At 72.3% G+C, this 111,128-nt stretch carries 106 protein-coding genes, 2 tRNA genes, 1 pseudogene and 1 riboswitch (2 of these 110 running past the window's edge); of the genes and pseudogenes, 63 read left to right on the forward strand and 46 right to left on the reverse strand.

All coding sequences use genetic code 11. From position 1 onward, the window contains the following. Positions 1-518, reverse strand: partial view of a hydrolase gene (locus tag ACQP10_RS03235; RefSeq protein ID WP_346017813.1) — the 5' portion only. Its footprint begins 127 nt before the window's first position; only the first 518 of its 645 coding nucleotides appear in the window; it begins with the start codon at positions 516-518; its stop codon lies beyond the left edge, outside the window. Positions 519-884: 366 nt separating this feature from the next. Between ACQP10_RS03235 and ACQP10_RS03240 the strand changes: the two genes are divergently transcribed. The 3 genes from ACQP10_RS03240 (at position 885) to ACQP10_RS03250 (ending at position 3,133) form a co-directional block, all read left to right on the forward strand. Beyond that, a complete protein-coding gene (locus ACQP10_RS03240; RefSeq protein ID WP_346017812.1) occupies positions 885-1,205 on the forward strand; it encodes a GYD domain-containing protein in 321 nt (106 codons plus the stop codon). 228 nt (positions 1,206-1,433) lie between these two features. Further along, complete coding sequence (locus ACQP10_RS03245; protein ID WP_399499144.1) at positions 1,434-2,480, forward strand: sensor histidine kinase; 1,047 nt, start codon at positions 1,434-1,436, stop codon at positions 2,478-2,480. Continuing rightward, the gene (locus ACQP10_RS03250; protein ID WP_179820197.1) at positions 2,477-3,133 is read left to right on the forward strand and encodes a response regulator; all 657 of its coding nucleotides are present in this window, start codon (positions 2,477-2,479) and stop codon (positions 3,131-3,133) included. The genes ACQP10_RS03245 and ACQP10_RS03250 overlap by 4 nt, the downstream gene beginning before the upstream one ends. Here the strand turns inward: ACQP10_RS03250 and ACQP10_RS03255 are convergent. Beyond that, a complete protein-coding gene (locus ACQP10_RS03255; protein ID WP_346017810.1) occupies positions 3,130-3,723 on the reverse strand; it encodes a DUF2306 domain-containing protein in 594 nt (197 codons plus the stop codon). The two genes, ACQP10_RS03250 and ACQP10_RS03255, sit on opposite strands and share 4 nt — an antisense overlap. 243 nt (positions 3,724-3,966) lie before the next feature. Here ACQP10_RS03255 and ACQP10_RS03260 point away from each other — a divergent pair, with 243 nt between their 5' ends. After that, positions 3,967-4,953, forward strand: coding sequence for an NAD(P)-dependent alcohol dehydrogenase (locus ACQP10_RS03260; RefSeq protein WP_346017809.1), 987 nt, complete (start codon positions 3,967-3,969; stop codon positions 4,951-4,953). Here the strand turns inward: ACQP10_RS03260 and ACQP10_RS03265 are convergent. Beyond that, entirely contained in the window at positions 4,905-5,264 is a 360-nt protein-coding gene (locus ACQP10_RS03265; RefSeq protein ID WP_433541970.1) for a hypothetical protein, read from the reverse strand. The genes ACQP10_RS03260 and ACQP10_RS03265 overlap by 49 nt on opposite strands. Here ACQP10_RS03265 and ACQP10_RS03270 point away from each other — a divergent pair. The 8 genes from ACQP10_RS03270 (at position 5,229) to ACQP10_RS03305 (ending at position 13,253) form a co-directional block, all read left to right on the forward strand. Next, complete coding sequence (locus ACQP10_RS03270; RefSeq protein ID WP_433541872.1) at positions 5,229-5,600, forward strand: TetR/AcrR family transcriptional regulator C-terminal domain-containing protein; 372 nt, start codon at positions 5,229-5,231, stop codon at positions 5,598-5,600. The two genes, ACQP10_RS03265 and ACQP10_RS03270, sit on opposite strands and share 36 nt — an antisense overlap. Positions 5,601-6,695: 1,095 nt before the next feature. Next, complete coding sequence (locus ACQP10_RS03275; protein ID WP_433540849.1) at positions 6,696-8,270, forward strand: pyridoxal phosphate-dependent decarboxylase family protein; 1,575 nt, start codon at positions 6,696-6,698, stop codon at positions 8,268-8,270. Next, the gene (locus ACQP10_RS03280; RefSeq protein ID WP_346017807.1) at positions 8,267-9,808 is read left to right on the forward strand and encodes a hypothetical protein; all 1,542 of its coding nucleotides are present in this window, start codon (positions 8,267-8,269) and stop codon (positions 9,806-9,808) included. The genes ACQP10_RS03275 and ACQP10_RS03280 overlap by 4 nt, the downstream gene beginning before the upstream one ends. 48 nt (positions 9,809-9,856) lie before the next feature. Next, a complete protein-coding gene (locus ACQP10_RS03285) occupies positions 9,857-10,357 on the forward strand; it encodes a hypothetical protein (RefSeq protein WP_346017806.1) in 501 nt (166 codons plus the stop codon). A 25-nt stretch (positions 10,358-10,382) separates the two neighbouring features. Next, positions 10,383-11,165: a hypothetical protein gene (locus tag ACQP10_RS03290; protein WP_346017805.1), complete on the forward strand. Its 783-nt coding sequence runs from the start codon at positions 10,383-10,385 to the stop codon at positions 11,163-11,165. A gap of 39 nt (positions 11,166-11,204) precedes the next feature. Next, positions 11,205-11,672, forward strand: coding sequence for a hypothetical protein (locus ACQP10_RS03295; protein ID WP_346017804.1), 468 nt, complete (start codon positions 11,205-11,207; stop codon positions 11,670-11,672). Next, positions 11,669-12,217: a hypothetical protein gene (locus ACQP10_RS03300; RefSeq protein ID WP_179820172.1), complete on the forward strand. Its 549-nt coding sequence runs from the start codon at positions 11,669-11,671 to the stop codon at positions 12,215-12,217. Before ACQP10_RS03295 ends, ACQP10_RS03300 begins: the two co-directional genes overlap by 4 nt. A 280-nt stretch (positions 12,218-12,497) precedes the next feature. After that, a complete protein-coding gene (locus ACQP10_RS03305) occupies positions 12,498-13,253 on the forward strand; it encodes an MBL fold metallo-hydrolase (protein WP_433540850.1) in 756 nt (251 codons plus the stop codon). Between the two features lie 48 nt (positions 13,254-13,301). Here the strand turns inward: ACQP10_RS03305 and ACQP10_RS03310 are convergent, their stop codons facing one another. Then, entirely contained in the window at positions 13,302-14,126 is an 825-nt protein-coding gene (locus ACQP10_RS03310) for an alpha/beta fold hydrolase (RefSeq protein WP_346017802.1), read from the reverse strand. A gap of 51 nt (positions 14,127-14,177) precedes the next feature. Here ACQP10_RS03310 and ACQP10_RS03315 point away from each other — a divergent pair, with 51 nt between their 5' ends. After that, on the forward strand, positions 14,178-14,651 hold the full coding sequence (locus tag ACQP10_RS03315; RefSeq protein WP_433540851.1) for a MarR family winged helix-turn-helix transcriptional regulator: 474 nt from the start codon (positions 14,178-14,180) through the stop codon (positions 14,649-14,651). 26 nt (positions 14,652-14,677) lie between these two features. Here the strand turns inward: ACQP10_RS03315 and ACQP10_RS03320 are convergent, their stop codons facing one another. Next, positions 14,678-15,226, reverse strand: coding sequence for a DinB family protein (locus tag ACQP10_RS03320; RefSeq protein ID WP_346017800.1), 549 nt, complete (start codon positions 15,224-15,226; stop codon positions 14,678-14,680). 214 nt (positions 15,227-15,440) lie between these two features. Beyond that, complete coding sequence (locus ACQP10_RS03325; RefSeq protein WP_346017799.1) at positions 15,441-15,860, reverse strand: hypothetical protein; 420 nt, start codon at positions 15,858-15,860, stop codon at positions 15,441-15,443. Between the two features lie 185 nt (positions 15,861-16,045). On the opposite strand from ACQP10_RS03325, the gene ACQP10_RS03330 reads away from it, so the two are divergent. Continuing rightward, positions 16,046-18,724 carry an AAA family ATPase gene (locus ACQP10_RS03330; protein WP_433540852.1) on the forward strand — a complete coding sequence of 893 codons (2,679 nt, stop codon included), beginning with the start codon at positions 16,046-16,048 and terminating at the stop codon, positions 18,722-18,724. Here the strand turns inward: ACQP10_RS03330 and ACQP10_RS03335 are convergent. From ACQP10_RS03335 to ACQP10_RS03350, 4 genes are all read right to left on the reverse strand, one after another. Beyond that, positions 18,717-19,742, reverse strand: coding sequence for a nuclear transport factor 2 family protein (locus ACQP10_RS03335; RefSeq protein ID WP_433540853.1), 1,026 nt, complete (start codon positions 19,740-19,742; stop codon positions 18,717-18,719). The two genes, ACQP10_RS03330 and ACQP10_RS03335, sit on opposite strands and share 8 nt — an antisense overlap. Before the next feature lie 254 nt (positions 19,743-19,996). Beyond that, positions 19,997-20,530: a tetratricopeptide repeat protein gene (locus tag ACQP10_RS03340; RefSeq protein ID WP_433540854.1), complete on the reverse strand. Its 534-nt coding sequence runs from the start codon at positions 20,528-20,530 to the stop codon at positions 19,997-19,999. Between the two features lie 79 nt (positions 20,531-20,609). Then, on the reverse strand, positions 20,610-21,440 hold the full coding sequence (locus ACQP10_RS03345; protein WP_433540855.1) for an ABC transporter permease: 831 nt from the start codon (positions 21,438-21,440) through the stop codon (positions 20,610-20,612). Continuing rightward, on the reverse strand, positions 21,437-22,447 hold the full coding sequence (locus ACQP10_RS03350) for an ATP-binding cassette domain-containing protein (RefSeq protein ID WP_433540856.1): 1,011 nt from the start codon (positions 22,445-22,447) through the stop codon (positions 21,437-21,439). The genes ACQP10_RS03345 and ACQP10_RS03350 overlap by 4 nt, the downstream gene beginning before the upstream one ends. 77 nt (positions 22,448-22,524) lie before the next feature. On the opposite strand from ACQP10_RS03350, the gene ACQP10_RS03355 reads away from it, so the two are divergent. Further along, on the forward strand, positions 22,525-23,112 hold the full coding sequence (locus tag ACQP10_RS03355; RefSeq protein ID WP_346017793.1) for a TetR/AcrR family transcriptional regulator: 588 nt from the start codon (positions 22,525-22,527) through the stop codon (positions 23,110-23,112). Between the two features lie 171 nt (positions 23,113-23,283). Here the strand turns inward: ACQP10_RS03355 and ACQP10_RS03360 are convergent, their stop codons facing one another. After that, positions 23,284-23,595: a hypothetical protein gene (locus tag ACQP10_RS03360; RefSeq protein ID WP_179820146.1), complete on the reverse strand. Its 312-nt coding sequence runs from the start codon at positions 23,593-23,595 to the stop codon at positions 23,284-23,286. Between the two features lie 109 nt (positions 23,596-23,704). On the opposite strand from ACQP10_RS03360, the pseudogene ACQP10_RS03365 reads away from it, so the two are divergent. Together ACQP10_RS03365 and ACQP10_RS03370 are read left to right on the forward strand one after the other, a co-directional pair. Next, a pseudogene (locus ACQP10_RS03365) lies at positions 23,705-24,376 on the forward strand (AfsR/SARP family transcriptional regulator); the annotation flags it as partial. A 143-nt stretch (positions 24,377-24,519) separates the two neighbouring features. Next, the gene (locus tag ACQP10_RS03370) at positions 24,520-27,075 is read left to right on the forward strand and encodes an ATP-binding protein (RefSeq protein WP_433540857.1); all 2,556 of its coding nucleotides are present in this window, start codon (positions 24,520-24,522) and stop codon (positions 27,073-27,075) included. Positions 27,076-27,137: 62 nt separating this feature from the next. Here ACQP10_RS03370 and ACQP10_RS03375 read toward each other — a convergent pair whose 3' ends face one another. Then, entirely contained in the window at positions 27,138-27,776 is a 639-nt protein-coding gene (locus tag ACQP10_RS03375; protein WP_346017791.1) for a hemerythrin domain-containing protein, read from the reverse strand. 211 nt (positions 27,777-27,987) lie between these two features. Here ACQP10_RS03375 and ACQP10_RS03380 point away from each other — a divergent pair. Next, positions 27,988-28,063: transfer RNA gene (locus ACQP10_RS03380), tRNA-Thr, on the forward strand. Positions 28,064-28,467: 404 nt separating this feature from the next. Here the strand turns inward: ACQP10_RS03380 and ACQP10_RS03385 are convergent. From ACQP10_RS03385 to ACQP10_RS03400, 4 genes are all read right to left on the reverse strand, one after another. Beyond that, the gene (locus ACQP10_RS03385; protein WP_433540858.1) at positions 28,468-30,060 is read right to left on the reverse strand and encodes a TROVE domain-containing protein; all 1,593 of its coding nucleotides are present in this window, start codon (positions 30,058-30,060) and stop codon (positions 28,468-28,470) included. 654 nt (positions 30,061-30,714) lie between these two features. Further along, positions 30,715-30,864, reverse strand: coding sequence for a DUF6011 domain-containing protein (locus ACQP10_RS03390; RefSeq protein WP_386149324.1), 150 nt, complete (start codon positions 30,862-30,864; stop codon positions 30,715-30,717). Between the two features lie 2 nt (positions 30,865-30,866). After that, the gene (locus ACQP10_RS03395; RefSeq protein ID WP_433540859.1) at positions 30,867-31,184 is read right to left on the reverse strand and encodes a hypothetical protein; all 318 of its coding nucleotides are present in this window, start codon (positions 31,182-31,184) and stop codon (positions 30,867-30,869) included. Between the two features lie 46 nt (positions 31,185-31,230). Further along, a complete protein-coding gene (locus ACQP10_RS03400; protein WP_229811432.1) occupies positions 31,231-31,710 on the reverse strand; it encodes a nucleoside deaminase in 480 nt (159 codons plus the stop codon). A 434-nt stretch (positions 31,711-32,144) separates the two neighbouring features. Here ACQP10_RS03400 and ACQP10_RS03405 point away from each other — a divergent pair. From ACQP10_RS03405 to ACQP10_RS03445, 9 genes are all read left to right on the forward strand, one after another. Next, positions 32,145-32,218, forward strand: a tRNA-Met gene (locus ACQP10_RS03405). Between the two features lie 73 nt (positions 32,219-32,291). Continuing rightward, on the forward strand, positions 32,292-32,456 hold the full coding sequence (rpmG, locus tag ACQP10_RS03410) for a 50S ribosomal protein L33 (protein ID WP_030921771.1): 165 nt from the start codon (positions 32,292-32,294) through the stop codon (positions 32,454-32,456). A gap of 411 nt (positions 32,457-32,867) precedes the next feature. Further along, complete coding sequence (locus tag ACQP10_RS03415; protein ID WP_179820136.1) at positions 32,868-33,314, forward strand: MaoC family dehydratase N-terminal domain-containing protein; 447 nt, start codon at positions 32,868-32,870, stop codon at positions 33,312-33,314. 1 nt (position 33,315) lies between these two features. Continuing rightward, positions 33,316-33,744, forward strand: coding sequence for a MaoC family dehydratase (locus tag ACQP10_RS03420; protein WP_179820134.1), 429 nt, complete (start codon positions 33,316-33,318; stop codon positions 33,742-33,744). A gap of 217 nt (positions 33,745-33,961) precedes the next feature. Further along, positions 33,962-35,263 (forward strand): CysS/YqeB C-terminal domain-containing protein, encoded by a 1,302-nt coding sequence (locus ACQP10_RS03425; RefSeq protein ID WP_433540860.1) that lies wholly within the window; start codon positions 33,962-33,964, stop codon positions 35,261-35,263. A 41-nt stretch (positions 35,264-35,304) separates the two neighbouring features. Further along, positions 35,305-36,345, forward strand: coding sequence for a UDP-N-acetylmuramate dehydrogenase (locus ACQP10_RS03430; protein ID WP_389991516.1), 1,041 nt, complete (start codon positions 35,305-35,307; stop codon positions 36,343-36,345). A gap of 421 nt (positions 36,346-36,766) precedes the next feature. Continuing rightward, complete coding sequence (locus ACQP10_RS03435) at positions 36,767-37,336, forward strand: TMEM165/GDT1 family protein (protein ID WP_346017786.1); 570 nt, start codon at positions 36,767-36,769, stop codon at positions 37,334-37,336. A gap of 672 nt (positions 37,337-38,008) precedes the next feature. Continuing rightward, positions 38,009-38,437: a protein-tyrosine phosphatase family protein gene (locus ACQP10_RS03440; protein WP_346017785.1), complete on the forward strand. Its 429-nt coding sequence runs from the start codon at positions 38,009-38,011 to the stop codon at positions 38,435-38,437. A gap of 119 nt (positions 38,438-38,556) precedes the next feature. Beyond that, on the forward strand, positions 38,557-39,546 hold the full coding sequence (locus tag ACQP10_RS03445) for a MerR family transcriptional regulator (protein WP_433540861.1): 990 nt from the start codon (positions 38,557-38,559) through the stop codon (positions 39,544-39,546). Positions 39,547-40,032: 486 nt separating this feature from the next. On the opposite strand, the gene ACQP10_RS03450 is transcribed toward ACQP10_RS03445, so the two are convergent. Then, positions 40,033-43,608, reverse strand: coding sequence for a protein kinase domain-containing protein (locus ACQP10_RS03450; protein WP_433540862.1), 3,576 nt, complete (start codon positions 43,606-43,608; stop codon positions 40,033-40,035). Positions 43,609-43,917: 309 nt separating this feature from the next. Here ACQP10_RS03450 and ACQP10_RS03455 point away from each other — a divergent pair, with 309 nt between their 5' ends. Further along, the gene (locus tag ACQP10_RS03455; protein ID WP_389991503.1) at positions 43,918-45,144 is read left to right on the forward strand and encodes a cytochrome P450; all 1,227 of its coding nucleotides are present in this window, start codon (positions 43,918-43,920) and stop codon (positions 45,142-45,144) included. Between the two features lie 30 nt (positions 45,145-45,174). Here ACQP10_RS03455 and ACQP10_RS03460 read toward each other — a convergent pair whose 3' ends face one another. Then, a complete protein-coding gene (locus tag ACQP10_RS03460; protein WP_433540863.1) occupies positions 45,175-48,042 on the reverse strand; it encodes a helix-turn-helix transcriptional regulator in 2,868 nt (955 codons plus the stop codon). 148 nt (positions 48,043-48,190) lie between these two features. Next, complete coding sequence (locus ACQP10_RS03465; RefSeq protein ID WP_179820114.1) at positions 48,191-48,352, reverse strand: hypothetical protein; 162 nt, start codon at positions 48,350-48,352, stop codon at positions 48,191-48,193. Between the two features lie 380 nt (positions 48,353-48,732). Between ACQP10_RS03465 and deoC the strand changes: the two genes are divergently transcribed. The 3 genes from deoC to ACQP10_RS03480 all read left to right on the forward strand — a co-directional run bounded on the left by deoC (position 48,733) and on the right by ACQP10_RS03480 (position 52,149). After that, entirely contained in the window at positions 48,733-49,671 is a 939-nt protein-coding gene (deoC, locus tag ACQP10_RS03470; RefSeq protein WP_433541873.1) for a deoxyribose-phosphate aldolase, read from the forward strand. Between the two features lies 1 nt (position 49,672). Beyond that, positions 49,673-51,100 carry an aldehyde dehydrogenase family protein gene (locus ACQP10_RS03475; protein WP_346017780.1) on the forward strand — a complete coding sequence of 476 codons (1,428 nt, stop codon included), beginning with the start codon at positions 49,673-49,675 and terminating at the stop codon, positions 51,098-51,100. Between the two features lie 182 nt (positions 51,101-51,282). Next, a complete protein-coding gene (locus ACQP10_RS03480; RefSeq protein WP_433540864.1) occupies positions 51,283-52,149 on the forward strand; it encodes an aldehyde dehydrogenase family protein in 867 nt (288 codons plus the stop codon). A gap of 48 nt (positions 52,150-52,197) precedes the next feature. Here ACQP10_RS03480 and ACQP10_RS03485 read toward each other — a convergent pair whose 3' ends face one another. From ACQP10_RS03485 to ACQP10_RS03505, 5 genes are all read right to left on the reverse strand, one after another. Further along, positions 52,198-53,604 (reverse strand): amidase, encoded by a 1,407-nt coding sequence (locus ACQP10_RS03485; protein ID WP_433540865.1) that lies wholly within the window; start codon positions 53,602-53,604, stop codon positions 52,198-52,200. An 89-nt stretch (positions 53,605-53,693) separates the two neighbouring features. Next, the gene (locus ACQP10_RS03490) at positions 53,694-53,912 is read right to left on the reverse strand and encodes a hypothetical protein (RefSeq protein WP_433540866.1); all 219 of its coding nucleotides are present in this window, start codon (positions 53,910-53,912) and stop codon (positions 53,694-53,696) included. After that, positions 53,905-54,756: an SPFH domain-containing protein gene (locus tag ACQP10_RS03495; protein WP_346017776.1), complete on the reverse strand. Its 852-nt coding sequence runs from the start codon at positions 54,754-54,756 to the stop codon at positions 53,905-53,907. Before ACQP10_RS03495 ends, ACQP10_RS03490 begins: the two co-directional genes overlap by 8 nt. Positions 54,757-54,931: 175 nt before the next feature. Beyond that, positions 54,932-55,195 carry a hypothetical protein gene (locus tag ACQP10_RS03500; protein WP_389991491.1) on the reverse strand — a complete coding sequence of 88 codons (264 nt, stop codon included), beginning with the start codon at positions 55,193-55,195 and terminating at the stop codon, positions 54,932-54,934. After that, the gene (locus ACQP10_RS03505) at positions 55,192-56,118 is read right to left on the reverse strand and encodes an NmrA/HSCARG family protein (protein ID WP_433540867.1); all 927 of its coding nucleotides are present in this window, start codon (positions 56,116-56,118) and stop codon (positions 55,192-55,194) included. Before ACQP10_RS03505 ends, ACQP10_RS03500 begins: the two co-directional genes overlap by 4 nt. 118 nt (positions 56,119-56,236) lie before the next feature. Between ACQP10_RS03505 and ACQP10_RS03510 the strand changes: the two genes are divergently transcribed. Beyond that, positions 56,237-56,815: a TetR/AcrR family transcriptional regulator gene (locus ACQP10_RS03510; protein WP_346017773.1), complete on the forward strand. Its 579-nt coding sequence runs from the start codon at positions 56,237-56,239 to the stop codon at positions 56,813-56,815. A 171-nt stretch (positions 56,816-56,986) separates the two neighbouring features. On the opposite strand, the gene ACQP10_RS03515 is transcribed toward ACQP10_RS03510, so the two are convergent. The 3 genes from ACQP10_RS03515 to ACQP10_RS03525 all read right to left on the reverse strand — a co-directional run bounded on the left by ACQP10_RS03515 (position 56,987) and on the right by ACQP10_RS03525 (position 60,371). Beyond that, entirely contained in the window at positions 56,987-59,713 is a 2,727-nt protein-coding gene (locus ACQP10_RS03515; protein ID WP_433540868.1) for an ATP-dependent RNA helicase, read from the reverse strand. Positions 59,714-59,805: 92 nt separating this feature from the next. Next, positions 59,806-59,910, reverse strand: coding sequence for a CGNR zinc finger domain-containing protein (locus tag ACQP10_RS03520; protein WP_433540869.1), 105 nt, complete (start codon positions 59,908-59,910; stop codon positions 59,806-59,808). A gap of 86 nt (positions 59,911-59,996) precedes the next feature. Beyond that, the gene (locus tag ACQP10_RS03525; protein ID WP_433540870.1) at positions 59,997-60,371 is read right to left on the reverse strand and encodes an ABATE domain-containing protein; all 375 of its coding nucleotides are present in this window, start codon (positions 60,369-60,371) and stop codon (positions 59,997-59,999) included. Between the two features lie 85 nt (positions 60,372-60,456). Between ACQP10_RS03525 and ACQP10_RS03530 the strand changes: the two genes are divergently transcribed. Further along, positions 60,457-61,326: an alpha/beta fold hydrolase gene (locus tag ACQP10_RS03530; RefSeq protein ID WP_433540871.1), complete on the forward strand. Its 870-nt coding sequence runs from the start codon at positions 60,457-60,459 to the stop codon at positions 61,324-61,326. 46 nt (positions 61,327-61,372) lie between these two features. Here the strand turns inward: ACQP10_RS03530 and ACQP10_RS03535 are convergent, their stop codons facing one another. Then, on the reverse strand, positions 61,373-62,203 hold the full coding sequence (locus tag ACQP10_RS03535; RefSeq protein ID WP_433540872.1) for an undecaprenyl-diphosphate phosphatase: 831 nt from the start codon (positions 62,201-62,203) through the stop codon (positions 61,373-61,375). Between the two features lie 226 nt (positions 62,204-62,429). Between ACQP10_RS03535 and ACQP10_RS03540 the strand changes: the two genes are divergently transcribed. Continuing rightward, positions 62,430-62,921, forward strand: coding sequence for a SigE family RNA polymerase sigma factor (locus tag ACQP10_RS03540; protein ID WP_346017768.1), 492 nt, complete (start codon positions 62,430-62,432; stop codon positions 62,919-62,921). After that, entirely contained in the window at positions 62,918-63,733 is an 816-nt protein-coding gene (locus tag ACQP10_RS03545; RefSeq protein WP_399498961.1) for a hypothetical protein, read from the forward strand. Before ACQP10_RS03540 ends, ACQP10_RS03545 begins: the two co-directional genes overlap by 4 nt. 83 nt (positions 63,734-63,816) lie before the next feature. On the opposite strand, the gene ACQP10_RS03550 is transcribed toward ACQP10_RS03545, so the two are convergent. The 3 genes from ACQP10_RS03550 to ACQP10_RS03560 form a co-directional block, all read right to left on the reverse strand. Continuing rightward, a complete protein-coding gene (locus ACQP10_RS03550) occupies positions 63,817-65,319 on the reverse strand; it encodes a M28 family peptidase (protein WP_433540873.1) in 1,503 nt (500 codons plus the stop codon). 223 nt (positions 65,320-65,542) lie between these two features. Continuing rightward, positions 65,543-67,117 (reverse strand): M28 family metallopeptidase, encoded by a 1,575-nt coding sequence (locus tag ACQP10_RS03555; protein ID WP_399498963.1) that lies wholly within the window; start codon positions 67,115-67,117, stop codon positions 65,543-65,545. Between the two features lie 164 nt (positions 67,118-67,281). Continuing rightward, positions 67,282-68,979 (reverse strand): M28 family metallopeptidase, encoded by a 1,698-nt coding sequence (locus ACQP10_RS03560; protein ID WP_433540874.1) that lies wholly within the window; start codon positions 68,977-68,979, stop codon positions 67,282-67,284. Between the two features lie 268 nt (positions 68,980-69,247). Here ACQP10_RS03560 and ACQP10_RS03565 point away from each other — a divergent pair, with 268 nt between their 5' ends. Both ACQP10_RS03565 and lipB read left to right on the forward strand, forming a co-directional pair. After that, positions 69,248-69,433, forward strand: a complete 186-nt coding sequence (locus ACQP10_RS03565) for a PspC domain-containing protein (RefSeq protein ID WP_346017763.1) — start codon at positions 69,248-69,250, stop codon at positions 69,431-69,433. A gap of 45 nt (positions 69,434-69,478) precedes the next feature. Next, positions 69,479-70,129, forward strand: a complete 651-nt coding sequence (lipB, locus tag ACQP10_RS03570; RefSeq protein WP_179820084.1) for a lipoyl(octanoyl) transferase LipB — start codon at positions 69,479-69,481, stop codon at positions 70,127-70,129. 7 nt (positions 70,130-70,136) lie between these two features. On the opposite strand, the gene ACQP10_RS03575 is transcribed toward lipB, so the two are convergent. From ACQP10_RS03575 to ACQP10_RS03585, 3 genes are read right to left on the reverse strand one after another with little or no spacing between them, the layout of a single operon-like run. Continuing rightward, the gene (locus ACQP10_RS03575; protein WP_346017762.1) at positions 70,137-70,766 is read right to left on the reverse strand and encodes an HAD-IA family hydrolase; all 630 of its coding nucleotides are present in this window, start codon (positions 70,764-70,766) and stop codon (positions 70,137-70,139) included. Beyond that, positions 70,702-71,421, reverse strand: a complete 720-nt coding sequence (locus tag ACQP10_RS03580) for a hypothetical protein (protein ID WP_399498966.1) — start codon at positions 71,419-71,421, stop codon at positions 70,702-70,704. The genes ACQP10_RS03575 and ACQP10_RS03580 overlap by 65 nt, the downstream gene beginning before the upstream one ends. Then, positions 71,422-72,105 (reverse strand): hypothetical protein, encoded by a 684-nt coding sequence (locus ACQP10_RS03585; RefSeq protein WP_346017760.1) that lies wholly within the window; start codon positions 72,103-72,105, stop codon positions 71,422-71,424. It abuts the gene before it with no gap. 387 nt (positions 72,106-72,492) lie between these two features. On the opposite strand from ACQP10_RS03585, the gene ACQP10_RS03590 reads away from it, so the two are divergent. Further along, on the forward strand, positions 72,493-73,458 hold the full coding sequence (locus ACQP10_RS03590) for an anti-sigma factor RsbA family regulatory protein (RefSeq protein WP_433540875.1): 966 nt from the start codon (positions 72,493-72,495) through the stop codon (positions 73,456-73,458). On the opposite strand, the gene ACQP10_RS03595 is transcribed toward ACQP10_RS03590, so the two are convergent. Both ACQP10_RS03595 and ACQP10_RS03600 read right to left on the reverse strand, forming a co-directional pair. Further along, positions 73,342-73,875: an STAS domain-containing protein gene (locus ACQP10_RS03595; RefSeq protein WP_346017758.1), complete on the reverse strand. Its 534-nt coding sequence runs from the start codon at positions 73,873-73,875 to the stop codon at positions 73,342-73,344. The two genes, ACQP10_RS03590 and ACQP10_RS03595, sit on opposite strands and share 117 nt — an antisense overlap. Positions 73,876-74,144: 269 nt before the next feature. Next, positions 74,145-74,990 carry an MBL fold metallo-hydrolase gene (locus ACQP10_RS03600; protein WP_389991458.1) on the reverse strand — a complete coding sequence of 282 codons (846 nt, stop codon included), beginning with the start codon at positions 74,988-74,990 and terminating at the stop codon, positions 74,145-74,147. 260 nt (positions 74,991-75,250) lie between these two features. Between ACQP10_RS03600 and ACQP10_RS03605 the strand changes: the two genes are divergently transcribed. Together ACQP10_RS03605 and ACQP10_RS03610 are read left to right on the forward strand one after the other, a co-directional pair. Then, positions 75,251-76,054 (forward strand): SAM-dependent methyltransferase, encoded by an 804-nt coding sequence (locus ACQP10_RS03605; RefSeq protein WP_346017756.1) that lies wholly within the window; start codon positions 75,251-75,253, stop codon positions 76,052-76,054. A gap of 157 nt (positions 76,055-76,211) precedes the next feature. After that, a riboswitch (ZMP/ZTP riboswitch) is annotated at positions 76,212-76,294 on the forward strand. A 12-nt stretch (positions 76,295-76,306) separates the two neighbouring features. Continuing rightward, entirely contained in the window at positions 76,307-77,287 is a 981-nt protein-coding gene (locus ACQP10_RS03610) for a bifunctional 5,10-methylenetetrahydrofolate dehydrogenase/5,10-methenyltetrahydrofolate cyclohydrolase (RefSeq protein ID WP_433540876.1), read from the forward strand. Positions 77,288-77,334: 47 nt separating this feature from the next. Here ACQP10_RS03610 and ACQP10_RS03615 read toward each other — a convergent pair whose 3' ends face one another. Next, the gene (locus ACQP10_RS03615) at positions 77,335-77,694 is read right to left on the reverse strand and encodes a DUF1801 domain-containing protein (RefSeq protein WP_179820064.1); all 360 of its coding nucleotides are present in this window, start codon (positions 77,692-77,694) and stop codon (positions 77,335-77,337) included. A 156-nt stretch (positions 77,695-77,850) separates the two neighbouring features. After that, the gene (locus ACQP10_RS03620) at positions 77,851-78,426 is read right to left on the reverse strand and encodes a flavoprotein (protein ID WP_399498971.1); all 576 of its coding nucleotides are present in this window, start codon (positions 78,424-78,426) and stop codon (positions 77,851-77,853) included. A gap of 301 nt (positions 78,427-78,727) precedes the next feature. Between ACQP10_RS03620 and ACQP10_RS03625 the strand changes: the two genes are divergently transcribed. From ACQP10_RS03625 to araA, 12 genes are all read left to right on the forward strand, one after another. After that, positions 78,728-79,669: a GNAT family N-acetyltransferase gene (locus tag ACQP10_RS03625; RefSeq protein ID WP_433540877.1), complete on the forward strand. Its 942-nt coding sequence runs from the start codon at positions 78,728-78,730 to the stop codon at positions 79,667-79,669. Between the two features lie 40 nt (positions 79,670-79,709). Continuing rightward, entirely contained in the window at positions 79,710-80,342 is a 633-nt protein-coding gene (locus ACQP10_RS03630) for a LysE family translocator (RefSeq protein WP_346017752.1), read from the forward strand. 188 nt (positions 80,343-80,530) lie between these two features. Then, entirely contained in the window at positions 80,531-80,773 is a 243-nt protein-coding gene (locus ACQP10_RS03635) for a cell division protein SepF (protein WP_346017751.1), read from the forward strand. Positions 80,774-81,044: 271 nt separating this feature from the next. Continuing rightward, positions 81,045-81,905 carry a serine O-acetyltransferase EpsC gene (gene epsC / locus ACQP10_RS03640; RefSeq protein ID WP_433540878.1) on the forward strand — a complete coding sequence of 287 codons (861 nt, stop codon included), beginning with the start codon at positions 81,045-81,047 and terminating at the stop codon, positions 81,903-81,905. A 109-nt stretch (positions 81,906-82,014) separates the two neighbouring features. After that, entirely contained in the window at positions 82,015-82,377 is a 363-nt protein-coding gene (locus ACQP10_RS03645; protein ID WP_346017749.1) for an arsenate reductase family protein, read from the forward strand. A 584-nt stretch (positions 82,378-82,961) separates the two neighbouring features. Next, positions 82,962-83,936 carry an ABC transporter substrate-binding protein gene (locus tag ACQP10_RS03650; RefSeq protein ID WP_312873211.1) on the forward strand — a complete coding sequence of 325 codons (975 nt, stop codon included), beginning with the start codon at positions 82,962-82,964 and terminating at the stop codon, positions 83,934-83,936. A gap of 90 nt (positions 83,937-84,026) precedes the next feature. Then, entirely contained in the window at positions 84,027-85,538 is a 1,512-nt protein-coding gene (locus tag ACQP10_RS03655) for a sugar ABC transporter ATP-binding protein (protein ID WP_399498974.1), read from the forward strand. Continuing rightward, positions 85,535-86,644, forward strand: coding sequence for an ABC transporter permease (locus tag ACQP10_RS03660; RefSeq protein ID WP_399498975.1), 1,110 nt, complete (start codon positions 85,535-85,537; stop codon positions 86,642-86,644). Before ACQP10_RS03655 ends, ACQP10_RS03660 begins: the two co-directional genes overlap by 4 nt. Continuing rightward, on the forward strand, positions 86,641-87,624 hold the full coding sequence (gene yjfF, locus ACQP10_RS03665) for a galactofuranose ABC transporter, permease protein YjfF (protein ID WP_346019671.1): 984 nt from the start codon (positions 86,641-86,643) through the stop codon (positions 87,622-87,624). Before ACQP10_RS03660 ends, yjfF begins: the two co-directional genes overlap by 4 nt. A gap of 57 nt (positions 87,625-87,681) precedes the next feature. Further along, positions 87,682-89,331, forward strand: coding sequence for a ribulokinase (araB, locus tag ACQP10_RS03670; protein WP_346017746.1), 1,650 nt, complete (start codon positions 87,682-87,684; stop codon positions 89,329-89,331). Positions 89,332-89,463: 132 nt separating this feature from the next. Next, complete coding sequence (locus ACQP10_RS03675; protein WP_346017745.1) at positions 89,464-90,141, forward strand: L-ribulose-5-phosphate 4-epimerase; 678 nt, start codon at positions 89,464-89,466, stop codon at positions 90,139-90,141. After that, on the forward strand, positions 90,138-91,619 hold the full coding sequence (araA, locus tag ACQP10_RS03680) for an L-arabinose isomerase (RefSeq protein WP_399498977.1): 1,482 nt from the start codon (positions 90,138-90,140) through the stop codon (positions 91,617-91,619). Before ACQP10_RS03675 ends, araA begins: the two co-directional genes overlap by 4 nt. A 96-nt stretch (positions 91,620-91,715) precedes the next feature. On the opposite strand, the gene ACQP10_RS03685 is transcribed toward araA, so the two are convergent. Further along, the gene (locus ACQP10_RS03685; RefSeq protein WP_433540879.1) at positions 91,716-92,771 is read right to left on the reverse strand and encodes a saccharopine dehydrogenase family protein; all 1,056 of its coding nucleotides are present in this window, start codon (positions 92,769-92,771) and stop codon (positions 91,716-91,718) included. Positions 92,772-92,883: 112 nt separating this feature from the next. Here ACQP10_RS03685 and ACQP10_RS03690 point away from each other — a divergent pair, with 112 nt between their 5' ends. Further along, positions 92,884-93,930, forward strand: coding sequence for a helix-turn-helix domain-containing protein (locus ACQP10_RS03690; protein WP_433540880.1), 1,047 nt, complete (start codon positions 92,884-92,886; stop codon positions 93,928-93,930). On the opposite strand, the gene ACQP10_RS03695 is transcribed toward ACQP10_RS03690, so the two are convergent. Beyond that, the gene (locus ACQP10_RS03695) at positions 93,897-94,355 is read right to left on the reverse strand and encodes a GNAT family N-acetyltransferase (RefSeq protein ID WP_346017741.1); all 459 of its coding nucleotides are present in this window, start codon (positions 94,353-94,355) and stop codon (positions 93,897-93,899) included. The genes ACQP10_RS03690 and ACQP10_RS03695 overlap by 34 nt on opposite strands. Positions 94,356-94,524: 169 nt before the next feature. On the opposite strand from ACQP10_RS03695, the gene ACQP10_RS03700 reads away from it, so the two are divergent. After that, on the forward strand, positions 94,525-95,232 hold the full coding sequence (locus ACQP10_RS03700) for a class I SAM-dependent methyltransferase (RefSeq protein WP_346017740.1): 708 nt from the start codon (positions 94,525-94,527) through the stop codon (positions 95,230-95,232). A 191-nt stretch (positions 95,233-95,423) separates the two neighbouring features. On the opposite strand, the gene ACQP10_RS03705 is transcribed toward ACQP10_RS03700, so the two are convergent. Next, positions 95,424-95,840, reverse strand: coding sequence for a winged helix-turn-helix transcriptional regulator (locus ACQP10_RS03705; protein ID WP_346017739.1), 417 nt, complete (start codon positions 95,838-95,840; stop codon positions 95,424-95,426). Positions 95,841-95,952: 112 nt separating this feature from the next. On the opposite strand from ACQP10_RS03705, the gene ACQP10_RS03710 reads away from it, so the two are divergent. The 4 genes from ACQP10_RS03710 to ACQP10_RS03725 all read left to right on the forward strand — a co-directional run bounded on the left by ACQP10_RS03710 (position 95,953) and on the right by ACQP10_RS03725 (position 99,798). Beyond that, positions 95,953-96,813 carry an NAD(P)H-binding protein gene (locus ACQP10_RS03710; protein ID WP_346017738.1) on the forward strand — a complete coding sequence of 287 codons (861 nt, stop codon included), beginning with the start codon at positions 95,953-95,955 and terminating at the stop codon, positions 96,811-96,813. Between the two features lie 164 nt (positions 96,814-96,977). Continuing rightward, positions 96,978-97,748 carry an NAD(P)H-binding protein gene (locus tag ACQP10_RS03715; protein WP_346017737.1) on the forward strand — a complete coding sequence of 257 codons (771 nt, stop codon included), beginning with the start codon at positions 96,978-96,980 and terminating at the stop codon, positions 97,746-97,748. Positions 97,749-97,861: 113 nt separating this feature from the next. Then, positions 97,862-98,473 carry a helix-turn-helix domain-containing protein gene (locus ACQP10_RS03720; RefSeq protein ID WP_346017736.1) on the forward strand — a complete coding sequence of 204 codons (612 nt, stop codon included), beginning with the start codon at positions 97,862-97,864 and terminating at the stop codon, positions 98,471-98,473. Further along, the gene (locus ACQP10_RS03725; RefSeq protein WP_433540881.1) at positions 98,470-99,798 is read left to right on the forward strand and encodes an MFS transporter; all 1,329 of its coding nucleotides are present in this window, start codon (positions 98,470-98,472) and stop codon (positions 99,796-99,798) included. Before ACQP10_RS03720 ends, ACQP10_RS03725 begins: the two co-directional genes overlap by 4 nt. Before the next feature lie 101 nt (positions 99,799-99,899). On the opposite strand, the gene ACQP10_RS03730 is transcribed toward ACQP10_RS03725, so the two are convergent. Further along, positions 99,900-101,249, reverse strand: a complete 1,350-nt coding sequence (locus tag ACQP10_RS03730) for a hypothetical protein (RefSeq protein ID WP_346017734.1) — start codon at positions 101,247-101,249, stop codon at positions 99,900-99,902. Continuing rightward, positions 101,246-102,346 (reverse strand): ThiF family adenylyltransferase, encoded by a 1,101-nt coding sequence (locus ACQP10_RS03735; protein WP_433540882.1) that lies wholly within the window; start codon positions 102,344-102,346, stop codon positions 101,246-101,248. Before ACQP10_RS03735 ends, ACQP10_RS03730 begins: the two co-directional genes overlap by 4 nt. Before the next feature lie 374 nt (positions 102,347-102,720). On the opposite strand from ACQP10_RS03735, the gene ACQP10_RS03740 reads away from it, so the two are divergent. From ACQP10_RS03740 to ACQP10_RS03750, 3 genes are read left to right on the forward strand one after another with little or no spacing between them, the layout of a single operon-like run. Next, positions 102,721-105,663, forward strand: a complete 2,943-nt coding sequence (locus ACQP10_RS03740; protein WP_433540883.1) for an AfsR/SARP family transcriptional regulator — start codon at positions 102,721-102,723, stop codon at positions 105,661-105,663. Positions 105,664-105,715: 52 nt separating this feature from the next. Beyond that, entirely contained in the window at positions 105,716-106,051 is a 336-nt protein-coding gene (locus ACQP10_RS03745; protein ID WP_346017731.1) for a hypothetical protein, read from the forward strand. Next, positions 106,048-106,446 (forward strand): PIN domain-containing protein, encoded by a 399-nt coding sequence (locus ACQP10_RS03750; protein ID WP_346017730.1) that lies wholly within the window; start codon positions 106,048-106,050, stop codon positions 106,444-106,446. The genes ACQP10_RS03745 and ACQP10_RS03750 overlap by 4 nt, the downstream gene beginning before the upstream one ends. Positions 106,447-106,640: 194 nt before the next feature. On the opposite strand, the gene ACQP10_RS03755 is transcribed toward ACQP10_RS03750, so the two are convergent. Further along, entirely contained in the window at positions 106,641-107,444 is an 804-nt protein-coding gene (locus ACQP10_RS03755; RefSeq protein WP_433540884.1) for an aminotransferase class IV family protein, read from the reverse strand. Positions 107,445-107,562: 118 nt separating this feature from the next. Between ACQP10_RS03755 and ACQP10_RS03760 the strand changes: the two genes are divergently transcribed. Next, positions 107,563-107,907, forward strand: coding sequence for a MerR family transcriptional regulator (locus ACQP10_RS03760; RefSeq protein ID WP_433540885.1), 345 nt, complete (start codon positions 107,563-107,565; stop codon positions 107,905-107,907). Positions 107,908-108,063: 156 nt separating this feature from the next. On the opposite strand, the gene ACQP10_RS03765 is transcribed toward ACQP10_RS03760, so the two are convergent. Both ACQP10_RS03765 and ACQP10_RS03770 read right to left on the reverse strand, forming a co-directional pair. After that, positions 108,064-108,354, reverse strand: coding sequence for a hypothetical protein (locus ACQP10_RS03765; RefSeq protein ID WP_346017728.1), 291 nt, complete (start codon positions 108,352-108,354; stop codon positions 108,064-108,066). 81 nt (positions 108,355-108,435) lie between these two features. After that, complete coding sequence (locus tag ACQP10_RS03770) at positions 108,436-108,888, reverse strand: carboxymuconolactone decarboxylase family protein (RefSeq protein WP_346017727.1); 453 nt, start codon at positions 108,886-108,888, stop codon at positions 108,436-108,438. Between the two features lie 152 nt (positions 108,889-109,040). Between ACQP10_RS03770 and ACQP10_RS03775 the strand changes: the two genes are divergently transcribed. After that, on the forward strand, positions 109,041-111,128 hold the 5' portion of the coding sequence (locus ACQP10_RS03775; RefSeq protein WP_433540886.1) for a BTAD domain-containing putative transcriptional regulator. The gene runs 729 nt beyond the window's last position; 2,088 of the gene's 2,817 nt are visible here — the first part of the coding sequence; its start codon is at positions 109,041-109,043; its stop codon lies beyond the right edge, outside the window.

Raw genomic sequence — 111,128 nt, forward strand, 5'->3', positions numbered from 1 at the left:
ACCCACGTGATCAGTCGCGCCCCGGCCTGCTCGGTTCGACGCAGCGCCGTCTCATGGGCGGTCAGCGACGTACCGCCCACGGCGTCTACGACCGGATAGACCTCGTAGCCCTCACGCAGCGCGTCGAGTGTGGGAAACGTCAGGCATGCCTCCGTCCACAGAGCCGTCATCACCAGCTTCTTGCGGCCGGTGGCTTTGACCGCCTCGACGAACTCGCGGTCTTCCCAGGCGTTGATGGATGTGCGGTCGTACGCGGGGAGGTCGCTGAGGACCTGCCGTAGCTGCGGGATCGGGGGTTTGTTGAGTCCGGTCTGGACGTTGACCGTCGAGTGGACGATCGGCAGCCCGTAGGCGCGCGTGATCTTCGCCAGCCCGACGATGTTGTTGACAAGCAGTTGGCGGTCCATCGAGGCGATCGAGTTCACCTGGACCGGTTGGTAATCGATGATGAGAACCGCTGCATTTCTCGGCGTCAGCAGATGATCGGTCTCCGGATCGCGGATGTGCTCGCTGGTCATCGTGGTAGCCCCCTTCGGTGTAAACACCGACGATGCCTGGTCGCGGCATGCCTTCACGGTATACCCGGTGGAACGGGTTCTAGATTTGGAGGCGGCGCCCTCCAGCCCCAGAGGGGATCCCCTGGCCGGGAAAAGCCACCTACTTCAGGGCGCGGCGCCGGTAGGCGGTCCCTCGAGAGCATGATCAGCGGTGCCCGAGCCTGCGGGCATGCGCTGTGAGACCACTGCGGGCTTCGCGGTGTAAGGCCGCGACAGGGAAAACCAGTACGGCGGGTGGGGTTACCGTCACTCTAAGTCGAGAATTTCGACCCCGTGACCGCAATGGCCGCCCCAGCGCAGGGTGCGGCATGAGAAGAGAGGCCGATCATGCCCAAGTACCTGATTCAGGCGACCTACACCGCGGATGGCCTCAAGGGAGTGTTGCAGGACGGCGGCACCGGGCGCCGGCAAGCGGTGGAGCGCATGGCGGAAAGCGTCGGCGGCCGGGTCGAGCAGATGTACTTCGCGTTCGGCGAGACGGACACGTATGTGATCGTCGACCTGCCGAGCAATGCGGCTTCGGCCGCCGTGGGTTTCACGATATCGGCGTCCGGGGCGGTACGGACGAAGACGGCTGTCCTGCTGACGTCGGAGGAGATCGACGACGCCGCTCGGATGGAGGTGGCATACCGGGCTCCTGGCGCGTGACAGCCGGGGGATCGCGGGGAGCGGACGGGTGAATCCGGTACTTCGATCGCGGGCGAGAAGCGGAAGGATCTGATCCGGTGAGCCGAATGTCTCGTACTTTGGGCTGATTGTTTGTGGTGGGGGCTCTCGTACCATGACTTCGTGCACGGCCTTATTCGCTCCGTGTGGCACGAGCCCCGTTCCCCCGACGCGCCACGGCGGGTGTGGCGAGACTGGGTACTCGTAGGGGTGTTGCTGCCGGTCGCGCTGCTCGAAGGAGTGGTGCGGCCGGACATGCCCTCACGGGTCATCTCGGTGAGCCTCGCGGTCGGGTTGGTGCCCACCTTGTTGTGGCGCCGCACCCGGCCGCTGTTGATGGTCGCGATCGCGTTCGGCGTGTCGGGTGTGGCCCAGGTGCTGACGGGTGGTGTCTCGCCCGAGTCCAACACCATGATTTATCTGCTTCTCCTGCCCTATGCGCTGTTCCGGTGGGGGTCCGGGCGAGAGGCGATCGTCGGGTTGGCGATCATTCTCGTCAAAGCCACGTTCTCCGTGGTCGTGGACTATTCCGGTCCGGCCGACACCGCCGCCGCCTTCGCCGTCGTGTTCGCGGTGATCGCCGTGGGAACGGCGTTCCGGTATCGGACGAGGGCGCGGACGCGGGAGCTTGACCAGGTCAAACTGCTCGAACGTGAGCAACTGGCCCGAGACCTGCATGACACCGTCGCCCATCACGTCTCGGCGATGGCGATCCGGGCGCAGGCGGGGTTGGCGACGGCGGCGTCGCGGCCGGACGCCGCCACCGAGGCGTTGCGGGTGATCGAGGCCGAGGCGGCCCAGGCGCTCGCCGAGATGCGCGCCATGGTTCACGTCCTCCGCCGGAACGCGCCCGCGGACCTGACGCCTGGGCGGAGCATCGCCGATCTCTCCCAGCTCGAAAGCCCGGGACGATCCGGCCCGTCCGTCCAGGTGGAGATCGAGGGCGACACCGCCGGCCTCTCCCCTTCCGTCGAGGCCGCGATCTACCGCCTCGCCCAGGAGTCGGTCACCAACGCCCGGCGCCACGCGCGGCACGCCACCCGCGTCCTGGTCCGGGTCAGCGCCGACGACACGTCGGTCCGTCTGCGCGTGAGCGATGACGGCGATCCCGTTCGCCCCGCGGGGACACCCGGTTACGGGATCATCGGCATGATCGAACGGGCTGATCTCCTCGGGGGCACCTGTGCGGCGGGCCCCGATCCCGACCGGGGATGGAGCGTCACCGCCGTGCTGCCGCGTACCGGAGTGGTCGGATGAGCGTCCGTGTGCTGGTCGCCGACGACCAGGAGATCGTCCGTACCGGACTGGTGATGATCCTCGATGCGCAGCCGGGGATCGAGGTGGTCGGCGAGGCCGCCGACGGGCGGCGAGCGGTCGAACTCGCCCGGCGACTCCGACCGGACGTGTGCCTTTTCGACATCCGGATGCCCGTGCTCAACGGCATCGAGGCCACCCGGATGCTAGCCGGGCCCACCGTCGACGACCCCCTCGCCGTCGTGGTCATCACCACCTTCGACCTCGACGAGTACGTCTACGCGGCGCTGCGCGCGGGAGCCCGGGGGTTCCTGCTGAAGAACGCCGGCGCCGAGCTGCTCTCCCAGGCCGTTCACGCCGCGGCGGCCGGTGACGCCCTCATCGCTCCGAGCGTCACCGCCCGCCTGCTCACCGCCTTCGCGCACGCCGGGCCCGCCGCGCCGCCGGTCCGTCCCATCGAGGCGCTCACCGAGCGTGAGGAGCAGATTCTCGTCACGGTGGCCCGGGGGCGTACCAACAGTGAGATCGCTGACGAACTTCACATCTCACTCAGCACCGTCAAGACCCATATCGCCAGCCTGATGGCCAAGCTCGGCGCCCGGAACCGGGTGGAGATCGCCATGTGGGCGTACGAGACCCATCGGGTCAGGAACTAGGGTCTGCGGATGATCCACTCGGCCACGGCGAGGTTGATGACCCATCCGGCGGCCACGAGCAGGGCTCTGGGGGTCTCGCCGAGGGGGCCGACGAGGAGCATCCAGGGGAGCTGGGTGAACGCCTGGGTGCCGGCGGCCACGCCGATCGCGTAGGCGCGGATCATCCAATCGTGGTGGCGGCGGAAATCTCTCCGCCGGACGGCGGCGAAGCCGAGCACGAGGGAGACCGCCATCGCCGTGCCGAACACGAGCCGGAACGCCGCGAGGAGATCGCCGTCGCCTTCCGGGCGAGGATAGAACACGGTCATCCACAGGCCGGAGAGTGCGGCGACGAGTCCGCATACGACGAGAATCCGTCCTGCCATGCGATGCCAGGCCGGCCTCCGGCGACGGAACCTCTTCGCGAACTGGAAGGCGCCCACGATGCCGTAGAGCGACGCTCCGATGACGTGTGACACCACGGGCAGCGGTGTCGCGAAGAATCGCGCGTTGGCGGGGGTGACCGCCGCGCCACCCGCCAGTTCCCCCAAACGCAGCGCACCGGCGACCACCGGAATCACGCTGAGCATGATCAGGCCGGTGGGCACCATCCATCCGGGGACTCTGGCGCCCCGTCCGCCGGGCCGTACCCTCTGGGGCTTGGCGCCCCTCACACCGCTTTCGGTCATGAGGGGATCGTGGCTTCCTCACCCATGTCTGCTCATCGCGCGAAAGGCCCGATTCAGCTCAGCCGATCATCCAGCGATCAGGCGTACTTTCGGCTGATTCGCTGGTCCGGTCGCATTTCTTAGCCTTTCAACTGCCTCCGCATTGACTCGCATAGGGAGATGGCGATGAAGGCGTTCGTCTCACGCTCGTACGGGCCACCCGATGTCCTGACGCTCACCGAAATCCCCGTCCCCGTTCCTCGCGACGACGAGGTCCTGGTCCGGGTACGTGCCGGCTCCGTCAATCCGTACGACTGGCACAACATGCGCGGCGAGCCGTACCTGGCCCGCCTGATGCCCGGCGGTCTCGCACTCCGCACCCCCAAGATCACCATCCTGGGCGCCGACATCTCCGGCCAGGTCGAATCCGTCGGCGGAAACGTCACGGAATTCCGCCCCGGCGACGACGTCTTCGCCGTCATCAGCGGTGGCGGCTTCGCCGAATATGTCTGCGTCCGCGAATCCGACCTCGCCCCGAAGCCGGAGAACCTCTCGTACGAGGAGGCCGCCGCGGTTCCCATGGCCGCCAACACCGCCCTCCTCGCCCTGCGCGACGAAGGTCATATCCTGCCCGGCCAGCGTGTTCTCATCAACGGCGCGTCCGGTGGGGTCGGCACGTTCGCCGTGCAACTCGCCCGCGCCCTCGGCGCCGAGGTCACCGGCGTCTGCAGCGCCCGGAACGTGGACCTGGTCCACTCCCTCGGCGCGACCAGGGTCATCGACTACACCACCCAGGACTTCACCCGCGAGACCCGGCGCTACGACCTGTTCCTGGACATCGCCGGGAGCCGGCCGGTCTCCGTCTCCCGCCGCACCCTGCACCCCAAGGGGACCTACGTGGTGGTCGGCGGTCCGCCCGGCCGCTGGATACAACCCATGGGCCAGGTGCTCTCCGCCCTGGCGTTGTCCCCCTTCGTCGGCCGGCGGATATCGGTGGCCGACGCCCTCAAGTGCCCCAGCCCCAAACAGAACCTGCAGACGTTGAGCGAGTTCCTGAACGACAAACGAGTGATCCCGGTCATCGACCGTCACTATCCCTTCGAGGAGATCCCCAGGGCGATCGGCTACCTGGAGGAGGGCCACGTCCCCGGCAAGGTCGTCATCTCCTTCTGAGCGGTGTCCTCACCGGAGGCGCCCCACGTGACGCCGGCCTCCGGCGTGGACCGGGGAGCGCGGGCGGCGAGCGCGAGCAGCTCGTCGACCGACCACTGGTCGTAGGCGTGGCGGCCGAGCTTGGCGGCCGGCACCCGGCCGTCACCGGCGATCAGGAAGTCGCCGGGAAGGCCGAGTCGTCCGCCCTGGAACGACTCGTCGTCGATCTGGTCCTGTCCCAGGTGGACACCGCCCCGCCCGATCCCGCCGCGCCCTGGACCGGCCGGGTGGCCGCCATGGTCCGACGGCTGCGCGACGCCGCGGGAACGCATCCATCGGTGATTCCCCTGATCGTCGTCCACCGGCACCGGTCCGAGCGGCTGCTGGGATGGTCGGAGACGCTCGTCGGAATCCTCAAGGAGGCGGGCCTCGACGGGCCTCGGCGGGTGGTCGCGCTGCGCTGCCTGCTCGCCTACGTCATCGGAGCGCTTCAGCTCGACCACCTCGGCCCGCTGGCCGGCCCCGGTACGAGCGTCATCGCCGACCTGCCGGAGTTCCCCCTCATGGCCGAGACCGCCCGGGAGGCCCGCGGCGTCGACGCCGAGGCCGAGTTCGATGACGGCCTGGCCGCCATACTGCGCGGAATGGAGTGCGGCCACAGACCCTGAACGGCCAGGTCGATCGTTCTCCGGTCGGCGCACCCGCCTGTCGCCGCTGTGGGCAAACGGGATCCTCTCCCCACACAGGATGCGGCCGGAGCCGGCGGCGGCCATCCCGATGGCGCTTCGCGGGGCCGGTACTCCGGCGCCCCGTCCAAGTTCACCCGCCGGTTGCCCGCGATGGCCGGCGCATGGCCGATCCGGCGGTGCTCCAGCAGGGCGCGCAGGCGCGGGCCCGGCCGTACCGGATGCGAAGGGCCGCTCTCTGCCGGTCCGGTGACGCCCGGCGTCATCGGTGATCATCCGCCGGTCCGGGACGGCCGGTTCGAGGGCGTCGCCGTCCGGAGCCTCAGCGGATCCGGCATCAGCTGTAAATGGCATAAATCCTCCTTTGATGCTTACGTCTGTAAAGATCAGCCCATCTGTGCTTCTATCGCATTTAATCGAATATAGATACATATAATTAGAATGTGCTGTCAGCGAGATCTCCTGTCGGAACGGCGGCCTCGAACACCGAGCTTGATCCGGGTTCACGAGAAAAACTCACGAGGCATTCGGCAACTGATATCAGGAGGACATCTATCCGTCTCAAGGGCCATGCGTAACTGTGGCCGGAATCTGCCACTCCACCTGTGCCCCGGGTCTTGCGCCCCTCCTGTCATCAATGATTAGGTCAACTGCATGACGGGTGTTCCAACGTATGCGTCGGGCGAAATGCAGGCTGAATCGATCGTGATTCGTCCACGACGGGTTACCCCCAGATCATGATCGTCGGCGATGTCGTCGCCGGACCGACCCGATCTGCTTGAACAGGATGTGAGCAGGGCGAAGGCGTCCTCTCATGTCGTCTCCCGTTGTTGCCGATCGACGTTGTCTCTCGAAGTTGGACCGTTCCAAATAGCCGCGACGACCCGGTGGTACGAATTCCGCCCCGTGCCCCCGAGTGTCGAGGTCTCTTTTTGCTCGACGCACCATCGCAGATCACGCACTCACTCGCGAGAACCTTCATTTGATCGACCGGGAGTCCGGTTCGCCGCGTGCGAATTCTCTCCCGGGCCCGACCAGGTGAGCGTTCTCAACTCCGGACCATTTGGAGTACCCTCCGTGACGAGTTCACTTTCCGATGGCCAGAGCCCCCTTCCGGAGCCGGCGACCGGCGAAGGCTCCCGGTCACCCACGCCGGGTCTCACCGCGGCCTTCGACCCCGGACGTTTCCACGACGGCGCCGCGGGCATCGTCAGCCGCCTGACGACGTACCTGGGCGACCGGTCGGTCCGGGGGCTCGACCTCCTCGATCCGGCGGTGCTGATGAAGGCCGCGCGGGCGCTGATGACCCCGGAACGGCAGCGCATCGCCGACTTCGACGCCGACCGGGTGAACCAGATCGTCGACCTGTACACGGGGACCGGCATCCCGGTCTACTCACCCGGCTACATGGGACGGCAGTTCTCCGGCGTGGTGCCGCTGGCCGGTCTCATCGACCTGGTCGGCTCGGTGGTCAACCAGCCCTCCTCCTTCTACGAGGCCGGGCAGCTCCCCAACGTCGCCGAGCGGCTCATGGCCGAGGAGCTCAACCGGTTCATCGGCTGGGACAGCGACCGGTTCGCCATGGTGACGACCTCGGGGGGCTCCCTGGCCAACCTGACCGCGCTGCTGGCCGCCCGCAACCGCGCCTTCCCGCAGATCTGGACGCGTGGCGCCGGCAGCGTGCCGGGTTCCCCGGCCATCGCGATCAGCGAGGAGGCCCACTACAGCGTGACCCGGGCGGCCGGGGTGCTCGGCATCGGGGAACGGCAGCTCGTCCGGCTCCCGGTCGACCGGGGCGGGCGGATCCGCCCCGATACGGCCGGCCCGGCGCTGGACGAGGCGCGCCGGCGCGGTCTGCGACCGTTCTGCCTGGTGGCCTCGGCCGGGACCACGTCGATGGGCGCCTTCGACCCGCTGGAGGAGCTCGCGGCCGTGGCACGCCGGTATGGGCTCTGGCTCCATGTGGACGGGGCGCACGGGGCGAGCCTGCTGCTGTCGGACCGGCACCGGGGCAGGCTGCGCGGCATCGAGCAGGCTGACTCGCTGACCTGGGACGCCCACAAGATGCTGTTCATGCCGGCGCCGTGCACGCTGCTCTTCTACCGCGACGGCGCGACGGCGCGCGGTGCGTTCCGGCAGCGCGCCAGTTACGTCTTCGACGAGGAACCGGACGTCTACAGCGCCTACGACAGCGCGGACAAGAACCTCGAGTGCACGAAACGCCCGATGATCATGCCGCTCTGGGCGGTCTGGTCGGTCTACGGCCCGGCGCTGTTCGCGCAGAAGATCGACCGGCTGTGCGCGGTGGCCCGGCAGGCGTACCGGATGCTCGCCGACGAGCCGGACTTCGCGGTGGCACACGAGCCGGAGTCCAACATCCTGTGCTTCCGGTACCGGCCGGACGGCCTGGAACCGGCGACCGTACACCGCCTGCAGCTGGAGATCCGCAACCGGATCCGGGGCGGCGGGCGCTTCTTCATCTCCAAGGTCGACATCGACGGGGTGGCGGCGCTGCGCGTGGTGGTGATGAACCACCTGATCGACGCCGACCACCTGGCCATGCTCATCGCCGAGATCAGGGACATCGGGCAACGGGTGCTGCGCGAGAGCGTCGCGGCCCGGCCCGGCCAACGGAACGGGAGTCATTCATGACCATGACGAGTTCGGACGTCACCGCCCCGGCGGAGCTGGCGGCACGGCTGATCCCCGAGGAGGAACTGCGGCCCCGCTCGGTGGACGACGTCATCCGGCTGCCGTCGTTCGCGGAGAAACTGGAGGAGTGCGGGCGGCTCACCGGAACCCCGTACTGCGAGTCCCCGCTCGACCTCCAGAACGCGCTGGTGTTCCGCCGGCTTCAGCAGCTCGTCGGCGTCGCCCTGCTCAACCCGCTGTGGCGCGAGCGGCTGCACTACTTCGGGATCCGCAGCGCCCCCGCCGACATGTCCGAGTGGGAGCGGATCCCCCTCTCGGACAAGACCGTGCAGCGGGACATGTTCATGGGCGCCCGGGCCGGGATGGTCGTGCCGCTCGAACACGGCGGATTCGAGGTGGTGGCCAGCGGCGGCACCGGTGACGGCATGCCCCTGGAGATCGTGTACTCCCTGCGGGAGCTGCGCGACACCTACCGCATCGCCGGGGCGTTCATGGGGGCCTACCAGCTCGGCCGCTACCTGCGCGGCCCCGCGCCGCGCTGGCTGTTCACCACCTTGGCCGACTACCAGATGTGGAGCAGCGGGACCATGGTCGGCGGCGTCCTGTCCCAGGTCCCGGGGGTCAACTACATCGGCGCGGGACCGGTGAGCGCGCCGGTGCTGGAGCACATGTTCTCCTACCCCGGCCACAAGGCGCTGATGGGCATCACCGCCGGCATCGCGCTCCTGCCCGAGCTGGGCGCGGGACTGTCCCCGCAGGCCAGGGCGAGCTTCCGGGTCGCCATGTACGGCAGCGGCTCCCTGCCGCAGCGCAAGCGCGACGAGCTGCAGGCCTTCTTCCCCAACGTGTCGATCCTCAGCTACTTCGCCGCGACCCAGGCCGAGTGCGTCGGGCTCCAGCTCGACCACACCTCGCCGGCGCTGTCCGCCGTGCCGGGGCTGCACCTGGTGGAGATCGTGGACGAGCACGGCCGTGCCGTCGCCGAAGGCGAGGAGGGCGAGCTGGTCGTCACCCGGCTGCACGCCGGCGAGACGCCGCTGCTCCGGCTCAAGCTCGGCGACCGGATGATCCGCCGCCCCGCACTGAACGGACCCGGGCTGCGCACCGAGCGGTTCGAGTTCGCCGGGCGCACCGCCGACGTGCTGCACCTCAACGACAGCCAGTACTCGGCGACGCTGGCCTACGCGGCCCTGCGCGGGCGGCTGCGCTCGACGACCGGCGTCGACCTGGACCTGGTCGCGCACGAGGTCCAGTTCCACAACCACCGTGAGGACCGGACCCTCACCCTGCTCGCGGCGGTGGACGATGCCGAGGGCACGGCCGCGGCCGTCGAGCACGCCCTCGGCCCGAGCGGGACGCGGAATCTGTTCGTCCACGCGCTGCCGAGCTCCCTGTCGCTCTTCAACGACCGGGAGGCCAACGCTGCGGCCATCGAGCAGACCGGATACGGGTTCCGGCTGGTGTTCGTGCCGCGCTCCTCACCACAGATCGAGCGGACCACCGTCGGCAAGACACCGCTGGTCAGGGATCGGGGCTGAGCGCGTGGTGGCCCGTACGCCCGAATGACACCCGACAAGGGAGGAACGATGAAACAGAGGATCAGCATCGTCGTGATGGTCGACGCGGTCGGGGCGTTGTCCGACCGGACGCTGCACAACGGCAACCTCTCGCTGGTCGACGACAGTTCGGCAGGAAGCATGCACCAGGGGACCCCCGACCTCGTCACGGCGGTGGTCCCGGGACAGGTCGTCCACTGGACGCCCATCCACGTGGACGTGCAGACTCCGGTCGAGATCGAGGCCATCGAGTTCCTGTCCGGCGCGACCGTCGCGCCCCCGGCCGGCCAGACCGTGCCGCCGCATCCGGTGGACTCCGCCCCCTTCCCGGCACCCGGCGCCGTGCCCGGGACGGAGGGCGACGCCATGGGTTCCGGCGGCTACGAGAACCACGACCTGCTGGTGTGGGAGGGCATCGTGCCCTACGACATGACGCCCGGTGTCCCGTACCGGTACCGGCTCTCCCTCAAGCTCCACGAGGGATCCAACAGCGTGCTGCACATCGACTCGCCCGCGCTGCTGCGCGTGTGAGCCACGTTCTGCGAAAGGCGGTCTCATGGCCCAGCAACACGGGATCATCGTGCTCTTCGACGTCGAGAACGCGCTCCGGACGCGATCGCTCGACGGCAACACGTACTGGTTCGACAACATGAAGTTCCTCGGCTCGGTCGGGGTGGGCACCGAGCAACTGGTGACGATCGTGCCCGGCACCCATTTCTCCGACGGGTCGCAGGCGACCGAGCAGGTGCTGAACTGGCTGCCCGCGGTGCTGGGAGCGATCCCCCCGACGGTGCCGCGCAACTACCTGGCCGAGCAGGAACGCGCCGACGACCGGCGCACGCTGAGGGAACTGGCCGCGCTCGACGGCGAGGGCGGTGTGAGCGACGCCGACATCAAGCGGCTGCAGCGGCGGGTCGGCAAGCGCGCCCGCAAGTCGGGCGGCGGGCGCGGCCTCACCGAGTCCAAGCTGCTGGACGTCACCGGCAGGACCACGAGTGACTCCGGCGCGTACAACTACCCGGCTCCGGTGATCACCGATATCACCGGACCGGCCGTCGCCGAGAAGATCATGTATCCGGCCCAGTACGGGTCGCCCGACATGATCTACGACGGCTGGTACTGGGCCGCGACCGTGGACACGAGCCGGCCCGGGGTCTACTCGTACACGATGCACGTCCAGCTCCACGAGCTGGTCGAGCGGAACGACGAGCTGGTCTGGGAGTCCGTGGACCTGACCTGCGAGTCCAGTCTCAAGATCACCAACGATCCGAAGCGCAACGGGTTCACCGGCGCCGGGCTGGGCGTGCTCCCCCTTCCGCCCGTCCCGGCCGCAGGCTGACCCGGTCCGAGCCGGAGCATTTTCGAGCGGAGGAGCCGCATGCCCCCGAGGAACAGACAGTCCGAACGCCGGCCCACCCGGCCCGCCCGGCCCGTGACGATCACCGCGGTGGTCGACCCCGTGGCCGCCCTGGCGTCGGAGAACCTGGACGACAACCTCTATCTCTACGACACCAACAAGACCGTGGGGTCCACCGGTTTCGGCACCCCTGAGCTGCACAGCCGGGTGCGCAAGGGCGACACCCTGCTGTGGAACGTGCTCCCGCTGGAGTGCGAGACCTACGTGGCCCTCACCGACATCGAGATCGACCCGCGGATCGCCGAGCCCACGCGGAAGGTGTATCCCGGCACCGACATCGTGTTCTGGACCGCCGAGGTCAAGCAGGACATCACCGAACCGGTCCCGTACCGGCTCTCGTTCCTGCTCGGCACCGTCAGCACGCCGTTCACCCCCACCGCCCGGCCGGCCCTGGCCGGTCCCGCCGACGAGGAAAGGGGAGGCCGATGACCCAGGCGTACGCGGCCACGGACTTCGCCGATCGCGGCCAGCTCAACTCCGTCCAGCTGAACGTGGTGACCCTCGTCGACATGGAGAGGGCCGCCGCGACGAAGTCTCTGGACGGCTGCCTCTACATGATGGACAACAGTGTCGGCGGGGTCGGGCAGGGCACCGACCATCTGGAGACCGTCTGCAAGCAGGGGCAGGTGATCAACTGGATCATCCGCCCGATCGACATGCACCGCCGTCCGGACGGCACCTGGCCTCCGATGCCGAAGATCAACAATCTGGTCTTCCTCGACGTCGAGAAGGGCGACGAGGAGGACGTCGCCGAACGACGGATGATGACCGAGCTCAAGGTCTACGGCGCTCCCGACCGGATGCGCGACCAGTACACCGCCGTCTACTACTACTGGGCCGGGGCGGTGATGAGCGAAGCCCGGCCGGGGCTCTACCGCTACCGGCTCGTCCTGGAGCTGGAGAAGGAGCACGGCACCGACAAGCTGTATCTGAACTCGGTCCGCCACCCCGCCCTGCGGGTACTGCCCGTCTGACGGCCTTCGGGACCGCGCGCGGCGCGGTGAAGGTGGAGGTCATGGTCGCCGGCGGACGGCGGCCATGACCGACCGGCGCGCGGCCCGATCCCGTGGCCGCGGGCACCGCCCGATCGTCATCGGTACGGGTTCGGCGTGTCCGGGATGAGCGGGACCTTGGTGACCTTCCGGTCGGGAAGGGCGAAACGCCAGGTGGTGCACCCGATCGGGGGGTGTTCCGCGCTTCGTTCGGTTAGCGTGATCCGGACGATGCCCGACCGCGTGGCGAACGGAGCCGCCCATGCAGCCCACCATCACCACGATCGGCGGCCCCACGGCCCTGCTGGAGCTCGGCGGGCTGCGGATCCTCACCGATCCGACCTTCGATCCGCCGGGAGATCACCCCGTCGGGCCGCTCACGCTCACCAAGACCATCGGCCCGGCCCTCTCCCACACCGACGTCGGCCAGGTGGATCTGGTGCTGCTCAGCCATGACCAGCATCCCGACAACCTGGACAGGCTGGGGCGCCAGGTGGTGTCCGCCGCGCCGCTGACCCTGAGCACTCCCGAGGCCGCGGAGCGTACCGGCGTCACCCCGATGCACCCCTGGCGGCACCACGACGTCGGCGGGGTCCGCGTCACCGCCGTTCCCGCCCTGCACGGCCCGCCGGGATGCGAGCCCATCGTCGGGCAGGTCACCGGCTTCGTGCTCACCGGCGACGGGCTGCCCACCGTCTACATCAGCGGGGACAACGCCTCGCTGGAGTGCGTGGAACTCATAGCCGGGCGGTTCCCGGCCGTCGACGTCGCGCTGCTGTTCGGCGGTGCCGTCCGCACACCCATGATCGACGAGCGGCTCACCCTGAACGCCGCCGACATGGTGATCGCCGCGCGCCTGCTGAAAGCCCGGTACGTCGTGCCGCTCCACGTCGAGGGCTGGACCCACTTCACCGAGAACCAGTCGGACGTGCGCGCCGCCTTCTCCGAAGCCGGTCTCGACGACCTGCTCGTCTCCCCCGCCCCGGGACGACCGGCTCCTCTGATGCCCGTCCGGTGATCGACCAGGGCGGATGAGGAAGCCGAGATCGGTCCGGCGGGGGCCGGATCAGGAGCGGGGACGGAGCAGGTCACGGATGCGTGCGGCGTAGGCGCGCGGGTGGGTGAGGTTGCCGTTGTGCCCGCCGGGGAACTCCGCCACCTCGGTGCCGATGAGCGCCGCCAGTTCGTGTGCGCATCGGCGGTCGAACACGTGGCGCGGGGTGGTGCGCCCGGCGGCGGGGATGACGCGGGTGGCGGTGTCCTTGAGCCTGGTGACGTCCAGCGTGTCGTCGATGACCGCGCTGAAGTCGTTGCGGATGAAGAAGTCGAAGCCGGCCCGGCGCCGGTCGTCCATCGGGTGCGGGGTGAGTCCCGGCTCGGTCTGCTGTTCGCCGAGCTCGATGCCGAGGACCCCGGCGATCCCGGTGATGGCTTCGGCGAGTCCCCGGTCGCGGTAGAGCCGCTGCAGGTCCGCGAGCTCCCGCCGGTGGTGCTCGCGTTCGGCGAGGGGGAGCAGGGCGGGCGCGACGGGCTCGTGGGCGATGAGCGTGCCGAGCCGGCCGGGGTGGTCGATGGCCACGTGCAGGCCGAGGACCGCGCCGAAGCTGCAGCCGAGCATGTCGGCGGGCGCGTCCGTGACCTCCGCGAGCAGCCGGTGGACGTCGTCGGCGTGCTCGGCCATGGTGGCGCCGGCGTCGGGGGCGTCCAGGACGCTGCGCGACAGGCCGCGCCGGTCGTAGGTGACCACGGTGTGGTCGGCGACGAGCCGATCCACCAGGTCGACCGTACGGCGGGCGTCTCCCTCGCCGCTCTGGGAGATGAGCAGCACCGGGCCGGTGCCGCGGACCTCGTAGTAGAGACGGGCGCCCGGGACGTGGAGGATTCCGTTCATGTCCTGAACGTATCAGACTTGATGCATCTTTTTTGATGTAAATTTGATGGCGTGAACGGAGTCGACCTCTTCCTGCTCGGCCGGACGCTGATGAAGATCGGCGAGGAGGCCATGCCCACCGAGAGCATCGGGCCGCAGACCACCAGCACCCGTACCGTCCTGGTGGTCGTCGCCGACCTGCGCGGCCATGCCGAGACCTCCATCGGCGAGATCGCCGCGCGCACCGGCCTGCCGCAGAGCGCCGTCTCCGCCGCCGTGGGCCGGCTGCGAACGGTCGGCGCCGTCGTGACCGGCCCCGATCCCGCCGACCGCCGCCGCACCCTGGTCAAAGTCGCTCCCGAGGTGCCGGAGAGGGTGACCGAGGTGCGAGCCGCACCGATCGACGGCCCGCTCGCGAAGGCGCTGGGCACGGACGACCCGGCACGGGTCGCCGAGGTGGTCGCCCTGCTGGAGACCGTCGCCGCCCGCCTTTCCCCGGGACGATCCCGGGAACCCGGCGGGCTGGCGGCCGGCTCCTCCGGGTGACCTGCCGTGATACGACCGCGCCGCCGTCAGCCCCGGTCGGCGTTGTACAGGTGGCGCAGCGATCCGATCTCCGCGGCGTTCTTCATCAGCTCGATGTTCGCCCACGCGAGCACGTGTCCCAGGGAGAGGGTCCCGTCGGCGAACCAGCGGCTTCGCTCGGTGGAGTCCAGTTCCGTCTCGTTCAGGGAGTCCAGTGCGCCGGCCCACCGGTCACGGCACTCGTTCAGCCAGCCGACCGCCGACGCCGCGTCCCCCGGCCACGGTGTCGCCGCCGCGGCCTCCGACCAGTCGAGTTCCGCGGCCACCGCGCCGGGCTCCCCGAAGCACCGCTCATATGTGTGACTCCACCAGAAGCCGATGTGCCACATCACCCACCCGACCGATGTCACCGGGATCGGCTCGGGCTCCGGCACGACCCAGTCGGCCGCCCATGTCCCGTCCGGACGGCGGCGGACGTTCCAGCAGTTCGACGCGGGCTCCCACAGGGCCTCTTCGTCGGTCACCCGCTCCAGGTGAAGGGACAGCAGCGACCAGGACACGCTCAGCTGCCAGCGGAGCCGCTCAAGCTCGGACATGACGGAAACCTAGTCCGGCGGGACGCTCCGGCTCCACAGGATTTCGCGGGTGCGCTCCCATCGTCCGGGCCCACGACAGGCGCCCCGGCTCGCCATGGGCCATCGAGGTTCACCCACGTATGAGACCTCCGGGCAGCGCGGTGCTGCCCGGAGGTCTCATGGTCCGGCTACTCCCCGTGGGCGCATTGCAGGCGTGCCTTGCCACGCAGCTCGCTCAGGCCTTCCGGAGCCCGGCGAACTGCAGGCCCGTGAAGCCCGCCACCCCTGCCGCCTGGAAGATCACGAAGGCCGTGCCCAGACCGGACACCGGGAACCATCCGGCGATCAGCATCTCCACGCTGGCCACGACCCAGGCCACGTTGACCACCATCACCGCGATCACCACCGCCCTGTTCAGCACCGGACGGGTGGCAAGGTAGAGGAGGTCCGCGGCGAAGACGGCCAGGAACGCGCCGACCGGCACGAGGAAGGCGGCGGGCAGACCGAACATCGAGCCGGAGATCGCTGCGACGGCCAGGAGGACGAGGCCGATGGCGCCCGACGCGATGGCGTCCAGCTTGAGCGCGAACCGCAGCAGCTTGGCCTCGGAGTTGGAGTCGGCGGTAGTGGTGGGCGCGGTGGCGATGGCGGCCATGATCAGATCCTTTCGTGCGGAACGCTGTCGTCCCTGTGCCAACGAAATTACGCAGGTCGACGCCGCGCCGAATCTGTCATCGTGACGGTAGTGCCCGCTCACCCGCTCACACCCGGCGGGCATCCGTCATTCGCCGCCGCCAGGCCGGAGATCTGATCCGCGTTCCGCTGGATTAGATTTCAGCCATGTTGTACGGGCGGGCTGCGGAGCAGGCTCAGATGGACCGGCTGCTGGCGAACGCGCGGTCCGGGCGCAGTGGTGCGCTGGTGGTACGCGGCCAGCCGGGTATCGGGAAGACCGCGTTGCTCGGCCACCTGACGGAGCAGGCCGCGGGGGTTCGGGTACTCCACGGGGTCGGCATCGAGTCCGAGGCGGAGCTGCCGTATGCCGCCCTGCATCTGCTCCTGCGTTCCGAACTCGACCGGATCGACACGCTGCCCGAGGCACAGGCGGCGGCGCTGCAGGGCGCGCTGGGGCTGGGGGCGGCGGCTCCGGAGAACCGGTTCCTCGTCGGGCTGGCCGTGCTCAGCCTGCTGGCCGAGGTCGCGGGCGACGGGGCGCTGCTCTGCCTGGTCGACGACGCGCAGTGGTTCGATCAGGCGTCCATCGACGCGCTGGTGTTCGTGGCGCGGCGGCTGGACGCGGAAGGCATCGCGCTGGTGTTCGCGGGCAGGGAGGAGTTCCGCCCGCAGGGGCTGCCCGAGCTGTGGCTGGACGGTGTGGACCGCGACGCCGCCATCGCGCTGCTGGCCGAGTCGACCAGGGATCTGGCGCCGAAGGTGCGTGACCGCGTCCTGGACGAGGCGGGCGGCAATCCCCTCGCGCTCATCGAGCTGCCGTCCACGCTCACCGCGGAGCAGCAGGCCGGGCAGCTGAACCCGTTCACCACGATTCCGGTCGCCAACCGGGTGCAGGAGGCCTTCCAGCAGCAGATCAGGGCGCTGCCCGACACGGCCCAGGCCCTGCTCGCGGTGCTCGCCGCCGACGACACGGGCGACCTCGGCATCGTGCTGCGCGCCGCGGAGTCCTTCTCCGCCGAGCTGACGGACCTGGAGGCGGCGGAGCAGGCCAAGCTGGTCACGGTGAACGGGGCCGTGGTGACCTTCAGGCACCCGCTCATCAGAGCCGCCGCCTACCAGAACATGCCGTTTACCTCGCGGCTGGTCGTACGGCGTGCGCTCGCCGGGGTGCTCGACGGCGACGAGCACGCCGACCGCCGGGCCTGGCATCTGGCCGCGGCGACGACCACGCCCGACGAGGACGTGGCGCGCGAGCTGGAGCTGGCCGCGGAGCGGGCGCGCACCCGTTCCGGCTATGCGGCCATGGCCGCGGCCTACGAGCGGGCCGCGGAGGTCACCCCCGACGCCGCCAAGCGGTCGGTACGGCTGGCCGCGGCGGCCGTGGCGGCCAGCGACGCGGGCCAGCCGATCCGCGCGGGTTCGCTGGCCGACCGGGCCAGCGAGGAGATCCAGGACCCGCTGGCCCTCGCCCACCTGACCCAGGTGCGCGCCCATCGGGAGTTCGAGCAGGGCAGCCCGGCCGCGGCCGGCGAGATCATCATCGCCGGCGCGGAGCGGGTCGCCCCGCTGGACGCCGAACGGGCGGCCTACCTGCTCGTGGAGGCGGTGCGCTGCGCGTGGTACGCCAGTGACCCGGGTCTGGCGGAGCGGGCGGCGAGGCTGCTCAGGACCCTGCCCGAGATCGGCTCTCCGCTGGTGGGCGGCGCGCTAGGGCTGGCCGCACTGGTCAACGGCGACCTGAAGGACGCGGTCGCACTCATGCGGGAGCTGGTGCTCGCTCCGGATCTGTCCGCGCTCCGGGTGCCGGGCATGCTCTTCGTGGCCCAGCTGTGCGCGCCGATCGGACGCTACGGTCAGGGCGAGGCCGCCGCGGCGCGCGTCGAGGCCGAGTGCAGGGCCCACGACATGGGCGGCTGGCTGGCCATCGCCGTGGAGACCCGGCTGCAGGCGCAGATGCTGATGGGCAGGTATCGCGAGGCGGCGACCGAGCTGGAGGAGATCATCCCCGTGGTCGAGGACCTGGGGCAGCGGAACGGAGCGGTCGTGCTCACCGCGTCGCTCGCCTTGGCGCGCGGCGAGCTGGGCGACGAGCAGGGGTGCCGGACGGCGGCCGCGGCCGTCTTCGAACAGGCGGGAACGCGCGGGCTCCGCGTGGCCGAGGCGGCCGCGATGGCCGTGCTCGGCCGGCTGGAGCTCGCGCTGGGCCGCCCAGAGGCGTCGCTGGAGATCCTGGAGAGGATTTCGGCCGCCAACGCGCTCTTCTTCGCCCCCGACCGGATCGAGGCCGCCGTCAGGGCCAGGGAGCCCGAGCGGGCGCGCGAGCCCCTGGCGTACTACCTGAACTGGGCGGCCGGCGTCGGCGTGCCGTCCGCCGACGCGGTCGCACTGCGCTGCCGCGCCCTCGTCGAGAACGACGAGGGCCTGTACGAGGAGGCCATGCGGGCGCACGAGCAGGGCGGGCAGCCGCACGAGCAGGCCCGTACGCGGCTGCTCTACGGCGAATGGCTGCGGCGGGCGCGCAAGCGCGCCGCAGCCCGCGCCCAGCTGCGCGCCGCCCTGGAGACCTTCGACCGGCTCGGCATGGCGCTGTGGGCCGAGCGTGCCCGCGCGGAGCTGCGCGCCACCGGCGACGTCCCCGCGGCCCCGCGCCAGGCGGACGATCCGCTCAGCGTCCTCACCACACAGGAGAGGCAGGTGGTACGGCTGGCCGCCGCGGGCGCGTCCAACCGCGACATCGCGGCCCAGCTGTACCTCAGCCCGCGCACCGTCGGCTACCACCTCTACAAGGCCTTCCCCAAGCTGGGGGTCTCCTCGCGGGCGGAGCTGGCCGCGATCGTTACCTGAGCCTGCCGTACAGCTCGGTGATCTTGGCTTCGTCGGCGACGAGCGGCAGCTGGTCGAAGGTCAGGGTCCAGTCGTTCGAGACGCCGCCGGTGTCGCCGACGCGCTCGATGACGCCGAAGCTGACCGGGTCGGTCTGGCCCTTGGGCAGGAGCGTGCCGTGCCATTCGAGGTACGTCGCGCCGTCGACCTTGACGGCCTGGCCCGGCTGCAGCCGGACATCGCTGACCTGCTCGAAGAACCTCTTCAGGTAGGCGAGCTTGCCCTGCGTGGTGCGCAGCGTGCCGTTCAGGCCGGGGGCGGACAGCGGCGCGCCGGTGAGCCGTTCCACCAGGGCCTCCGCGTTCTCGTCGTTCCATGCCTCGGCACGGGCGACGAGCTCGTCGGGAGTGAGGACGGGCTTGCGGACCCGGTCGGGGGCGCTGCCGTCGGCGACGCCGGCGAACAGGTCGGGCAGCCCGGGGTCGAGCGGCTTGAACCAGGTGTGCCGGTCGTAGTAGCGGCGGCCCTGGACGACCTTGCCGTCGTCGGTCAGCAGGACCCGGTAGACCGCGGGGTAGTCGACCTCGTGTCCCTTGATCGTGGCCTCGTTGTGCGCTTCGAACATGACGGCGGGACCGTTCACAGCGATGCGCGTGCCACGGAAGCGGAAGTCGGGGACCAGGCTGAGCGATCCGCTGATCGACTGCCTGATGGCCTCCTCACCCTGGAGCAGCGGCTTGCTCGCCTTCGCCGGCTCCCACAGCGTCGCGTCCTTGGACCACATGTCGACGTAGGCGCCCACCCGGTCGGGGGTGGTGACCTTGCCGAACTTGATCTGCCGCTTGATGAAGGCGCAGGCGCTGGGCGACACCCAGCCGCTGATGGAGGTGACCTCCGGCCGCGCCTCCGCGCAGCCCGCCGTTCTGTCCCAGCCTTGCTCGGCCGCCTCCTCGGCCGCCTGCGCCGGCCCCGTGACAGCGCACAGCGCCAGCACCGCCCCGACCGCGAGTCCCATCCCCGCCATCCGCATCGCCGTCATGACCTGCCCCTTTCGGTGTTCTTTCAGGTGCCACCGAAATTAGGCCGATCCTCTTCGCGGCAAATCCGTCAACGCGACGGTAGTCGGACGCACCCCACCAGGTAGGTCACGGGAAGCGCCACCGAGTCCGGCCGTATTCGCCCGCGCCGAAGCCTCCCGCGCGAAGGAGAGCCGGGGAACGGAGCCGAAGCGTCGCCTGCCGCGCCGGTGGCCGAATGAGACCTCCGAGCGGACGGGAACGCCGTCCGGAGGTCTCAGTCCGGGTTCTCGGTGTGGCGGCGGCAATGGGCGAGGGCCAGTTCCGTCGACGCGATCAGCTCCGGGTCCCCTTTGGCCTCGCGCAGTTCCAGCGCCTCGCGGAGCAGGGTCTCCGCCTCGTCCAGGCGGTTCTGGTCGATGCGGTGCTTGGCCAGGTGCTGGAGGGCGAAGTCGCGCATGTCCGGCGGGGCGATCGCGAGCGCCTCCAGGTAGAGCGGCTCGGCGCGGCCGAGGTCGCCCGCGTGGCGGTGGGCGTCGGCGAGGTTGATCCGTACGGCCGTCAGCGCGGCGGGGTTCTCCGCCAGGAGCAGCGCGCGCTCCAGGTGGGAGACGGCCTCGCCGTGCTCGCCGAGGACGACCAGGCCGAAACCGACGCGCCGCAGCAGCCGGAACACCTCGGACGGATCGGCCGCCCCCTCCGCGTCCAGCCGCGCCAGGTCCGCCTTCAGCCCGCCGACCATGGCGGCGTAGGCCTCCCGATCGACCGGGACGGCGCGGAGGCGTTCGTCATAGGTCACCTCGATGCTCACGGGGGACAGGCTATGCCGCTCCCCGCCCGGGACCATGGCCGCGGCCTCGGCGATGTCCTCGGGCCGCCGGAGCGGTGGATCAGCGGTTCAGCCGCCGGTAGCGGCGTGCCGACAGCGGCAGGAAGACCAGCGTGATCAGCACGGGCCAGCCGATCGCCAGCCACAGCGCGTGCTGGGCGGCCCAGGAGTCGCCGCCCCAGCCCGGGTTGCCGAACAGCTCCCGGCAGGCGGCCACCGTGGCCGACAGCGGGTTCCATTCGGCGATCACCCTCATCCAGCCGGGCATCAGGGCGGGGGAGACGAAGGTGTTGGCGAGCATGGTGATCGGCAGCAGCGGCATCCAGGCCGCGCTCGCCGACTCGGGGGTGAGCGCCAGCCCGACGTAGATGCCGACCCAGATGAGCGCGAAGCGCAACAGGAGCAGCAGTCCGACGGCGGCCAGGGCGGCGCCCGCGCCCCGGTGCCAGCTCCAGCCGACCACCAGGCCGCAGGCGAGCAGGACGGCCAGCTCCAGCACGGAGTTGACCATGTCGGCGAAGGAGCGGCCCAGCACCACCGCGGCCTGGGAGACCGGCATCGAGCGGAACCGGTCGGTGACGCCGCGGGCGGAGCTCGTGGCGATGATGATCATGGTGGTCATCACGCCCATGGTCATCGACTGGGCGTACATCCCGGGCATCAGGAACTCGCGGTAGTCGCCGCCCCCGGCGACGTTCATCGCGCTGCCGAAGACGTAGCCGAACAGCAGCACCATCACGATCGGGTACAGCAGCGCGTTGAGGACGGCGGCGGGGTTGCGCGTCCAGTGGACGAGGTTGCTCCGGGCGATCGTCCACCCGTCGGTCAGCGTCCAGCGCAGCCGCTCGCGGCGCGTGCGGGGGAGCGCGGGGGCGAGGGGGAGGGCGGTCATGCCACGGTCCTCTCCCCGGCGACATCGGCGACGCCGGTGACGCCGGTGACGCCGGTGACGCCGGTGGTGCCGGTGGTGCCGGTGATGCTGAGGAACACCTCGTCCAGCGTCGGGCGGCGCAGGGTGACGTCCTCCACCTCGACGCCGCGCTCCTGCAGCTCCCGCATGATCCGTGTCAGGGCGCCGATCCGGTCGCGGACGGGGACGGTCAGGCGCCGGGTGTCGTGGTCGGCCACCGGTTCGGCGCCGGCGGCCCCGGCCAGGACGCGCGCGGCCTCGGCCAGGTCGGCGGCGTGGCGCAGGACCAGGTCGAGGTGGTCGCCGCCGACCGTGGACTTGAGCCGCTCGGGGGTGTCCTCGGCGATCACCCGGCCCGCGTCGACCACCGCGATCCGATGGGCGAGCCGGTCGGCCTCGAACAGATACTGCGTGGTCATCAGCACCGTGCTGCCCGCCTCGGCCAGGCCGCGTACGGTCTGCCACACCTCGTTGCGGTTGCGCGGGTCCAGCCCGGTGGTGGGCTCGTCGAGGAACAGCACGCGCGGGGCCAGGACGAAGGCGGCGGCCAGGTCGAGGCGGCGGCGCATGCCGCCGGAGTAGTGCTTGACCCGCTTCCCGGCCGCCTCGGCCAGCCCGAACCGCTCCAGCAGTTCCCCGGCCCGGCGGCGGGCGGCGGCCGCGTCGAGGTGGCGGAGCCGCCCCCACATCTCCAGGTTCTCCCGGCCGGTGAGGATCTCGTCCACGGTCGGCTGCTGCCCGGCCAGGCCGATGGCGTGCCGTACCCGGTCGGGCTGCGTGACCACGTCGAACCCGGCGACGACGGCGCGGCCCGCGTCGGGGCGCAGCAGCGTGGTCAGGATCCGGACGGCCGTGGTCTTCCCGGCACCGTTCGGCCCGAGCAGGCCGTACACCGTGCCCTCCGGCACGGTCAGGTCGAATCCGTCGAGGGCGTCGGCGTCGCCGTAGCGCTTGCGCAACCCCTCGGCGACGACTGCGAAGGATGTCATTGCTCCATAATGGGACTTCAATGTCTCAAAAACAAGCGCCGAAATCTCTTTATGGGGCGTGATGCTACTCTTCGCAGGTGAGCGACACCCCGGAGTCCGGAACCCGCAGCCGCACGCGCCGCGCCATCCTCGGCGCCGCGGCCTCGGTCCTCGCCCGCGACCGCGGCGCCACCCTGGCCGACATCGCCGAGGCCGCCCAGGTCGGCCGCAGCACGCTGCACCGCTACTTCCCCGACCGCAAGGTGCTCGTCGACGCGGCCGTCGCCGACTCCTTCCGGGTGGTCGAGCGGTCGACGGCGGAGGCGGCGATCGACCAGGGGCCGCCGCTGGAGGCCATGCGCCGACTGATCGCGGCCATGGTGGACGTCGGCGACCGGCTGGCGTTCCTGTTCGGCGACCCGCACGTGCTGGAGGAGGCGGGCTGCTCCGAACCCGACCCGTTCGAGCCCGACCCGTCGGTGCCGACCACGATCGGCCTCATCGAACGCGGCCAGGCCGAGGGGGTCTTCGACCCCGAAGTCGGCGCGGAGTGGATCCAGCAGGTGCTCTGGGCGCTCGTCTACACCGGCTGGGAGGCGGCCGAGAAGGGGCAGCTGCCCCGCCACGGCGTCACCTCGACCGTGATCCGGACCTTCGAGAACGGAGTCGTCACCGGAAAGAGGTGAGGTCCCCCGTCTCCTCCTCCGCGACCTGTCTCCTCTCTCTCCGCCCGTGCTCCGTCACCGGTTTCCGGGCCCCCGCCCGGGCCCGCCCCCTGCCGTCACCGGTCATCGCGTCTCGTCACCGGTTTCCGGGCCCCCGCCGGATTCCGCCTCCCGTCGTCGCCGTCCGGCGCGTCAGCGGTCGAACGCGGCCCACAGCGTGGCGAACTCCTCGGCGGTCACCTGGTTCAGGCCGAAGTCGTCGGGATAGATCGGGCCCTCGGCCAGGAAGCCGTGCTCGTCCTCGATGTGCCGCCACGAGTACCTTCTGGCCACCCCATCGGACCCCAGCTCGGCATGCCTGACCGGCCAGTACTCCCCGCCGTCGTCGATGACGGCCTCGAACAGCCACACGTGGCCGTCGCCGTCCACGCCGTGCCAGTACCAGTGCCGCCGGTCGCTCTCGTCGAGCGCCCGGATCGTCTCCACGCGCCGGTCGTGCGGCATCTCGCTCCTCGCTGTCGAATCCCCGGGCCGAATCCCGGCACCGTACGGAATCATGCTGCCGGACGACGTCAATCCATCGGCAATCCGAACCGCTTACGCTGCCCCTGCTATGTTGCGTGTTCTCGGTCCGCTCCAGGCGGAGATCAACGGTCGTCGGGCGGACCTCGGCCCCTTCCGGCAGCGAGCCGTGGTGGCCCGGCTCGTCGCCGCGGGCGGGCACGTGGTCTCCACCGATCGTTTCATCGACGACCTCTGGCGCGGGCAGCCCCCTCCCAGAGCCCTGGCCGCCCTCCAGGTGTACGTGTCCAACCTGCGCAGGGCCCTCGAACCCGACCGCCCGCCCCGGGCGCCCGCCACCGTCCTGGTCAGCGCCGCGCCGGGCTACCGCCTCCGCCTGGAGCCGGAGCGGGTGGACGCCTGGCTGCTGCCGGGACTGATCGAGTCGGCCGCGGCCGCCCTCGCCGAGGACGACGGGGACCGGGCGCTCGACCTCGCGGACCGGGCACTGGGCCTGTGGCAGGGGCCGGCCTACGCGGAGTTCGCCGACGAGCGGTGGGCCGAACCGGAGGCGGCGCGGCTGGAGGAACTGCGCCTGGTCGCGGTGGAGCACCGGGCCGAGGCGTTGCTGGCGCTCGGCCGCGAGGCCGGGATCGAGCTCGAACGACACGTCCGCGCCCATCCGCTGCGGGAGAACGCCGTCCGGCTGCTCGCGCTGGCGCACTACCGGGCCGGACGGCAGGCCGACGCGCTGGCCGCGCTGCGCCGGGCCCGCGCGACCCTCGCCGACGAACTGGGGGTCGATCCCGGGCCCGCGCTGCGCGCGCTGGAGGCCGACATCCTGCGCCACGCCGACTCCCTGCGCCCCCGGGAACGGGCCGCGCTCCCGCGCCGCCGCGACTCCGACGTCCCCCCGCACGGCCGGGGGTGGCCGTCTTCCCCCGCCGGGACCCGCCCGCCCCGTCCCCTGCCGCGCGGCGCGCCCCGGAGCCGGGGAAACCGGGCGGTCTGGTCGGCCGTACGGCGGAGCTCGCCCGGCTGGAAGCCGTCGCCGGAACCCCCGGGCCGAGCACGGTCTGGCTGGGCGGCGAGGCGGGGGCGGGCAAGAGCGCCCTGGCCGGCGCGCTCGCGCGGAGGCTGGCGGGCCGCGGATGGCTGACCGCCACCGGGCAGTGCCCGGAGACCGACGGCGGGGCGCCGCCCGCGTGGGCGTGGAGCGAGGTCCTGCGCCGCCTGACCGCGGAGCTTCCCCCCGGCGACGACGTGGCGGCGCGGCTCGCGCCGCTGCTGACCGACGACGCCCCGGCCACGGGCCGGTTCCACCTCGCCAGGGCGGTGGAGGACTACCTGGCGCGGGCCGTACGGGAGGACGTCCGCGTGCTGGTCGTCCTGGAGGACGTGCACCGCGCCGACGAGGAGACGCTCGGCCTGCTGCGCCACCTGGCGGTACGGCCCGCCGCCGAGCGGATCACGTTCCTGGCCACCTACCGCCCGGCCGAGGCCACCGACCACCTCGGCGCGACCTGGGCGGCGCTGGCCGGGCACGACACCCACCGGCTCGACCTGGGCGGGCTGGACGGCGACGAGGTGGCCCGGTTGCTGCGGGAGCGCTCCGGGCTGGACGTGGACCCGGTCATCGCCCGTACGGTGGCCGAGCGGACCGGAGGCAACCCCCTCTTCGTGTCCGAGACCGCCCGGCTGATCAGCACGGACGGGATGGCGGCGGCCAGGGCGCTGCCGCCCGGGGTGCGCGACCTGATCCGGCGCAGGATCGCCCGGCTGCCCGCCACGGCCCAGACCGCGCTGCGGGACGCGGCGATCATCGGCCGGGACGTGGACGTGGACGTGCTGCTGGCGATGGCGGGCGCCGACGAGGACGCGCTGCTGGAGGGGATGGAGGCCGGCGTGCTCACCGGGCTGCTGGACGAGCCCGCCCCGGGCCGGGTCCGGTTCGCCCACGTGCTGGTGCGCGAGACGCTCTACGAGGACACCCCCCGCATCCGCCGTACCCGGCTGCACGGCAGGGTCTTCGACGCGCTGGAGCGGGTCCGGCCGGGGGACGTCTCGGCGCTGGGACACCACGCGCTCGCCGCGGCCACGCCGGGCACGGCCGGGCGGGCCGTGCCGTACGTGGTGGCGGCGGCCCGGAAGGCGGCGGCCATGCACGCCTACCGGGAGGCGGGGTTCCTCTACCGGGGCGCGCTCGACCTCGTCGGAGGCGACGACGACCACCGGCGGCTCGACCTGCTCTGCGGCCTGGTCGGTGTCCAGGCCCACGAGGGCGACGTGATGGCGGCCCGGGGCAACCGGGAGCGGGCGATGGAGGCGGCGCGGCGGCTCGGCACCGGCATGACCCGGGCGCTGACCTGCTACGAGGCCCCGGTGACCTGGTCGATCCAGCCGTACCGGCAGGTCGACGAGGCGTTCGTCGCGGCGGTCCGGGAGGCGCTGGCGGACCCCGCCGGGACCGACGACGAGACCCGCTGCCGGCTGCTCGCCACCCTCACCTTCGAACTGGAGGGGCACGACGACGACACCTGCGAGCGGGCCGGCGCCGAGGCGCTGCGGCTGGCCCGGCGGCTGGGCCGCGCCGAGCTGGTCTGCCTGGCGCTCAACGCCCGCTACTTCGTCCTGCTGACGCCGCACCGGCGCGACGAGCTGGAGGCGGTGGGCCGGGAACTGGTGGAACTGGGCGGCGAGGCCGGGCTGCCCGGCTACGAGATGCAGGGCCACCACGCGCTGTACATGGTGAGCCTGGGCCGCGGCGACCTCGCCGCCGCCCGCCACCACGCCGACCGGGCGCTCGAACACTCCACCGGCGGACAGCTCGGGCTGGCGCTGAGCGTGCTGTCGATGCTCGACACCCTGCTCCTGCTGATCGGGGGCGACTTCACGGGGGCCGAGCGGTCCTACGCGGCGGCGGCCGAGCGGATGGCGGCGGCCGGCGGCGCCAACGCGGCCGGCGCGGGCGTCATGGGCCGCTTCGTCGCCCGCCTGGCGGGCGGCCTGCCGCAGGACATCCCGGAGATCATGGCGATGTACCGCCTCGTCCCGTCCGACGCCTCGGAGATCCTGACCCGGGCCCTGGTGGCCGAAGGGCGGCTCGACGAGGCCCGGACGTTCTGGGAGCCGGACCGGCGGATCAGGAAGGACTACTACTGGCTGATCCAGACGGCGCTGCGGGCCGAGAACGCCGTCGCGCTGGGCGACCGGCCGACGGCCGAGCGGTGCTACGAGGAACTGCTGCCCTGGGACGGCGAGGCGGCCGGGCTGCACTGCGGGTCGGTCACCCTCGGGCCGGTCGCCCACGTCCTGGGCGACCTCGCCGAGGCGCTGGGCCGGGACGGGTCCGCCCACTACGCCACGGCGGAGCGGGTCGCCGAGCGGCTCGGCTCCCCGCACTGGGCCGTCCGGGCGTCCGAGGCGGCCCGCCGGGGCGGGGGCCGCCTCGGCCGTTCGGCCGGGATCCGTCCGGGCGGGTGACGAGCCGGGCGGGTACGGTCACCCGGCTCCCGGCTCCCGGCTCCCGGTCTTCGACTTCCGGCTCATGCGGCCAGAGGGCCGAAGACCAGTCGCTGCCGGCGGCGGTGGCCGCCGCGGAACAGTGCGAGCAGCACCGACAGCACCGGCCCGGCCAGCCTGCGCAGCCGGGCCAGCTCCTCGGGCCGGGCGTACTGCTCGATCTTGGGCAGCTCGACGCTGGCCTTGGTGCCCTTGCGGACCGCGTCCTCGACCTTCTTCCAGTCGGCCGCGGAGACGTACTTCATGATGACAGGGAAGAGCAGCCGCTCCTCCTCCTCGATGTGCTCGTCGAGCATGTCGGCGAGCCGGGCCAGCGACGAGGCCAGAGCGGAGGCGTCACGGGTCGTGGCGAACGCGACGGCCTGGCCGTCGATCTCGTTCAGCAGCGGGTCCAGCGCGGAGTGGTCGTCACTCAGGTCGCGCAGGTCCACCTCGGCCCCGGCGGACCGCTCGAGGACGGGCCACAGGGCGCGGTCCTCCATCGTGTGATGGTGGTGGATGCCCGCGCACAGGGCCCTGACGTATTCGGAGACGGCCCGGGCGCGGGCCGGGTCGGCGGTCTGACGGCCTTCGGCCAGCTCCGCCGCCAGCGTGGCCAGACGGCGGGTGTCGCCCCGCATGGCGCGGTGGGTGAGCTGGAAGCCAAGAAGTTCGGGGGCCATGTCGGAGGTTCTCCTCGGTCGGTCCGGACGGGGTCGCCGGTCCAGATTGCGGAGATCCACTTATGGACTACTTGTCGGTCGCTTAAGGAGGTCACTCAGGGGCGAAGTCCCCCGGGACCCCCTGATCGGGCGGCTCCCGTTTGATTTCGCATCCTGGTCCGGAGCCGTGTATGGTTACACCTGTCGGCAAGCGCGAAAGCGAAGCGGACAGGCCCCTTTAGCTCAGTCGGCAGAGCGTCTCCATGGTAAGGAGAAGGTCTACGGTTCGATTCCGTAAAGGGGCTCCACCCAGCAGGAAAGATCGCCCGGACCGCGAGATCGCGGGGCCGGGCGTTCGCTGTTCTGCGACACGTTCGCGACACGGTCTCAGCCGGTGCGCGACACCGGGAACCCGACCGCCATCCACATCGCGGCCCGCGCCGCGGCTCGTGCGGCGTCATGCCGTGCAGGACCGGCGGCCACTCGGCGGGCGCCGGCCCTGGCGCCTGTGGGTCGTAGACCTCCGTGCCGTGGTCGGCGAGGACCGCCGGTCACATCGGTCACACCTGCCCCGGCCACAGTCAGGTGCGGCGCGGGTGATGCCGCGCGCACGAAAGAGCCCCCGACCTGGAATCACTTCCTGGTCGGGGGCATACATCCCCGGGAATCGGGAGTAACGCGTCGCGCCTTTTCGGACGAGTCGACGCGCTGCTCAGAATGGCCAGGCGGCGTCACGGCCCGCTTCGAGGAGTGGAATGAGGCGGAACACAGCGTCGGAGAAACCGCCGAACTCATGGCGGTTACCCGATCCGGTGGGCATCGCGGCGTGCCGGTAGCCCTGCAGGTTGAAGCCGTAGATGGGGATGTGCTTCGGGGCCGCGCCGGTGACGTCGCCGCCGTAGCCGGACATGGTCTGCATGTCCGACAGGATGATGACCCTGTCGTGTCCGCTGTAGGTGGCGCGGACCGAGGCGGCGATCTGCGTTCCGTGGCCGACCTCGCCGACCCGGCGGTGGAACCGGTCCATCTCCCTCAGCACCGACCCGCCCTCGGCCACGTCGTGCTTGAAGACGTGGTCGGCGAACCCGTACAGGTCGACCTGGCCGCGTGCCGCCAGTGCGACGCCGAACAGCGCCGCGGCCTGGACCGGCGTCACCTGGGAGCGGGCGGAGATGGCGCCGGACGTCATCGACCCGGACGTGTCGACCAGCACCAGCGTGCGCCCCGGGAAGGCGGGCACGTTGCCGGTGGCCAGCGTCAGCGCCTTGTCCAGCGCGTTGCCCCACCGCAGCGACGGGGCGGTCCGGTAGGCCGAGTAGAAGCGGAACGGCAGCTGACGCGACCGGGCGACCTCGTCGGGGTCGACGAGCTTGGCGATGATCCGGCCGGCGATCTCGTCGGAGATGCCTGCCTCGTCGAAGTTCCGCAGATTACGCAACAGTGCCATGTAGCCCATGGAGGGGATGACCGCGGCCCACGCTTCGGCGTCCATCGGCCCCTGCAGCCAGCCGGCGAGCGCCTCCCACGTCATTCCGGCGTCGGCGAGCGTCGCAGCGGCAGCGTCACGTACCCCTCCGGTCACGATCGCGCGGCGCTCCGCAACCGGGATGGACGTGAGGTGCGCTCGGCGTCGCAGCATGGCGAGCGACTCCGGGATGTCGTTGTCGCGGTTGTGACGCCGATCGAGGGCGTGCTGGAACAGGTCGCCCTGCCACCGCTTGTCCGGGTGGGGTGCCGGGTGGACGAGGTCGATGACGTCGCCGAACCGGTAGCTCCTGGAGTCGGTGTCGTACTTGAGCAGGCTCCGCTCGTTGTAGAGCCGCTGGACGGCGTCGGCGACACCGCGCTTGACCGGCTTGGGGATCGCCCGGCCGTGGGTGGACGTCCAGTAGGCCAGCGCTTCGCCGGGCTCGTCGGCGCGCTGCAGAACACTGGCGACGAGCTGACGGTTCAGGCCGTGCTCGCCCGCGGCGAGGCGAGCCTTGACAGATTCCAGGGCGGCGACGACCGGAGCGGACCGCATGTTCACCTCGTTGCGGAGCCACGGCAGGAAGCGGGCCATCCACTCGCCGTCCTCGACGGCGACCCGGTGGACGAGGCGCCGGAAGCGGTCGTCGCGGTCGCCGGCCCTCTCGTAGAAGGTGTCCTCTCCGACCATGTTCGACACCGCGAGAAGGAACAGTTCGCCCTTGGCGTCGCGGAGGTACCCGGGAGCACCCTCGTGGGTGCGGCCGGTCGGGGTCCGCTCGGTCTTCACCGGGCTGGAGACGGCCGGGCGGACCGTGGTGGTGTTGAACTTCGACATGCGACGAGGCCCCTCTCTGCGTATCGAGAGGGGCCTCGTTCAGGAGATCACGCCCGAGGTCGAGTCGGTGAAGGTACGTAGGTGCTCTGCCGATTGAGCTACAGGGCCGAAGCCCTGACCAGACTCGAACTGATAACCACCCCATTAACAGTGGAAGTAGCCCTCGCCTGCGCACCGGGCGCGCTCTGAAGTTGTTCCCTCCCGAGATCAAGATGACGGCGGTGTGCCCACCAGATGGGCGACAGCCTCAAGAGGAGAGGCTGCAAGGAATCGAACCTCGAAGTAACCGCTGTCGGCGCACCGGGAAGGTGCATATCAAGTTGTGTTCTTCCCCGAGATCAAGAGTCGGCGACGGGCTTGCACGATTGCTCTGCCGGACTGAGCTACCACCCGGAAAATCCGGTCGGGTGGGCAGGACTTGAACCTGCGACCCATCATTCCCATTGAAGTATCCGCAGCCTGCGCACCGGGGAAGTGCGTATCCAGTTGTGAGCCTCAGAGGTCAGAAGCGGTATCCGGCGTTGTTTCAGCAAAAGAATCAGCCGGTCACCATTCGCGCCTGAAGCGCTTCCTACCATAGTGATCGCCGTGACGTGTCGCACCTGCATTTCAGGTAGGACCCGAAATATCAGTGCATGATTCGGGGCGATGCCCTTACATCGCGGCGCGGGCGGGGGCAGGAGTGGTGATGCCGCGCTTGCGGGCGCATTCGGGGCCGAACCCGCAGGCGATCGACACGGGATCGGTGAGCGGCCTGGGGCGGCCCCGGCACTTGCGTGGGCGGAGCCGCCCGTCGGAGGCCATGGTCACGCCGGCCTCGGGTCACGGCTGTCCAGCCATCGGGTCAGGGTGTCGCGCAGCTCGGCGATCTGGTCGCGGTCAAGCACGACGATGGCGCTCGCCTCGTCGCCGTCTTCGGTGGCCCGGAGGCGGGCGTAGTCCACGGACGGGCCGTCGTCCGCGTCGGTACCGCGCATCGAGGGGTGGCAATGGTTGGGGATGGCGCAGAACGTCATGGACCCGCCGCGGCGATCGTCTGGGGCCGGGTTGATGTGGGAGCCCTGGTAGACGAGAGGCGGCCGGGTGTCGTCGTTGAGGGCGAGCCAGGTGGCGTAGATCGACATCAGGGGTGGGCCTCCGGATGCAGGGCTGCGAGGCCGCAGGGGCCGGTCAGCGAGAGGAGTGGAAGCGGCGGTGGAGGTCGTGCACCTGTTCCGCCAGGGCGGGGACCGGGCCCTCCACGACGACGCCCGGGGCGATCTCGTGGATCGGCAGGGTCCGCACCGGGGGCGCCGGGACCCCGAGCTCGGCGAGCCAGGCCGACAGCTGCTCGGAGGAGCTCACGTAGACGATGCGGCCCAGGCCGACCCAGGCGTGCGCGGCGGCGCACATCGGGCAGTGCTCGCCCGAGGTGTAGACGGTCGCGGCCGCCCGCTCCTCGGGGGTCATGTTCGCCGCGGCCCAGCGCGCCAGCTCGAACTCGGGGTGGCGGGTGTGGTCGCCGGAGGCCACCCGGTTGTGGTCCTCACCGAGGACGGTGCCGTCGGCGGCGACGAGCACGGAACCGAATGGTTCGTCCCCCTCCTCCAGGGCCTCGGCGGCCAGCTCCACGCAGCGGCGCAGGTGCCGCAGCTCGGTCTCGTCGATCACGGTGACCTCCCGGTGGGATCTTCGGCTTCACGCCGAATTCCTTGATCGTGTACGGCCGGATCCTATCGATCGGCGGCTCGCGGGGCGGGTGCCCGCCGTGCGCCGGTCCCGGGTTCCGGGGGTGCGGGGCCGTGCGGGGTGCGCGGTGCCGGACCGGTGCCCGGTGGGCGCCCGCCGTGCGCCGGTCCGAGGGGCCGGGCGGTTCGCGCCGGCCTCCGGCCGCTGGTAGCCTGGCCTGTGATCAGGGAGGACCCGCCGATGGGCGGGGGCCCGGTCCGGGCGCGGCTCGCGAGGCCGGAAAACTCCCGTGACTCCCGGCGTGCGGGCGGTCATACTGGGGAAACCCAGAAAAGAGTGCCCCGACCTGCACGAGTGCGCAGTCACTCCGCGGGTCGGGTATCCTATCGGGGTCGGCCGATGTCAGTCGGCCTCAAGGCGGAGTAGCTCAGTCAGGCAGAGCAAACGGCTCATAATCGTTGTGTCGCCGGTTCAAGTCCGGCCTCCGCTACTACCCTCCCGGTCTCCCAGCAGGGGCACCGGTGTGGGTTGTCCCAGTCCCGAACGTAGAAAGGCACTCCCAAGTGGCTGCCACCGACGTTAGGCCGAAGATCACGCTGGCCTGCCAGGAGTGCAAGCACCGCAACTACATCACGCGGAAGAACCGGCGCAACGACCCGGATCGGCTTGAGCTGAAGAAGTACTGCCCCAACTGCAAGACGCACCAGGCGCACCGCGAGACCCGCTAGGTCTCCCGGCGAGGCCCACCGGTCCCCACCGGGTGAGGCCCGCTTCAGCGGCATTCCATACCGACGACGAACCGGCGTCCCGATATCGGGCGCCGGTTCGTCGCGTCCGGACGGTCGTCGTGTTCGGCCGGTCATCCTCCCCGAGGCGGTCGTCCCGTCCGAGGCGGTCACCGCGTTCGTACGGATCATCGTGTCCGGCCGGTTGTCATGCCCGGTCGGTGTCGTGTCCGGAGATCGTCGTATCCGGAGGTTGTCGTGTCCGGACAGCTTTCCCGGCCGGGCGTTGACCGCGCCCGACAGCCGGTGCCGCCCGCGGACCGGGCTAGGTTTCTGGATGACCGGTCACGGGGCGGGAGTGCAGGACTCTTGTTACCGTCGGTCTCACCAGCTCGGTAACCGTAAAGGAGCATGATGGCTCTGAACCGTGATTTCGTCGGTCGGGCGTCCGCGCCCTCCCCGCCCTACGAGGTCAGCCGCGTGAAGATCAAGGAGTTCGCGGCGGCGATCGGTGACAACAACCCGGTCTACCGCGACCGGGAGGCCGCCCAGGCCGCCGGCCACCCCGACGTGATCGCGCCGCCCACCTTCCCCATCGTGTTCAGCCTCTCCGGCGGGTCGATCCTGGCCGACCCCGAGCTGGGCCTGAACTTCGCCATGGTGGTCCACGGCGAGCAGCGCTTCGAGTACCACCGGCCGATCCACGCCGGTGACGAGCTGGTCAGCGTCTCCACCGTGACCGACATCCGCAGCGTGGGCCGCAACGAGCTCATCACGGTCAGGAGCGACGTCACCACGGTCGACGGCGAGTCCGTCTGCACGACCTACAACACCATCGTCGAGCGCGGAGGGGCGAGCTGAGATGGCCGCGACTGTCAGGTACGACGAGGTCGAGCAGGGCCAGGAGATCCCGGCCGCCGACTACCAGGTCCGCCGAGCCAACCTGGTGATGTACGCCGGGGCCTCCGGCGACTTCAACCCCATCCACTGGAACGAGCGGTTCGCCAAGGCGGTCGGCCTGCCCGACGTCATCGCGCACGGGATGTACACCATGGCGCAGGCGGGCCGGTTCCTCACCGACTGGGCCGGTGACCCCGGCGCGGTCGTCGACTACGGCGTGCGCTTCTCCTCCATGGTCGTCGTCCCGGACGACGACGAGGGGGCGACCATCACGGTGAGCGGCGTCGTCGAGGAGAAGCTCGACGACAAGCGCGTGCTGGTCGGGCTGACCGCCCGGTCCGGCGACTCCCGCGTGCTCTCCCGGGCCCGCGCGGTGGTCCAGCTCTCCTGACCGCTCCAGGCCCGCGCCGGATCGTCCGGGGCGCGGGCCGTACGGCGGGCGTCCCGGGTTCTTCTCCGGGGCCGGCGGATCCGTACGGCGGGCGTCCCGGGCCTTTTCCAGGTCGGCGGGTTCGTACGGCGGGCACGTCCCGGTCCCGCCGCGCGGAAAGATCCGCCGGTGGGCGGGCCGGGCGATACTTCGCCCGGTCCGTGGGTAGCGTCCCGGCATGAGCGATGTACCACCTCACGTGACGGAGCTCGCCGAGCGGCGGGCCAGGGCGCGCGCCGACCGCGACTACGCGGGGGCGGACGCGCTCCGCGACGACATCGAAGCCGAGGGCTGGGCCGTCCGCGACACCGACGACGGGTTCGAGCTCGCCCCCAGGCCGTCCTTCAAGGTCTGGCCCACGGTGAGCTCCGTACCGGTGACGGGCGCGGGCGGCAGGCCGCCGGAGCGGTCCGCCGAGGCGGGGCTCCGCCCGGAGGGGCACGGCATCCCCGCGTCCACGAACCGCGACACCGACGCCGGCACCGGCCGTGACGCCGCCGCGGGCACCGCGGACGTCGGCCGGGGCGACGCGCCCGACGCCGAACGGGTCGCCGCGGCCGCCGAGCCGGGCGCCCGTCCCGAGGGAGTGGGGCAGCTCGACGCCGAACGGATCGGCGAGGCCGAGGCGGCCCCCCGGCCGCGGCCCGAGGGCGCCGAGCTCCTCGGCCGGTCCGACGACGTCGAACGCGCCCCCGAGCGCATGGTCTCCTCGCAACTGCTGTGGGACGCAAGCCTGGCGGTCTCCCGGGTGGACGAGGAGGTCACCCCGGTCGAGGGCCGCAAGCCGATGACCTCGCCGACCGTCACGGTCGGACTCGTCGTGGACGGCTGGCCCGACGACCTGCGCGAGTGCGTCCGCGCCCTGCTCACCCACACCGACGCGAAGATCGTCGCGCTGGACCTGGGCGACGTGGACGGCTCCGGCGCCGTCCTGCAGGAGCTCGCCGACGACAATCCCGGACGGATCCAGGCGTGGCACGTGGCCGAGACCCCGCACTGGCGGGGCGGCACGGCCGGCTGGGGCGAGAGCCGCAACAAGCTGCTGGAGCTCGACGACTCCGACGTGCACGTGGTGATGGAGACCTCGACCGTCCTCGACGGCGACGCGATCACCCCGCTGGTCGGGGCGCTGAGCGACAAGGTGAGCGCCGCGGGCTGGAAGGGCGTCGACCCGGGCGAGGACCGCCAGGAGTGGAAGGACGCCGGGCCCGGTGACGTCCGGGCGGTGCTCGGCCACCTGTTCGCGGTCCGGCGGGACGCCGCGCTGTCGGTGGGCGGCTTCCCCTCCGGGGCGCGCTACTACCGCAACGCCGACCTGGAGTTCTCCCTCACCATCCCCGGCAACGTCGTCGCCCTCGGCGACGAGCTCCCGGTCCACGAGGGACGCCACCGCGGTTACCACGACGTCGATCCCGAATACCGCGAGCGCGAGTCGCGCCGGACCTATGAGCGCGTGCTGAGGCTGTTGGGTTCCCCGTAGGCTGGTCGCGGGTCCAGGACCGGCGTTTTTGGGGAAAGTGCATGGCTGAGCGGGTGGCAGGGGTACGGCTGGCGCCGTACACGACGTTGGGGCTGGGCGGACCGGCCGGGGCGTTCGCGGAGGCGGGGTCGGCGGAGGAGATCGTCGAGCTGGTCGCCGCCGCGGACCGGGCCGGTGAGCCGGTCCTGGTGCTCGGCGGCGGCAGCAACCTCGTCGTGTCCGACGACGGCTTCGACGGGCTGGTCGTCCGGGTCGCCTCCCGCGGGATCGAGGCCGACGGCGACCGGCTCACCGTCCAGGCCGGAGAGGACTGGGACGCGCTGGTCGCCCGCGCGGTGGCCGAGGGGCGCTCCGGCATTGAGTGCCTGGCCGGCATCCCCGGCCAGGTCGGCTCCACCCCGATCCAGAACGTCGGCGCCTACGGGCAGGACGTGTCGCAGACCGTCGTCGGCGTCCGGGTCTACGACCGCAAGAACGGCGACGTGACCGAGCTGTCCGCGCACGAGTGCCGGTTCGCCTACCGGCACAGCGTCTTCAAGGAGGAACCCGGACGATACGTCGTCCTCGCCGTCACCTACGAGCTGCCGGCGGTGGGCGGGCTGTCCGGTCCGGTCGCCTACCGTGAGCTGTCCGTACGGCTGGGCGTCGCTCTCGGCGAGCGGGTGCCGGTGGCGCGGGCCCGCGAGGCCGTGCTGGAACTGCGCCGGGGCAAGGGGATGGTGCTCGACGCCGCCGACCCCGACAGCCGCAGCGCGGGCTCGTTCTTCACCAACGCGCTGCTGTCCGCGGCCGAGGCGGCCGGACTGGAACGGCGGGCGCCCGGGTTCCCCCGCTTCGACATGCCGGACGGGTCGGTCAAGGTGCCGGCGGCGTGGCTGATCGAGAACGCCGGGTTCCCCAAGGGGTACCGGCGGGGCGCCGCGCGCATCTCCACCAAGCACACCCTCGCCCTGACCAACCCCGAGCTGTCGGCCACGACCGCCGACCTGCTCGCCCTGGCCCGGGAGGTCCGCGACGGGGTGCGGGAGAGGTTCGGCGTCACGCTGGTCAACGAGCCCGTCATGGTGGGCGTCCGACTGTGACCGACTGCGACCGGCTTTGAGCGCCGCGCCCGCGGTGCTCGGCCAGGTCTGCCTGTTTTCGGTCGGGTTCGCCGGTGATCGGACGGTCCGGCATGTGACCGGATGGGTCGGCGACGCCTGGCCCGGTACGCCGCGGTCGGCTGTGCACGACCTCGGGTAAAAACCATCTTTTTCTGGAATCAATCATCGGGTTTCACCTGTTAAGGTCAGGTGAAACACCCGAAGGGGAGTAGTCCCAATCGCGTGATCGACACACTGGCGCCCTCCGGCGCCCGGTCGCGCGGGCCCGGCATCCGAGCGGATGCGGGCGGACGAGACCTTCGGCCTGGCAGTCGTACACACCTGCTGCCGGGCCGAAGCCGTGCCCGTCTCCCCGGGTGCTCCCTTCCGGCCCGGCCGCGCATGCGGAAGGGCACTCTCGTTGGAAGCGTTCTGGATCAGTCTCGCCGTGATCTTCGTCGCCGAGCTCGGCGACAAGAGTCAACTCATGGCGATGACCTTCGCGACGCGGTTCAAGCCGTGGCCGGTCCTCGCCGGCATCACCCTGGCCACCGCCGTCGTCCACCTGTTCAGTGTGGGACTGGGCAGGATCGCCGGTGACCTGATCCCCACCACGGCGATCACCATCGTCGCGGGCATCGCGTTCCTGGGCTTCGCCCTGTGGACGCTGCGGGGTGACGAGCTGACCGAGGAGGAGTCACAGAAGGCGCAGCGGACCACCAAGTCGGCGCTCATCGCGGTGACCGTGGCCTTCTTCCTCTCCGAACTGGGCGACAAGACCATGCTCGCCACCATCACCCTGGCCACCCAGCACGGCTGGTTCGGCACCTGGATCGGTTCCACGATCGGCATGGTCGCCGCGGACGCGCTGGCCATCCTCGTCGGCCGGATGCTGGGCAAGCACCTCCCGGAGAAGGTCATCAAGTACGGCGCCGCCGCCGCGTTCGCCATCTTCGGCATCCTGCTGCTGCTCGAACCGGTACTCGCCTGACCGGCCGTTCGCGCTGCGGTGGGTGTTCCGCGCGTTTCCCCGGGGTTGGGTGGGTCGGTGGTCACCGGGTCGGTGGGTGGTTCGCGCTGCGGTGGGTGGGTGTTCCGGCCGGCGTTGTGGTTGCTGTCTGGTTCCGACCGGCCTTCGGCCTGGTCTCGGGCGCGGTGGTTTCCGGCGTTTTGAAGCCGGCCGGAACACCCACCCACCTCCGCGCCATGACTTGCCCGGCCGTACGGCCCGCCCGCCGTAGCTTCTCCCTTTCCGCCCGGCCCACGGCCCTCACCGACGCTGAAGCCACCCGTTGCTCCTGCCTCAGGGCGGGCCGCCGTCGCCTTGCGGCCACACTGACAGGGGAGAGCGCAGGGCCGGGCACCGTAGCTCCTTCCTTTCGGACCGCTCACGGTCGCCGCCGTGACCACTCCTTCTCCGGTTCCGGGCCGCCTACGGTCTCTGCCGCAACCGCGTCCTTTCCGGTATGCGCACGGTCTCCGAAGTAAGGAAGCGTGGAGAATTCGACCCCTACTTCCTCTCCGTAAGAAGCGAGGAAATCGCGAACAACAGGGAGAAAGGCGGCGAGGGGCGAGGAGACCGCCGAGAACAGGGACGAGAGGGGCGAGGAGGCTGCGGAGAATGGGGATGAAAGGGCGGGGTGTGGAAAGCTACGCTCTTTTCATGGTCGACTCTTGGGAGTCCACGACGGCGGGTGTGCTGCGGCTGCCCTCAGGCCGGCTCGTTCGCGGCCGGGGGCTCAGGCGTCCGCTTCCGGAAGGACCGGAACCCACCTTCGCGCTGTACCTGCTGGGCCAGGAGCCGCCCCCGGTTCCTTGGGAGACCCGCTGGCTGCGCTGGCCGGACTTCTGGCTGCCGTCCGACCGCGCCGCCGCACGGGACGCGCTGCACGAGGCGTGGGAGCGGGCCGGAACCGAACGCGTCGAAGTCGCCTGCGCGGGAGGACAGGGACGGACCGGTACGGCGCTCGCCTGCCTCGCCGTACTGGACGGGGTGCCGGGCGCTGAGGCGGTCGCCTACGTCAGGCGGCACTACGCGGCTCGCGCCGTGGAGACCCCCTGGCAGCGCCGGTTCGTCACCCGGTTCCAGTAGGGCCCCATCCTGCCCACGACACCGCCTCAAGGAACCGAGGGGATCCATGAGGCGGCGGTCCGCCCGCCGGCAACCGCGGGCTTGCGTCTCCCCCAAGGGGAGGCGCGAAGGTAGGGGCCATGGACGGTGGTGCGCTCTACTCGATCGGTGACCTGGCCCGGCGGACCGGGCTGACGGTCAAGACCATCCGGTTCTACTCCGATCGCGGGATCGTGACGCCGACCGACCGCAGCCCGGCCGGTCACCGCCGCTACGACATCGAAGCAGCCGCTCGCCTGGATCTCGTGTGCACGTTGCGGGACCTGGGACTGGGCCTCGCCATGATCCGGAAGGTCGTGGACCGGGAGCTCTCGCTCACCGAGGTCGCGGCGACGCACGCCGAAGCCCTGGCGACGCAGATCAGTGCCCTGCGCCTGCGGCGCGCGGTGCTGACGGCGGTGGCCGAACGCGGGGCCACCCCCGAGGAGATGGATCTCATGCACAAGCTGGCCAAGCTCTCCGAGAACGAACGCCGACGCCTGGTCGACGACTTCCTCGACGCCGTCTTCGGCGGTCTCGGCGCCGACCCCCACTTCACGGGGATCAGGCGCTCGATGACCCCCGAACTTCCCGATGACCCCGGGACGGAGCAGGTCCGGGCCTGGGTGGAGCTGGCGGAACTGTCCCAGGACTCCGATTTCCGCGCCCGCGTGCGGCGGACAGCCGAGGACCACGTGAATGAACGTCCCGAAGGCGGCATCGCGGTGCCGCGCCTCGACATCGTCGCGGCCGTCCGTGACCAGGTCCGTCCCGCCATGGAGGTCGGCATCGCGCCCACCTCGCCCGAGGCCGATCCGATCGTCTCGGCGCTGACGGCTCATTACGTCGGCGTCGTCGGTCTTCCCGACGACGTCGAACTCCGCCGCCGGCTGCTGGCACGGCTGGAGACCGCGAACGACCCGCGCAGGCAGCGGTATCTGGAACTGCTCGCCGTGGTCAACGGCTGGCCGGCACCGGAGGACCTGACCCCGGTACTCGACTGGTCCATCCAGGCCCTGCGCCCCCAGACCCCGCCCTCCCCGACTCCGCCCTCCCCGACCGCGCCCTCCCCTGCTCCTGGCGACAGGTGATCTCACGCCCCCGCCCCCCACGGCCTCCCACAATGGCGGGAACCGTGAGCGGTCCGAAAGGAAGGAGCTACGGTGCCCGGCCCTGCGCTCTCCCCTGTCAGTGTGGCCGCAAGGCGACGGCGGCCCGCCCTGAGGCAGGAGCAACGGGTGGCTTCAGCGTCGGTGAGGGCCGTGGGCCGGGCGGAAAGGGAGAAGCTACGGCGGGCGGGCCGTACGGCCGGGCAAGTCATGGCGCGGAGGTGGGTGGGTGTTCCGGCCGGCTTCAAAACGCCGGAAACCCTCGCGCCCGAGACCAGGCCGAAGGCCGGTCGGAACCAGACAGCAACCACAACGCCGGCCGGAACACCCACCCACCGCAGCGCGAACCACCCACCGACCCGGCAACCACCGACCCACCCAACCCCGGGGAAACGCCCCGCGACGCGAAAAGCCCCAGCCCGGCCCACGGGAAACACCCCTAAGCGGGAAAAGCCCCAGCCCGGTAGCTCAGGAGGCGCACACGTCGCGGTACGGCGTCTCCGGGAGGTTCGCCCGCCACTCCGCCTGGGTGAGCGTCCGGCCGGCCCGGGCACAGGCCGCCTTCGCGAGGCCGTCGGCCGACACCGTCCACCGGTGGACGGCCCCGTCGCGGTCCAGTGCGAGGAGGGTCGAGCCGTCGGCGGTGAAGGCCGTGGACAGCACCTCCTGGGTGGCCTCCAGCGTGCCGAGGCTCGCTCCGGCGGCCAGGTCGAAGAGCTGCACCCGGCCGCTGTCCGTGATGGCCGCGGCGACGTCCTCACGCGGCGAGTAGGCGGCGGCCTGCGCGTAGGTGAGCTTCCCGCGGGCGGCGGGTGTGACGGGGCGGTGGGTGGCGACGTCCCACAGGGTCAGGTGACCCCGGGAGTCCACGGTGGCCAGCGCCTTGCCCCGGCGGGCGAAGAACATCTGCAGGATCCTGAAGCCTCGGCCGGCGCCGTCGAAGGCGTCGCCCAGGGGTTTGCCGGTGGCCGCGTCCAGGATGCGCCCCTCATCGGAGGCGATGGCGAGCCGGGCGCCGTCGGGGGAGAAGGTCAGGGCGCTCACCTCGCCGAGATCCGCACTCCACAGGAGCCGTCCGGCCTTCCAGTCCCAGACCTGGACGCGGTGCTCGTTGGGCCTGCCGGCGAGTTCACCCGACAGGCCGACCGCGAGCCGGGTGCCGTCGGGGCTGAAGGCCATGATCTCCGGATCGTGACGGTCCTTCCGGGCGCGCACCTCACCGAGCGGCTTCCAGGTGGTGGTGTCCATCACCGTGATCCCGCCGCGGTAGCGGCCGATCGCGGCGAGCCCGCCGTCGGGGGAGAAGGCCATGCCGGAGAGCGAGCCCTCGCCGTCGCGAGCGGCCAGTGGGGGACTCACCGGCCGGCCGTCCCGGGTGTTCCGCAGTACGACGTCGTCACCTGACTTCGAGGTCAGCGCCAGCCTCCCGTCCGGGCTCAGCCTTCCCTCCGAGAGCTGCTCCTTCGGCACGGTCGTCGGCAGGCCGGTGAGGTCGAGGGAGAACACGCGGTCGCCGACGAGGTAGCGGAAGAACCGGCCGTCGGGGTCGAAGCCGGTGAGGGGGATGTCTCCTTGGGAGACCTCCTTGGATCCCCTGACCGGCAGGGTCGCCAGGAGTCTGCCGTCTTCGACGCGCCAGATCTGGATGGTCTTGTCGCCCGCCGAGGCGGCGAGCCGGCCGTCCGCGCTGAAGGCCACCGTTCCTTCGTTCCACTGGCCGTGTTCGCCGCCCAGGGGAGAGGAGATCCGCTCGGTGAGGTCGACGAGGTGGAGCCGCCTGCCGTACGGCAGGGCGACCTGGCGGCCGTCCGGGCTGACCGCGACGGGGGCGGGGCAGTCGCGGCAGGGTTCGGGAACCGGGATGCCGTCGCCCCGGACCCGCAGCGCGGGCAGGTCGTACCGCAGCAGGGACCGCCCGTCGGGGCTCCACGCGTACATCGAGGTGCCCGTGGGGGACATGGCCCGGTTCCAGGGGTCGCGCATCACGGCCCGCGTGCCGGTCCGCAGGTCCCACACGTACAGCCGCTGATCGACGGTGACGAGCGCGTACCGTTCGACGGTGCCGAAGTCGGCGGCGATGGCGTATCCGGCCTCGGGGTCCAGTTCCTTGGGGAAGCGCCAGGTCCGGCCCGCCTCGCCGGTCCGCAGGTCCCAGACGCGCGCGTTCCGGCCGGTGAGGACGAGCAGGGTGCGGCCGGTCGGGCCGAGCGCCACGCTCAGGACCGGTTCGCCGGCCAGGCCCAGCCGGGTGACGCCGCCGGCCTGTCTGCCGGTGCGCACGTCCCACAGCCGCGCGGCGTCCCCGTCGACGCTGACGAGGGTGCGCCCGTCGCGGCTGAGCCTGCGCTCGGTGTCGGCGGCGGACGCCGGGTCCCGGAACATGCCGGTCTCCCGCTGGGCGAGCGAGGCCGTCAGCGCGGCCCGTGATCGCGGGGACGGGTCGAGTCGCCAGGCCGCCACGCTGAGCAGCGTCGCGAGCCGGGGGTCGGTGTCGCGGGCCCGGCCGGCGAGGGTGGCGGCCCGCGCCGCTTGCGCCTGGTCGCGCTGCTGGGTGATCCGCTCGTTGCGCGCGTCGGCGAGCGTGCCCTGCCGTACGGCGAAGACCCCGGCGCCCAGTGAGATCGCCAGCAGCACGCCGAGGCAGGTGGAGATGAGTTTGTTCCGCCGGGCTCTGCGCCGGTTGAGCGCGGCGCCCGTCTCCAGGAAGCCACGTTCGGCGGGGGTGAGGGTGATGTGCCCGTGCGGGCCGGCCGCCCAGCTCAGCGCGTCCTCCAGTGCGGCGCCGTGGAGGAGGTCGCCGTCCCGGCGGCCCGCCGCGTCCCAGCGTCGCGCCGCGTCGAGGATCCGCCGGTGTACGGCCAGGCCGTCGCGGTCGGCCTCGATCCACTCCCGGAGCCGGGGCCAGGCGTGCGGCAGCGCCGGGCTGGCCGCCCGGATCTGCCGCCCCTCCCGGATGAGCAGGTGACCGAAGACCTCCAGTACCCGGTTGACGGCGGCTGTCTCGTGCAGTGCCCGGCCCTCGGTGAACTCCGCCAGGTCGGCCCGGCGGGTCACGATGTCGCCGTGCTCGTCCACGGTGACGAGCCGCAGGAACACCTCCGGGACGGTCTCCCGTTCGGCGGGGGAGAGCAGGGCGTACGCCTGTTCGGCCAGCGTGCCGAGGGCCGGGTCGTCGGCGGGCGCGGTGATCCGGGCGGCCTCCCGGCTGCCCTCGGCGAGCAGTCGCGCGGTGCCGAGCTGCCCGTCGCCGCTGATCAGGGTGAGCAGGAGGGCCCGCGCGGTGGGCCGCTGCAGCGGGTCCTTGCTGAGCGCGGCGGACAGCAGCGGGCGCAGCGGCGGCGGCAGCACGCTCAGGTCCGGGTCGACCGACAGTACGCGGTGCATGACGCCGCCCAGGCTCTCGGCGTGGAAGGGGTCCTCGCCGGTCGCGGCGAACAGCACGACGCCGCCCCAGGCGAAGACGTCGGCCGGGGCGCCGGCGCGCCGGCCGGTGAAGACCTCGGGGGCCATGTAGGTGGGCGTGCCGGTCACCATGCCCGTCGCGGTCAGCGACATGTCGAGGGTCCTGGCGATGCCGAAGTCGATGACGCGGGGGCCGTCCGTGCCGATCAGCACGTTGTCCGGCTTGAGGTCGCGGTGGATCACGCCGGCGTCGTGGATGGCGGTCAGTGCCGTGGCGATCGCGGTGGCGAGCCGGTGCAGCTCGCCGCCGGCGAACCGGTGGCCGCCGGTGACGGCCTGGCGCAGGCTGAGGCCCTCGATGTACTCGCTGACGATGTACGGCCGCGGCCCGTCGAGTTCGGCGGCGAGGACGGCCGCGGTGCAGAACGACGCCACCCGCCGGGCGGCCGTGGCCTCCCGGCCGAACCGGTCGCGCAGGTCGGGATCGTCGGCGGGGTCGCCGTGCAGCACCTTGATCGCCACCCGGCGGCCGTCCTCGGCGTACGCCTCATAGACGACCCCCTGACCGCCCGCACCCAGCCGCCCGGCCAGCCAGTAGTCCCCGATGCGCCGGGGGTCCCCGTCGATGAGTGCCGTCGCCATCCGCCGCTCCTTCGTGATTTCCACGATCTTTGATGCGCGGCGGCGCGGAGAAGTTCTCGCGGACGGTCCGCGGATGTGCCCGCGGTCGCGGAGGGGCGTCCCGGCCGGGGGCCGGGTCCGGGCGGGGTACGGCCGGCGAGCCGCCGTCTTTCGCATATTGCCATATATCGCTATTTATCGGCTTTTAGCCTTGTAACTCGTAATAAGTCGATTCTGGGAAGACAGGGGACGGGGCCCGTAATCCATGGTTGCCTTGACGATCGTTTTTTGATCCGCTGCACACACCCATATGTGTACGAAGGGATCTCGATGACCGCCACCGCCTCAGAGAACGCCGCCTGCCCGAGGCATCCGCTCGATCAGGACGCCGCCGGAGTCAACCGGCCCGGCCTGTATCCGAACGAGATGTACCACCGGATCCGCGAGACGGGGACGGGCGTCGCCGAGGTCATCCGTCCCACCGGCACGGGCAAGCTCGTCACCCGTTACGACGACGTCAAGGAGGTGTTGCGGAACCAGGCGGTGTTCTCCCGCGAGGCCGCCCTCGACGCCGACGACGTCGGCCTGGAGGACACCATTCTGGGACTGGACGGGGAGCGTCACGCGGCCGTGCGCAACGTCGTCAAGGCGTTGTTCACCCCGCGGGCCGTGGAGCGGCACCGGAGCGACGTCGAGATGCGCGCGGCGGCGCGGCTGAAGGACATGATGGGGAAGGGGGAGCCGGCGGACCTGATCGAGGACTTCGCCCTGCCGCTGGCGCTGGACACCATCTGCGACCTGCTGGGGCTGCCCCAGCAGGACCGGGCGCGGTTCCGCCAGTGGGGCGAGGCGTTCCTGGCCCACACCGTCGTGGCCGGCGAGGAGGCCCAGGCGTCGTCGGCGGCGATGGCGGGCTATCTGGCCGGCCTCATCGAGCAGCGGCGGCAGCGGCCGGAACCGGACCTGCTGGGCCGGATCGCCGTCGCCGGCGCGGATCTGCCCGCCGCACAGCAGATCATGCTGCCGATCGCCCTGGTGCTGGGCGGCTGGGAGACCACGGCGAGCTCCATCGGGACCTTCGTCCAGGTCCTGCTCACCCACCCCTACGAGGGATACGAGACCGCCTACGCCTACCTCATCGACCATCCGGAGATGATCCCGGCGGCGGTCACCGAGCTCACGCGGATGTTCTCCACCACGGGGGCCGACGCCATGCCCCGCCGGGTGATGCGGCGGGTGACGCTGCCCAGTGGCGCCGAGTTGCAGCCCGGCGAGATAGTGATCCCCTCGGTCGACGCGGGCAGCTACGACCCGCGGGTCTTCCCCGACCCGCACCGGATGATCTTCGACCGTCCCTACAACCACCACCTGTCGTTCGGGCACGGCCCGCACCACTGCCTCGGCCGTCACCTCGGCCACCTGGAGATCGTCGTCGCGCTGGGCCTGCTCACCCGGGAGCTGCCCCGGCTGCGGCTGGCCGTCCCCTCCGAGGACATCCCCCGCAGGACCGGGCACGCCATCAAGGGGGTGGCCACGCTGCCGGTGACGTGGACGTGACGGGCTGATCCCGCCGCCGGGTCCGGCGGATCAGCCGATCAGGGCCAGGCGGTGCGCGGCCGCGGCGGCCTCGCCGCGGGTGGCGACGCCCAGTTTGGCGAGGATGTTGGAGACGTGGACGCTGACCGTCTTGGCGGAGATGAACAGCTCGGCGGCGATCTCGCGGTTGGACCGGCCCTGGGCGACCAGCCGGAGCACCTCCTGCTCGCGCGGGGTCAGCGGAGCCACAGGCGTGTCCGCCGCGGGGGAGGCCGCGCCGGCGGTGGGTTCACGGTCCAGCGTCACCCCCAGCCGGCGCGCCAGGGACTCGATCTCGGTGGTCAGGGCCGGGGTGCCCAGCGCGACCGCGACCGGATGCGCCGCGCGCAGCCGTACGGCTGCGTCCTCGCGGCCACCGGCGCCGGCCGCGGCCCGCGCCGCCTGCAGCAGCGACTTGGCCCGCAGGTAGGGGCGGTCCAGCCGCTCCCAGACGGCGGCCGCGGCGTCGTGGTCGCGGTTGACGGAGAAGCGGTAGGCCTCGGCGACCGGGCTGTCCACGGTCAGCGCCGCCGCGGCCCCCTCGATCTGGGGCCGCAGCGCCGCCGCCCGCTCGGGCGCGACGGTCTCGGCGATCTCGCAGATCCCGGCCAGCAGGGCGAGCGTCCGCCAGCCCAGCATGGGCTTGCTCGTGATCAGGGCCGCGCGGACGGCCTCCTCGGCGACCTCCAGGGCGGCGAGCGGTTCACCGTGCAGCAGGTGCAGCCCGGCCCGGAGCCGGATGTTCACCGTCAGCTCCTGGGTGAACTCCTCCTGCGTGGAGAAGGCGCCGACCTCGTTCAGCACGGACGTGACCAGGTCGGTCTCGCCGCGGGCGAGCGCCACGTCGGCGCGGATCCTGCGCAGGTGGTGGCGGGTGCGCAGGCTCGGGTCCATGGCGAGCCCCTGCTCGGCGACCCGGGCGGCCTCGTCGAAGCGGCCCAGCGCCTCCAGCGCCTCGGCCCGGTTGTTGGCGATGAAGGTGCCCTGGGTGCGGTAGCGGCCGTACTTCCTGGCCAGCCGTTCGCCCTCCAGCGCCAGCTCGACCGCCTCGGCGGAGCGGCCTATGTCGTTGAGCGTGTCCACGGTGTTGGCGATCGACCGCAGGATGACGCGGGCGGAGCCGACGCGCTCACCGATCGCCTTGGCGGTCATGTTGATGGCGATCGTCTCGTTGATGCGTCCGGCGATCGAGTGGCCGAGGGCGAGGTTGAGCAGCAGGTCGGCCTCCAGACGCTCGTCCCCGTGCTCGCGGGCGATGCCGAGCGCCTCCTCGGTGAGCGCGGTCCCCTCGGTGACCTCGCCGCTGAACATCAGGTAGGAGCCCAGCCTGACCAGGACGGCGGCGCGGTGCAGGTCGGGTCCGGGGACCAGCCGTTCGGCGTAGCGGAGGTCGTCGAGCGCACCGGGTCTGCGCTTGGAGATCTTGAACTGGGAGAGCCGCACGACCAGCTCGGCCACCCGCGCGGGTTCGGTCTTCTCGTCCAGCTCGGCCAGCGCGGCCTTGACGAACTTCGTCCCGCGATCCAGCTCGCCGCAGGCGTGGGCCGCCGCCGACGCCTGCTCCAGGACCGTGGTGTGGTCGGCGCCGATCAGCTCGGCGGCGTCGGGCACCTTGCCCCACAGCATGAGGACCCGCTCCAGGAGCTGCATCTCCTCGTTGTAGGCGAAGCTCTTGGCGGCCTTGCCCGCCGCCTCCCAGGCGGAGATGAGCGCCCACTTGTCGTCGCGGGCGGAGTACCAGTGGTGGGCGATCTCGACGGCGGCCCGGCCGGGCGGGACCATCGTGCGGTCCCGGCTGATCTCCTCGGCGAAACGGGCGTGCAGCCGCATGTGCTCGCCGGGCAGGAGCTCGTCGTGTACGGCCTCGCGGATCAGGGCGTGCCGGAAGGCGTAGGCGCGGCCGTCGGCGACCTGGAGCACGTTGGCGGCGACGGCAGGCCGCAGCGCGTCCTCCAGGTCGGTGTCGGACAGGCCGCTGACCGCGGCGAGCAGCGCGTGGCCCACCCGGTTGCCGCCGGCGGCGGCGATGCGCAGCACCCGCTGGGTCTCGTCGGGGAGCTGCTCGACGGAGCCGATGATCAGGTCGTGCAGGGAGTCGGGGAAGGAGCACTCGCCGCCGCACTCGAGGAGCGCCTCGACGAACAGGGGGATGCCCTCGCTGCGTTCGAAGACCTTGCCGACCTGCGCGAACTCGGGTGTCGTGCCGAGGATGCCGGTCATCTGGGCGGCCACCTCGTCCTGGGTGAGCCGGGGCAGGTCCAGGCGGAGCACGCCCTCGACCCGGCCGAGTTCGGCGAGCACGGGGCGCAGCGGGTGCTGGCGGTGCAGCTCGTCGGAGCGGTAGGTGAGGACCATCAGGACCGGCGCGGCGCGCAGGTTGCGGCTGAGGAAGGCGATCAGGTCGCGGCTGGAGCGGTCGGCCCAGTGGATGTCCTCGATGACCAGGACGACCGGGCGGTGCTCGGCCAGTCGTTCCAGCAGGTTGAGGATCTGTTCGAAGAGCCGGGCACGGGCGGTCTCCCCGTCGTGGTCGCCGCTCGGCTCGCCGAACTCGGGCAGCAGCCTGGCCAGGTCGCGCGCGCCGCCCTCGGGCAGCAGGGCGGCGACCTTCTCGGCGCCGCACTCGCGGACGAGCTGGCGGATCGCGGCGGTGAACGGCGCGTAGGCCAGGCCCTCGGTGGACAACTCCACGCAGCCGCCGAGGAGGACGTGGGCGCCGTCGCGGGTGACCTGTTCGGCGAAGGAGGCGGTCAGCCGGGTCTTGCCGACGCCCGCCTCGCCGCCGAGGAGGACGGTCGCGGCCGTGCCGTCGCACGCCTGCGCGAATGCCTCGTTCAGCGCCGCGAGTTCGGCCTGCCGCCCCACGAATACGGGGCTCACCGTCCGACCCATCATGAGCTCTAGCATGTCACGCCTTATGGGTAGTTATCTCCCCATTTGCCGTACGGCGGGCTGACCCGCCGTACGGCTCAGGGAGGCTGCGGAGCCCGGCCGGGCTGAGGGAGGCGGCCGGGCTCTCGGGGCGCGGTCATGCGGGGAGGAGCCGGCTGAAGAGGCTCCGGCGGCGCTCGCCGCCGGACCGGTTCTCCGAGGCGGCCTTCGCCTCGCGGGCGAGGCGGTGCTCGCCGGCCTTCCGCTGGAGCTCCGCGGTGCGGTCGTTCATGAGCTGGTAGTGAAGGTCGGAGTTCATGACTGACGCCTCCTGGCGTTTCGAGAGGTGCTTTTTCCTTGCACTCTCAAGATTCGGCCTAAGGCCCCCACCCCCACATCGGGCGGATGCCTTATCTCCAGGGGCTTTCCGCGCCATGGGCATGCCTAGGTCGGTCCGGGCATGCCTAGGGGGTACCTAGGTCATCCGGGGTCCGTGGCCGGGCGACCCCGTTCCGCCCGCTCCCGGCCCGTTCCACCCTCGTTGCGCCCTTGTTCCGGCTCGTCTCGGCCCGTTCCCGTCCCGGGCGCGGAGGCGCCCCCACCGTCCTCGGCGAACATTGCCGAAACCCGGACCCGGACCTGGGCGGTGTCCGGTTTGGAACTAATCACGCCAGTCGGCATGCTGTAGAGGTGTCAACTGTGACTACCTCGTTCGCCGACGTGGCCTCGTCCAACGTCGCGTTGCGAACCTTCCTCCACGGCCTGCCCGGCGTCGACCGTGTCGGCGCCGACCAGCGGGCCGCGATGCTCGGCACCCGCTCCATCAAGACGACGGCCAAGGCGGAGGCCATCGACCTGGCCATCCGCATGGTGGACCTGACCACCCTCGAAGGCGCCGACACGCCGGGCAAGGTCCGCGCGATGTGCGCCAAGGCGGTCCACCCCGACCCGGCCGACCCCGCCGTCCCCAAGGTGGCCGCGGTGTGCGTCTACCCCGACCTGGTGGCGCAGGCCGTCGGCGCGCTCGCCGGGTCGGGCGTGAAGGTGGCCAGCGTCGCCACGGCGTTCCCCAGCGGGCGTTCCTCCCTCGACGTCAAGGTGGCCGACACCCGGCTGGCCGTCGAGGCGGGCGCCGACGAGATCGACATGGTGATCGACCGCGGCGCGTTCCTCTCCGGCGACTACGTCAAGGTCTTCGAGGAGATCACCGCGATCAAGGAGGCCTGTGGCGAGGCGCACCTGAAGGTGATCCTGGAGACCGGCGAGCTCGCGACCTACGACAACGTACGGCGGGCGTCCTGGCTGGCCATGCTGGCCGGCGGCGACTTCATCAAGACCTCCACCGGCAAGGTGCAGCCGGCCGCGACCTTCCCGGTGACGATGGTCATGCTGGAGGCGGTCCGCGACTTCCTGACCGCCACCGGCCGCGTCGTCGGCGTCAAGCCCGCGGGCGGCATCCGGACCACCAAGGACGCGATCAAGATGCTCGTCCTGGTCAACGAGGTCGCGGGCGAACGCTGGCTCACCCCCGACCTGTTCCGCCTCGGCGCCTCCTCCGTGCTCAACGACCTGCTGATGCAGCGCCAGAAGATGGCCACCGGCCGGTACGCGGGCCCCGACTACTTCACCCTGGACTGACGTGATGTTCGAATACGCACCGGCCCCCGAGTCCCGCGACGTCGTCGACATCAAGCCGTCCTACGGGCTGTTCATCGGCGGCGAGTTCACCGACGGCACCGGCACGTCGTTCAAGACGGTCAACCCCGCCTCCGAGGAGGTCCTGTCCGAGGTGGCGTCCGCGTCCGCCGACGACGTGGACCGGGCCGTCCGGGCCGCGCGCGAGGCGTTCGGCACCTGGTCGGCGATGCCCGGCTCCGAGCGGGCCAAGTACCTCTTCCGGATCGCCCGCATCATCCAGGAGCGCTCCCGCGAGCTGGCCGTGCTGGAGTCGCTGGACAACGGCAAGCCGATCCGCGAGTCGCGCGACGTGGACCTCCCCCTGGTCGCGGCGCACTTCTTCTACTACGCCGGCTGGGCCGACAAGCTCCCCTACGCCGGGTACGGTCCCAGCCCCCGGCCGCTGGGCGTGGCCGGCCAGGTCATCCCGTGGAACTTCCCGCTGCTGATGCTGGCGTGGAAGATCGCCCCGGCGCTGGCCTGCGGCAACACGGTCGTGCTGAAGCCGGCCGAGACCACCCCGCTGACCGCGCTGCTGTTCGCCGAGATCTGCCGGCAGGCCGACCTGCCGCCGGGCGTGGTCAACATCGTGACCGGCGCGGGCGAGACCGGCGCGGCGCTGGTCAACCACCCGGACGTCGACAAGGTCGCCTTCACCGGCTCCACCGAGGTCGGCCGGCTGATCGCCCGGTCCGTCGCCGGGACGCGCAAGAAGGTCACCCTGGAGCTCGGCGGCAAGGCCGCCAACATCGTCTTCGACGACGCCGCGCTCGACCAGGCGGTCGAGGGCATCGTCAACGGCATCTTCTTCAACCAGGGGCACGTCTGCTGCGCGGGCTCCCGGCTGCTGGTCCAGGAGTCGATCGCCGAGGAACTGCTGGAGGCGCTCAAGCGGCGCCTGTCCACGCTGCGCCTGGGCGACCCGCTGGACAAGAACACCGACATCGGCGCGATCAACTCCGCCGCCCAGCTCGCGAAGATCCGGGAGCTGTCCGACCACGGGGAGCTGGAGGGCGCCGAGCGCTGGTCCCCGGCGTGCGCGCTGCCCGAGCGGGGCTTCTGGTTCCCGCCGACGATCTTCACCGGTGTCGCGCAGTCGCACCGCATCGCCCGGGAGGAGGTGTTCGGCCCGGTGCTGTCCGTGCTGACCTTCCGTACCCCGGCCGAGGCGGTGGAGAAGGCCAACAACACCCCCTACGGCCTGTCGGCGGGCGTGTGGACGGAGAAGGGCTCGCGCATCCTGTGGATGGCCGACCGGCTCCGCGCGGGCGTCGTGTGGGCCAACACCTTCAACCGGTTCGACCCGACCTCCCCGTTCGGCGGCTACAAGGAGTCCGGCTACGGCCGGGAGGGCGGCAGGCACGGACTGGAGGCGTACCTCGATGTGTGACAACGATCGAACACGACGCCGGGTCCGTCGCGACCAGGCGACGCGGGGCCACGGCTTCGCCCGCGCCGGCCGTCCGGGGCTGCGCGGCTGGTTCGCCCACCGGTGCGGGGTGAGCCGGTGCGGCCAGATCTTCGTGCCGGCCAGGCTGGCACAGCAGGAGAGCTCGCGGAGAGGGCGCGGAGATGAGTAGGACCGAGTCGCCCGCACGGCTGGCCGTGCGCAAGACGTACAAGCTGTACATCGGCGGGGCGTTCCCGCGTTCGGAGAGCGGAAGGTCCTACGCGGTGACCTCCTCCAAGGGCGAGTTCCTGGCCAACGCCTCCAGGGCTTCCCGCAAGGACGCCCGCGACGCGGTGGCCGCCGCGCGCAAGGCGTTCGGCGGCTGGTCCGGGGCGACGCCGTACAACCGCGGGCAGATCCTCTACCGGATCGCCGAGATGCTGGAGGGCCGCCGGGCGCAGTTCGCCGCCGAGCTGGCCGACGCCGGGACCAAGCGCCCGGGGGACGTCGTGGACGCGGTCGTGGACCGGCTCGTCTGGTACGCCGGCTGGTCCGACAAGATCGCCGCGGTCGCGGGGGCGGCCAACCCGGTCGCCGGGCCGTACCTCAACATCTCCTCGCCGGAGCCGACCGGCGTGGTGGCGGTCGTCGCCCCCGACGACCCGCTGCTGGGCCTCGTCTCGGTGGTCGCCCCGGTGATCGTCACCGGCAACACCTGCGTGGTCGTGGCCAGCGAGCGGGCCCCGCTGCCGGCCGTCACCCTGGCCGAGGTGCTCGCCACCTCCGACCTGCCGGGCGGCGTGGTCAACATCCTCACCGGCTCGGTGAAGGAGATCGCGCCCTGGCTGGCCGGGCACATGGACGTCAACGCCCTCGACCTCACCGGCGTCTCCGACCCCGGTCTCGCGGTCACGTGCGAGGAGGCGGCGGCCGAGAACCTCAAGCGGGTCCTGCGTCCCGCGCCCGCCGACTGGGCGGTCGACCCGGGCACCCGGCGCCTGACGGCGTTCCTGGAGACCAAGACCGTCTGGCACCCCACCGGTATCTGACGGACCGCACACCGGCTCCGGGGTCCGCCCCGGAGCCGGGCGGGCGGGTCAGTCCATCGGCGCGTGGCGCAGCCAGGGGTGGGCGGTCTCCAGCTGGGCGGCCAGGGCCAGCAGTTGCGGTTCGCCTCCCGGGGGCGCGACGAGCTGCACCCCGATGGGCATGCCCGTGGAGTGCCAGCCGTACGGGACGTTCATGGCGGGCCAGCCGGCCATGTTCCAGGCCGCGGTGACCGGGGCGTACGTGACGTTGGCCCGCACGTTGGCCAGCAGCCCGCGGTCGCCCCAGCGGTCGGCGGGCGGCGGGACGACGGCGAGCGTCGGGGTGATCAGCACGTCGGCGTTGCCGAACCACTGGTCGGCGCCGTGGGCGCGCCAGCGGTCCCGGCCCGCCGAGCCGTCCAGCCCGAACCGGGCGAGCAGCCGGCCCGCCTTGGCCAGCGCCCGGGTGCGGCGCTCCAGCCGGCGCGGGTCCAGGCCCTCGGTGTCCTCACGGGCGCACGCGAACCAGCCGATGATCGCGGCCGCCCCCACCCAGCTCGGCACCTTCGGCTCGTGCTCCACCACGGTGTGCCCGGCGGCGGCGAGCGTGTGGCCCGCCTCGACCACGGCCCGCTGCAGCTCCGGGTCCACCGAGAACCCCGGCGGCAGCGGCACCGGCGCCGTGGCGATCCGCAGCCGCACCGGCTCCGAGGGGGTCAGCCCGCCCGGGTAGTCGTCGATGGCGCTGCCGGCCTCCAGGTACTCGCCGTCGCCGGGAGTCGCGAGGGACATGTCACCGGCCATCACCGCCAGGCCCAGCGCGAGGTCGCCCACGGTCGTGGCCAGCGGGCCGTTCTCCGACATCCCGTGCCAGTCGCGTCCGGGCGGCGGGACCACGCCCGTGCCGGGTTTGATCGTCACGAGCCCGCAGCAGGCGGCGGGGATGCGCAGCGAGCCGAGGCCGTCGTTGCCGTGGGCCAGCGGGACCATCCCGGCGGCCACCGCGGCGGCGGCGCCGCCCGACGAGCCGCCCGGCGTGCGCCGTGGGTCCCAGGGGTTGCGTGCCACGCCGTACGTGCTGTCGGAGAACCCGACCAGGCACAGCTCCGGGACGTTGGTGATGCCGACGACCACCGCGCCCGCCGCCCTGAGCCGGGCGACCACCGGGTGGTCGGCGGCGGCGGCCTCGCTGGAGGAGGCCGCCGACCCGTTGCGCGTCGCCTCGCCGCGGACCGGGATGTTGTCCTTGACCGCCACCGGCACGCCGGCCAGCGGCAGCTCGGCCAGGTCGGGCCGCTCCTGCACGGCGCGCGCCTCGGCCATGGCCCGCTCGGCCCGCACCTTGCGGAACGCGCCGATGCGCCCGTCGCGCTCGGCGATCAGCCGGAGGTGCTCCTCGACCACCTCCGGAGCGCCGGCCTTGCCACGTCGAACGGCCTCCGCGATCTCACCTGCGGACTTCCCCACCCACGGCATGCCCCGAGTCTGGTACGGACGGCACGCGGACGGAAGTGTTCCACGTCTCAATCAGGTGACTTGTTAGGTACCGTCCGTGTCATCCGGAGTTACTGGTGTCCGTCCGAATCGTCCCGCTCGTTCTGTTCGCTTTGGCCGGGGCCCTCCCGGCCCGCCCGCCTGACGTCGCGGCCCACCCCGCGCAGGGCCAGGCGCAGGGCGTACTCCAGCTGGGCGTTGACGCTGCGCAGGTCGTCGGCCGCCCACTTGGCGATCGCCTCGTAGACGGCCGGGTCGAGCCTGAGCAGGATCCGTTTGCGCTCAGCCATACAGGCTGCCGGTGTTCACCACCGGCTGGGTCGCGCGGTCACCGCACAGGACCACCAGCAGGTTGGACACCATCTGCGCCCTGCGCTCCTCGTCGAGCTCCACCACATCCTCCTCGGCCAGCCGGTTCAACGCGAGCTGGACCATTCCTACCGCGCCGGCGACGATCTGCGTGCGGGCCGCGACCACCTGCGCGGCCTGCTGGCGGACCAGCATGGCCTGGGCGATCTCCGGCGCGTAGGCGAGGTGGGTGATGCGCGCCTCCAGCACCTCCACCCCGGCGAGGTGGGTGCGCTCACTCAGCTCGGTGGTCAGCTCGGCGGCCACCTCGGTGCCGTCACGCAGGCTGGTGCGGCTGTCGTCGTGGGAGTCGTAGGGGTGGCTGGTGGCCAGGTGCCGGACGGCGGCCTCCGACTGGATCGCCACGTACTGCTCGTAGTCGTCCACGGAGAAGGCGGCCTTGGCGGTGTCGGTCACCCGGTAGACGACGACGGCGGCGATCTCCACCGGGTTGCCGTCGGCGTCGTTGACCTTGAGCTTGGCGGTCTCGAAGTTGCGCACCCGCAGCGTGATCCGCCGCCTGCTGGTGAACGGCGCGGTCCACTGGAAACCGGCGTCGCGCAGGGATCCGGTGTAGCGGCCGAGGAACTGGACCACCATCCCGTCGTTCGGGTTGACCACGGTGAAACCGCTGGCCACGACGAGTGCGATGACGCCCCAGGCGATCGCGGCGGCGACCAGGACGTCCGGCCCGGCCGCCAGGCCCACCGCGGCCAGGACGGCGCCGAGCAGCACGAGCCCGGCCAGGACGGCGAACCCGTTGAGGTGGAAGGCGCGTCGCTCCATGTGCTCCCCTTTGCTATCGGAGTGATATCACTACGATAGCGTCAAAAGGGAGGCGGCGCGCAAGCCGCTTTCCGGAGCGCAGGCCGTACCCCGCCGCCCCGGCCGAGTCCCGCCGAGGGCGGGCGGCAGGCCGGTTCCACGGGGGGTTCGTTCACCGCGGGTCGGCGGTGCCGGATCAAGTGAGGAGGTGCGCAGCGATCTCCTCCCACCGCTGGGCGGGAGGAGCGTGGGATTCGGCGGGCATGCCCAGTGCGGTCGCGCCCCGGGCGCGTTCGGCGGCCAGGGCGAGCATGCCGGGATCCGGTGCGGCCAGGATGCGGTGGGGTGAGACCGTCGTGGCGGGCGGCCCGAACGGGGCGGTGTCGAGCGCGTCGAGGTAGGAGCGCATGGTGGCCAGGGGGGCCGAAGCGGCGGCCGCGGTGATCCGCCGGGCGCTCATGCGCCCTGGCCCGTGGTGGGCGCGGAGTCCAGGAACGCCGAGATCTGGGCGGCCCCGGTGCGCTCCAGCCAGGTGGAGAAGTCCATCGCGGCGGGGTGGATCCGCCGGGTGGCCGCGATGTCCGCGCGGTAGCCGCGTTCGTTGAGCCATTCGTTGGCGTAGGCGAAGTCCTCGCTCAGGTCCCGGATCGCCTCGATCGGGATCCGGACGTAGGGCGGCGCCGTCCCGAGCGCCTTGCCGATGACCGCGGCGACCTGGACCGGCGTGAGCTCGTCGGCGGCCAGGGAGACCGCCCGACCGATCCACTCCTCGGGGTGGCGGAACGCCGACTCGGTGATGAAGCCGACGTCGTCGACGGCCATGAGCTGCTGGACCGTGTCCGGTGCGATCCCGGTGGACAGGCTTCCGTTCCGCAGTGCGTATCCGCCGGTGAAGTTCTCCATGAACGAGGCCGGCCGCAGGATCGTCGCGGGCAGGCCGAGGCGGGCGATGTGCTGCTCGATCCGCCACTTGCTGACCAGGTTCACCGGCACCTTCTCGCTGAGATGGCGGTCCGCGCCGGCGACCGAGGTGAACACCAGGTGTCCGACGCCGGCGGCGTGCGCGGCCTCGGCGACGTTCACGCCCCAGCGGACCTCGTCCTCGGTGGTGAAGTCCGGTGAGGTGCCGGGCGAGCCGACCGTGGGCTGAACGCTGAACAGACCCCAGGCGTCCTTGGCCGCCGCGGTCAGGGAGGCGACGTCCTCCATCTGCGCCCGCACCACCTGCGCACCGGCCCGCGCCAGTGCTCGCGCCCGTGTCCCGTTCGGGTCACGGGTGAGCGCACGCACCTGCCAGCCGCCACGGAGCAGGTGGTGCGTCACGGCCCCGCCCTGCAGGCCGGTCGCTCCCACCACCACGACGGTCCTGTTCTTCGGAGTCACCGTCTCTCCTTCTGAGCTCGGGGGAGGAGAAGCCACTCGCATAAGTGGGGTGCCCCTCCGGTTAGCGTTCGCTACGATATGGGGGACCACCCCACTTGGCAAGTCGTCAGGAGCCGCCGTGTCCAAGGACGCCGTCGTGCCATCCCGGCAGCGGATGCGTGCCGACGCCCGCCGCAACTTCGACCGGATCGTGGCCGCCGCCGGGACCCTCATCGCCGAGCACGGCGCCGAGGCGTCCCTGGAGGAGATCGCCCGCCGCGCAGAAGTCGGCTCGGCCACCCTGCACCGGCACTTCCCCACCCGTCGGGCACTCCTGGAAGCGGTCTTCGAAGACCGGGTGAAGACGCTCTGCGCCAAGGCCGATGACCTGCTCACCGCCCCCGACCCGGGAGAGGCGCTGTTCACCTGGCTTCGCGCCGTCGGCACCCACGCCGCGGCCAACCGGGGCCTGGGCGCTTCGCTGATGCGGGGCGGCGACCCGGCGCTCGGCCGTACCTGTCACGACATGATCATCAACGCGGGTGAGAGACTCCTCGTCCGCGCCCGAGCGGCGGACGCGGTGCGCCCCGGGATCGCCGTCATCCATCTCCTGAAGCTCGTCGGCGCCATCTCCCTGGCCACCGAGCAGGAGCCCGACGGCCCGGCCGAAGCCGACCGCCTGCTGGCACTCGCCATCGACGGAGTCCGCCCGCGCTGAATCCCGCCTCCGCGAACGAGTGATCGCGCCGAGAACGGCGCACCGCGCGTCCGGCGAGGCGCCCCACCGGGGTGCCGTCCGTGGAATCCCTCACGGCCCCGGCGTTCCGAAAGACGATTCCGGGACGGCCCCGAACCGTTCCCCTGACTCTTGAACCGGCCCCGCGACTCCTCAGCGCCGCGGGTTGGCGCGGCGGGTGGCGACCGCCGACAGGGGGTCCTCCGGCCAGGGGTGCCGGGGATAGCGGCCCCGCAGCTCGGCCCGGACCGCGCGGTAGCCCTCGCGCCAGAACGTGGACAGGTCGGCGGTGACGGCCGCGGGCCGGCCCGCCGGGGACAGCAGGTGCACCACCAGCGGCACCCCGGCGATCCGCGGGGCCTCGTCCCAGCCGAACAGCTCCTGCAGTTTGGCCGCCAGGACCGGCCGGTCGCCGGAGTAGTCGATCCTGATCCGTGAGCCGCTGGGCACCTCGATCCGCTCGGGGGCGACCTCCGCCAGCCGGGCGTGCCACGGGACCAGGCGGTGCAGCGCGGCGACCACGTCGAGGCGCTCCAGATCGGCGCGGCGGCGGGCGCGTGACAGTTCCGGCTCCAGCCACCGCTCGGCCGCCTCGACGAGGGCGTCGTCGTCCGTCGCGGGCCAGGGGTCGCCGAGCGCGCGGCGGCAGAAGGCCAGGCGTTCGCGCAGCGCGACGGCCTCGGACGTCCAGCGCAGGAGCGAGAGCCCCTCGGCGCGCAGGCCCGCGAGTACGGCGGGCCGGACGTCGGCGTCGCGCAACAGGACCGACGACAGCTCGACGGCGCCCAGGCGCTCCACCCGGCGCGCCGAGACGTCGCCGCGCCGCTCACCCGGCGGGACCCGCCAGGCGACCTCCTCGGCGGCGTCGTACAGGGACGCGGCGGCCAGCCGGGCGGTCTCCTCGTCGATCACGACGGCCTGCCTGATCCGCGCCGCCGCCGACCCCACCGGCCGGTCGGCCACCGCGATCGCCAGCCACTCCGCGTCACCCAGCCGCGACCCGGCGGACGGCTCCGCGGCCGTCCCCGACGCCATCAGGTACGCCCCGCCGCGCCGCCGGGCCACCCGCTCCGGGTAGGCCAGCGCCACCGTCAGCCCGGCCACGGCGTCGTCGGACCTGAGCCCGCCGGTTCCGGGCCGGCCGCCCGCGGCTCCACCGGTCCGGGAGCCGTCGTCTCCGGGGCGCCGGGTCCCGGGGCGGCCCGCCGGTCCCTGAGAGGGTCCGTCGCGCCCGGCGTCCTCCCCGGGGACGGCGCGGGCCAGGCGGGCGGCCTCCCCGCGCCAGCGGGCCGGGAAGCCGTCCCCGGGCCCGTTCCCGCCCCGCCGGACGGACCGCCAGATCGCCACCAGGTCGTCGCCGGCGTCCCGGGGCAGCGGCTCCGACAGCAGCGCCACCACCTCCGCGGCCCCGGGACCCGCGTCGACCAGGGCGCGGGCCAGGCGGGGGTGGACCCCGGCGGCGGCCATCAGACGGCCCCGACCGGTGACCCGGCCGCCGGAGGCGTCAAGGGCGCCCAGGGCGAGCAGGGTCCGCCGGGCGGCGTCCATCGCGGCCGGCGGGGGCGGGTCGAGCAGGGCGAGCCCGGCGGCCTCGGGATCACCCCAGCAGGCGGCCTGGAGGGCGAAGCCGGTCAGGTCGGCCAGGGCGATCTCGGGCCGCGCGTACTCGGGCAGGCGGTCGTGCTCGGCCTGCGACCAGCATCGGTACACCGTCCCCGGCGCCTCGCGGCCCGCCCGCCCGGCGCGCTGGACCGCCGAGGCCCGGGACGCGCGGACCGTGGTGAGCGAGCCGAGGCCGCGGGCGTGGTCGGTGCGGGGCTCGCGGGCCAGGCCCGAGTCGACCACGACCCGGACACCCGGCACGGTCAGGCTCGACTCGGCGACCGAGGTGGCGAGCACGACCCGCCGCCCCCGGCCGGGGGAGAGCACGGCGTCCTGGACGCGGGCCGGGGCCTGTCCGTGGATCTGGAGGATCTCCGCGCCCCCGGTGTCGCCGCCGAGCAGTGCGGCGACCCTGCCGATCTCGCCGACCCCCGGCAGGAAGCACAGCACGTCCCCCTCCCGTTCGGCCAGGGCGCGCCGTACGACGGCGGCGACGTGGGACAGGAACGCCGGGTCCACCCGCAGGCCGCGCGGCGGCGTCACCGGGCCGGAGGGAGGCGCCCAGACGGGTGTGACGGGGTGCGCCTCACCGGAGGCGCGCACGACCGGCGCCGCGTCGCCGGACGCGCCCGCGCCGTACGGCGAGCCGCCGGACGCGTGGTCGCCGCCCGCCGGGCCGCGGCCGTACGGCGGGGCGCCCGAGCCGAGCAGCCGGGCCCACGGCCCGGCGTCGGCGGTGGCGGAGGCGGCGACGATCCGCAGGTCGGGGCGGAGGGTGGCGCGGACGTCGAGGAGGAAGGCCAGGGCGGTGTCGGCGTCCAGGTGGCGCTCGTGGCACTCGTCCAGCAGGACGGTGCCGACGCCGGCCAGTTCGGGGTCGCGCTGCAGCCGCTGGAGCAGGACCCCGGTGGTGACGACCTCGACGACCGTGCCGGGTCCGGCTCTGCGCTCGCCCCGGACCGAGAACCCGACCTCCGCACCGACCTGGGAGTCCAGCATCCAGGCCATCCGGCGGGCCGCCGCCCGCGCCGCCATCCGGCGGGGCTCGGCGACGATCACCCGCCCCGGCTCACCCGCTCGTCCCCGGCCGGGACCCGGTTCACCGGTGAGCCCGGTGAGCCCGGCGGTCCCGGCGAGTCCGGCCAGTGCGAGCGGGACGAGCGTGGTCTTGCCCGTGCCGGGCGGCGCGGCGAGCACGGCGACGCCGCGCTCGTCCAGGGCCGCGAACAGCTCGGGCAGGACGTGGCGGACGGGCAGGTCGAAGCGGTCGGGACGCACCTGTCCAGTCTTCCCGATCCGGACGACCGCGCCGTCCGCCGTCCGTGCCGACGGCGCCCGGAGAGATCAGGGTCAGCCGGGGGCGGGCGGCGTCAGGCCGGTTTGTGACGCCGGTAGTGGCGGGCGACGCGGGCGCGGTTGCCGCAGCGGGCCGCCGAGCACCAGCGGCGGCGCGGATGGGAGGGCAGGAACAGCATCACGCAGTCGTCGGCCGCACACCGGCGGATCTCGATGACCGCCGGGTCGGCCAGCAGTTCGGCGGCCGCCTCGGCCAGCCACGCCGTCAGCCGGTCGCCGGGCGTTCCGGCGCGGCGGCGGACCGCGGTGACCGCCGCGCCGTCCCAGGTGAGGGCGGTGACGGCGGGCGCGGCACGTTGGGCCCGGTTGAGGGCGTCCAGGTCGTCGGCCGGGGGCGTTCGCCGCGACGGACGTGGTCGAGGACGCGAGCGGTGCGGTCGCGGACGTCCCGCACGGCGGCCAGGTCGGCGGCGGCCAGGCCGGCGGTGACGAGCTCTCGCGCCTCACCGAACCGGCCGGCCTGCAGCTCCAGCCATGCGCGCAGGTCGGCGGGGGTGGCCAGCAGGTCGCCGACCGCCGTGCTGGTGTTGATCAGGTCCAGGGCCAGCGGCTCCCCGGTGAGGGGAACGGTGTCGCTCATGAGCCTAATGGTATCCGGCGGAGTTGACGCATTAGATCAATGATCACTATAACTAACGCATAATTAACGATGAAAGGCATTAGAGATGACGGTCGTCCCGATCACCCGGATCGCCCACCACCACCTCGACGTCGACGGTGTCCGGGTTTTCTACCGCGAGTCGCTGCCGGAGCGGGCCGGCGCGCCGGTGCTGCTGCTCCTGCACGGGTTCCCTTCCGCGTCGCACCAGTTCCGCCGGCTCATCGACGCGCTCGGATCGCACTACCGGCTCATCGCCCCGGACTACCCCGGGTTCGGGCACACCCGGGCCCCGGACGACTTCGTCCACTCCTTCGATCGGCTCGCCGACGTCATCGAGGGCCTCGTGCGTGGACTCGGGCTGACCCGGTTCGCGATGTACATGTTCGACTTCGGCGCGCCCGTCGGGTTCCGGATCGCCGAACGCCATCCCGAGTGGGTCGCGGGCCTGGTGGTGCAGAACGGCAACGCCTACGAGGACGGACTGTCGGACGGCGCCCGTGACTTCACCGCGCTGCGCCCGGAGACGCCGGGGGCCGAGGAGACCATCCGGGACCTGCTCACCCTGCGGGGGACGCGGAGCCAGTACGAGACCGGCGTGTCCGACCCCGAACTGGTCGCACCGGACGGCTGGACGCTCGACCAGCACTTCCTCGACCTCCCCGGCCGCAAGGATGCGCAGGTGGCGCTGGCGTTCGACTACCGCTCCAACATCGAGCGCTACGGCCGCTGGCAGGCATGGCTACGTGAGCACACCCCGCCCACCCTCATCACCTGGGGCGTCGGCGACCCGTTCTTCCCCGAGCCCGGCGCCCGTGCCTACCTGCGCGATCTCCCCGACGCCGAGCTGCACCTGTTCGACACCGGCCACTTCGCCCTGGAGACCCACCTGCCGGAGATCGCACCGCTGATCGCCGGCTTCCTCGACCGCGTATGAGACCAGCGCCTCCGGCACCGGCCCGGAGCCTCCGGTCGGATGCGGCCTAGGCCATGGGGTTGAGGACGCCGAAGGAGACCAGGGCGATGATGATGACGCCCAGGATGATCCGGTAGACCACGAAGCCGGTGAAGCGGTGGGAGCTGATGTACTTCAGGAACCACGCCACCGCGGCGTAGCCGACGACGAACGAGATCACCGTGGCCAGGATGGTCGGCCCCCAGTCCGGCGCCCGGCCGTCGCCGATCTTGAACAGCTCCAGGAAACCGGAGCCCAGCACGGCCGGGATGGCCAGCAGGAAGGAGTACCGGGCGGCCTCCTCCCGGCGGTAGTCGAGCACCAGGCCGGCGCTGATCGTGCCGCCGGAGCGGGAGACGCCCGGGATCAGGGCCAGCGACTGGGCGAAGCCGTACACCAGGGCGTGGGTGAGGCTGAGGTTCTTCTGCAGCGTGAGCTTGTTGCGGGCGGTGTGGTCGGCCAGCCACAGGATCGCGCCGAAGACGATCAGGGTGGTGCCGATCAGGCGCAGGTCGCGGAAGACCGTCTCGATGCTGTCCTTGAACAGCAGGCCCAGCACGACGATCGGGATCGTGCCGGCGATGACGTACCAGCCCATCCGCGCCGCGTGGTGGGACCGCAGGTCGGGCCGCCACAGCGACCGGGTCCAGGTGGAGATGATCTCCCAGATGTCCTTGCGGAAATAGATCACCACCGCGGCCTCGGTGCCGAGCTGGATCACCGCCGTGAACGCCGCGCCGGGGTCCTGCCAGCCCAGGAGCGCCGAGACGACTCTGATGTGGGCACTGGAGGAGATCGGCAGAAACTCCGTCAGCCCCTGTACGAGCCCGAGGACCACCGCTTCGAACCAGCCGATCAACTTGGTGCCTTTCGTCCCGGCGTGTGCGTGCCGTAGGCGAGGCTAGCGGAGCGCGGAGGCCCCCGTGACCGGGTCACCGCCGAGGAGCCGCGCGGGCCGCCGTCACGGAGCCTGCGGGCCGCCGCCACGGGATCGGGCGGAACGGCGGGAAAACGCGCGGAACCGCTGTCATCCGTACGGCGGGCCCAGGCGGTAGTGATCGGCGGAGCTTCGCACTGGAGGCAGGATGACAGAGTTCGCGGAATACGTCGCGCAGCGCCACGAGAGGTTGCGGAGAACGGCGTATCTCCTCACCCGGGACTGGGCGACCGCCGAGGACCTGGTGCAGACGGCGCTGGCCAGGGCCTGGCTGGCCTGGCGGCGGATCGACGGGGACCCCGATCCGTACGTGTACCGGATCATCGCGAACACGCACGCCTCCTGGTGGCGGCGGCGCTGGCGGGGGGAGGTCTCGACCGGGGACCTCCCGGACCGGGCGGACGCCGGGGACTTCACCGACGGGGTCGGCGACCGGGACGCGCTGTGGGCCGCGATCGGCGCGCTGTCCGGCCGCCAGCGGGCGGTGGTCGTCCTGCACTACTACGAGGGGATGACCCTCTCCCAGGTGGCCGGCGTGCTCGGCTGCTCGCTGGGGGCGGTCAAGAGCCAGCTCGGCAGGGCCCTCGCGAGGCTCAGGGTGGATCAGCGGGTTCGGATGACGGCGGGAGCGGAGCGATGACCTACACGGAGCATGATCTGCGGGAACTGCTCGACGAGCGCGGCGCGGGCGGCAGCGGGGGCGCCGCCCGGCTGGAGGAGATCCTGCGCCGGGGCCGGTCGATCCGGCGCAGGCGCAGGACCGCGGGCACGGTTCTGGCCGCCTGCGCGGTGGCGGTCGCGGCGGCGGTGCCGTTCTCGCTTCCCGGGGGCCGGGACGGACGGTCCACGACGGTCGCCGCCCACCCCGCCGAGCCCTCCGTCTCCCGCGCGCCCGACCGGCCGGAACCCGGTACGTACCTTCCGGAGTCCTTCAGGGACTTCTCGGGACGGAAGCTGTCCCTGATCGAGAGGTACGGCTCGGAGAGCATGGGGACCCCGCACGTCCTGAAGTTCAGGCCGACCAGTCGCTTCACCGGACTCCGGATCACCTGCGCCGACCCCAGATCGTGGGTGGTCGTCATCTTCTGGCAGAAACACGGGCCCTCGGGAGGGCACGTCCGCGACTCCTGCCGAACCGACACGCCGCCGCTGAAGGACGACGAGGCCCGACGGCTGGACAGCCAGTTCGACAAGATGTCGGCTCCCGCCGACTGGCCCCGGAAGGAGCAGGCGGCCACGATCTGGGTGCTTCCCTCCGACGCTCGCGTCATCAACGCGTCTGAGATGTCGCGTAAAGGGTGCGAGCCGTCGATGAAGAAGATCCGCAAGTGCGATGGAAAGTACCCCATGACGGCCCTCACGGATCCCGGGGTGATGGCCGAGCTGAGCGCCGAGCTGGGGGATCGGCCGGGACGCTGGTCGGTGGGGATCTACGACCGGCCCGCGTCCTGACGCTCTCCGGCGTCCGCGGCGCGTTCGCCGGGTGTACGGCTCCCGCCGTGTGGCGGGAGCCGTACAGAGGGGCCCGCCGGGGTCTAGCGGGTGATCTTCACGTCGTCGATGCCCGCCTCGACGAGCGAGGCGGTGGAGGCGTCGGCGGCCTCGACGAGGATGCGGACGGTCTGCCCGGCGTAGGAGGAGACGTCCACCTCGGCCGCGGCCCAGGCGCCGTTGCGGTTGGCCGCCGCGCCGAGCTGCTGGAAGACCTGGGTGGTGGTGGAGCCGACGACCTTGACGCGCAGGTAGTCGGCGCTGGAGGAGTTGGAACCGTGCGCGAGGTACCACGAGAAGCCCAGCTTGAGTGGGCCGCCCGACGGCAGCGTGATCGGCGGTGACTGCACGGTGGTGGTGCCGCCGTCGACGTCGTGGTCACCGGCCGCGGCCCCGGCCAGGCGTCCGGTGACCAGGTCGTTGGTGCCGCTGACCGTGGTGCCGAGCTGCTTGGCGCCGCTGGAGGTGGTGGCCTGGGGGACGCCGCGCTCCCATTGACCGAGGGTGGCGGTGTCGGTGCCGGCCGGGTTGACGGTCCAGCCGGTCGCCGTCTCGAAGGTGTCGGAGTAGACCGTCACCGGCGGGGTGGCGGTGGCGATCGTCCACACGGCGTAGGCGATCGCGTCGGCGTTGCGGTTCAGCGCGGTGTCGTTGATGTTGGAGGTGGTGTCGCACGAGCGGTGGTAGCAGGAGTCGAACGCCGCGCCCGCCGTGCCGCCCCACAGGCTCGCCTGGGCGCTCGACTTGATGCCCTCGGCCCCGGTGAACGTGCCGCCCGCCGGGATGCCGGCGGAGATGAACGGCCCGTAGTCGGAGCGTCCGTCGAAGTCGGTGCCCCGGGTCGGCACGCCGATCGAGGAGAAGTAGGCGGCGAGTGTCGCCTCCAGCTGTGCCGAGCCGGCCGGGCCGGGGCCCGAGCCCACGCCGTCGGAGTTGTCGCCGTCGTAGATGAAGTAGCCGGGGTTGGGGGAGCCCACCATGTCGAAGTTCAGGTAGCCCTTGATCTTGGACCGTTCGGTGGACGGCAGGTTGTTCACGTAGTACTGCGAGCCGCGCAGGCCCAGCTCCTCGGCGCCCCACCAGGCGAAGCGCAGATGCTTGGACGGCGCCAGGGACTGGCGGGAGACCTCCAGCGCGGTCTCCAGGATGGCGGCGCTGCCGGAGCCGTTGTCGTTGATTCCGGGTCCGGCGGTCACGCTGTCGAGGTGCGCGCCGACCATGAGGATGTCATTGGGGTCGCCGCCGGGCCAGTCGGCGATGACGTTGTAGCCGGTCGCCCCGTTGTAGCTGAACGACTGCAGGGTCGTGGTGAAGCCCGCGCCGTCCAGGAGGTTCTTGACGTAGTTGGCCGAGGCGAGATAGCCGGGGCGGCCGTGGGCGCGGTTGCCGCCGTTGGCGGTGGCGATGGACTGGAGCTGGGTGAGGTGGGCCTTGACGTTCGTCAGCGAGATGTCCGGCGGGGCGGCCGCCGAGACGGCCGGTGCGGTGAGCGCCAGCGGGATGGCCAGGATCGCTGCCGTCCCGATGCTCCACAGTCTGCGCATCATGCTCCTCGGGCTGGGAGGTGAGGGGATCCCCCGATCGGCGCGCGCCTTCGTGGGGCGCGCGCCGTACAACCTGGTGGTGCGCCGGTGCGCCGCCGAGGCGGCTTGTGCGATGTGGTCCGGTGCGCCGCGGACGCGGTGCGCGTGTGGTCGGGCGCGCCGCGGAGGCGGCGCGAGGGGCGGTCCGGCGCGCCGCCGAGGCGGCGCGCGGTGTGGCCCGGGAGGGTTAGCTCGCCGCGCCGTGGGCCGGGACCCGCGCCGGGGCGGCGGTGGCGGCCATGGTCCGGGCGGCGGCGTTCCGGTCGGGGATGCCGGTCAGGTCGTAGGCGTAGCGCGCGGTCGCGTAGCCGATGGCCTTGGCGTTGCGGTCGAGGGCGGCGGCGTTGATGTTGGTGATCGTGTCGCACACGTCGTGGTAGCAGGGGTCGTACGGCGCACCGGCCGTGCCGCCGAAGCGGGCGGCCTCCTCGGCGGTCTTGATCCCCTCGGCGCCGGTGAAGATGCCGCCGGACGGGATGCCGTTGGCGATGAAAGCGCCGTAGTCGGAGCGTCCGTCGAAGTCGGTCCCCTTGAACGGCAGGCCGCGCTTGCCGTAGTACCGCTCGAAGACCTTCTCGATCCCGGCGGAGCCGTCCGGGCCAGGGCCCGAGCCCTCGGCGTCGGAGTCGTCGCCGTCGTAGAGGAAGGTGACGTCGTTCGGCGAGGCCACCATGTCGAAGTTGAGGTAGAGCCGGATCCGGTCCCGCTCGGCCTGAGACAGGCCCGCGACGTACTGGTCGGAGCCGAGCAGGCCCAGCTCCTCACCGGCCCACCAGGCGAACCGCAGCCGGTTCTTGGTGGGCAGGTGCGCCATCTTCAGCGCGGTCTCCAGGACGGCGGCGCTGCCGGAGCCGTTGTCGTTGATGCCGGGGCCCTCGGGGACGCCGTCGAGGTGGGCGCCGACCATCACGACCTCGCCGGCGGCGCCGAGCCGGGACTCGGCGATGAGGTTCTTGGCGTGGCCGACCGTGGTCTTGGCGTCCACCTTCAGGTGGACGACCGTGCCCGGGCTGTCGGCCAGGTCGAGGCCGACGGCGGTGCTCGCGATGACGACCGGGAAGCCGAAGCGCCACTCGCGGATGTCGAACTCGAACGGGTCGGTACGGCCCGGCTGACCCTCGTTGAAGAAGATGACGCCGGCCGCGCCCGCGGCCTTCGCGTTGAGGGCCTTGTCGACGAACGCGCAGGTGCCGCGCTGGATGAGGGCGATCCGGCCCGGGACGAAGCCGGCGAAGTCGGAACTCTCGCAGCCCGCGGTGGAGGTGTTGGGGACGGGGGCGGGCGGGATGACCGGGTCGACGACCTGGATCTGCGCGGTGACGTCCCCGCCGCTGGAGGGGGTCACGGTGACGAAGTCGGTGGGGTTGACGTACGTCTTCGCCTCGGGGGAGACCTGCTGCAGGACCGAGGGGGAGAACTCCTCCCACTTGACGGGGAACTCGACGTCGGTGGTGGAGACCTTGTATCCGGCCCGGGTCACCTTGTCCCTGACGTAGGCGAGCGAGGCGTCGTAGCCGGGTGTGCCCACGGCGCGGTTGCCGCCGTTGGCGTCGGCGATGGACTGCAACGCGTCGAGATGCTTCTTGACGTTCTTGCCCTTGACCTGGTGGGCCAAGGCCTCTGCCAGGACGTCGGAGACGCCGGTCGCGGCGGATGCGGCGGTCCCGGCCGTCGCGGCGGGCGCCGCGAGGGCGAGGGGAAGGGTGACTGCCGTGACCAGGGTGGCCGCCCTGACCATGCCGCGGCGTGACGTAAGGCGCATTGCGCTCCTCGGAAGGTGGAACGTGGAAGGTCCCCCGTGCGTACTAAGGCGGAACGTACCGTTATAAGTCGCCCGCGCCTAGATCCTCCCGAGCGGGGATGCGAAAAGTTATGGAGTGCCCCGGGACACCCCGGTACGGCCCGGCGGGAGCCGTACCGGGGTGCTCACAGGAGCCGGCCGGGCCCCCGGTCGATCCTGACGTCGTCGATGCCCGCCTCGACGAGCGAGGGGCCGGCCTCGTCGGCGGCCTCGATGAGGATGCGGATGGTCTGCCCGGCGAAGTCGGAGATGTTCGTCTCCACGGTGCCCCAGACGCCGTCGCGGTTGGTGGGCCGGCCGAGCCGTTCGAACACCTGGCGCGTGGTGCGGCCGACGACCTTGACGCGCAGGTGGTCGGCGTCGGTGGCGGTGGCCGCGTGCGCGAGATACCAGGAGAAGGACAGCCTCAGCGGGCCGCCGGCCGGCAGCGTGATGGGCGGCGACTCGATGCTCGTGCTGCCCCCGTCGATGTCGTCGGCCCCCGCCGACGGCCCGGCCCACCGCCCGGTGACCAGGTCGTTGACGCCGCTGGTCGTGGCGTCGAGCTGCTTGGGGCCCTGGTAGAAGGTGGCCTCGGGGCGGCCGCGCTCCCACCGGCCGCTGGTGGCGGTGTCGGTGCCGGCGGGGTCGGTGATCCAGCCGGTGGCCGACTCGAACCTGTCCTGCCAGACGGCCCCCGGGGCGGAGGTCACGGAGGACGCCCACACCAGGTGGGCGATCGCGTTCGCGTTGCGGTTCAGCGCGGTGTCGTCGATGTTGGAGATGGTGTCACACGACTGGTGGTAGCAGGAGTCGAACGCCGCGCCCGCCGTACCGCCCCACAGCTGGGTCTGGGCCATGTTCTTGATGTCCTCCGCCCCGCTGAAGATGCCGCCGACCGGGATGCCGGCGGCGAGGAACGAGCCGTGGTCGGACCGGGCGTTCAGCGCGATGTCCTGCACGGGAACGCCGATCGAGGCGTAGTAGGACTTGAAGGTCCTTTCCAGCTCGGCGGAGCCCTCCGGGGCCATGATCCCGCCGGCGATGGTGCCGTTGTCGCCGTCGTAGACGAAGTAGCCGATGTTGGGCGAGGCGATCATGTCGAGGTTGACGTACCCCTTGATCTTGGATCGTTCGCTCGCCGGGAGGTTGTTCACGTAGTACTGCGAGCCGCGCAGGCCCAGCTCCTCGGCGCCCCACCATGCGAAGCGCAGGTGCCGGGAGGACTTCAGGCCCTGGCGGGACACCTCCAGCGCGGTCTCCAGGATGGCGGCGCTGCCGGAGCCGTTGTCGTTGATTCCGGGTCCGGCTATCACGCTGTCGAGGTGCGCGCCGACCATGAGGATGTCGTCGGGGTCGCCGCCGGGCCAGTCAGCGATGACGTTGTAGCCGGTCAGGCCGCCGTAGGAGAACGGTTGCAGGACGGTGGCGAACCCGGCCTCGTCAAGGAGGTTCTTGACGTAGTTCGCCGAGGCTAGGTGGCCGGGGCTGCCGTGGGCGCGGTTGCCGCCGTTGGCGTCGGCGATGGCCTGGAACCGGGCCAGGTGCGCCTTGATGTTCGCCGGCGAGAGGGACGGCACGGGGAGCGGGGCCGCCGGCGAGGCGGGCGCCGGTGGGGCGAACGTCGGCGCGGAGACGTCCGGGCGGGCCGGCGGCGGGACGACCGGCGGCCTCACCGGGGGAGCGACGACCGGGGTGGTGGCCCGGGTGGCCTGCGGGGCCGCGGGGGGCGTGGCGACCGGCGGCACCACCGGCGGGACGGCAGCCGACACGGCCGGTGCGACGAGCACCAGGGGCACGGTGAGGATCGCCGCCGTTCCGGTGGACAGGTGGTTGCGCATCATGCTCCTCGGATCGGAAAAGGACGTGCGGGGTACTCCGAGGGGCGCGCACCTCCGTAAACCGTAAGTGGCGTAAAACCCTGAGGCGGGCCTGACGCGCCGATCGGGAACGCGAAGGCGGGAATGGGTTTTACCAGGTGAAGTGGGCTGTGGCCGGGAAATGCGGGACCGGTGCGACCCTGTCAGGGTTTTCTCAGGGTCACGCGGGGAACGTGGACGTCCCGGGCCCTCGTTGGACGGGGTGAAAACGACGACTCGGAAAGAGGAAGAAATGCACCGTTCGGCCAACCACAAGGTCATCGCCGGTGTCTGCGGCGGGATCGCGGACAGCCTCGGCGTGCCGCCCACCCTCGTCCGGGTGCTGTGGCTGATCCTCTCGCTCCTCCCCGGGCCGATGTGGATCGCCTACGTCCTGCTGTGGATCTTCATGCCGAAGGCCCCCTCCGCCCGCTACTAGAGGCCGCCCGCCACCGGTACCCGCCGGGGAAAATATGCTGGGGGCATGAGGCAACGTCCCCTGTCGCTGATCCAGGACGAGCTGGTCGAGTACGAGAAGGCCATGGAGCGGATGACCGACATGGTCGGTCAACGGCAGCGCGACGAGCGCCCCGACACCCTCTGGCTCCTCAGCCACCCGCAGGTGTACACCGTCGGCAGGCGCACCCTCCAGGAGCACCTGCCCGACCCGTCCCACGGCATCCCGGTCGTGAGCACGGGCCGCGGCGGGCAGCTCACCTACCACGGCCCGGGCCAGCTCGTCGGCTACCTGATCGTCAAGCTCGACGAGACCGAGCGGATCGTCGACTACGTCCGGGAGGTCGAGCTGCGCCTCGTCCGCGCGCTCGGGGCGCTCGGCGCCCCGGCCGAGCGCCGTGACACCCCGCCCGGCTCCGAGCTGCTCACCGGGGTGTGGACCGTCGCGACCGGCCGGAAGATCGTCTCGATCGGCATGCGGCAGAGCCGCGGCGTGACCAGCCACGGGTTCGCCCTCAACGTCGAGGGCGACCTGTCGCCGTGGAACTGGGCGGTGCCGTGCGGCATGCCGGAGGTCGACATGACCTCCCTGAGCCGCGAGATCGGAGCCCCGGCCGACATGGACCGGGTCCGCGCCGCGGTCGCCGAGGCGTTCGAGGCGTCCCCCGAACCGGCCTGACGCCGGTTCAGACGGCTCCGAGGTGGGGGACGGTCCGGTGGACCGGGACGCCCGGGACGCACGCCGCCCCGGTGCGGTTCACCCAGCAGAAGTCCACCCCGGCGGCCCGCGCGCAGGCGCCGTCGCTCGCCGGGGAGTCGCCGACCATCAGCGCGTCGTCGGCCTTGGCCTCCAGCAGGCCGAGGGTGTGGTGCAGCAGGTCGCCGTCGGGCTTGCGCATGCCCACTTCGGGCGCGATCACCACGTGCCGGAAGAACCCCCCGATACGGGTACGGCGCAGCTTGGCCCGCTGGACGTCGGCGAGGCCGTCGGTCACCAGGGCCAGCGGGAACCGCCGCGCCAGCCGCCGCAGAGCGGCACGGGCCTCGGGGAACAGGGCCACGTGCCGCCCGAGCGCGTCCTCGAAAGCCGCCGCGACCCCGCCGGGGGCGCCCAGCCGGGCCCAGCGCTCCAGCCGGAGCTCCGCCAGCGTGATCAGGTGCTCGCGGTAGGCCGCCCAGAGCGGCTCGTTGGCGGCGTGGAAGGCCGCCAGGAACTCGGCGTGGTCCATCCGGAAGAACCGGCGGCGGACCTCAGCCAGCGCGGCGCGCTCCGTCCGGGCATAGTCGACCACCGTCCCGTCCAGGTCGACCAGCATGACCAGGTGCCGACCCGCCCTCGCCGAGCCCATCGCGCTCCGACAGCCGGAGGATCTCCTCGACCGCCGCCGCGTCCACCGCGTAGATGTGCGGAACGTCGACGAAGACCCTCATCACCCCACAGTCCACTCCGAGGTCTTCGGCGACCTCGCCCTGGATACTACGCAGCGGCACGTAGTTCAGATAGGAGGTGAGGGCGTTCTGTGACCGGAAGGCCGCGGTCATCGCCAGCCGCCCCTCGCGGAGCCGGAAGGCGAGGCTGGTCAGACAGGGCACCGCGTCCGGCGGCTCGCCCGGGGCGGTCAGGGAGATCCAGGCGCTCTTGGTGTACGGCTTGGCGCGCAGCACGCCGGCCGCCCAGCGGAGCTGGTCGACGCCGAGGAACTGCCGGAGCCGGCCGCCGTAGCTGTACTTGAACGGCGGGATCACCGTGCGCTCGCTGAACTTCCCGGAGTACAGCGGGATCTTCCGGGCGTCCCCGTAGGAGCGCAGGATCGGGTCGTCCCAGCCGAGGCCGGTGATCTCGAACAGCGCCGGCGGCGCCTCGAAGATCGGGCCGCGGTCGTCGTCGGCGGGCAGGCCGTGGCGCCGCACGTGGCGCATCAGCCAGATCCACGTCTCCCCACAAGACGCGAATCTGAGGTAGTCGGGCATTCAGGTCTCCACGTTGGGGAAATGGTAGGGGTTGTGGGGAAGCCTGCGACGGCGGGAGACGTTCGCGCGGACGTAGTAGATGAAGTAGTGGATCAGCGCGATCAGCCCGATGACCACCATGAGCAGCGCCGGGTTGGGATCGGCGCCCACCAGGCCGAGCACGCCGACAGCCATGTAGGCGCCGTTGACCACGGCGAGCATCATCACGTTGACGCCCGGCCAGGCGAGCGGCGCGTACGTCTCGGGGTAGCGGGGGTCCACCGGCAGGTTGGGGGTCCAGCCCAGCGCGGACAGGTGGTCCTTGAGCTGGACGACGTAGAGCAGGCGGAAGTTGTTGATGGCGCGGGCGGTCCGCATGTGGGCGTTCACGGCCTCGATCAGCCGCAGGAACGGCAGCATGTTCAGCAGCCCGAACGCGGTGACCATCGCGAACAGGTAGCCCGGCACGCCGTCCCACGAGGTCAGCGCCCGCGGGTCGATCACCTTCGTGCTGGCCAGCGCGATCGCGGCGGCGAACGGCGCCGACAGCAGGCTCATGGAGAGCCGGGTCATCTTGAGCCGTTCGTCCTTGGCGGAGAGGTAGACGTTGTAGGTCCCGGCGAAGTCGACGGCCACGAGCTGGAGGAAGTCCTTCGGCTCCACGGGCAGGTCGTCCAGCCGCTCGGGCAGCGACTCCGCGGTCATGCGCGGCACCATTTTTCGCATCGGGACCTACTTTCGCGAAGTAGTGGACCGTCCCTGGTGACACGATTTTGACGCACCTGTCAGTGCGGTGCGCGGGGTTTCGCGACATCGTTCGAGAAGTTATCTTTTCTCGGCGTTTTTCCTGCTCTTTATTGCTGATTCGGCCTGCCGCTCCGTTCGGTCCGCGGCAGGTGTGCGTCCCCGCGAACGGGGCACCAGAACGCGAGGACCGTCGTTTCGGAACTCCGGCTCGGGGGCCGGGGGCCGGGGGCCGGGACGTCCGCCGGAGCCCGCCGTTCCGGCGGCGCGCGCCGTTCGGCGGTCCTCCGTGGCCGCGGCACCGCGCCTCCGGTCCGCCGCGGCCCCGCACGGACGGGGTTGGAGTGGATGGACGTCGCCGGAACACACACGCTCACGAGGGCCGCCAAGGCGTCAGGACTGCGCCACGAGCTCTATCCCTACTCCGGGGAGGCGCAGTTCCTCTCCGGGGCGCTGTCCTTCATCGAGGACGCGCTGGCGGCCGACGAGGTCGTGCTGGTCTCCGTGCCGGAGCGGAGGGAGCGGGCCCTGCGCGCGGCGCTTCCCGCCCCCGACCCGCGCGTGGTGTTCATGGACACCTCCGGGCTGGGCCGCAACCCCGCCCGGCTCATCCCCGCCTGGCAGCGATGGACCGCCGAGTGGGCGGGGAAGGGGCGGCCGGTGCGCGGCATCGGCGAGGCCGGCTGGGACGGGCGGAGCGCCGCGGAGACCACCGAGCTGCGCTACCACGAGTGGCTGCTCAACGTGGCGTTCACCGCCTCGCCGGCCTGGTGGCTGCTGTGCCCCTGCGACACCGCCGCGATCGGCGCCGGGACGCTGCGGGAGATCGCCCGGTGCCACCCGTTCATCTTTCAGGAGGGCGTCCACCGCGGGTACGCGGCCTACACCGCCGAGCCCTTCGCCTGGGACGAGCTCGAACCCGCCCCCGGCCCCCCCGAGGAGTTCTCCTACGGCCGGGGGGACCTCGCCGCGGTCCGTGACGTGGTCGCCGCCCGCGCCGCGCCGCACGGGCTTCGGGGGGAGCGGCTGCGGGAGACCCTCGTCGCGGTCACCGAGGCGGCCACCAACAGCGTCGTCCACGGGGGTGGGCACGGCACCCTCCGTGTCTGGGCGTGGCGCGGCACGTTCGTGTGCGAGTTCCGCGACGAGGGGGTGATGACCGACCCCATGGCCGGTCGCAGGCTCCCCGAGGCCAGGTCACTGGGCGGCCGGGGCCTCTGGCTGATCCACCAGTTGTGCGACCTGGTCCAGATCCGGTCCGCCCCCGGGGCCGGGACGGTCGTCCGCCTGCACATCGACCTCGACCCGTCCTGATCCCGGCCATGCCGGGCCGGGAACCCGATCCGCCGCCGTGTCCGCTGCCGTCCCGGGACGCCCCATGGCCTCCACCGCGGAGGCCGCCGTCTCGAAGTAGGGCAGCAGGCCGGTGATCCTCAGCATGTGGAGCAGGGCGCTGGACGCGCCCGCCAGCACCATGCGGGTCCCGGTCTCCCGGCTCCGGCGCATGCCCCACAGCAGCCCGGCCAGCCCGCTCGAGTCGCAGAAGGTGAGCCCGGCCAGGTCGAGGACGAGCAGCTCCGGCGGTCCGGTGTCACGGTCCAAAGCCCGGGACAGCTCCTGCTGGAACACCGGGACGCAGTCGTAGTCGAGCTCACCGGCGACGCGGATGACTATGACGGCGTCGTACGAGTCCGATGAGACGAGGAGCGTCGTCGCACCTTCGGATGACATCAGGGGGCTCCTTAGACCCGCGGTTCACAGGGCGGGTACTACATCCGTCCTACCAGGTATGCGGCCTCCGGGGCGAGATATGACCGCATTCCGCGGCGATTCCCTCCCGTCCGCCGTCGCCGGGGGCGTCTGCCGCGCCACCGGGTCGGTTCCGGGCCCGGGTTCGTTTCCGGTCCGGACTCCGGCTTCGGTCCCGTTTGCGTTTCCGTTTCCGGTCCCGATTACGGTCCCGGTCCCGATTACGGTCCCGGTCCCGGTCTATGGTTCGGTCACGGTGCCGCCCGCGGTTTCAGCGGCGGCCCGTCCGGGGCGTCGTCCAGGGCGAAGCGGAGGTAGCGCTCCGCGGAGCGGCGCACGGCCGCGGCGCCGTCGGTGCGGACGACCCGTTTCCACCACCCGCCGTAGACGCGGTCGAAGCCGTACGGCCCGAGCAGCGAAAGGGCGCGGCGGACCGTGCGGGGACGCTCGGGGATGAGGTTCGGGTAGCTGTACATGAAGCTCACCCAGCGGCGGTCGGGCACCACCTGGAGGATGTCGCCGGAGAACAGCGCGCCCCGGCCGTCCTCGCCGTCACGCCGGTGCATCACCTGCCCGCCGTCGAAGTGCACCCCCGCGTTGATCAGCGTGAGACCCTCGGCGATCTCATGCGTGTCGCCGTCCCAGAAGACGACCGACTCGTCGGGGCGGGCCACCCACCGCCGGTCGGCCGCGTGGATGTGGATCGGGGCGTCGAACACGTGGGCCCACTCCACCATCGTGCCGTAGAAGTGCGGATGGCTGATCGCGATGGCGTCGATCCCGCCCAGCTCGTTCACCTGCCTGATCAGGTCGTCGTCCAGGTGGGTGACCATGTCCCACAGCACGTTGCCCGACGGGGTGCGCACCAGCAGCGCCCGCTGCCCGATGGCCGTGGCCGGGTCGGTGCCCACCCCGAACACGCCCGGCCCCTCCTCCGCGACCACGGACCGGTGCCCGGCCTCGCGCAGCTCGCGCAGGGACGTCCAGCGCTGCCCCTCCCAGCCGACGTACTGCCGCTCGTCCTCGCAGATCGGGCAGTCGTCACGCGGCTCGCCGTACTGGACCCCGCAGGTCACGCAGATCGGCAGATCGTTCACGTCGCCCCTCCTCCGCCTCCTCCGGCTCGCCGATGGATCTTCACCGTGGCGGGGGCTTCCAAACCGGGGCCGGCCTCCTTCCCGGGCGGGCCGGTTCTCCCGGGAGGAGCGCTCCCGGGGGCTCGCCGTACGGTTCTCCCGCCGGTCGGTGTCCGTTTCGGACATCACATGGGAGAAATGTGAGGTGTTCTCAGTTTTGGCCCGCCATGGCCCCTTGGCTCCTTTAGGATCGGCGGAAACGCGTGAGGGTGGGATGAAACGTGAGCACTGTGCCTGAAGGGATCGATCCGGCGGTTCCGAGTGCTGCCCGGATCTACGACTACCTCCTGGGCGGCAAGGACAACTTCGCCTCCGACCGCGCCGCGGCCGAAAAGCTCCTTGAGATCACGCCGAACGCCCGGGAAGGGGTACAGGCCAACCGGCGTTTCCTGCGCAGGGCCGTACGATTCATGGCGGAGAGCGGAATCCGGCAGTTCCTCGACATCGGCGCGGGCCTGCCCACGCAGGAGAACGTGCACCAGGTGGCGCAGAAGGCGGCGCCCGACTCCCGCACGGTCTACGTCGACAACGACGTCATCGTGCTCACCCACGGGCGGGCGCTGCTGGCCGACGACCAGCGGACCATCGTCGTGGACGGCGACCTCAGGGAGCCCGGGACCATCCTCGACGACCCCCGCGTCACCAAGCATCTCGACTTCACCCGGCCGGTGGGCGTCCTCCTGCTCGCCGTCCTGCACTTCGTCCCCGACGACGACCTCGCCGAGCGGATCGTCGCGACGCTGCGCGACCGGCTCGTCCCCGGCAGCGCCGTGGCGATCAGCCACCTGTCCTTCGGGGACCTCGACGAGAACACCGTCCGCAAGGGACGCGAGCTGTACACCCGGACCGCCGCCGGCTCCCCGACGCCCCGCACCCACGCGCAGATCCTGCGCTTCTTCGACGGCTTCGAACTGGTGGAGCCCGGCCTGACGTCGACCGAGGACTGGCGCCCCGAGGCGGACGAGCCCCGCCTCCCCAAGATGCCCGGCGTCGACGGCTACAGCGCGGTCGGGCTGCTGCGCTGACGGACGCGCCGCCGCGTCCGGTCGTCGATCACGACGGCATGGCGGCTCAACACGACGGCGGGACCGCCGTATCGTCATGATCGGCGGGCCGCCGGGTCCCGGACCCGGCGGCGGCGCGGGCCCGCCGGTGGCGCGGAAGGGGCACGATCGGGCATCCTGGAGGTCAAGCGACTGGCGGCACGGGGATGGCGTCAACCATCGGGGAGCTCGTCGTGGGGGTCGACCGCCTGGGCACCCACTCCGAGGAGACACATGTCCCAGCCTCCGCACGGTGACCTCGCGTCCGCACCCGCCTCTTCCAGCCCCTCCGGTCCTTCCGAAGCCTCCGGCGACGCCGCGGCCACCGCGCGGCTCCTTCCCGGCGGCCCGGTGGCCGAGCGGATCCTCGCCGAGGTGGCCGAACGGGTGGCCGCCCTGATCAGGCAGGGTGTCACGCCCGCCTTGGCGACGGTCCTCGTCGGCGACGACGACGCCAGCGCCGGATACATCCGCATCAAGCAGCGCCAGGCGGCCGAGCTCGGCTTCGCGTCCCCGCACGCCCACCTGCCCGCGGACGCGACCCAGGCCGACCTGCACGCCGTCATCGAATCCTTCAACGCCGACCCGGCGGTGCACGGACTGCTCGTGCAGTACCCCGTCCCGGCGCACCTGGACTACGACCGGGCGCTGATGGCCGTGGACCCGGACAAGGACGTCGACGGCATGCACCCGCTCAACATGGGACGGCTCGCGCTCGGGCTGCCCGGCCCGCTGCCCTGCACCCCGGCGGGCATCGAGGAACTCCTCGCCCACCACGGCATCCCGGTGTCCGGCCGGGAGGTGGTCATCCTCGGCCGGGGCGCGACCCTCGGCCGCCCCCTGGCGATCCTGCTCGGGCAGAAGCGGCCCACGGCCAACGCGGCCGTCACAGTGGTGCACACCGGGGTGCCCGACTGGCCGCGCTACACCCGACGCGCCGACATCCTGGTCGCCGCCGCCGGGGTTCCGGGCATCATCCGGCCCGAGCACGTCAAGCCGGGCGCGGTCGTGATCGGCGGCGGCGTGCGGTACGCCGGGCGCCGCCTGCTGCCCGACGTGGACGAGTCCTGCGCCCAGGTGGCCGGCGCCATCACCCCTAGGGTCGGCGGCGTCGGTCCCACGACCGTCGCCATGCTGTTCCGCAACGCGGTCGCGGCGGCGGAACGCGCCACGGCCGCCGCGAACGGCTCCGGGGACCGTACGGTCTCCGTCTGACCGGCCGTCCCGCCCGCGGCCATGGCCGCGGGCGCGGGCGGACCCCCCTACTGGTCCATGATCTTGATCCAGTCGTTCACCAGCTTCTCAAGGGTCTCCCGGCCGGCCTCGACCTCGGCCATGGAGTGGAACTTGACGTAGGCCCTGCCCTTGGGGCCCGCCTCAAGCAGCCCGGTCTCGTCGCTGAGCAGCGACCCCTTGTGGAAGATCACCGGGACGTAGTTCTTCACCCGGGGGTTGAGGCTGGCCATGTCCTCCTTGTAGAAGAAGCTGGGACCGCCCCACTTGATGTCCTCCTCGATGTCGGGGCTCACCTTGGCGATGATGTCCCTGACGGCCACGATCTCGGCCTTCATCGGGTGGTCGAGCTTGCTCAGGAAGTCGTCTACTTTCTTCGTGTCGCCCATGGTCGAACCGTATGCACACGCGATGCGCCCGGCCACTTCTTCCGCGTGATTCTGGGGTCGCGTGTTCCGATTCAGGGGTACGGGAACCGGTTCGGCGAAGGCGCGGGGCGCCCGCGCCGCGACCGCCGGATCCGGGCTCCGGGGCGGCCCCGGGTCTCAGGGGCCGGTGACCTCGCCGGGCGCCTCACGGCGCAGCCGTCCGAGGGCGTCGAGGGCCCGCGCCCACGGCCGGTCCTCCGGATCACCGGCCCGGTCGTGGGCGGCCGGAGGGCCGGACCGGCCCTGCCCCGGCCCCGGCAGGATCGAGACGCCTTCGGCCCGCAGGCTCTCGACGCTCCGGCGGAAGGGCACGCGGGAGGCGAGGGCGTCGTTGACGAAGGGCAGCACGACCACCGGAATGCCCAGGCCCGGAGCCTCGGCGAGGAGACCGAGGGCATAGGTGTCGGCGATGCCCAGCGCGAACTTGTTGATCGTGTTGAAGGTGGCCGGGGCGACGATGATCGCGTCGGCTCGCGGCGGCTTGGGCTCGTCCGGCCTGCGGTAGCGGCTGCGGACCGTACGGCCCGTCTGCCGTTCCAGGGCGGGGACGTCGATGAAGTCCAGGGCGGGCGGGGTGGCGACGATCTGGACGGTCCAGCCCTCGTCCCGCGCGAGCCTGACGAGGCGGCCGACGTCGCCGGCCGCGCCGGAGGCGCACACGATGACGTACAGAACGCCGTTTCCCCAGGTCATTTGGCACTCCTTTGTGTTCATGGCGACACTTCGTGTCGCGGCTCGGGGGCTCTTGCCCGGTGTCTTCCCTCGTCACTTCGTCGCTTCGCTCCTGCGTTCCTCGGTCCAGACACCGGCGCCCCCTCGCGGGCTCATGGCGACGCTGCGTGTCGCGGCTCGGGGCTTGAGTCCGGTGTCTTCCCTCGTCACTTCGTCGCTTCGCTCCTTCGTTCCTCGGTCCAGACACCGGCGCCCCCTCGCGGGTCCGGTCAGCGGCGCCCCCTCGTGGGAGACTGGCACCGCGCGGCGGGAGGAGACGAAGGTGCACGATGCCACGGACATGGAGACGCCTCCGCGGCAGGGGTCCGTCCCGGTCGGGTCCGCCTGGCGGATCGAGCGGTGCGCGGCACTGGCCTGGCCTGCCGCGGTCACCGAGGAGCGTGAGGGCTGGCTGCTCCGGCACAGCCCGGGCGTGACGCGGCGGCGCTCCAACTCCGCGCTGCCGCCGCCCGCTCCGGTGCGCTCGATCGAGCCCGTCGAGAGGTTCTACCGCGACCGCGGCGTCCCGGTCCGCGTCCAGATCAGCCCGGCCGAACATCACCGTGAGTTGGACGCCCGGCTGGCCGGCCTCGGCTACCGCGTCGAGAGCGGGGTCGCCGTCCTCACCGCGCGCACCGGGGACGTCGTCGCCGCCACGGCGCCGGCCGATACGGCGCCGGCCGACACGGCGCCGGCCGACACGGCGCCGGCGGTCACGGCGGCGGAAGCGACACGGGAGGCCGTGACACCGGCGGGCACGGTGGCGGCCATGGCGCGTGAGGCCGTGACACGGGCGGATGCGGTGCCGGTGGGCGCGGCGGGGTCCGTTCCGGTCGAGGTGGCGGGGGACCCGGGCGGGTGGCTCGCCGTGTTCGCCGACCTGGACGGCCACTCCGACAGCGAGACCGTCGGCAGGGAGGTCATCTCGCGGATCGCCGGGCCCGCCGCCTTCCTGAGCGTCTCGCACGAGGGCCGGGCCGCCGCGATGGGGATGGTCGTCGCCGACTCCGGCTGGGCCGGTGTCTTCTGCATGGCCACCCGGCCGGACCTGCGGCGCCGGGGGCTGGCCGCCGCGGTCCTGGGGGCCGGTGCGCGCTGGGCGGCGGGGCGGGGCGCCGACCGCCTGTACCTGCAGGTGGAGAAGGACAATCTGGCGGCCCGCGCCCTCTACGAGCGGGTCGGTTTCACCTACTCGCACGGCTACCACTTCCGGACCTTCCCCTGACCCCGCTTCCGGGCGAGCCGGAGGCGATACCTTGCCGAACGTGGACGTTCAAGCATCGATCGCCTCTTTCGCGGTCGTCGTGGGGTTCCTGACCATCACTCCCGGACTGGACACCGCGCTCATCCTGCGGACGTCGCTGCTCTCCGGCCGGGGACACGCCTGGGCCGTCGTGCTGGGCATCCAGGCCGGGACGCTCCTGTGGGGCACACTGGCCGGCGCCGGGCTCGCGGCCCTGCTGGCCGCATCCTCCCTCGCCTACGAGATCCTTCGCTGGGCCGGGGCCGCCTACCTCGTGTGGATGGGCGTCCGAATGCTCTGGCAGAGTCGCCGGAGCGGTGAGGAGGAGGCAGCGGAGGCGGAGCGACCCCGGGGCGGGCGGTGGCAGGCGTTCCGCCGCGGCCTGCTGACGAACCTGCTGAACCCGAAGGTGGGGGTCTTCTACGTCGCGATGCTGCCCCAGTTCATGCCGCACGACGCGCCCCCCGCTCTGATGGGCACGCTGCTGGCGGGCGTCCACGTGGGCGAGGGGCTGCTGTGGAGCGCCCTGCTCATCGGCTTCACCGGTCTGGTGCGCGGCTGGCTGCGCCGGCCGTCGGTCCGCCGCGGCATCGACCGGCTCACCGGCCTCGTCGTCGTCGGCTTCGGCCTGCGGCTGGCGGTTCAGCAGTCGTAGCCTCCACCGCATGGTGATCGGCCAGGTCGCCCTTGCCTCCTGATCGCGTTCCCGTGGCCCGACCCCCTCCGGCCGGGCCCGCCTCCCGGTGGTGCGACTCCTCGGACGGCCTCTCGGACGGCGTGCCACGCCCGCCCGCCGCTTCCGGCGCGCCTTGACCGGGGTCACGAACAGGGCAGACTGGAGCGGTGATCAAGACGCTCCGTCCGCAGAACTACAACGAGGCGCTCCACGTCGGGCACTTCTTCCGTACGGGCACCCCGGTGGTGATGGACCTCACCGAGCTGCCGGACGCCGAGGCCAAACAGTTCGTCGACTTCGCCGCCGGCCTGGTGTTCGGCAGGAGAGGGGACATGGACCGGCTCTCGCCCAAGGTGTTCCTGCTGATGCCGGCCGGGATGGCCGCCCCCGCCCGCGACGACGTCCGATAGGCGCCTGACCGGGGACGGCTTCCGGGCCGCCCACCGGGCACCTTCGCCCTGGCTTCTCCGGGGCCCACCGGGTCCCTTCACCGTGGCTTTCCCAGGGCGCCCACCGGCCGCTCACCGCGATGTCTCCGGGGCGGCGGCCGGTGGACGCCGCCTCAGGGGTGACGCCTGTCGGCCTGCCGCATCTCCTGCTCGATGAGCAGCCTCGCGTCGGCGCCCGCGGCCGGGGACCGCGCCGTCACGTGGTCCGCACGCGGGAAGAACGGACGCCGGGATGCGGGCACGCGTGAAGAAGCGAGCCGGATCCGGCGCCCCCGACGATGAGGTGATGTACCAGCCCCATCCGGCACATGGGTGCCCCGCCGAGCCGACGCCGCGCGGAGACCGTCCGCGGGGGCTGCTGCGCACCCTGGAGGAGGACCTGCGGACGATCGTCGAGCGGGATCCGTCCATCCGCAACCGGCGGGAGGCGCTGCTGCACCCGGTGCTGCCGGCCATGTTGCTGCACCGGGTCGCCCACCGGCTGTACCGGCGCGACCGGCGGCTGACCGCCCGGTTGCTGATGCTCGTGGCCCGCGGGTTCACCGGGGTGGAGATCCATCCCGGCGCGGTGCTCGGGCGCAGGGTGTTCGTCGACCACGGCGCGGCGGTGGTGATCGGGGAGACCGCCGTCGTGGGTGACGACGTGACCATCTACCACCAGGTGACGTTGGGCGCGGTCGGGTGGTGGCGCGACAACCGGCGGGCCGGCGGGGAACGGCGGCACCCGGTGATCGGCGACCGGGTGGTGCTGGGCGTCGGCGCGACCGTCCTCGGCCCGGTGCGCGTGGGGGACGACGCCGTCATCGGGGCGCGGGCGCTCGTTCTCGGCGACGTGCCGGCCGGCGGGCGGGCCCTCGCCCCGGTCAGGGCCGTGTCCCCGGGGTCCCCGGGGTCCCCGGGATCCTCGGGGTCACCGGTGCCTCGCCCCGACCACTCCCACGCCGAGGACAGGCCCCTTGTCGGCGCCGGTGCCGCGCCCGCCGTGGAACGGCCGTCCCCACGCCGGGGGCAGGTTTCGCGACCGGCTCGTCCCGGTGCCGGTCACGCTCCGCAGGCACGCGGAGGGGCGGGCGAAGCGGCCGGAATGACGTGACCGCGGCCGGATGACCCTCTTCACGCCGGTCACCTCTACGCTGCTGGGAACACCCGGCTCCCCGGGCTCCAGCCGCGTACCCGCCGCCCAGGCGTCGAAGGAAGACCATATGGAGATCTGGATCAACCCCGACTGCTCCAAGTGCCGTTCCGCGCTGTCCGTCCTGGACGCCGAACAGGCCGACTACACCGTCCGCCGTTACCTGGAGGACCCGCCCAACGAGCTGGAGCTCCGCGAGGTGCTGACCCGGCTCGGCCTCGAACCCTGGGACATCGCCCGGACGGGTGAGCCGGCGGCCGCCGGGCTCGGCCTGGACGGCTGGTCCCGCACCCCCGCGGACCGCGACCGCTGGATCCGTGCGCTGGCCGCCCACCCGGTCCTGATCCAGCGCCCCATCATCACGGCCGACGACGGATCGGCCGTCGTCGGCCGCAGCGAGGAGGCCGTCCGCTCGGTGCTCCCGCGCCAGTAGTCGTCGCCACACCGGCCTCCGGCGGCGAGCACTCCGCCGGAGGCCGTTGCCGGCACGGCTGAACCGGTCCGCGACCGGTGCCGGGCCGGTCGCCGCGCGCTGCGCCGGGCCACCCGGCCCGGTCGTCGCGGCCGGTGGACGGGCGGATTCCGACGCGTGGAATTCACGCGGTATCGGCGCGACGAAATTCGGGACGGCGGTGGAGCCCGACGGCCGGCACCGCGGAAATAGCGCCGCCCTGCGCGGCCGGGCCTGGGATGCCGGGCCGTGACTCCCTTTCTCACCTGCGACGACGCTGCCGTGCGGGGCGTCGGCGTCATATGCGTAGCCCCTTGGTGAGCGCTAACATCCAGAACCCGGACCCCATTTAAGAACTATTCGGAGAGAACGTCAACGGGTGTCGGCGGATCATTTCGGTGTGACCAGAACGTAACTGGGGCCCATCTTGACGACACGTAATGTTAACGCTCACAGTCTTCTCAAGCCGAACGCGAGGAGCATTCGGCGGGGCCGAGCGCCGGGCATCGAGGCCGGGCAAGGGGGGGCTCCGTCGTCCCGGCACTGACCCCCAGAAAGGAACCCCCGTGTTCAAGAGGATCTCGGCGCTGGTCCTGGTCGGCGTCACGACACTGGCCATGGCCGGATGCAGTGGTTCAGGCGGCTCGGGCGGCTCGTCCGACGGGAAGATCGTCATGGGTTTCGCCCAGGTCGGCGCGGAGAGCGGCTGGCGCACGGCCAACACCAAGTCGGTCCAGGAGTCCGCGAAGTCGGCGGGCGTCGAGCTGAAGTTCTCCGACGCCCAGCAGAAGCAGGAGAACCAGATCAAGGCGATCCGCTCCTACATCCAGCAGAAGGTCGACGTCATCGCGTTCTCGCCGGTCGTCGAGTCGGGCTGGGACACGGTGCTGAACGAGGCGAGGAACGCCAAGATCCCGGTCATCCTGACCGACCGGGCCGTGGACTCGCAGGACAAGAGCCTCTACAAGACCTTCCTCGGCTCCGACTTCGTCGAGGAGGGCAAGAAGGCCGGCCAGTGGCTGGTCGACCAGTACAAGGACGGCACCGACCAGGTGAACATCGTCCAGCTTGAGGGCACGACGGGGTCCGCCCCGGCCAACGACCGCAAGGAGGGCTTCGAGCAGGTCGTCTCCGCCGACCCCAGGTTCAAGGTCATCGCCTCGCAGACCGGCGACTTCACCCGGGCCAAGGGCAAGGAGGTCATGGAGGCGTTCCTCAAGGCCAACCCGAAGATCGACGTCCTGTACGCGCACAACGACGACATGGCGCTCGGCGCGATCGAGGCCATCGAGGGCGCCGGCAAGGTGCCCGGCAAGGACATCAAGATCATCTCGGTGGACGCGGTCCACGACGGCATGCAGGCGCTGGCCGACGGAAAGATCAGCTTCATCGTCGAGTGCAGCCCGCTGCTCGGCCCCCAGCTCATGGACCTGGCCAAGAAGGTCGTGAAGGGCGAGCAGGTCCCCGACCGTGTCGTGACGGAGGAGACCACGTTCACCCAGGAGCAGGCGAAGGACGCGCTGCCCGGTCGCAAGTACTGATCCGGGACCGGCCGCCCCCGTGGAACGGGGGCGGCCCGCCGGCCGGTGAGGAGAGCCGGTGAGGACAGCCGACGAGGAGAGAGACGCCACATGGCCCCACCCGCGCCGATCCTGCGGATGAAAGGGATCGGCAAACAGTTCCCCGGCGTGAAGGCGCTGGACGGCGTGGACTTCCGGCTGCTGCCCGGCGAGGTCCACGCGCTCATGGGAGAGAACGGCGCCGGCAAGTCCACGCTGATCAAGGTGCTGACCGGCGTGTACGGCATCGACTCCGGCGAGATCGAGCTGGCGGGCCGCCCGGTGGCCTTCCCCGGCCCGCAGGCCGCCCGGCAGGCCGGCATCAGCACGGTCTACCAGGAGGTCAACCTCTGCCCGAACCTCTCCGTCACCGAGAACGTCGTCATCGGCCGGGAACCCCGCCGCCTCGGCCGCATCCGCTGGAAGGAGGGCCGCCGCCGGGCCGCCGAGCTGCTGGGCCGCCTCGACCTCCACATCGACGTGTCGGCCCCCCTGTCGGCGTACTCGCCGGCCGTCCAGCAGATGGTGGCCATCGCCCGCGCCCTGGACGTCGACGCCCGGGTCCTCATCCTCGACGAGCCGACCTCCAGCCTCGACAAGGACGAGGTGGCCCAGCTGTTCCGGGTGATGCGGCGGCTGAAGGAGCAGGGCATCGCGATCCTGTTCGTCTCGCACTTCCTCGACCAGATCTACGAGATCGCCGACCGCATGACGATCCTGCGCAACGGCCGGCTCGTGGGGGAGTACCTCACGAGCGAGCTGAGCCAGGTGGACCTGGTCGCCAAGATGATCGGCCGTGAGCTCGCCGACCTGGAGCGGCTGGAGGACAGGCCGCCCGCCAGGGAGGGCGCGCCGCTCGTGGAGGCGGACGGGCTGGGCCGGTCCAGGGCGATCGAGCCGTTCACGCTGACCATCCGCGAGGGCGAGGTGGTCGGCCTGGCCGGGCTGCTCGGCTCGGGCCGTACCGAGGTCGCCCGGCTGCTGTTCGGCGCCGACCACGCGGGCACCGGCTCGCTGCGGATCGGGGGAGAGACGGTCGGCCTGCGCACGCCCCGGGCGGCGATCCGCCACCGCCTCGCCTTCTGCTCCGAGAACCGGCGGGAGGAGGGGCTCGTGCCCGACCTCACCGTGCGGGAGAACATCGTCCTCGCGCTGCAGGCGGCCCGTGGGTGGACCCGGCCGATCCCCCGGCGCAGACAGGACGAGCTGGTCGCCAAATACGTCTCCGCGCTGAACATCCGCCCGGCCGACCCCGAGCAGCCCGTCAGGAACCTCAGCGGCGGCAACCAGCAGAAGGTGCTGCTGGCCCGCTGGCTCATCCTGGAGCCCCGGCTGCTCATCCTCGACGAGCCCACCCGCGGCATCGACATCGGCGCGAAGGCGGAGATCCAGCGCCTGGTGGCCGAGCTGTCCGGCGGCGGGATGGCCGTGCTGTTCATCTCCGCCGAGCTGGAGGAGGTCCTGCGGCTCAGCCACCGGGTCGGCGTGCTGCGCGACCGCCGCCTCGTCGCCGAGATCGACAACGACGAGCGACTGACCACCGGCGCCCTGATGGAGACGATCGCGAGCGGAGCCGCGTCATGACCGCACCTGCACCCTCGCCCGCGCCCGCACCAGCCTCCGGGCCCGCGTCCGCCTCGCCCGGACGCCGCCTGCTCGGGCACCGCCTGTTCTGGCCCGCCGTGATCCTGGTGGCGCTGCTGCTGATCAACCCGGTGTTCACCGACGGCTTCTTCAGGGTCGAGCTCAAGGACGGCCACCTCTACGGCAGCCTGATCGACATCGTCAGGTTCGGCGCGCCGCTGATCCTCGTGGCGCTGGGCATGACGCTGGTCATCGCGACCCGCGGGATCGACCTGTCGGTGGGCTCGGTCGTGGCGATCTCCGGGGCGCTCGCGTGCCTGCGGATCAGCGACCTCGGCGACCAGAACTCGGCGGGCGGCGTGCTGGCGGCGGCCGGCGTCGCCCTCGCGCTGTCGGTGGCGCTCGGCGCCTGGAACGGCCTGCTCGTCGCGGGCGTGGGGGTCCAGCCCATCATCGCGACGCTGATCCTCATGGTCGCCGGGCGCGGACTCGCCCAGCTCATCACCGACGGCCAGATCATCACGGTCAACAGCGCGCCGTACAAGCTGATCGGCGGGGGCTACTGGCTCACGCTGCCGTTCGGGATCGTCATCGTGCTCGCGGTGCTGGCGCTGACCGCGTTCCTCACCCGGCGGCTCGCCCTCGGCCTGCTCATCGAGTCGGTCGGCGGCAACGCCGAGGCGAGCCGGCTGGCCGGCATCGGCGCGCGCGGGGTGATCCTGACCGTCTACACGTTCTGCGCGCTGTGCGCGGGGATCGCCGGGCTCATGATCAGCTCGAACGTCTCCAGCGCCGACGGCAACAACGCCGGGCTGTGGATCGAGCTGGACGCGATCCTGGCCGTCGTGATCGGCGGCACCCCGCTGTCGGGCGGCCGGTTCTCGCTCGGCGGCACCGTGCTGGGCGCGCTCATCATCCAGACGCTGACCACCACGATCTACTCGATCGGCGTGCCGCCGGAGACGACGCTGCTGTTCAAGGCGCTCGTGGTGACCGTCGTCTGTCTGGTCCAGTCCCCGGCCTTCCGCGCGAAGGTCTTCCACCGGCGCCGCCGCCCCGCCGGCGCGTCCCCGGTGGCGGAAGAGAAGGTGAGGGTCTCGGCATGACCGTCGCGACCGTCCCGGGCCGCAGGGCCCGGGTGCCGCGCAGATACGTCCCGGTCCTGGTCACGGCCGCGCTGTTCCTCGCCATGTTCGCCGCGGGGGGCATCCGGTACGAGGGGTTCGCCACCGGGCAGATCATCCTCAACGTCTTCATCGACAACGCGTTCCTGCTGGTCGTGGCCGTCGGGATGACCTTCGTGATCCTCGCGGGCGGCATCGACCTGTCGGTCGGCTCGGTGGTGGCGCTGTCCACCATGGTCGCCGCGACGCTGCTGAAACAGGGCTGGTCCCCCTGGCCGGTCATGGTGCTCGTGCTGCTCATCGGGGCGGTCCTCGGCCTCGGCATGGGCGCGATCATCCACTACTTCGAGATCCAGCCGTTCATCGTGACGCTCGCCGGGATGTTCCTGGCCCGCGGCCTGTGCTACACGATCGGCACCCGGTCGATCCCCATCGACGATCCGGTGTTCACCGCGTTCGCACAGACGCGGATCGACCTCGGCGCGGACATGTGGATCTCGCCCGGCGTGCTGGTCGCCGCCGCCGTGGTCGTCGTGGCGGCGTACACGCTCCACCACACCCGGCTCGGCCGGAACGTGTACGCCACCGGCGGGAACGAGCAGTCGGCGCTGCTCATGGGCCTCCCGGTGGCGCGGACGAAGATCGCCGTCTACACGGTCAGCGGCTTCTGCTCCGCGCTCGGCGGCCTGGTGCTGTCGTTCTACATGCTGTCCGGGTACGGCCTGCACGCGGTCGGGATGGAGCTCGACGCGATCGGGGCCGTCGTGATCGGCGGAACCCTGCTGACCGGCGGCTCGGGCTACCTGTTCGGCACCGTGCTGGGCGTGCTCGTGCTCGGCCTGATCCAGACGATCATCAGCTTCGAGGGCACGCTGAGCTCCTGGTGGACGCGGATCCTCATCGGCCTGCTTCTGTTCGTCTTCATCCTGATGCAGCGCCTGATCACGGCCCGCAGGCGGTAGCCGCCGGGACGTCCCCACCGTCGAGTCCGGAGAGCGCGTGACGAGTTTGGAGAGCATGTGAGCGGTAACGGCGAGCGCTACGTCGTCGGCGTCGACTTCGGGACCCTGTCGGGCAGGGCCGTGGTGGTGCGGGTGAGCGACGGCGCGGAGCTGGGCGGCGCGGTCCACGAGTACGCCCACGGGGTGATCGAGGACGCCCTCCCCGGGTCGGGCGTCCGCCTCGGTCCCGACTGGGCGCTGCAGGCGCCCCAGGACTGGATCGACGTGCTGCGGCACGCCGTACCGGAGGCACTGGCGGCGTCGGGGGTCCCGCCGGAGCGGGTGATCGGCGTCGGCACCGACTTCACGGCCTGCACGGTGCTGCCCGCCACGGCGGACGGCGTCCCGCTGTGCGAGTCGCGGCCCGGCCGGCCGCACGCCTGGCCCAAGCTGTGGAAGCACCACGCGGCGCAGCCGCACGCCGACCGGATCAACGCGCTGGCCGCCCGGCGCGGCGAGCCCTGGCTGCCCCGGTACGGCGGCAGGATCTCCTCCGAGTGGGAGTTCGCAAAGGGCCTGCAGGTCCTGGAGGAGGACCCGGAGACCTACGCGCTGGCCGACCGCTGGATCGAGGCCGCCGACTGGATCGTCTGGCAGCTCACCGGTGTGGAGACCCGCAACGTCTGCACCGCCGGCTACAAGGGGATCTTCCAGGACGGCGGCTACCCCTCCGAGGACTTCCTGGCCGCGCTGAACCCCTCCTTCGCCGGTTTCACCGGCAAGCTCGGCCGGGAGCTCGCGCCGCTCGGTGGCCTCGCCGGTCGGCTGACCGCGCGGGCCGCCGGGTGGACGGGCCTGCCCGAGGGCATCGCGGTGGCCGTCGGCAACGTCGACGCGCACGTCACCGCGGCCGCCGCCGACGCGGTGCGGCCCGGCCAGATGGTCGCCATCATGGGCACCTCCACCTGCCACGTCATGTGCTCCGACCGCCTGGCCGAGGTGCCCGGGATGTGCGGGGTGGTGCGCGACGGCGTCGTGCCCGGCCTGTGGGGCTACGAGGCGGGCCAGTCCGCCGTCGGCGACATCCTCGCCTGGTACGTGGACCACTGCGTGCCCGCGCCGTACGCCGTGCGGGCCGCGGAGCGGAGCCTCGGCCCGCACGAGTACCTGACGGAGCTGGCCGCGGAGCAGAGGGTCGGGCAGCACGGGCTGGTCGCGCTCGACTGGCACGGCGGCAACCGCTCCATCCTGGTCGACCACACCCTGTCCGGCGTGATCGCCGGGCAGACGCTCGCCACCCGGCCCGAGGACGTCTACCGCGCGCTCATCGAGGCCACCGCGTACGGCGCCCGCCTGATCGTGGAGACGTTCGAGGGCGCCGGCGTGCCGGTGGAGGAGTTCGTGGTCGCCGGCGGCCTGCTGAGGAACCCCTTCCTCATGCAGGTGTACGCCGACGTGCTGCGCCGGCCGCTGTCGGTGATCGGCTCCGGCCAGGGACCGGCCCTCGGCTCGGCGATCCACGCGGCCGTCGCCGCGGGCGCCCATCCCGACATCACGGCGGCCGCGGCGGCGATGGGCAAGCGCGTCACCGGCGCCTACCTGCCCGACCCGAAACGGGCCGACGCCTACGACCGGCTGTACGCCGAGTACCGCCGGCTGCACGACCACTTCGCGGACGGCGGCATGCTGCACCGGCTCCGCGCGATCAGGAACGAGGCGAGCGCGTGAGGCGCGACCGGAACGAGGCGAGCGGGTGAGCGGCCATCGGGAGCGGGACGAGCGGGTGAACGGCGACCAGAGGCGGGACGAGCGGGCGAGCGGCGGCCGGAACGAGGAGAAGCGTGTGATCGGGGCGGGCGGATGAACGAGGAGAAGCGTGTGATCGAGGAGCTGCGGGAGACCGTCTGCCGCCTCCACACCGAGCTGGTCCGCTACGGCCTCGTGGCGTGGACCGCGGGCAACATCTCCGGGCGGGTGCCCGGGGCGGACCTTTTCGTCATCAAGCCCAGCGGCGTGTCGTACGACGACCTGACCCCGGAGTCGATCGTCGTGTGCGACCTGGACGGCGACCTCGTCGAGGGGTCGCTCGCGCCCTCCAGCGACACGGCCGCGCACGCCTACGTCTACCGGCACATGCCGGAGGTGAACGGGGTGGCGCACACCCACTCCACGTACGCCTCCGCCTGGGCGGCCCGGGGCGAGCCGATCCCCTGCGTGCTGACCGCGATGGCCGACGAGTTCGGCGGTGAGATCCCGGTCGGGCCGTTCGCGCTGATCGGCGGCGACGACATCGGCCGGGGGATCGTGGAGACCCTGACCGGGCACCGCTCCCGCGCGGTCCTCATGCGCAACCACGGGGTCTTCACGATCGGCGAGTCGCCGAAGGCGGCCGTCAAGACGGCCGTGATGTGCGAGGACGTCGCCCGCACCGTGCACGTCGCCCGCCAGCTCGGTGCCCCGGCGCCGATCGCCCCGGGCGACGTCGACAGCCTGTACGACCGCTACCAGAACGTCTACGGACAGAGGAGTCACCGGTGAAGCTATGGTTCCTGACCGGCAGCCAGGGCCTGTACGGCGAGGACACGCTGCGCCAGGTGGCCGGGCAGTCCCGGGAGATCGCCGGGACACTGGGCGAGGCGCTGCCGTTCGAGGTGGAGTGGCTGCCGGTGCTCACCGACGCGGCGGCCATCCGCCGGGTGTGCCTGGAGGCGAACGCCGACGACGACTGCGCCGGCCTCATCGCGTGGATGCACACGTTCTCCCCGGCCAAGATGTGGATCGCCGGACTCGACGCGCTGCGCAAGCCGCTGCTGCACCTGCACACGCAGGCCAACGTCGAGCTGCCGTGGAGCTCCATCGACATGGACTTCATGAACCTCAACCAGGCCGCGCACGGCGACCGCGAGTTCGGCCACATCCAGGCCAGGCTCGGGGTGCCGCGTAAGACCGTCGCCGGGCACGTCGGCGACCCCGCCGTGGCGGCGCGCGTCGCCGCGTGGGCGCGGGCCGCCGCCGGGCGGGCCGAGCTGACCTCCCTCCGGCTCGCCCGCTTCGGCGACAACATGCGCGACGTGGCGGTGACCGAGGGCGACAAGGTCGAGGCCCAGCTCCGGTTCGGCGTGTCGGTCAACACCTACGGCGTCAACGACCTGGTCGAGGCCGTGGACGCCGCGTCGGACGCCGACGTGGGCGCGCTGGTCAAGGAGTACGAGGACCTCTACCGGATGGCCCCCGAGCTGCGCGCGGACGGTGGGCGGCACGACTCCCTGCGTTACGCGGCCCGCATCGAGCTGGGCCTGCGCGCCTTCCTGGAGGCCGGCGGGTTCCGGGCGTTCACCACGAACTTCGAGGACCTCGGCGGGCTGCGGCAGCTCCCGGGGCTCGCCGTACAGCGGCTCATGGCCGACGGCTACGGCTTCGGCGGCGAGGGCGACTGGAAGACCTCGGTGCTGCTGCGCACGCTGAAGGCGATGTCGGCCGGGCTGCCGGGCGGCACCTCCTTCATGGAGGACTACACCTACCACCTCACCCCGGGGGAGGAGCTGATCCTCGGCGCCCACATGCTGGAGGTCTGCCCCAGCATCGCCGAGGGCACGCCCTCGTGCGAGATCCACCCGCTGGGCATCGGCAACCGGGAGGACCCGGTGCGGCTGGTGTTCGACGCCCGGCCCGGACCGGCCTTGGTGGTCGGCCTGGCCGACATGGGCGACCGGTTCCGCCTGGTGGCCAACGAGATCGACGTCGTCGTCCCGCCGGAGCCGCTGCCGCGCCTGCCGGTGGCCCGCGCCGTCTGGCGGCCGCGGCCCGACCTGCGGACCTCCGCCGAGTCGTGGCTGACGGCCGGCGCGCCGCACCACACCGTGCTGTCCGCGGCGGTCGGGGCCGAGGAGCTCACCGACCTCGCCGACATGCTCGGTGTCGAGCTGCTCGTCATCGACGCCGAGACCACCTCCCGGCGGTTCGCCAAGGAGTTGCGCTGGAACCAGGCCTACTACCGGCTCGCGCAGGGGTTCTGACGCGTCCGTGGCGGCCGGCGAGGAGTATCCCGCCGGTCGTCCCGCCGTACCGGGCGGGGAGCCGCCGCGACCGCGGCGGCACGGGCTGCCCGCCCGTCACGGGCGTAGTTCGAGGGAGATGTACGGGGACAGCGCGCGGAGGAAGTCGGCGGCGTCGAAGATCTCACCGGCGGAGGCGACGCCGACCGTCCTGGTCCGTCCGGTGAGGATACGGTCGACCGCCTCCACCGCGAGCGGCGCGGTGACGGCGTAGATGTCCCGGCCGCTCGCCACGGCGCGCCGTTCGGCGTCGCCGGAGCGCACGACGACGTCGACGAGGAAGGTCTGCGCGGACCGCCCGCGCTCGTCGACCGGGGCCGGCGCCGGCGTGTCCGGATCCGACAGGTCCCTGGCGGCCTCGACCGTCATGTAGGTGCGCACCTCGGGGATGGGCAGGTGGCTGGGAATGGTGACGACGTCGGCCATCGTGAACTCCCCGATGACGGCCCGGGGCCCCATCGGCTCGGGGAAGGGCCACTCCAGGGTCGGCAGGGCGTCGTCGTGGTACTCCAGCCGGCCGTTCGTGTGACGGACGCGCCGGCCGGCCCGCCGCTCCCCGGAGACCACGCCCGAGGCGCGGGTCCCGGGGGTCGGGTGCCAGCTGCTCAGCCCGTACGCGACGTGCGCCTCGTCGGCCGCGCTCCAGTCGCCCATCGCGGCGGTGGCCAGCAGGTCGCCGAGACCGCCGTAGAAGGCCATCGCGGGGACGACCGCCACTCCCGCGGCGCGGGCGCGGTCCGTGAAGTGCGCGAAGGTGTCGGCGTTGGCCTCGATCTCGGCCGCCACGTCCACGTACGGGATCCCGGCGCGCAGCGCCGCCTCGATCACGGGGGCGGCCGTCGAGGCGAAGGGTCCGGCACAGTTGATCACGGCCGCCGTGCCGGCCAGCGCGCGGTCGAGCGAGGCCGGGTCGTCGACCGACGCCGGGCGGGCCTCCAGCCCCGATTCGGACGCCATCGTCTCCAGCCTGCCGGCGTCACGGCCGGACAGGACCGGGACGAACCCGCGCTCCCGCAGCCGCGCCGCCACGAAGCGCCCGGTGTGCCCGTATGCGCCGAACACCGCCACCTTGAGGCCCGACGCCCCCGACGCCTCTGATGTCCCCGATGCCATGACTTCTCTCCTCGCACTCGAATGATCTGCCGCGATCCGTGGTGAACATCCTGGCGGCGGCGAACATCCCGCCGTGAGTGTCTGGAACGCCATGACCCGTACAATTCCGGACATGCACACTGTCGCGCTGGCCGTCACCGACGGAATGCTGCACTTCGAGCTGTCGCTGGCCCACGAGGTCTTCGGAACCTGTCCCGACGGTGTGACGGGCCCCTGGTACCGCCTCATGCTCTGCGGGCCGGGCGCCGTGCGGACCGGCAGCTTCCTGCTGGAGCCCGACCACGGCCTCGACCGGCTCCGGCACGCCGACACCGTGATCGTCCCGGGCTGGGCCGACGTCGACGTCGATCCGCCCGCCGACCTGGTCGACGCGGTGCGCGAGGCCCACGAGGCGGGCGCACGCGTGGCCTCCCTCTGCACGGGCGCGTTCGTGCTGGCCGCCGCCGGCCTGCTGGACGGCAGGCGCGCGACCACGCACTGGGCGCACACCCGGGACCTGGCCGTCCGCCACCCACGGGTGGAGGTGGACCCGGACGTCCTGTACGTGGACGAGGGCAGCGTGCTCACCTCCGCCGGCAAGGCCGCGGCCATGGACCTGTGCCTGCACCTCGTCCGCCTCGACCACGGCTCCTCGACCGCCAACACGGCCGCCCGCCGCCTGGTCGTGCCGCCGCACCGGGACGGCGGCCAGGCCCAGTTCGTCACCACCCCGGTGCCCGCCCCGGACAACCACCCGCTCGCCGAACTGTTCCCCTGGGTGATCGAACGGCTGGACCGCCCGCTGACCGTGGAGGACCTGGCCCGCCGGGCGCGGATGAGCTCGCGCCACCTGAACCGCCACTTCAGGTCGGTGACCGGCACCACCCCGCTGCAGTGGCTGCTGACCCAGCGGATCCGTCACGCCCAGGAACTGCTGGAGACCACAGATGACGGTGTCGACACCATCGCGGCGGCCACCGGCATGGGCACCGCCACGACGCTGCGCCGGCACTTCAACCGCACGGTCGGCGTGCCACCGGACACCTACCGGCGCACCTTCCGCTCACGGACCCGCCCCGCCCCGGACGGCGGCGGGACGGGCTCCGCCGCCCACGGTTCCGACGGCAGCGGGACGGATCGCGCCGCTCACGGTCCCGCGGGGTCCAGTTCGAACCGGTAGACCGCCGAGTCCCGGCGCCGGAACCCGGCGCGCTCGTACAGCCGGTTCGCCGCCTCCCGCGACGGCCGGGACGTCAGATCGACCGTGCGGGCGCCCATCCGCCTCGCCAGTTCCAGGGCCGTGTCCGTCAGCGCCGCCGCCACGCCCCGCCCGCGCGCGGCCTGGTCCACCACGACGTCCTCGATGCGCGCGCGGAGCCCGGACGGCAGGGGGAAGGCGACCAGGGTCAGCGTGCCCACGATCCGGCCCTGGAGACGTGCCGCCAGCACCGTGTTCGCCTCGAAGGCCAGCAGCCGGGCCACGGCCTCGCGGTCCGGGGCCCCCGCCGTCGCCGACAGCTGCGGCAGGAGCAGGCCGAGCGCGGCCACGACCTCGTCGCTCGCCTCGCGGAGGATCTCGATCTCGACGTCCATGATCAGGGTCATGCCCCGGGGGCCGCCGTCCCATGTCCGCGGTGACCCGTTCACGCGACGCGGAGCCGCGGGGCCCCGGACGACCGGACACACGACGGGGTTTCGTCGGTGCCGGGTGAGAGCATGCGGCCATGGGGGATTCGTCCCGCTCGGCGGCCCGTTCGGGCTAGCGTTGCCCGCCATGACCGACTTCATCGCCCTCCCCTTCTACGACCTCCTCCACGAGAACGCGCATGTGCCGGAGATCCGCGAGAAGCTGCCCCCGCTCCTCGCCGGGGTACGGCGGAGCATCCTGGAGATCGGCGCGGGGACCGGCCTGATCACCACGTCGCTGGCCGACTGGACCCCGGCCGAGATCTTCGCGCTGGAGCCCTCGGCCGGCATGCGCGGGGTGCTGTTGTCGCGGCTGACCGCGCGCCCGGAGCTGCTGGAGCGGGTGACCGTGCTGCCCTGCGACGCGCTGGGCCTGGACCTGGCCGAGCCGGTCGAGGCCATGGTGATGATCAACGTGATGTACGCCCTGGAGCCGGACTACCGCGCGCGGCTCTGGCCGGTGCTGGCCGCCCACCTGGAACCCGGCGGCCTGCTGGTCTTCACCTGGCGCGACGGCGGCCCGCCCGCGCCGGGTCCGATGCGGGAGCTGGACTCGCGGCGGGTGGGCCGGCACACCTACACGGTCCTGTCGGAGATCATCGAGTCGGACGGGGAGGAGGCGTGCAAGGCCCGGTACCTCTACCGGATCACCGAGGGCGACAGGGTGGTCGACGAGCAGGAGATCGTCGGCCACGCCTACCGCCCCTCGCGGGAGGTGATCGAGAAGGAGCTGACCGGGGCGGGCTTCACCCGGGCCGACGCGCCCGAGGGACTCCTCGCCTGGCGGCTCCCCTGAGGCGACGGACGGCCTGACGCGGGCCGTCGCGGGCTCGCCCGAGAGATGAACGCCCGGCCGCGGTCCCTTCGTGGGACGCGGCCGGGCCGTCCGGGAGGCCGAGGCGGTCGGCCGCCGGAACGCGGACCGGTCAGGTGGTGACGCCGGTCCGCCCGTCCGGTCCGCCCGCCCGGGGCGGCCGGGCCGGAGCGCTACGCGGTCGGCGAGGCGTCGTAGTCGTGCCGGGCCCGTTCGACCTCGCCGAGATTGGTGGCGGCCCACTCGGCGAGATGGGCGAACAGCGGGGCGAGGCTGCGACCGAGCTCACTGATCTCGTACTCCACCCGAGGGGGGACCTCCGGGTGATAGGTGCGCACGATCAGGCCGTCGCGTTCGAGCTGACGCAGCCGCTGGGTCAGCACCTTCGGGGTGATCGTGGTGACCCGTCGTTGCAGCTCGACGAACCGCTGGCGGCCGTGCGCGTGGAGCGTCCACAGGATCGGCGTGGTCCACCTGCTGAACACGATGTCCACGACCGGGGCGATCGGGCAGGCGTTCCCGGGGTCGGCCGACGCGTCCGCCGGCCAGGGCATGTCACCGCCCATGCCGCCCTCCTCTGAGATAGTCACTTTCCTCTAGGTACCTACTATATCGACGGTGTTAGCGTCGCCTGAGCCGCGGCGGAGTCGCCGCCCCGGTGAGGTCCCCGTCCGTTCGGACGTGGAGGACCAGGATCACGTTATGAGGGAGCTGTTCATGATCGTGGTGACGGGCGCGACGGGCAACGTCGGCCGATCGCTCGTACGGATACTCGCGGACGCGGAACGGCGGGTGACGGCGACGTCCCGGCGGATCTCGGACGCGGACGTGCCGCGGGGAGTCCGGCACCACCGGGTTGATCTCACCACCCCGGAGGGCCTCCGGCCGGTGCTGGACGGCGCCGACGCGCTGTTCCTGCACGACACCGCCACCAGCGCGCACCTGCTGAGGCCGCAGGACATCCTCGACGCGGCCAAGGCCGGCGGAGTAGGACGGGTCGTGGTGCTGTCCTCCCAGGGGGTCGCGACCCGGCCGGCCTCGGCCTCCCACGGGATCGTGGGACGGTCCATCGAGGACGCCGTCCGGCGGTCGGGTATGGACTGGACCATCCTGCGGCCCAGCGGTTTCCACTCCAACGCCTACGCCTGGTCGGAATCGGTCCGCACCCGGCGGACCGTCGCCGCGCCCTTCGGTGACATCGGCCTGCCGACCGTCGATCCGGCCGACATCGCCGGCGTCGCCGCCGCGGCGCTGCACGAGGACGGCCACGCCGGGCAGATCTACGAACTGACCGGGCCCGTCCTCACCACACCCCGGCAGCGGGTCCGGGCGATCGGTGACGCGCTCGGCGAACCCGTCCGGTTCGTCGAGCAGACCCGCGACGAGGCCCGCGCGGAGATGCTGCGGTTCATGCCCGAGCCCGTGGTCGAGACCACCCTGGCCATCCTCGGTGAGCCCACCCCCGCCGAGCAGCGCGTCAGCCCCGATGTCGAGCGGGTCCTCGGCCGCGCGCCGGGGAGCTTCGCCGACTGGGCCCGCCGCCACGCCGCCGCCTTCCGGTGATCTACGCATCCGCAGGCCGGTCACGTCCACCGTCCCGTTCGGGACGCGAGGGCACGGCGCCACCGGTTTTCCGGCCGCGGTTCCCGCCGGCCGGAAAACCGGTGGCGCCGCACCGCCCGCCGGGAATTCACTGAGGGCCACCGCACACAGAGTGGAGTCCTCCGTTGATCGCAGTCTCGGCCGCCTCCGGCGCGCTCGGCCGCCTCGTCATCGCTCACCTGCGCACCCGGGCGGAGGTGGTCGCCGTGGTGCGCGACCCCGGACGGGCCCCCGAGGGCGTCCCGGTACGGCGCGGCGACTACGACGACCCGGCGAGCCTGCGCGAAGCCTTCGACGGGGTCGACCGGCTGCTGCTGATCTCGTCCCCGGAGCTCGACACCGCCCGCCGGATCGGGCAGCACCTGGCCGCCGTGGCCGCCGCGAAGGACGCCGGCGTCGGCGCCGTCGTCTTCACCAGCTTCCTGGGGGCCGACACCGCCGCCACCGGCCTGACCGAGGCGTACCACGCCACCGAGCGGGCCGTCCTCGGCAGCGGCCTGCCGTACACGATCCTGCGGCATCCCTTCTACGGCGACCCGTTCGTCCCGCGGGTCTCCGGCGGGGAGCTGACCGCGAGCACCGGGGGACGCGGCCTGAACACCGCGTTCCGGTCGGACCTGGCCGAGGCCGCCGCGAACGTGCTGACGGGCGAGGGGCACCTGGGCCGGGCGTACGACCTCACCGGCCCGCTGTGGAGCCACCCGGAGGTGGCCGCGGCGCTGGGGGTGCCGTACCGGGAGGTGCCGGACGCCGGTCCGGGCGCCATGAGCTGGATCAACGCTCAGGTGCGCGCGGGCCTGCTGGAGCGGCAGACCCCCGACCTGGAGCGGGTGCTCGGCAGGCCCGCCGAGACGGTCGTCTCCCGCGCCCTGGAGCTTCACGCCACGCCGCGCTGATCGTCCGGCGCCGGAAGCGCTGCCCGTCCGGCGCCGGAAGCGCTGCCCGTCCGGCGTCGGATCAATGAACAAGAGTCATTGCACAAGAGGTGTTGTGCATCTAGGGTGAGGTGATGCGCGATCATCAGACGGGCGGCGAGGCGGACGAGACGCCGGAGGCCCGCGTGACGGACCGGGTGCGCGAGGTGCGCGACTCGAAGGTGCTGGCCGCGATGTCCCACCCGCTGCGCCGGCGCCTGCTGGACATCCTGCGGGTGGACGGCCCCTCCACGGCGTCCGTGCTCGCCGGGAAGTCCGGGCAGGCCGTCGGCAACATCAGCCACCACCTGAAGGTCCTCGCCGCGAGCGAGCTCGTGGAGGAGGTCCCCGAGCTCGCCCGCGACCGCCGGGAACGCTGGTGGCGCAGGTCGCCGGGCGTCCTCAACTGGTCGCCGTCGGACTTCCCCGACGACCCCGTGGCGGCGGCGGCCGAATCCCTGGTCCTGGAGCGGCAGACCGCCCTCGTCCGGCAGTGGTTCGCCGCGCGCGACGACTACCCCGAGCCCTGGCGGCGGGCCGCGTTCACCACCGACCACTGGGCGAGGCTGTCGGTCGCCGAGCTCGCCGAGCTGGAGGAGAAGATCTTCGCCCTGCTCGCCTCGCTGGCGGACCGGGAGGTCCCCGACGACGGGCAGGAGCGCGAGCTCGTCTTCCTGTCCGTCCGTGCCGTTCCCGGGCAGCCGTGACCGCGGCGGCCGCCACGCCGGCCGTACGGGGCGGGTCGCTGAGGACGCGCGACTTCCGGCTGCTGTGGATCGGCGAGACGACGAGCATGCTCGGCAGCGCCGTCGCCGGCGTGGCGCTGCCGCTGGTCGCCGTGGTCACCCTGCGCGCCGGAACCTTCTCCGTCGGCCTGCTGACCGCGGCCGCCTGGCTGCCGTGGCTGCTGGTCGGGCTGCCCGCCGGCGCGTGGGTGGACCGGCTGCCGAAACGGCCGGTGATGCTGGCGTGCAACACCGTCTCGATGGCGGTGTTCGCGAGCGTGCCGGTCGCGGCGTGGTCCGGCGCGCTCACGATGGCGCACCTGCTCGCGGCGGCCACGGCGGGCGGGGTGGCGAAGGTGTTCTTCAACCTCGCCTACCGCGCCTACCTCCCCACCCTGGTCGGAGACGAGCGGCTGCTCGCTGCCAACACCAGGCTCCAGGGCAGCGAGTCGGCCGCGCAGGTCGCCGGCCCGGGACTGGCGGGGCTGCTCGCGCAGGGCTTCGGCGCGGTCAGCGGCGTGCTGGCCGACGCGGTCAGCTTCGGCGTCGCCGTACTGTGCCTGCGCTCCATCCGCACACGCGAGACACGCCGGGACGGTACGGCGGGCGAGACGCGCCAGGGTGGCAAGGGGAACGGGACACGCCGGGACGGTACGGCGAGGCGGCGGCTGCGCGCGGAGATCCGCGACGGGCTGCGGTTCGTCGTGGGCGATCCGTACCTGCGCACGCTCACCGTCTTCAGCGCGCTGTCCAACATCGCGCTGATGGGCTACCAGTCGATCCAGGTCGTGTTCCTCGCCCGGAACCTCGGCGCCCAGCCCGGGCAGGTGGGCGTGGTGCTGGCCCTGGCCGGCGCGGGCGGCCTGCTGGGGGCGGCGCTGGCCGGCCGGATCGCCGCGCGGTTCGGGACGGCACGGGGATTCCTGCTGTGCGAGGCGTTCGCCGCGCCGATGCTGCTGCTCGGACCGGCCGGCAGCGACGGCACGGGCCTGGCGTTCTTCGCCGCCGCCGGTTTCGGCGCGGGCGCGGGCATCGTCGCCTCGAACATCCTGACCGGCACCTTCCGCCAGCGGTACTGCCCGGCCGAGATGTTCGGGCGGATCACCGCGAGCACCTCGGCGCTGAACTACGGCGCGATCCCCCTCGGCGGGCTGCTCGGCGGCGTGCTGGGCGAGGCGGTCGGCGTCCGCGGGACCATGTGGCTGATGGCCGCCGTCCAGCTCCTCTCCCTCACCGTCCTGCTGCTCGGCCCGCTCCGCCCCCTGCGCGACTTCCCCGCGTGCCCGCCGGCGCGGAGCCTTCCGTAGCCGGTCCCGCACCTCCCCGCCCCGGCCGGGGGAGGTACGGCACCGGCCGGCGAACCGTCCCGCGGAGACCGGCTCCGCCGGGCGACGAGCCTCCGCGGAGCTCAGGCCCGCCGGGCGGCGAGCCGTCCCGCGTACTCCTTGACCGCCAGCGACAGGGCCAGGGTCTCCGGGCCCAGCAGCAGGCCCGCGCAGAGCAGCCGGTACCAGAACCCGGCGGACAGGGGGCCGTCGGCCAGCCCGTCGGCCGCCCAGCGCAGGACCTCCGCGAAGACCGGCAGCAGCAGGAGGCAGAACCAGACGACCACGCCGACGAACCCCGCCAGCCACACCCAGCGGAACCAGCGTCCGACCCGCAGGTCGGTCTCGGTCGCCTCCGCCAGCTCCCCGGCCTCCTCCGCCGTCAGCCTCCCGAAGGCCCGCCGCAGCATCAGCGACTTCACCCGCCACAGGTTGCGGCAGCCCAGGGCGTTGACCAGCACCGCGTAGAGGTCGGTGCGGAGGAAGACCAGGCTCTGCCAGAGCATCTGCATGACCTTGATGAACACCCAGGCGGCCAGCAGCGACCCGACCAGCTCCGGGGCCGCCCAGCGGCCGGTGTCGATCAGCAGCCGTCCGGTGAGCAGTACGGCGAGCAGCACGGAGTCCACGGCCAGGCCCGCCAGCAGCGGGCCGTACCGGCGGCGGCGCGGGAGCGTCCACAGCTGGGTGAGGTCCGTCTCGAAGACGAGCATCCACATGCGGCGGTCGACGCCGAAGCGGGTCTGGATGCCGAGGGCCCGCGCGCCGAGCCAGTGGCCGCACTCGTGGCTGGCCGCCGCGAACCACACGAAGGGGAGCCAGGCCAGCGCGCTCAGCCCGGTGTCGTCGAAGGGGAAGGCGTCCTCGGCCGGATCGGGGAGCAGGCCGGGGCGGAGGGCGAAGACGCCCAGCGCGTACAGCAGGCAGGCGGCGTAGCAGGCCCAGGCAACGGGGCCGAAGAAGGGGCGCACCGTCTCCGGGCGGATGCCGGTCATCCAGCGGCGGGCCTGGATGGGCGCGGTGCGGACGGGCTCCGACGCGGCGCCGTCCCCTGAATCCTCGTCGCCGTCGTCCCCGGCCAGGAAGCCGAGTTCCCCGAGGGTGGCCACGAACGACGGCACGTTGACCGGCTGGCCGGCGAACTCCTCGGCCTCGGCCGCCGCCTCGTCGACGCTCGCGCCGCGCTGGAGAGCGGCGATCACCACCCCGCCGACCGCCGGGATCGTCACGAACGTCCCGGTGGCCGGGTCGCCCACCAGGACCTCGTCCTCGCCCTCGGGAACGACGCTGAGCGGCCTGAGCCTGACCGTGGCGGAACCGCCGACGGCCGCCGCTCCGGGGCCGCTCACCCGCTCGGGCGCGGTCTCCGGCTCCGTTACGGTCGCCGGTCCCGGAGCCGCCCCCAGGGCCGTCACCGGTTCGGAGGCGGTCATCGGGTCTCGTCCCCGCGCGGCGGCGCCAGGCGGCAGACCGGGCACTCCGGGTTCTTCGGCAGCGGCTGCCACTCCGGCACCAGTCCCTGCCGCAGGTCGAGGGTGACGCGGAACCCGGCCGCGCGGGGCGGCTCGTAACCGGTGAGGTACCGCTGCGCCTCGAAGGCGAGCAGCGAGCCGACCTGCATCGCCATCGGCCCGGTGAGCGGGTTGCTCAGCTTCATGTTCTCGGCGATCCGGTAGGCGACCCCCTCCGGGCCGTCCTCGGCGGGCCGGTCCGCGTAGTCGCAGGCCAGGCAGGCCGTACGGCCCGGGTCCACGGAGAGGTACATCAGCTGGGAGCGGTTGGCGCCCCCCAGGACGTAGGGGACGCCGGCCCGGACCGCGGCCTCGTTCGCCCAGAGGTTGGCGTGCGGATGACCGTCGAGGCCGCCCGCGATCAGGTCGACGTCCGGCACCAGGTCGGCGAGGTCCTCGGGGGCGGAGACCCAGCGGTCGACGGCGTTCACCTTGATGCCCGGGTCGTAGTCGCGCACCCACGCGGCCGCGCGTTCGGCCTTCGACAGGCCGATGTCCGCGTGGTGGTAGAGGAACTGCCGGGCGAAGTTACGGGGTTCGACGCGGTCCTGGTCGACCAGTGTCATCTCGCCGACGCCGAGGCCGGCCAGGCACTGCACCAGGGAGGAGCCGCCCCCGCCGACGCCGAGCACCAGGACGTGGGCCTCGCGCATCGACCGGAGGAACCCGGCGCGGCGGCGGTCCAGGGCGGCGTGGGTGCCGTAGAAGCTGAGGTTGGAGAAGTGCCGCTCGTCCTCGTCCGGGTCGCCGAGGGTCCTGCCGTCGGCGTCCTCGACCAGGCCCAGGGAGTCGAGTCCGCGCAGGCCCCGGCCGACGTCCTCCTCCGAGAGGCGGAACCCGCGCCCGCCGAGGGCGGCGCTCAGCTCGGCCGCGGTCCGCGGGGCCCGGCGCAACTCCTCAAGGAGCGCGGCCACCTGCCCGTCTGGGTCGCTCAGGGTCGTCGCCTCGCGAGCGTCGAAGACCACGATGAGATCCTCGCCGACCGTCTCCCACTCGCATTCCTTCAACGCCACACGCATCGTGTCTCCCGCGCCGGCACGCGTCCAGGGTCCCGCGGGGAGGGCTGCGGCGCGTACGAGAGGCTTCTCGTCTCCCTCCCCGCGGGAGAAATCGTCAGGCGACGTCAGCGCCTCAGGTGGCGGGGTTCTGGGTCGCCTTGACGGACTCGACCTTCTTGACCTTGATCTCCATGGCTGCCTCCTCACGAGGTTGTGCGGCTGAAGTGCCGCTTGTGACCAGAGTGCGGCCCGGTGCTGAAATGGCACTGATTTTCCGCTGAACCGGGGGTTAGGCTGCCAAGCGGTGATCATGAGGGACACTCACCGAGGCGTTCGGGGGCTGGAGGCAGGGACGAGTGACCGCGGAGGGCGTTGACTTCCGTCTGCTGGGACCCGTGGGGGTGTGGGACGCCGGGCGGCGGCTGGGCCCGTCCACCGCGCAGCAGCGGACCGTGCTGGCGACGCTGCTGCTCGAACCGGGACGGCCGGTGCCCGTGGCCCGGCTGGAGACCGCGCTGTGGGGCGGCGAGCCGCCCGGGTCCTCCCGCAACGCCGTGCAGGGGCACATCTCCCGGCTCCGCCGGCTGCTGGCCCCGTTCCCCGCGGCGGCCCTTGACACCTCGGCGCGCGGCTACTGCCTGACGGTGGAGCGCGACCGCGTCGACCTGCACCGCTTCCGCAGGCTGGTGCGCGAGGCCGGCGGCGAGACGGAGCCGGAACGCGCCGCCGGGCTGCTGAGCGAGGGGCTGGCGCTGTGGCAGGGCGCGCCCCTGGCGGACGTCGCGGGCCGGTGGCTGCCCGACGCCGTCGTGCCCGGCCTGGAGGAGGAGCGGCTGGCGGCGCTGGAGCGGCGGGCCGCGCTCGACCTGCGGCGGGGGCGGCACCGGGAGGTCGCGGCGGAGCTGGCGGTCCTGGTCGGCGAGGACCCGCTGCGGGAACGGCTGGTGTCCCTGCTGATGACCGCGCTGCTGCGCGGCGACCGCCGGAGCGAGGCGCTGGCCGTCTTCCGCCGCGTCAGGCGCCGCTTCGCCGAGGACCTGGGCATCGAACCCGGCGAGGAACTGCAACGGCTGCACCGGGCGATCCTCACCGGCCGGGACGAGGCGGCCGGACCGGTCTTCGCCGACCGGGAGGGGACGGCCGGGGCGGCGACCACCGGCCGGGAGGGCACGCTCGACGCGGCGGCCACCGCCGCGTCGGGGACCGGCACGGCCACGCTCGCCGTACCGCGGCACCTCCCCCCGGACACCGAGCTGTTCACCGCACGGGAGGAGGAGCTGGCCGCCCTGGACCGCCTGACGCTCCCGCCCGCGGGCTCCCCGCCCACGGCGCACGTGATGGCGCCCTGCGTCATCACCGGCACCGGCGGCGTCGGCAAGACCACCCTGGCCGTGCACTGGGCGCACCGGGCGCGCGACCGCTTCCCCGACGGCCAGCTCTACGTGAACCTCCAGGGATTCGGTCCCACCGACATCGCCCGGACGCCGGCCGATGCGGTGCGGCTGTTCCTGGACGCCCTGCAGGTGCCGTCGCAGTTGATACCCGCCACGCTGGAGGCGCGGGTCGGGCTCTACCGAAGCCTGCTGGCGGAGCGGCGCATGCTGATCCTGCTCGACAACGCCCTCGACTCGGACCAGGTCCGGCCGCTGCTGCCCAACGCGCCCGGCTGCCTGGCGCTGATCACCAGCCGCGCCGAGCTGACCGGCCTGGTCGCCGCGGAGGGCGCCCGCACGCTGTCGCTGGGACTGTTCTCCCCGGCCCACTCCCGCGAGCTCCTGACACGGCGGCTCGGCGTGGACAAGGTGGGCGCCGAGCCGAAGGCGGTCGACGACATCGTCTCCCGGTGCGCCGGGCTGCCGCTGGCCCTGGCCATCGTGGCCGCCCGCGCCCACGCCCGCCCGGCGTTCCCGCTCCGCACGCTCATCTCGGGACTCGCCGCCGACGCGGCCGAGGACGGGTGCGGCGCCGACGGCACCGCCGTGGCCGCCGACGGGGGTGATGGAGAGGGCGCCGACGGCCTCGACGTCTTCGACGGCGGCGACGCGGTGACGAACATGCGCACCGTGTTCTCCTGGTCCTACCGCGCGCTCAGCCCGGACGCCGCCCGGCTGTTCCGGCTGTGCGGCCTGTCACCGGCGCCCGAGATCTCCACCGTCGCCGCGGCCGGCCTGGCCGGGATACCCGTACGGCGGGCCCACCACCTGCTCACCGAGCTGACCCGGGCCAACCTGGCGGCGGAGCGCTCCCCGGGCCGGTACGGCTGGCACGACCTGCTGCGGGTCTACGCCGAGGAGCTGACCCGCCTGCACGACTCGGAGGCCGAGCGCCGCGAGGCGCTGCACCGGCTGCTCGACCACTACCTGCACAGCGCCCGCCTCGGCGACCGGCTCCTCGACCTGTACCACCGTGTGCCGCTGGCCCCGGCGCCACCGCGGCCCGGCGTGGTCCTGGCCCGCATCACCGACCGCGCGCAGAGCCTGGCGTGGTTCGGCCGCGAGCACCGGACGCTGCTCGCCATGATCCGGCACGCCGCGCGCTCCGGGTTCGACGCGCACGCCTGGCAGCTGGCCGGCGCCTGCTGGGGCTTCCTGTCCCAGGAGGGCCGCTCCGACGACCAGGCGGCCATGCACCACATCGCACTGGAGGCGGCGGCCCGGCTGGACGACCCGGCCGCGCAGGCCCACGCCCGCGTCGGGCTCGCCCAGGCCCTCATCCGGCTGGGCCAGGACGAGGCGAGCGCGTCCCACCTGCGGGAGGCGCTCGACCTGTTCGGCGGGCTCGGCGACCCCGCCGGGCAGGCACTCTGCCTCATCTACCTCAGCGTCGTGGAGGACCGCCACGGCCGGTACGCGGAGGGGCTGGCCATGAGCGAGCGGGCGCTGCGGCTGTACCGGACGGCCGGCGACCGGGCGGGCGAGGGCCGGGTCCTGAACAACATCGGCTGGTTCCACGCGCAGCTCGGGGCGTACGAGGAGGCGCTGCGCCACTGCGAGGAGGCGCTGGCCGTCCACCGTGAGCTGGACGACAAACCCGGCGAGTCGGCCACGCTCGACAGCCTGGGCCACATCCACCACCTGCTCGGCCGGTACGAGCAGGCGATCGACTACTACCGCCGGTCACTGGCCTGGCGCCGGGGCGGGAAACGCGCGCTCGGCGCCCGCACCCTGCGGCGGCTGGGCGAGGCCCAGCTGGCCGCCGGACGGCTGAGCGAGGGCGGAGAGACCCTGCGTCGCGCCCTCGACCTCGTCGCCGAACTGGCCCCCGGCGACGCCGACGCGCTCCGCGCCCGGATCAGCCGCCTCAACGAACCGGACGAACCACCGGCCCAAGTCTCCTGAGGCTCAGAGCCCTTGCGCCTTCAGCACGCATTGAGACCGGCCCATCCCCTGCATGAAAACCGTCCGCCGCATCCCGCTCTATAGCATTTCCAATGCCATACTTGGAGTCATGGCTGACGATGTGGAGTTTCCTCCCGGTGACGGTCCCACCAACGGGATCTCCGTCACCTTGACCGCCGGCACCCTGCAGGCGATCCGTGATCGGGTCGGCAAGCGGGGTGTCTCGGCGTACCTGGAGAAGGCGGCTCAGCGGCAGATCGAGCGGGACAACCTGGACGAACTGATCGCTGATTTCGAACGGACGCACGGCCCGGCCGATCCGGAGGCGGTGACGGCCAAACGCATCCGGCTCACCGGTGGCACTTCGGACGCCGGAGCGGCCGCGTGAGCGGTGCCCTGGTCCTGGACAGCGAGGGCCTGGCGAAGGCCGTACAGCGTGACCGGGAGATCCACGAGTGGCTGACGGCGGCTCGTGACGCGGACCTGCCGGTCGTCACCTCGGCCGCGGTGCTCGTCGAGGCGATCCACCCGAAGATCAGTGATGCCGCGCTGAAGTGGACGCTGTCCCGGTTGCGTGTGGAGCCGGTCACCCAGGCGGTCGCGTACTCCGCCACCACCCTGCTACGCACCGCGGGATTGCACGGCCACAAGTACGCCATCGACGCCATGCTGTGCGCGACCGCACTGCAGCATCCGGGCCGGGTGACGATCCTGACCTCCGACGTGGAGGACATCGAACTGCTCACCGCCGGGCACCCACGAGTGCGGATCGAGAAGGCCTGACGCTGATCCAGCGTCATCGTGGTGGTGGCGCGGAAGCATGGATCGACGGCAGCGAACGGCCGGGTTCCAGGCTGGGTGTTCCATTACGGTCCGGCCATGAGAATCCTCATCGTGGGCGGCAAAGTAGGGTGCCGGAAGGGCGTCACCCCTTCCTCGCCGTGCCTCCCGGCCCGGGAAGACGGCCGGACGGATTCTCACGGTGAGACGAGCGGTTCGGCCTCGTAGGCCCGGTGCAGCAGTTCCACGAAGGACGGCGCCTCGGGCAGGGACACGGAGCCGATCCTGCGCACCGCCACCCCCGGAGTCCACGAGTTCATGACCACGGCTCCCGCCAGCGCCGGAAGGTCGGCGGGCGTGACCTCCCGGACGCGCTGGGGCACGCCGAGGCTGTCCAGTCGCCGGCGGACGATGCCCATCGTGACCCCGGCCAGAATCCCGGCCTCGGGCCACACCACCGCGGTGCCGTCCCAGAAGGCCAGGTTCCAGATCGTCGCCTCGCTGAGCCGGCCCCGGCGGTCGACGAAGGCGGCGTCGTCGAAGCCCTGCTCGACGGCCTGGCGGAGGAGGTACGTCTTGGCCACCTCGCCGACGTGCTTCACGGTAGGGAGGAACCGTTCGTGCTCGACCGTCGCCAGTGCGAGCGGGCCCCGGGGGCCGGACGCGGCCGGTCCGGTGCGCACCAGCAGTTCGAGCCGCGCATCGGCCCCTGCCACCGTGAACTCGCCCGTGGGGGAGTACACCGTGGCCGTCAGCGAATGGTCGGCCGGGCCTGCCTGCGTCGCCGCTCGCAGGCACGCCCGCACCCGGTCGTCGGGCAGCGCCTGACCGAACAGCGTCACCGAGGCGGAGCGCAGCCGTTCCAGGTGCAGGTCGAGGCCCCGTACCCGGCCGCCGCGCACCTGCATGGCGGTGAAGTGGGCGTAGCCCGCGAAGGCCAGCGGCGCCAGGTCCCCGGCGCTCGCCGTACGGCCGTCACGGTGGACAACGAAAGACGACATGTGACGCTCCAGCAGTGCGAAACGAAACGGATCGCGGACGGTCCGTCTGGAATGCCCGTCCACGAGGCGACGTTAGGGCTTCGCATCAATGTGAAGGTCAAATTCGGAGGCGGGCCGCATGCTGATCGGGGAGCTGTCCCGGCGCACCGGGGTGAGCACCCGGTTGCTGCGCTACTACGAGACGCAGGGGCTGATCGAGGCCGGGCGCGGGCCGAACGGCTACCGCCACTACGACGAGGACTCCGTGGTCACGGTGCGGCAGATCCGCGCCCTGCTGAAGGCCGGCCTGACCACCGAGGTGATCCGTGTCGTGCTGCCGTGCGCACGGGGTGAGCGCCCGGACTTCGACTGGTGCGCGGAGCTGTGGGACGTCCTGAACGGGGAGCTGGCGGCCATGGACGAGCGCATCGAGGTCCTTCGACGCAACCGCGGCGCCCTCGCGGACTTTCTGACGCGACCCTGAGCCGTGAAGCCGTACGGCCGGCGCCTCCTCTCTCGGAATCAAGATGATTCGCGGCGGACGAACGGCCGGATCCCGGCGGCGCCCCGGGCGCCGGGACGGCCGCGTGAGCGGTGTCCCGGCACCGGACGGCGAGGGCCCGGCGAGGGCCGTGCGGTGTCAGCGCTCGTCGATGACCCGGCCGTTCAGGGCGGTGGCGTCCCCGGTGAGGGCCATGGTCAGCGGCGCCTCAGGGAAGGTGGGCAGCGCGGCGAACGCGGCGCCCATCTGCTCGGCGGTCTCCCAGTGCCAGGTGTCGGTGTAGGTGCCGTCCTCAAGCCGGACCAGCACGGTGCGGACGAGCCCGGGATGTCCCTCCCGGATGGTCGCGATCAGCGAGTTCCGGCGGGCCAGGAACTCCTCCAGGTCGGTGTCGGCGACGGAGTAGCGGTGCGAGCGGACGGCGGACATGCCGGTGTCTCCTGTACGTGAGGGGTGGTTCGGTGGAGGGGACCCGCCGGTGCCGGTGTCTCCCGTGCGCGGGGCCGGGGTTCACCAGCTGCCGGCGACCTGCCGGATCGGGGCGTTCAGGCGGTTGAAGAGGTTGGTGACGGCGGTCATCAGCAGGATCGAGGCGAGCTGCCGCTCGTCGAAGTGGTCGGCGGCGTTGTTCCAGACGTCGTCGGGGACGCCGTCGGCGCGGTCGGCCAGCCGGGTCGACGCCTCCGCCAGCTCCAGCGCGGCCCGCTCGGCGTCGGTGTAGTACGGGGCCTCGCGCCAGGCGGACACCAGGCCGACGCGCTCGTCGCTCGCACCGAGCTTGCGCAGGTTCTTGTAACCGGCGTCGACGCAGAAGCTGCAGCCGTTGATCTGGCTGACCCGCAGGTGGATCATCTCCATGAGCTCCTTCGGGAGCCCCTGCGACTGGGCGGCCTGCATCAGTTCCATGATCGGCTTCATCGCGGCGGGGATGATCGTGGCGGGGTTCTTCATCCGGGCTTCCATCGTGTTTCCTCCGTCTTGGTTCGGGTGGGATCCGCGGTTCGCGGGAGACCGTCTCCTTTGTGGGAGACCGTCTCGGTTCGTGTGAGATCAGAGTGCCTGCCCGAGTTGATACATTCGCGATGCGCGCACGATGCGGTGATCATGGGGGGACGATGTTGCGATTCACTCTTCTCGGCCCCGTCCAGGTGATCCTCGACGGTGAGCCCCTGACCGGCATCGCCCCGCGTCACCGCGCGGTGCTGGCCTACCTCCTGCTCAACGCCGGCCGGGTGATCGGCATCGAGCGGCTGATCGACGCGATGTGGGGCCACGACCGGCCCGACACCGCCCGGTCGCAGATCCACGCCTCGATCACCGCGATCCGCAGGGCGCTGCGCGGCGCGGGAGCCGCGGATCTGCTTGAGACGCGTGCCGGCGGCTACGTCGCGCGGCCGGAACCCGGACAGGTCGACGCGCAGGAGTTCACCGAGCTGGTGGCCGCCGGTGCGCTGCGCGAGGCCCTGGACCTGTGGAGCGGCGAGGCGCTGGAGGACGTGCACGCGCACTACGTCGACGGCGCCCGGGAGCTCTGGAACGACCGGCGCCTTTCGGCCTACGAACGCCTGGTGGAGGGCGAGCTCGCCGCCGGACGGCACGACGGTCTGCTCGACGGGCTCGCCGCCCAGGTGGCCGCCGACCCGCTCCGCGAGAGGCTCAACGGTCACCTCGTCCTGGCCCTGCATCGGGCGGGACGGCAGGCCGACGCCCTCGCCGCGGCGCGCTCCTACCGTACGGCCCTCGCGGACGAGCAGGGCCTCGACCCCGGGCACGCCTTCATCGAGCTGGAGCGGGCGGTCCTGGCGGACGACCCGGCCCTGCGGCCGGCCGGCGCGGCTCCGGCCGTTCCCGGGCCGCCGCGCCGCTCCACCTTCCTGCCCTATGACATCCCCGACTTCTCCGGGCGGGCCGCCGAGCTGGAACGGCTCGTGGGAGAACGGGCCGGGCCGGCGGTCGTCACGATCGACGGCATGGCCGGGATCGGCAAGACCACGCTCGCCGTCCACGCGGCCCACCGGCTGGCCGCCCGCTATCCGGACGGCCGGCTCTTCATCGACCTGCATGCCCACACCGCGGGCCGGGAGCCGCTCGACGCCGCCGCCGCGCTGGAGGCCCTCCTCCGCCAGCTCGGGGTGCCCGCCGACCGCATCCCGGTCACGCCGGCCGAGCGGGGCGCCCTCTGGCGCGCCGAACTGGCCGGCCGCCGGGTGCTCGCCGTACTGGACAACGCCTTCGACGCCGAGCACGTGCGCCCCCTGCTGCCGGGGCACTCCGACACCCTCGTCCTGGTCACCAGCAGGCGGCGGCTCGTCGACCTGGACGGCGCCCAGGCGCTCTCGGTGGACGTGCTGGGCGAGGAGGACGCCGCCGGGCTGTTCGAGCGGATCGTGGGCGAACGCGCCCGCCACGAGCCGGACGCCGTACGCGAGGTGCTGCGGCTGTGCGGGCGCCTCCCGCTCGCCATCCGGATCTCGGCCGCCCGTCTCCAGCACCGCCCGCGCTGGACCGTGTCCTACCTGGCGGGCCGGCTGCGGGAGCACCGCCGGCTCCTGGACGGGGTGTCGGCGGCCTTCACCATCTCCTACGAGCAACTGGACGAGGCCGAGCGGCGCATGTTCCGCCTGCTCGGGCTGGTACCCGGCCGCGACATCGACGCCTGCGGCGCGGCCGCGCTGGCGGGGATCCCGGAGGACGAGGCGGAGGAGCTCCTCGAAGGTCTCCTCGACGCCCACATGCTCCTGCAGCTCGAACCGGGCCGGTACACCTTCCACGACCTGCTCCGCGAGCACGCGCGCTCGATCGCCGAGGACGACGGCGCCGTCCTGCGGCTGCTCACCTACTACCTGCACCGCTCCCGCGCGGCGATGGACCGGCTCTTCCCCGACAGCCTCGGCGAGCGGGAGGGCATCCCCCGGCCGGACACCCCGGTCGCGCCCGTCCGCGACGCCGCGGAGGCGATCGCCTGGCTCGACGCCGAGCGTTCCAACATCATCGCGACCGCCGTCCACGGGCCCGAGATCTGCCTGGGCATGCTGGCCCTGGCGATGCGCCCCTACCTGGACCGGCAGGCGCACCACGACGACGCGCTCACCCTCCACACCCTGTCGCTCCGGCGCAGCCGCATGCTCGGCCGCCGCGAGTTCGAGGCGCGAGCGCTCACCGACCTGGCGTGGACCCACTGGCGGCTCGGCGAGTACGAGCGG

This window comes from Streptosporangium sandarakinum (assembly GCF_050942225.1).
GTDB classification, from domain to species: Bacteria; Actinomycetota; Actinomycetes; order Streptosporangiales; family Streptosporangiaceae; genus Streptosporangium; species Streptosporangium nondiastaticum.

Excerpts from the sequence above, each read along its gene's own strand:
- ACQP10_RS03525 (WP_433540870.1), bottom strand. The coding sequence starts at position 60,371 with ATGAGCGACACCGTTCCCCTCACCGGGGAGCCGCTGGCCCTGGACCTG.
- ACQP10_RS03580 (WP_399498966.1), bottom strand. The coding sequence starts at position 71,421 with ATGCCCGACTACCTCAGATTCGCGTCTTGTGGGGAGACGTGGATCTGG.
- ACQP10_RS03690 (WP_433540880.1), top strand. The coding sequence starts at position 92,884 with ATGCACACTGTCGCGCTGGCCGTCACCGACGGAATGCTGCACTTCGAG.
- lipB (WP_179820084.1), top strand. The coding sequence starts at position 69,479 with ATGAGGCAACGTCCCCTGTCGCTGATCCAGGACGAGCTGGTCGAGTAC.
- ACQP10_RS03735 (WP_433540882.1), bottom strand. The coding sequence starts at position 102,346 with ATGCGTGTGGCGTTGAAGGAATGCGAGTGGGAGACGGTCGGCGAGGAT.
- ACQP10_RS03540 (WP_346017768.1), top strand. The coding sequence starts at position 62,430 with ATGACAGAGTTCGCGGAATACGTCGCGCAGCGCCACGAGAGGTTGCGG.
- epsC (WP_433540878.1), top strand. The coding sequence starts at position 81,045 with ATGCGGGCACGCGTGAAGAAGCGAGCCGGATCCGGCGCCCCCGACGAT.
- ACQP10_RS03290 (WP_346017805.1), top strand. The coding sequence starts at position 10,383 with ATGGCCCAGCAACACGGGATCATCGTGCTCTTCGACGTCGAGAACGCG.
- ACQP10_RS03350 (WP_433540856.1), bottom strand. The coding sequence starts at position 22,447 with ATGACATCCTTCGCAGTCGTCGCCGAGGGGTTGCGCAAGCGCTACGGC.
- ACQP10_RS03260 (WP_346017809.1), top strand. The coding sequence starts at position 3,967 with ATGAAGGCGTTCGTCTCACGCTCGTACGGGCCACCCGATGTCCTGACG.
- ACQP10_RS03295 (WP_346017804.1), top strand. The coding sequence starts at position 11,205 with ATGCCCCCGAGGAACAGACAGTCCGAACGCCGGCCCACCCGGCCCGCC.
- ACQP10_RS03285 (WP_346017806.1), top strand. The coding sequence starts at position 9,857 with ATGAAACAGAGGATCAGCATCGTCGTGATGGTCGACGCGGTCGGGGCG.
- ACQP10_RS03330 (WP_433540852.1), top strand. The coding sequence starts at position 16,046 with ATGTTGTACGGGCGGGCTGCGGAGCAGGCTCAGATGGACCGGCTGCTG.
- ACQP10_RS03745 (WP_346017731.1), top strand. The coding sequence starts at position 105,716 with ATGAAAACCGTCCGCCGCATCCCGCTCTATAGCATTTCCAATGCCATA.
- ACQP10_RS03265 (WP_433541970.1), bottom strand. The coding sequence starts at position 5,264 with ATGCGTTCCCGCGGCGTCGCGCAGCCGTCGGACCATGGCGGCCACCCG.
- ACQP10_RS03440 (WP_346017785.1), top strand. The coding sequence starts at position 38,009 with ATGGTCGACTCTTGGGAGTCCACGACGGCGGGTGTGCTGCGGCTGCCC.
- ACQP10_RS03560 (WP_433540874.1), bottom strand. The coding sequence starts at position 68,979 with ATGATGCGCAACCACCTGTCCACCGGAACGGCGGCGATCCTCACCGTG.
- ACQP10_RS03730 (WP_346017734.1), bottom strand. The coding sequence starts at position 101,249 with ATGACCGCCTCCGAACCGGTGACGGCCCTGGGGGCGGCTCCGGGACCG.
- ACQP10_RS03615 (WP_179820064.1), bottom strand. The coding sequence starts at position 77,694 with ATGGGCGACACGAAGAAAGTAGACGACTTCCTGAGCAAGCTCGACCAC.
- ACQP10_RS03395 (WP_433540859.1), bottom strand. The coding sequence starts at position 31,184 with ATGTCGATCTACGCCACCTGGCTCGCCCTCAACGACGACACCCGGCCG.
- ACQP10_RS03335 (WP_433540853.1), bottom strand. The coding sequence starts at position 19,742 with ATGACGGCGATGCGGATGGCGGGGATGGGACTCGCGGTCGGGGCGGTG.
- ACQP10_RS03280 (WP_346017807.1), top strand. The coding sequence starts at position 8,267 with ATGACCATGACGAGTTCGGACGTCACCGCCCCGGCGGAGCTGGCGGCA.
- ACQP10_RS03500 (WP_389991491.1), bottom strand. The coding sequence starts at position 55,195 with ATGAGCGCCCGGCGGATCACCGCGGCCGCCGCTTCGGCCCCCCTGGCC.
- ACQP10_RS03485 (WP_433540865.1), bottom strand. The coding sequence starts at position 53,604 with ATGCCGTGGGTGGGGAAGTCCGCAGGTGAGATCGCGGAGGCCGTTCGA.
- ACQP10_RS03675 (WP_346017745.1), top strand. The coding sequence starts at position 89,464 with ATGAACGAGGAGAAGCGTGTGATCGAGGAGCTGCGGGAGACCGTCTGC.
- ACQP10_RS03415 (WP_179820136.1), top strand. The coding sequence starts at position 32,868 with ATGGCTCTGAACCGTGATTTCGTCGGTCGGGCGTCCGCGCCCTCCCCG.
- ACQP10_RS03720 (WP_346017736.1), top strand. The coding sequence starts at position 97,862 with ATGCGCGATCATCAGACGGGCGGCGAGGCGGACGAGACGCCGGAGGCC.
- ACQP10_RS03455 (WP_389991503.1), top strand. The coding sequence starts at position 43,918 with ATGACCGCCACCGCCTCAGAGAACGCCGCCTGCCCGAGGCATCCGCTC.
- ACQP10_RS03325 (WP_346017799.1), bottom strand. The coding sequence starts at position 15,860 with ATGGCCGCCATCGCCACCGCGCCCACCACTACCGCCGACTCCAACTCC.
- ACQP10_RS03610 (WP_433540876.1), top strand. The coding sequence starts at position 76,307 with ATGTCCCAGCCTCCGCACGGTGACCTCGCGTCCGCACCCGCCTCTTCC.
- ACQP10_RS03645 (WP_346017749.1), top strand. The coding sequence starts at position 82,015 with ATGGAGATCTGGATCAACCCCGACTGCTCCAAGTGCCGTTCCGCGCTG.
- ACQP10_RS03520 (WP_433540869.1), bottom strand. The coding sequence starts at position 59,910 with ATGCTGTTCCTGCCCTCCCATCCGCGCCGCCGCTGGTGCTCGGCGGCC.
- ACQP10_RS03700 (WP_346017740.1), top strand. The coding sequence starts at position 94,525 with ATGACCGACTTCATCGCCCTCCCCTTCTACGACCTCCTCCACGAGAAC.
- ACQP10_RS03755 (WP_433540884.1), bottom strand. The coding sequence starts at position 107,444 with ATGTCGTCTTTCGTTGTCCACCGTGACGGCCGTACGGCGAGCGCCGGG.
- ACQP10_RS03345 (WP_433540855.1), bottom strand. The coding sequence starts at position 21,440 with ATGACCGCCCTCCCCCTCGCCCCCGCGCTCCCCCGCACGCGCCGCGAG.
- ACQP10_RS03360 (WP_179820146.1), bottom strand. The coding sequence starts at position 23,595 with ATGCCGCACGACCGGCGCGTGGAGACGATCCGGGCGCTCGACGAGAGC.
- ACQP10_RS03555 (WP_399498963.1), bottom strand. The coding sequence starts at position 67,117 with ATGCGCCTTACGTCACGCCGCGGCATGGTCAGGGCGGCCACCCTGGTC.
- ACQP10_RS03375 (WP_346017791.1), bottom strand. The coding sequence starts at position 27,776 with ATGGCCCCCGAACTTCTTGGCTTCCAGCTCACCCACCGCGCCATGCGG.
- ACQP10_RS03770 (WP_346017727.1), bottom strand. The coding sequence starts at position 108,888 with ATGGAAGCCCGGATGAAGAACCCCGCCACGATCATCCCCGCCGCGATG.
- ACQP10_RS03445 (WP_433540861.1), top strand. The coding sequence starts at position 38,557 with ATGGACGGTGGTGCGCTCTACTCGATCGGTGACCTGGCCCGGCGGACC.
- ACQP10_RS03765 (WP_346017728.1), bottom strand. The coding sequence starts at position 108,354 with ATGTCCGCCGTCCGCTCGCACCGCTACTCCGTCGCCGACACCGACCTG.
- ACQP10_RS03490 (WP_433540866.1), bottom strand. The coding sequence starts at position 53,912 with ATGGCTGAGCGCAAACGGATCCTGCTCAGGCTCGACCCGGCCGTCTAC.
- ACQP10_RS03255 (WP_346017810.1), bottom strand. The coding sequence starts at position 3,723 with ATGGTGCCCACCGGCCTGATCATGCTCAGCGTGATTCCGGTGGTCGCC.
- ACQP10_RS03250 (WP_179820197.1), top strand. The coding sequence starts at position 2,477 with ATGAGCGTCCGTGTGCTGGTCGCCGACGACCAGGAGATCGTCCGTACC.
- ACQP10_RS03660 (WP_399498975.1), top strand. The coding sequence starts at position 85,535 with ATGACCGCACCTGCACCCTCGCCCGCGCCCGCACCAGCCTCCGGGCCC.
- ACQP10_RS03430 (WP_389991516.1), top strand. The coding sequence starts at position 35,305 with ATGGCTGAGCGGGTGGCAGGGGTACGGCTGGCGCCGTACACGACGTTG.
- ACQP10_RS03760 (WP_433540885.1), top strand. The coding sequence starts at position 107,563 with ATGCTGATCGGGGAGCTGTCCCGGCGCACCGGGGTGAGCACCCGGTTG.
- ACQP10_RS03655 (WP_399498974.1), top strand. The coding sequence starts at position 84,027 with ATGGCCCCACCCGCGCCGATCCTGCGGATGAAAGGGATCGGCAAACAG.
- ACQP10_RS03390 (WP_386149324.1), bottom strand. The coding sequence starts at position 30,864 with ATGGCCTCCGACGGGCGGCTCCGCCCACGCAAGTGCCGGGGCCGCCCC.
- ACQP10_RS03420 (WP_179820134.1), top strand. The coding sequence starts at position 33,316 with ATGGCCGCGACTGTCAGGTACGACGAGGTCGAGCAGGGCCAGGAGATC.
- ACQP10_RS03590 (WP_433540875.1), top strand. The coding sequence starts at position 72,493 with ATGGACGTCGCCGGAACACACACGCTCACGAGGGCCGCCAAGGCGTCA.
- ACQP10_RS03240 (WP_346017812.1), top strand. The coding sequence starts at position 885 with ATGCCCAAGTACCTGATTCAGGCGACCTACACCGCGGATGGCCTCAAG.
- ACQP10_RS03300 (WP_179820172.1), top strand. The coding sequence starts at position 11,669 with ATGACCCAGGCGTACGCGGCCACGGACTTCGCCGATCGCGGCCAGCTC.
- ACQP10_RS03695 (WP_346017741.1), bottom strand. The coding sequence starts at position 94,355 with ATGACCCTGATCATGGACGTCGAGATCGAGATCCTCCGCGAGGCGAGC.
- ACQP10_RS03565 (WP_346017763.1), top strand. The coding sequence starts at position 69,248 with ATGCACCGTTCGGCCAACCACAAGGTCATCGCCGGTGTCTGCGGCGGG.
- ACQP10_RS03530 (WP_433540871.1), top strand. The coding sequence starts at position 60,457 with ATGACGGTCGTCCCGATCACCCGGATCGCCCACCACCACCTCGACGTC.
- ACQP10_RS03320 (WP_346017800.1), bottom strand. The coding sequence starts at position 15,226 with ATGTCCGAGCTTGAGCGGCTCCGCTGGCAGCTGAGCGTGTCCTGGTCG.
- ACQP10_RS03305 (WP_433540850.1), top strand. The coding sequence starts at position 12,498 with ATGCAGCCCACCATCACCACGATCGGCGGCCCCACGGCCCTGCTGGAG.
- ACQP10_RS03595 (WP_346017758.1), bottom strand. The coding sequence starts at position 73,875 with ATGTCATCCGAAGGTGCGACGACGCTCCTCGTCTCATCGGACTCGTAC.
- ACQP10_RS03620 (WP_399498971.1), bottom strand. The coding sequence starts at position 78,426 with ATGACCTGGGGAAACGGCGTTCTGTACGTCATCGTGTGCGCCTCCGGC.
- ACQP10_RS03385 (WP_433540858.1), bottom strand. The coding sequence starts at position 30,060 with ATGTCGAAGTTCAACACCACCACGGTCCGCCCGGCCGTCTCCAGCCCG.
- ACQP10_RS03450 (WP_433540862.1), bottom strand. The coding sequence starts at position 43,608 with ATGGCGACGGCACTCATCGACGGGGACCCCCGGCGCATCGGGGACTAC.
- ACQP10_RS03585 (WP_346017760.1), bottom strand. The coding sequence starts at position 72,105 with ATGACCGCGGAGTCGCTGCCCGAGCGGCTGGACGACCTGCCCGTGGAG.
- ACQP10_RS03550 (WP_433540873.1), bottom strand. The coding sequence starts at position 65,319 with ATGATGCGCAGACTGTGGAGCATCGGGACGGCAGCGATCCTGGCCATC.
- ACQP10_RS03465 (WP_179820114.1), bottom strand. The coding sequence starts at position 48,352 with ATGAACTCCGACCTTCACTACCAGCTCATGAACGACCGCACCGCGGAG.
- ACQP10_RS03310 (WP_346017802.1), bottom strand. The coding sequence starts at position 14,126 with ATGAACGGAATCCTCCACGTCCCGGGCGCCCGTCTCTACTACGAGGTC.
- ACQP10_RS03710 (WP_346017738.1), top strand. The coding sequence starts at position 95,953 with ATGAGGGAGCTGTTCATGATCGTGGTGACGGGCGCGACGGGCAACGTC.
- ACQP10_RS03575 (WP_346017762.1), bottom strand. The coding sequence starts at position 70,766 with ATGCTGGTCGACCTGGACGGGACGGTGGTCGACTATGCCCGGACGGAG.
- yjfF (WP_346019671.1), top strand. The coding sequence starts at position 86,641 with ATGACCGTCGCGACCGTCCCGGGCCGCAGGGCCCGGGTGCCGCGCAGA.
- ACQP10_RS03545 (WP_399498961.1), top strand. The coding sequence starts at position 62,918 with ATGACCTACACGGAGCATGATCTGCGGGAACTGCTCGACGAGCGCGGC.
- ACQP10_RS03270 (WP_433541872.1), top strand. The coding sequence starts at position 5,229 with ATGGTCCGACGGCTGCGCGACGCCGCGGGAACGCATCCATCGGTGATT.
- ACQP10_RS03480 (WP_433540864.1), top strand. The coding sequence starts at position 51,283 with ATGAGTAGGACCGAGTCGCCCGCACGGCTGGCCGTGCGCAAGACGTAC.
- ACQP10_RS03685 (WP_433540879.1), bottom strand. The coding sequence starts at position 92,771 with ATGGCATCGGGGACATCAGAGGCGTCGGGGGCGTCGGGCCTCAAGGTG.
- ACQP10_RS03495 (WP_346017776.1), bottom strand. The coding sequence starts at position 54,756 with ATGGAGCGACGCGCCTTCCACCTCAACGGGTTCGCCGTCCTGGCCGGG.
- ACQP10_RS03425 (WP_433540860.1), top strand. The coding sequence starts at position 33,962 with ATGAGCGATGTACCACCTCACGTGACGGAGCTCGCCGAGCGGCGGGCC.